Raw genomic sequence first — 115,343 nt, 5'->3', positions numbered from 1 at the left:
GCTACCCTTGGTGGCTTCCTCCAGGGAGGCGTGGAAGGGTGGGTTGCACATTGTCAGGTCGAACCGCTCGGCCTCTTCCAGCAAACCCAACAGGATCTGCTTGCGGTTGGCTTGCTGGCGCAGTTGGATGGCTTTGTTCAGCCCGTTGGACTGGACAATGGCTTTGGCCGAGGCAATGGCCGTCGGATCGATTTCCGAACCGAGGAAATGCCAGCGGTAATCGCTGTAGCCGATCAGCGGGTACACGCAGTTGGCCCCCGTGCCGATGTCCAGCACCTTCACCGCCGCCCCGCGTGGAATCGTTCCTTCGTTGTGGCTGGCCAGTAAATCAGCGAGGAAATGCACGTAGTCCGCGCGTCCTGGCACCGGAGGGCACAGGTAGTCGGCCGGAATGTCCCAATGGGCGATGTCGTAGAAGGACTTGAGCAGCGCCCGGTTGAACACCCTTACGGCTTCCGGGCTGGCGAAGTCGATGCTTTCCTTGCCATAGGGGTTGATGATCACGAACTTCGCCAATTCGGGCGTGGACTTGATCAATGCCGGGAAGTCGTAGTGACCCTGGTGGCGATTGCGTGGGTGCAGGCTAGCTTTCTCCCGCGGCACTTTGGCCTCGATGGCGGGGTTGGGCTTGGAGCGTGCTGGCTTGGGCGTGCGAGGGGCGGTCATGTGCGGGTCGATTCGGGGAGGGTTCAAAAAAGTGGCGGGTATTGTCCCACATCCTGCCCCTGCGAACCCAACTGCAACGATCGGCGCGATCTACTGTGGGAGCGAGCCTGCTCGCGATAGCGGTGGGTCAGCTTGCACCAATGTTGAATGTACCGCCGTCATCGCGAGCAGGCTCGCTCCCACAGGGGGCAAGCGTGTTCACTAGAAAGTACCAGGCATAAAAAAGGAGATCCATCAGGACCTCCTTCTTCATTGCAAATCCCCGTTACAGGCTGGAGATCCGCGCATGTTGCTCGGCCAGCTTGCCCAAGGCCTGTTCAGCCTCGGCCAGTTTGGCGCGTTCCTTCTCGATGACTTCAGCCGGCGCCTTGTCAACGAAACCGGCGTTGGACAGTTTGCCGCCGACACGCTGGACTTCGCCCTTCAAACGCAGGATTTCCTTATCCAGGCGCGCCAGTTCGGCAGCCTTGTCGATCAGGCCGGCCATCGGCACCAGCACTTCCATCTCGCCAACCAAGGCGGTGGCGGACAGCGGCGCTTCTTCGCCAGCGGCCAGGACGGTCACCGATTCGAGCTTGGCCAATTTCTTGAGCAGTGCTTCGTTCTCGTGGAGGCGGCGCAGGTCTTCGGCGCTGGCATTGTTCAGGAACAGGTTCAGCGGTTTGCCCGGGCCGATGTTCATTTCGGCGCGGATGTTACGCAGGCCCAGCATGAAGGTCTTGAGCCATTCAATGTCGTCTTCGGCGGCCGGGTCGATGCGGGTTTCGTTGGCCACCGGCCACGGTTGCAGCATGATCGTCTTGCCTTGGGCGCCCGCCAGCGGAGCGACACGCTGCCAGATTTCCTCGGTGATGAACGGCATGAACGGATGCGCCAGGCGCAGGGCGACTTCCAGCACGCGCACCAGGGTGCGGCGGGTGCCGCGCTGGCGTTCGACCGGGGCGTTTTCGTCCCACAGCACTGGTTTGGACAGCTCCAGGTACCAGTCGCAATACTGGTTCCAGATGAACTCGTACAACGCTTGTGCCGCCAGGTCGAAACGGAACTGATCGAGCTGGCGGGTCACTTCGGCTTCGGTGCGTTGCAGCTGGGAAATAATCCAGCGATCAGCCAGGGTCAGCTCAAAGGCTTCGCCGTTCTGGCCGCAGTCTTCGCCCTTGTCCAGCACGTAGCGCGCGGCGTTCCAGATCTTGTTGCAGAAGTTGCGATAACCCTCGACGCGGCCCATGTCGAACTTGATGTCACGACCGGTGGACGCCAGCGAGCAGAAGGTGAAGCGCAGGGCGTCGGTGCCGTAGCTGGCGATGCCGTCGGCGAATTCTTCGCGGGTGGCCTTCTCGATCTTCTTCGCCAGTTTTGGCTGCATCAGGCCCGAAGTGCGTTTCTGCACCAGGGTTTCCAGATCGATGCCGTCGATGATGTCCAGCGGGTCCAGGACGTTGCCCTTGGACTTGGACATCTTCTGGCCCTGGCCATCGCGCACCAGGCCGTGCACGTAGACGGTCTTGAACGGGACTTGTGGCGTGCCGTCTTCGTTTTTCACCAGGTGCATGGTCAGCATGATCATCCGGGCGACCCAGAAGAAAATGATGTCGAAGCCGGTGACCAGTACGTCGGTGGAGTGGAATTTCTTCAGGAACTCGGTCTGCTGTGGCCAGCCCAGGGTGGAGAAGGTCCACAGGCCCGAGCTGAACCAGGTATCGAGTACGTCGTTGTCCTGTTGCAGAGCTACGTCCGGACCGAGGTTGTGCTTGGCGCGGACTTCGGCTTCATCGCGGCCGACGTAGACCTTGCCTGACTCGTCGTACCAGGCCGGGATGCGGTGGCCCCACCACAGTTGACGGCTGATGCACCAGTCCTGGATGTCACGCATCCACGAGAAGTACATGTTTTCGTATTGCTTGGGCACGAACTGGATGCGGCCATCTTCTACCGCAGCGATCGCAGGCTCGGCCAGCGGTTTGGTGGACACGTACCACTGATCGGTCAGCCACGGCTCGATGATGGTCCCGGAGCGGTCGCCTTTCGGCACTTTCAGGCCGTGATCATCGACGCTGACCAGCAGGCCGGCTGCGTCGAATGCCGCGACGATCTGCTTGCGCGCTTCAAAGCGGTCCAGGCCGGCGTATTCGGCCGGGATCTGGCCGTCGACGCTTTCGTTCAGCGTGCCGTCGAGGTTGAACACCTGGGCCGCCGGCAACACGTTGGCGTTCTTGTCGAAGATGTTCAGCAGCGGCAGGTTGTGGCGCTTGCCGACTTCGTAGTCGTTGAAATCGTGGGCCGGGGTGATTTTCACGCAGCCGGTGCCGAATTCGGGGTCGCAGTAATCGTCGCCGATGATCGGAATGCGCCGGCCAACCAGGGGCAGCTCGACGAACTTGCCAATCAGGGCTTGGTAGCGCTCATCGTTCGGGTTCACCGCAACGGCGGAGTCACCCAGCATGGTTTCCGGGCGCGTGGTGGCGACGATCAGGTAATCCTTGCCTTCGGCGGTCTTGGCGCCGTCGGCCAGCGGGTACTTCAGGTTCCACAGGAAGCCTTTCTCGTCGTGGTTCTCCACTTCGAGGTCGGAAATGGCCGTGTGCAACTTGGTGTCCCAGTTGACCAGGCGCTTGCCGCGATAGATCAGCCCGTCTTCATGCAGGCGCACGAAGGCTTCCTTCACCGCTTCCGAAAGACCGTCATCCATGGTGAAGCGTTCGCGGCTCCAGTCCACGGACGAGCCCAGGCGACGGATCTGGCGGCTGATGTTGCCACCGGACTCGTCTTTCCATTCCCAGACTTTCTCGAGGAATTTCTCGCGTCCCAGGTCATGGCGGTTCTGGCCCTCGGCTTCGAGGCGACGTTCCACCAGCATCTGCGTGGCGATGCCAGCGTGGTCGGTGCCCGGCTGCCAAAGGGTGTTGCGGCCTTGCATGCGGCGGAAACGGATCAGGGCATCCATGATCGCGTTGTTGAAACCGTGGCCCATGTGCAGGCTGCCGGTGACGTTCGGCGGCGGGATCATGATGGTGTAGGAATCGCCCGCGCCTTGCGGAGCGAAATAATTCTCGGACTCCCAGGTGTTGTACCAGGAAGTTTCAATGGCGTGCGGCTGGTAGGTCTTATCCATGCGCGGCGGGACCCTATTGGCATTTATTCAGGAAAAGCCGGGAAGTATAGCGGGCGGGGGAGATGCAAGCCACACGCAGCAAGCGAGAAGCCGGACACGGTTGAACCCTGTGGGAGCGAGCCTGCTCGCGATGAGGCCAGCAGATTCAACATCAATGGGGACCGACAGTCCGTTATCGCGAGCAGGCTCGCTCCCACAGGATGTTCACAATGAGACAGAGGGTGTTATTCGTACTGACTCAGCAATCGCTCCATCCGCGCATCCAGCCGGCGCTTGATCTCGGTCTCGATGTGCGGAGCGAAGTCGTCGATGACGTCTTGCATGATCAATTGCGCGGCGGCGCGCAGTTCGCTTTCCAGGTGCAACAGCGCATCGGGGCCTTTGGCCTCGGCCTTGGGCGCCGGCTTGGGTTCGGGCTGGCCGTTGATCGGCTCGAACAGCAGTGGAATCTGCTCGTCATGCTCGGGCTCGTGCTCCACCGTATCGGTCAACAGCGGTGGTTGCAGGTTGTCGTCGCCGAGCAGTTGGCGGATCGACTCGAGGTCGTCCAGCAGGTGCGTGGGCTTTTGTGGCGGTTTTGGAGTGTCCATCGTGGGCTCAGAGTCGCTGTAAACGGTGGTCTTGCAGAGGATAGCCCTGTTCGCGGTAGAAACGGAAACTCTCCCGCGCGGCTTGCCGGATGCCCGGGTCTTCTACCACCACTTCCGCCACACGGGCGAAGCGCTGGGCAAAAGGCGGCACTTTCAGGTCAAGGTTGACCAGCAAGTCCTGGTGCTGACCGCAGTCATCTCCCAGCCCGAGCACGATCAATCCTTCGGGTTCGTTTTCGGCCGGGCCATGGGGTACGAAGCTCTCGCCCTTGAAGGCCCACAGACGTGCATCGAGGTCATCGCGCTGGGCGGCATCGCTGCAATGCAGGTAGATGCGGTGGCCCATGCGCCAGGCCTTTTCGGTGAGCTTGCAGGCGAAATCCAGCCGCGCCGACGGATCGGCGCTGGGCAGGATGTAGAAATCGACTTTGGTCATTGCAGTTCCTGAGCCGCCATTGGCGCCGCCCGAAGGCGACGCCAATGGCGGTCATCGGTGTCAGGCCTTGGCGCGGTCCAGCAGGTATTGGGTCAGCAGGGGAACCGGCCGGCCGGTGGCGCCCTTGTCCTTGCCGCCGCTGGTCCAGGCTGTGCCGGCGATATCCAGGTGCGCCCAGTTCAGGTTCTTGGTGAAGCGCGAGAGGAAGCACGCCGCGGTGATCGTCCCGGCTTTCGGGCCGCCGATGTTGGCGATGTCGGCGAACGGGCTGTCCAGCTGCTCCTGGTATTCGTCGAACAGCGGCAATTGCCAGGCGCGGTCGTCGGCTTGCTGGCCGGCGCTGAGCAGTTGGCCGATCAGCTCGTCGTTGTTGCCCAGCAGGCCCGAGGTGTGGGCGCCGAGGGCGACGACGCAGGCGCCGGTCAGGGTGGCGATGTCGATCACCGCTTGCGGCTTGAAGCGTTCGGAGTAGGTGAGGGCGTCACACAGCACCAGGCGGCCTTCGGCGTCGGTGTTGAGGATTTCCACGGTCTGGCCGCTCATGGTGGTGACGATGTCGCCTGGACGCGAGGCGTTACCGCTGGGCATGTTCTCGGCGCAGGCCAGGATGCACACCAGGTTGATCGGCAGTTGCAGTTCGAGCACGGCGCGCAGGGTGCCGAACACGCTCGCGGCGCCGCCCATGTCGTACTTCATTTCATCCATGCCGGCGCCCGGCTTGAGGCTGATGCCGCCGGTGTCGAAGGTGATGCCCTTGCCGACCAGTGCGTACGGCTTCTCGGACTTCTTGCCACCGTTGTATTGCATGACGATCAGGCGTGGCGGCTGTGCGCTGCCCTGGCCGACGGAGTAGAACGAGCCCATGCCCAGGTCTTTGATTTTCTTTTCGTCGAAGACTTCGACTTTCAGGCCCTTGAATTCCTTGCCCAACGCCTTGGCCTGTTCACCCATGAACGTCGGGTGGCAGATGTTCGGTGGCAGATTGCCCAGGTCGCGGGTGAAGGCCATGCCGTTGGCGATCGCGGTGGCGTGGGTCACGGCACGCTGAACTTCAGCCTGGGCAGCCTTGATGGTCAGCAGGGTGATTTTTTTCAGGGCGCGGGGTTCGGCTTTCTGGCTCTTGAACTGGTCGAACTGGTATTCGCCGTCCACCAGGGTTTCAGCCAGCAGGCGGTTTTTGCCGTAGCTGTCGCGACCCTTGACCACCAACTCGTCCAGCGCCAGGACGGCATCAGCGCCACCCAGACCCTTGAGGGTGCCCAACACGCCGGCGATGATTTTACGGAACGGACGGTCGCCCAGTTCGGCGTCCTTGCCCACGCCCACCAGCAGCACGCGCTCGGCCTTGAGGTTGGGCAGGTTGTGCAGCAACAGGCTCTGGCCGACTTTGCCAGCCAGGTCGCCGCGCTTGAGCACAGCGCTGATGGCACCGCCGCTCAGGCTGTCGAGTTGGGTGGCGACGACGCCGAGCTGGCGGTTTTCACCGACGGCAACCACCAGCGTGGCGGTTTTCAACGTTTCTGGGCTGACGCTTTTTACAACCAGTTCCATGTCCGGATCCCTGAATGAATGGTCAAGATGCCAGGCGCCGACACAATGGCGCGCTGAGCGAGCTTCTTCTATATAAGAGAAGCGCCGGTGCTTGCCGGCGACAAAGGCCGCAGTTTGAACCCCGGCGCCAGGGCCTGACAACCCCACCGACAGCGCTAAATTGTGGCTTTAAGCACCGGGTTAAAGCGTGCGAAGTGACAGGCGCCCCCAATCACAGGATAATGCGGCTCTTTTTTCGGCGGCGCGCTGTGGCGGGCCGGCTCGATACGTTTGCTTGTTTGGCCGCCTTAGGGTTTGTATGAAAAGTCGCCGAGCGGCGATCAGGCAAGGCGAAAACAGGCGAGGAAGCGGAGTTGACTGGTTGTCAATGAGCATTCCGAGCCTGTTTTCAACGCAGCATGATCGTCGCGCAGGCACTTTTCGTACAAATCCTAGCCTGACAGCCCTGGAGTGTCTGGTGTGATCGTCTTCCGTTATCTATCCCGCGAAGTCCTGCTGACCCTGAGCGCCGTCAGCGCCGTGCTGCTGGTCATCATCATGAGCGGGCGCTTCATCAAATACCTCGCCCAAGCGGCCTCCGGTGCCCTGGATCCAGGCTCGCTGTTCCTGATCATGGGCTTTCGCCTGCCGGGCTTTTTGCAACTGATCCTGCCGCTGGGGTTGTTCCTGGGCATTCTGCTGGCCTACGGCCGGTTGTACCTGGACAGCGAAATGACCGTGCTGTCGGCCACCGGCATGAGCCAGCAACGCCTGTTTCGCATGACCCTCTTCCCGGCCACTCTGGTGGCGCTGGTTGTGGCCTGGCTGAGTCTTAGCCTGGCGCCCCAGGGAGCCAACCAGTTCCAGATGCTGATCAACCAGCAGGACGCCCTGACCGAGTTCGACACCTTGGTGCCCGGGCGCTTCCAGGCCCTGCGCGACGGGACTCGCGTCACCTATACCGAAGAACTCTCGGAAGACCGGGTCGACCTGGGCGGCGTCTTCATTACGCAAAAGAACGTGTCTTCCGACACCAAGAAGGACCGCGGCATTTCGGTGCTGGTGGCTGAGAAGGGGCGTCAGGAAATCAACCCCGATGGCAACCGCTACCTGATCCTGGAAAACGGCTACCGCTACGACGGCAAGCCGGGGCAGGCCGATTACCGGGCCATCAAGTACGACACCTATGGCGTATTGCTGCCCAAGCCCGAGGTCAGCGACGAAGTCACCGACCGCGATGCCATGCCCACCTCCAGCTTGCTGGGCAACAACGACATTCGGGCGCGCACTGAATTGCAATGGCGCCTTTCGCTGCCGCTGCTGGTATTCATCGTGACCCTCATGGCGGTCCCGCTGGCGCGAGTCAATCCGCGCCAGGGCCGTTTCCTCAAGCTGCTACCGGCGATTCTTCTGTATATGGCTTACCTGACCATCCTGATTTCCGCCCGTAGCGCGCTGGAGAAAGGCAAGATCCCGCCCGCGCTGGGCCTTTGGTGGGTGCATTCGATCTTCCTGGCGATTGGCCTCGGGTTGCTCTACTGGGAACCACTGCGCCTGAAGCTGGCCAGTCGTCGCAGCGCGCTGGAGGTGGCCCGTGGTTAAACTCGATCGGTACATCGGCAGCAGTGTGTTCATGGCGATTCTCGCGGTGCTGGGGATCATTCTTGGCCTGGCGACCCTGTTCGCCTTCATCGATGAAATGGGTGATGTCAGCGACACCTATACCTTGATGGACGTGTTGAGCTACGTATTGCTGACCGCCCCACGGCGGCTCTACGACATGTTGCCGATGGCGGCGCTGATCGGTTGCCTGATCGGCCTGGGCAGCCTGGCGAGCAACAGCGAGCTGACCATCATGCGCGCCGCCGGTGTTTCCGTTGGTCGGATCGTCTGGGCCGTGATGAAACCGATGCTGGTGCTGATGCTGGTGGGTTTGCTGGTCGGCGAATACGTTGCCCCGGCCACCGAAAACACCGCTCAGGCCAACCGTTCCCTGGCCCAGGGTGGTGGCGACGCACAAAGCGCCAAGCACGGCCTGTGGCACCGTCAGGGTGACGAGTTCATCCACATCAACTCGGTCCAGCCCAACGGTGTCCTGTACGGCGTGACCCGCTACCGCTTCGACGACCAGCGGCACATGCTGTCGTCGAGCTTCGCCAAGCGCGCCAAGTTTGTTGAAGATCACTGGCAGCTCAATGATGTCACCACCACGTTGTTCCATGACAAGCGCACCGAAGTGGTCGCCGCGCCGCAAGAGCGTTGGGATGTGGCGCTGAGCCCGCAGTTGCTCAGCACCGTGGTGATGGCGCCGGACTCCCTGTCGATTACCGGTTTGTGGGGGTATATCCACTATCTGGCGGATCAGGGCTTGAACAACGGTCGCTACTGGCTGGCTTTTTGGGTCAAGGTGTTGCAGCCGCTGGTCACCGCAGCCTTGGTGCTGATGGCGATTTCCTTCATCTTCGGCCCGCTGCGTTCGGTGACCCTCGGTCAGCGGGTGTTTACCGGCGTACTGGTGGGTTTCACCTTCCGTATTGCCCAGGATTTGCTGGGGCCGTCCAGCCTGGTATTCGGTTTCTCACCGCTGTTTGCGGTGCTGGTACCGGCCGCTGTCTGCGCCTTGGCCGGGCTCTGGCTGTTGCGCCGGGCCGGTTGATCAGCGCACCGATGGCGAGGGGGCTGCGGGGGCAAGGCTGTGTGGGAGCAAAGCTTGCTCCCACTTGCGCGGTGTATCAGGTACAATTCCCGGCTATTTTTCGGCGGGCCATGCCTGCAGCCTTTTTGAGTGTTGATCCGTGAGTGATTTGAGTCATATCCGCAATTTCTCCATCATCGCCCACATTGACCATGGTAAGTCGACGCTGGCTGATCGCTTCATCCAGATGTGCGGCGGCCTGGCCGAGCGTGAAATGGAGGCCCAGGTCCTGGATTCCATGGATCTGGAGCGTGAGCGCGGGATCACCATCAAGGCCCACAGCGTTACGCTCTACTACAAGGCCCGCGACGGCATTACCTATCAGTTGAACTTCATCGATACCCCGGGCCACGTCGACTTCACCTATGAAGTCAGCCGGTCGCTGGCGGCCTGTGAAGGTGCATTGCTGGTGGTCGATGCCGGCCAGGGCGTCGAGGCGCAATCGGTTGCCAACTGCTACACGGCCATCGAGCAGGGCCTGGAAGTCATGCCGGTGCTGAACAAGATCGACCTGCCCCAGGCCGATCCGGACCGCGTGAAGGAAGAAATCGAGAAAATCATCGGCATCGATGCCACCGACGCGGTCACTTGCAGCGCCAAGACCGGCCTGGGCGTGGACGAAGTGCTCGAGCGCCTGGTGACCACCATTCCTGCGCCGACCGGCAATATCGAAGATCCGCTGCAAGCGTTGATCATCGATTCCTGGTTCGACAACTACCTGGGCGTCGTCTCCCTGGTTCGCGTGCGCCACGGCCGCGTCAAGAAGGGTGACAAGATCCTGGTCAAATCCACCGGCAAGATCCACCTGGTGGACAGCGTCGGTGTCTTCAACCCGAAACACACCGCCACCGTTGATCTGAAGGCTGGTGAAGTGGGTTTCATCATCGCCGGCATCAAGGACATTCACGGTGCACCGGTCGGTGACACCCTGACCTTGAGTTCCACCCCCGACGTCGATGTGCTGCCCGGCTTCAAGCGTATCCAGCCTCAGGTCTACGCCGGCCTGTTCCCAGTCAGCTCCGACGACTTCGAGGATTTCCGCGAAGCCCTGCAAAAGCTGACCCTGAACGACTCGTCCCTGCAATACACCCCGGAAAGCTCCGACGCCCTGGGCTTTGGCTTCCGTTGCGGATTCCTGGGCATGCTGCACATGGAGATCATCCAGGAGCGCCTGGAGCGCGAGTACGACCTGGACCTGATCACCACGGCGCCGACGGTAATTTTCGAGCTGCTGCTCAAGAACGGCGAAACCATCTACGTCGACAACCCGTCCAAGTTGCCGGACCTGTCGGCCATCGAGGATATGCGCGAGCCGATCGTGCGGGCCAACATCCTTGTGCCGCAGGAGCATCTGGGCAACGTCATTACCCTGTGCATCGAAAAGCGTGGCGTGCAGCACGACATGCTGTTCCTCGGTACCCAGGTCCAGGTGACCTACGACCTGCCGATGAACGAAGTGGTGCTGGACTTCTTCGATCGCCTGAAATCCACCAGTCGCGGCTATGCTTCGCTGGACTATCATTTCGATCGTTACCAATCGGCTAATCTGGTGAAGCTGGATGTGCTGATCAACGGTGAGAAAGTCGATGCCCTGGCATTGATCGTGCACCGTGACAACGCGCACTACAAAGGTCGTGCATTGACCGAGAAGATGAAGGAACTGATTCCGCGGCAGATGTTCGATGTGGCAATCCAGGCCGCCATTGGTGGGCAGATTGTGGCGCGTACAACCGTCAAGGCGCTCAGAAAGAACGTATTGGCCAAATGCTATGGCGGCGACGTCAGCCGTAAGCGCAAGCTGTTGGAAAAGCAGAAGGCCGGTAAAAAACGCATGAAGCAGGTTGGTAACGTGGAAATTCCACAGGAAGCCTTCCTTGCGGTGCTCAGGTTGGATAGTTAGGTCCTATGTCGCTAAATTTCCCGCTGTTGCTGGTTATCGCCGTGTTCGTCTGCGGCCTGTTGGCGTTGCTTGATCTGTTGTTCCTGGCGCCGCGGCGCCGGGCTGCCATCGCCTCCTATCAGGGCAGCGTCAGCCAGCCTGATGGGGTGGTGGTCGAAAAACTCAACAAGGAACCGCTGCTGGTCGAATACGGCAAGTCGTTCTTTCCGGTGTTGTTCATCGTACTGGTGCTGCGCTCGTTCCTGGTGGAACCGTTCCAGATCCCGTCCGGCTCAATGAAGCCGACCCTGGATGTGGGCGATTTCATCCTGGTGAACAAGTTCTCCTACGGGATCCGCCTGCCGGTGATCGACAAGAAGGTCATCGAAATCGGTGACCCGCAACGCGGCGATGTCATGGTGTTCCGTTTTCCTAGCGATCCGAACGTCAACTACATCAAGCGTGTGGTCGGCTTGCCGGGAGACAAGATTCGCTACAGCGCCGACAAGCGCCTGTTCGTCAACGGCGAACTGGTGGCCGAACGGTTGATCGGCTCCGAGCCGGGCACACTGGGCAGCGCCGAGCTCTACCAGGAAAAGCTCGGCGAGGCCGAACACCTTATCCGCAAGGAAATGAGCCGTTACCGCGCCGCACCGGACCATTCGTGGACCGTGCCGGCCGGGCACTATTTCATGATGGGCGACAACCGCGACAACTCCAACGACAGCCGGTACTGGGATGATCCGAACATTCCCAAGGACATGCTGGGCATGGTCCCCGACCGTAATATCGTCGGCAAGGCCTTTGCGGTCTGGATGAGCTGGCCGGAACCCAAACTCAGTCACCTGCCGAATTTCTCGCGGGTTGGCCTGATCAAGTAATCACACACGGCGCTGTTGAACACAGCGCCGAATGCATTTCTGGAGCCTGCACAAGGCTGCCCGAAGGCATGAAGCCAACGATAGTCAGGACGTCATTTTTGAACACAGCGTTAATTGTCCCAAGCCAACGGCACTTCGCGGCCGTGGTGGTGGAATCCAGCCACGAACTCAGCGTGGGTAAACCGTGAGCGTTTCTCTAAGCCGTCTCGAGCGTCAGCTCGGCTACACTTTCAAGGATCAGGAGCTGATGCTTCTGGCTCTCACTCACCGCAGTTTTGCCGGGCGCAACAACGAACGCCTGGAATTTCTGGGTGATGCCATCCTCAACTTCGTGGCTGGCGAGGCATTGTTCGAACGCTTCCCGCTGGCTCGGGAAGGCCAGTTGTCGCGTTTGCGCGCGCGCCTGGTCAAAGGTGAGACCCTGGCCGTGCTGGCCCGCGGTTTCGACCTGGGTGAGTACCTGCGCCTGGGCTCCGGTGAATTGAAGAGCGGCGGTTTCCGTCGTGAGTCGATTCTGGCCGATGCCCTGGAAGCGCTGATTGGCGCGATCTACCTGGACGCCGGCATGGAAATGGCGCGCGAGCGCGTGCTGGCCTGGCTGACCTCCGAGATCGACAGCCTGACGCTGGTGGATACCAACAAGGACCCGAAAACCCGTTTGCAGGAATTCCTGCAATCGCGCAGTTGCGAGTTGCCGCGTTACGAAGTGGTGGATATCCAGGGCGAGCCGCATTGCCGAACCTTCTTCGTCGAATGCGAAGTGGTCTTATTGAATGAAAAAAGCCGGGGTCAGGGTGTGAGTCGTCGTATTGCCGAACAGGTAGCGGCCGCCGCAGCACTGATTGCCCTGGGCGTGGAGAATGGCAATGACTGATACAACCGTCACCCGCTGCGGCTATGTCGCCATTGTCGGCCGGCCGAACGTGGGCAAGTCCACGCTGCTCAATCACATCCTGGGCCAGAAGCTGGCGATCACTTCGCGCAAGCCCCAGACGACCCGCCACAACATGCTGGGTATCAAGACCGAAGGCGCCGTACAGGCGATATACGTTGATACCCCCGGCATGCACAAAGGTGGCGAAAAAGCGCTGAACCGCTACATGAACAAGACTGCTTCGGCGGCGCTGAAGGACGTCGATGTGGTGATCTTCGTGGTTGATCGCACCAAGTGGACCGAAGAAGACCAGATGGTTCTCGAACGCGTCCAGTACGTGACAGGTCCCTTGATCGTGGCGCTGAACAAGACCGACCGCATCGAAGACAAGGCCGAATTGATGCCGCACCTGAGCTGGTTGCAGGAGCAACTGCCCAACGCCCAGATCATGCCCATCTCGGCCCAGCACGGCCACAATCTCGATGCGCTGGAGCGGGTGATCGCCGAGCACCTGCCGGAAAACGATCACTTCTTCCCCGAAGACCAGATCACCGACCGCAGCAGCCGCTTCCTGGCCGCCGAACTGGTGCGCGAGAAAATCATGCGCCAATTGGGCGCAGAGCTGCCGTACCAGATCACCGTGGAAATCGAAGAGTTCAAGCAGCAGGGCAAGACCCTGCACATCCATGCGCTGATCCTCGTCGAACGCGACGGCCAGAAAAAAATCATCATTGGCGACAAGGGCGAGCGTATCAAGCGCATCGGCACCGAAGCGCGCAAGGACATGGAGCTGTTGTTCGACTCCAAGATCATGCTCAACCTGTGGGTCAAGGTGAAGGGCGGTTGGTCCGATGATGAGCGGGCGCTGCGGTCGTTGGGTTACGGCGACCTGTAAAGCTCTTCCTGAGTGCATGAATTTCCATTGTGGGAGCGAGCCTGCTCGCGATAGCGGTCTGTCAGTCAACATTCCTGTTGAATATCAGTCCCTCATCGCGAGCAGGCTCGCTCCCACAGTGGTTTGTGGTTGTCAGTAATACTGCGTTTACTCATTGAGAGCTGTGATCCCATGCCGCCAACCCAACCCACCGCCCAACCCGCCTACGTCCTGCATTCGCGCGCCTACCGCGAAAGCAGCGCCTTGGTGGACTTTCTTACGCCCCAGGGGCGACTGCGGGCGGTGTTGCGGAGCGCGCGTGGCAAGGCCGGAACGCTGGCGCGGCCGTTCGTGCCGCTGGAAGTGGAATTCCGGGGGCGGGGCGAGTTGAAGAACGTCGGGCGCATGGAAAGCAACGGTGTTGCGGCCTGGCTTAACGGCGAGGCGTTGTTCAGCGGCCTTTATCTCAACGAGCTGCTGATCCGCCTGCTGCCCGCCGAAGACCCCCATCCCGCAGTGTTCGATCACTATGCCGCCACACTGTTGGCCCTGGCCGAAGGTCGCCCTCTGGAACCGCTGTTGCGTTCCTTCGAATGGCGGCTACTGGACGATCTGGGCTACGGTTTTGCCCTGAATACCGACCTGCATGGCGAGCCCATCGCAGCGGACGGTCTGTATCGGCTGCAGGTGGATGCCGGCCTGGAACAGGTCTACCTGCTGCAACCCGGGTTGTTCAATGGCACCGAACTTCTGGCCATGGCCGAGGCCGACTGGAGTGCGCCGGGCGCGCTCTCGGCGGCCAAGCGTCTGATGCGCCAGGCCCTGGCGGTTCATTTGGGCGGTCGGCCGCTGGTCAGTCGCGAGCTGTTTCGCAAGCCTTGATCAACCCGTATGCTGTGGGCCGAATCTCTGTCCATCTCAGGAGCGCTTTTCGTGAGCACCAGCAATCGCATTCTTCTCGGCGTGAACATCGACCATGTCGCCACCCTGCGCCAAGCCCGTGGTACCCGCTACCCGGACCCGGTCAAGGCCGCGCTGGATGCTGAAGAGGCAGGCGCCGACGGCATCACCGTGCACCTGCGTGAAGACCGCCGTCACATCCAGGAGCGCGACGTACTGCTGCTCAAGGACGTGCTGCAAACGCGCATGAATTTCGAAATGGGCGTGACCGAAGAAATGATGGTGTTTGCCGAACGCATCCGCCCCGCGCACATTTGCCTGGTGCCCGAGACACGTCAGGAGCTGACCACCGAAGGCGGCCTGGACGTAGCGGGGCAGGAAGCACGGATCAGGGCGGCGGTGGAGCGTTTGTCGAAGATCGGCGCAGAGGTGTCGCTGTTCATCGACGCCGACGAGCGGCAGATCGAAGCCTCCAGGCGCGTCGGTGCCCCGGCCATCGAACTGCACACTGGCCGTTATGCCGATGCGCAAACGCCCACCGAGGTGGCTGAAGAGCTGCAGCGGGTAGCCGACGGCGTCGCCTTCGGTCTGGCCCAGGGCCTGATTGTGAATGCTGGCCATGGCTTGCATTACCACAACGTCGAGGCCGTCGCGGCCATCAAGGGCATCAATGAACTGAACATTGGCCATGCGCTGGTGGCCCATGCATTGTTTGTCGGGTTCAAGTCGGCGGTGGCTGAAATGAAAGCGCTGATCCTGGCAGCCGCCAAAGTTTGATGCATACGCAGGGCCCATGTGGGAGCGAGCCTGCTCGCGATAGCGGTCTGACATTCACCATTGATGTCGACTGACACACCGCTATCGCGAGCAGGCTCGCTCCCACAAGGGGGCCTCAGTGTATTGGGGATTCAGAGCGGCGGGGTTTCCGGATTTGGCTTGCTCTTGTCGACGCCCGGCACGTGCAGGTTGCCCTCGGCCACCTGGTCGCCTTCGAGCTGCGGCTGTGTGACCCAGGTCAGGATGTCGTAGTAGCGGCGGATGTTTGCCACGAAATGCACCGGTTCACCGCCCCGGGCGTAGCCGTAGCGGGTTTTGCTGTACCACTTCTTCTGGGAAAGGCGCGGCAGGATCTTCTTCACATCCAGCCACTTGTTCGGATTCAACCCTTCCTTGGCCGCCAGTTTGCGAGCGTCATCCAGGTGACCGCCACCCACGTTGTAGGCGGCGAGGGCGAACCAGGTGCGGTCCGGCTCCTCGATGCTCTCGTCCAATTGTTCTTTTATGTAGGCCAGGTACTTGGCGCCACCCATGATGCTCTGCTTGGGGTCCAGGCGATTGGACACACCCATGGCCTGGGCGGTGTTCTGGGTCAGCATCATCAGGCCGCGCACGCCAGTCTTGGACGTGACTGTCGGCTGCCACAGTGATTCCTGGTAGCCGATGGCCGCCAGCAGGCGCCAGTCGACTTTTTCGGCCTTGGCGTAGTTCTTGAAATGCTTCTCATACTTGGGCAGACGCTGCTGCAAATGCTGGGCGAAGGTGTAGGCGCCGACATAACCCAGGACATCAACGTGCCCGTAGTAGCGATCCTTCAGGCGTTGCAGGGTGCCATTCTTCTGCACTTTGTCCAGGTAGGCGTTGATTTCGTTGAGCAGGCTGTTGTCTTCGCCGGGGGCCACGGCCCAGCTCTGGTTGCTGGCATCGCCCAGGTCGAAAGCGACCCGCACGTTGGGGAAGTACACCTGGTTCATTGCCACTTCGTTGGAATCCACCAGCGTCAGGTCGATCTGGCCTTCATCCACCATGCGCAGCAGGTCGACGACTTCTACCGCGTCGGACTCTTCGTATTCGATGCCGGGATATTTCTGTTTCAACTGCGCCAATTGTTCGGCGTGGGTGCTGCCCTTGAGCACCATGATCTTCTTGCCCGCCAGGGCGGCCGGGTCGGTGGGGCGTGATTGGCCGTTGCGGTAGATGATTTGTGGGGTGACTTCGAGGTAGGAGTGGGAAAATCGCACCTGACTCTTGCGTTTTTCGCTGCTGACCAGGCCGGCGGCAGCCAGTACCGGGCCGTTGGGCTTGCCCAGTTGGGTGAAAAGGTCATCGAGGTTGTCGGCGGTCTCGATTTTCAGCTCCACCCCCAAATCGTCGGCGAAACGCTTCACCAGCTCGTATTCGAAGCCGGTTTCACCATTGCGATCCTGGAAGTAGGTGGCGGGGCTGTTTCGGGTAACCACCCGCAGCACGCCATCCTCCTTCACGCGCTCCAGTGTGTTGGGTTTCTCAACACAACCACTGAGCACCAGGAAGAGTCCGGTTGCGATCAGCCACTTGGCGTACCGCGGACGCAAAGCCGTTGGGGAAAACATCTGCGCAGTATACGCAAACGGCCCCGACCGCCATATCTCGACAGCAGAAGGCCAGTCTGCTAGCGGTTGCAAAACGTGTCCGCAACACAGGCGGGCCGGGGGGCGCCGTGTTTTGCCCCGATGAAAAATATCTCGGTACGACCGTGCAAACGGGGGCCGGAAGAGCCATTCCTGCAAAGACCGACATTCGGCCAGCATCGTACGTGCCGTTTCGGGTGCCGTCGCCAGCGGTTTAGGCTAGAATGCACGGCCTCAAAGCACACCCCCTTCCCGAGGCTGTCCCGAAGATGTTGATCCTGCGCGGCGCTCCTGCCCTTTCTGCCTTTCGCCACAGCAAACTCCTTGAGCAACTGAGCCAGAAGGTTCCGGCTGTCAGTGGCTTGTATGCTGAATTCGCTCACTTCGCCGAAGTCACCGGCGGTTTGACCGGCGACGAACAGCAGGTGCTCGCGCGCCTTCTGAAGTACGGTCCCAGTGTTCCTGTCCAGGAGCCGACCGGTCGTCTGTTCCTGGTGCTGCCACGTTTCGGCACCATTTCGCCATGGTCGAGCAAGGCCAGCGACATCGCCCGTAACTGCGGCCTGGCGAAAATCCAGCGCCTGGAGCGCGGCATTGCCTTTTATGTTGCCGGTGAGTTCAGCGAGGCCGAGGCCCAACTGATCGCCGAGGGCCTGCATGACCGCATGACCCAGATCGTCCTGGGCAACCTGGAGCAGGCCGCGGGCCTGTTCAGCCATGCCGAGCCAAAACCGCTGACCGCCGTCGATGTGCTGGGCGGCGGCCGTGCCGCACTGGAAAAAGCCAACGCCGAGCTGGGCCTGGCCCTGGCCGAAGACGAGATCGATTACCTGGTCAACGCCTTCCAGGGCTTGAAGCGCAACCCCCACGACATCGAACTGATGATGTTCGCCCAGGCCAACTCCGAGCACTGCCGGCACAAGATCTTCAACGCCAGTTGGGACATTGATGGCCAGAGCCAGGAAAAAAGCCTGTTCGGCATGATCAAGAACACCTATCAGATGCACAACGAAGGTGTGCTCTCGGCCTACAAGGACAACGCCGCGGTGATCGTCGGCAACGTCGCCGGGCGTTTCTACCCGAACCCTGAGACCCGCCAGTACGGTGCGGTCCAGGAGCCGGTGCACATCCTGATGAAGGTCGAGACTCACAACCACCCGACCGCCATCGCCCCGTTCCCGGGTGCGTCCACCGGTTCCGGTGGCGAGATCCGCGACGAAGGCGCCACCGGTCGCGGTGCCAAGCCCAAGGCTGGCCTGACCGGCTTCACCGTATCGAACCTGCAGATCCCGGGCTTTGAACAGCCGTGGGAAAAGCCCTACGGCAAGCCCGAGCGCATCGTCAACGCCCTGGACATCATGATCGAAGGTCCTCTTGGGGGCGCGGCGTTCAACAACGAATTCGGCCGTCCGGCCCTGACCGGTTACTTCCGTACCTTCGAGCAATCCATCAGCACTCCGCGCGGTGAAGAAGTGCGCGGCTACCACAAGCCGATCATGCTCGCCGGCGGCATGGGCAACATCCGCGCCGAACACGTGCAGAAAGGCGAGATCCTGGTCGGTTCCAAGCTGATCGTCCTCGGTGGGCCGGCCATGCTGATCGGCCTGGGCGGCGGCGCCGCTTCCTCCATGGCCACCGGCACCAGCTCGGCGGACCTGGACTTCGCCTCGGTCCAGCGGGAAAACCCGGAAATGGAACGCCGTTGCCAGGAAGTCATCGACCGTTGCTGGCAGTTGGGTGAACACAACCCCATCAGCTTCATCCACGACGTCGGCGCGGGCGGTCTGTCCAACGCCTTCCCGGAATTGGTCAACGACGGTGGCCGTGGTGGCCGCTTCGAACTGCGCAACATTCCGAACGACGAGCCGGGCATGGCCCCGCACGAAATCTGGAGCAACGAATCCCAGGAACGTTATGTCCTGGCGGTCGGCCCGGCCGACTTCGAGCGTTTCCAGGCCATTTGCGAACGCGAGCGCTGCCCGTTCGCCGTGGTCGGCGAAGCCACTGCCGAGCCGCAACTGACCGTCACCGACAGCCACTTCGGCAACAGTCCGGTGGACATGCCGCTGGAAGTGCTGCTGGGCAAGGCCCCGCGCATGCACCGTTCGGCCGTTCGCGAAGCCGAGCTGGGCGATGATTTCGACCCGTCGACGCTCGACGTTGCCGATTCCATCGAGCGCGTTCTGCACCACCCGGCCGTGGCGAGCAAAAGTTTCCTGATCACCATCGGCGACCGCACCATCACCGGTCTTGTGGCCCGTGATCAAATGGTCGGCCCGTGGCAGGTGCCGGTGGCCGACGTTGCCGTGACCGCCACCAGCTTCGACGTCTACACCGGCGAAGCCATGGCCATGGGCGAGCGCACGCCGTTGGCGTTGCTGGACGCTCCGGCGTCGGGCCGCATGGCGATTGGCGAGACCCTGACCAACATCGCGGCCTCGCGCATCGGCAAGATCTCCGACATCAAACTGTCGGCCAACTGGATGTCCGCCGCCGGTCACCCGGGTGAAGACGCCCGCCTGTACGACACCGTCAAGGCTGTCGGCATGGAGCTGTGCCCGGAGCTGGGCATCACCATTCCGGTGGGCAAGGACTCCATGTCCATGGCCACGCGCTGGAACGATGAGGGCGTGGACAAGAGCGTCACCTCGCCGCTGTCGCTGATCGTCACCGGTTTCGCCCCGGTCACCGACATCCGCCAGACCCTGACCCCGCAACTGCGCATGGACAAGGGCACCACCGACCTGATCTTGATCGACCTGGGCCGTGGCCAGAACCGCATGGGCGCCTCGATCCTGGCCCAGGTGCACGGCAAGCTCGGCTCGCAAGCGCCGGACGTCGACGATGCCGAGGACCTGAAGGCGTTCTTCGCGGTCATCCAGGGCCTCAACGCCGACGGTCATCTGCTGGCCTACCACGACCGTTCCGACGGTGGTTTGCTGACCACCGTGGTGGAAATGGCTTTCGCCGGCCATTGCGGCCTGAGCTTGACCCTCGACAGCGTTGCCGAGTCTACGGCTGAAATCCCTGCCATCCTGTTCAACGAGGAACTGGGTGCGGTGATCCAGGTTCGCCAGGACGCCACCCCGGACATCCTTGCCCAGTTCAGCGCAGCGGGCCTGGCCGACTGCGTCTCGGTGATCGGCCAGCCGATCAACAACGCCCACATCAACATCACCTTCAACGGCGACACCGTCTTCGAAGGCCAGCGCCGTCTGTTGCAGCGCCAGTGGGCGGAAACCAGCTACCAGATCCAGCGCCTGCGCGACAACGCCGACTGCGCCGAGCAGGAATTCGACGCGCTGCTGGAAGAAGACAACCCGGGTTTGAGCGCCAAGCTCAGCTACGACGTCAATCACGACGTGGCCGCGCCTTACATCAAGAAAGGCATTCGCCCACAAGTGGCGGTGCTGCGTGAGCAGGGTGTCAACGGTCAGGTGGAAATGGCGGCGGCGTTCGACCGCGCCGGTTTCAACGCGATCGACGTGCACATGAGCGATATCCTGGCCGGCCGTGTCGACCTGAACGACTTCAAGGGCATGGTCGCGTGTGGCGGTTTCTCCTACGGCGACGTGCTGGGTGCCGGTGAAGGCTGGGCCAAGTCGGCACTGTTCAACAGCCGCGCCCGCGACGCGTTCCAGGGCTTCTTCGAACGCACCGACAGCTTCACCCTCGGCGTGTGCAACGGTTGCCAGATGATGTCCAACCTGCACGAGTTGATCCCGGGCAGCGAGTTCTGGCCGCACTTCGTGCGTAACCGTTCCGAGCAGTTCGAAGCGCGCGTGGCGATGGTCCAGGTCCAGGAATCCAACTCGATCTTCCTGCAGGGCATGGCCGGTTCGCGCATGCCGATCGCCATCGCCCACGGCGAAGGCCATGCGGAATTCGAAAGCGAAGAAGCCCTGCTCGAAGCCGATTTGTCCGGTTGCGTGTCGCTGCGGTTCGTCGACAACCACGGCAAGGTCACCGAAACCTACCCGGCCAACCCGAACGGCTCGCCGCGCGGAATCACCGGCCTGACCAGCCGCGACGGCCGCGTCACGATCATGATGCCACACCCGGAACGTGTGTTCCGCGCGGTGCAGAACTCGTGGCGTTCGGACGACTGGAACGAAGACGCACCATGGATGCGCATGTTCCGCAACGCCCGCGTCTGGGTGAACTAAGGGCGTGTACAAGCTCTGCTTCTTCGTCCCGGCCAGCCACCTGGACGTGGTCAAAAGCGCCGTATTCGCCGCCGGTGGCGGACGGATCGGCGCCTATGACCACTGCGCCTGGCAAGTGCTGGGCCTGGGCCAGTTCCGCCCCTTGGACGGCAGCCAGCCGTTCATTGGCGAAGCGGGGCAGGTCGAGCAGGTCGAGGAATGGAAAGTGGAGCTTGTCGTGGCCGATGAGTTGATTCGTGCGGCGGTGGCGGCGTTGAAGCAGAGCCATCCCTATGAGACACCGGCTTATGAAGTGTGGCGGTTGGAGGATTTTTGATCGTCCGGCCGTTGAATGAGAAACCCGCTGATTGATTCAGCGGGTTTTTTATTGGTCGCGATATAGGTTGAAACACAACTGTGGACACGGACTTGTGGCGAGGGGATTTATCCCCGCTGGGCTGCGCAGCAGCCCTCAAGCCAGGCAATTCGGTATTTCGGGCAGATTGAGTTGTTGGCTTAGGGAACTGCTGCGCAGTCCAACGGGGATAAATCCCCTCGCCACAGGGAACTCATGTGTGGTCGGGCGCTACGGCCGGATCTCGATCATGGTGCCATCCGGCACCAGGTTCCACACCTCGCGCATGTCCACATTGCGCATGGCAATGCAGCCATCGGTCCAGTCCAGGGTGTGGAACAACTGCTCAGGGTTTTCTTCGGAATCCGGGGTGCCATGGATCATGATCATGCCCCCCGGTTCCACGCCTTCGCGGCGGGCGCGGGCGGCGTCGCTGATGTTGGGGTAGGAAATGTGCATCGACAGGTAGAAGCGGTCGCTAGTCTTGCGCCAGTCGATCCAGTAGAAACCCTCGGGGGTGCGTTTGTCGCCTTCGATCAGCTTGGGGCCTTTTTTGGCGCCCTTGCCCAATGAAATGCGATAGGTCTTCAGTGGTTTGCCGTCGTTGATCAATTGCAATTGATGGGCGGACTTGAGCACCAGCACTTTTTCGATGGTCTTGCCGTTGTAGGTTCCCACCGCAGAAGCCTGGGACACCGCAGCGAACGACAAGCAGAACAGGACAAGCAACCAGCGCATTGAAACGATATCCCTAGAGGTGTCGCGGCTATTATGGATTTTTAGGTATTGGCAGGCTGGGCCAGCGGCGGGATCGATTCGGATCGCACCGGGTAGTCCTCGGTTCGCCGGTCAGCATAGAAGTATTCTAGGGTACGGCCCACCGTGCGGAAAGCCAGCTCGTCCCAGGGAATGTCCGCTTCGTCGAACAGTTTCACTTCCAGGCTCTCGGGCCCGGCGGCGAAATCTTCGTCCACCAGCTCGGCGCGGAAGAATACATGCACCTGGCTGATATGCGGAACATCGATCAGCGTATAAATGCTCAGGTTGCGCACGCGGGCGCAGGCTTCTTCGGCGGTCTCGCGCACGGCGGCCTGCTCGACGGTTTCGCCGTTCTCCATGAAACCTGCCGGCAATGTCCAGTAACCGCGCCGTGGCTCGATGGCACGCCGGCACAGCAGCACTTTGCTGCCCCAGGTCGGCACGCAACCGGCCACGATATTGGGGTTCTGGTAGTGGATGGTGTGGCAGGTATCGCAGACAAAGCGCAAGCGCGAGTCGCCTTCGGGGATACGCTGGGTTACCGGGTTACCGCACTGGCTGCAGAATTTCATGCTTGGGTTCCTGAATGCTGCGCCTATCTTGGCGTCTGCGGGCGGCTGTCGGCAAGTTGTCGTTTCGCGACACGTCGCAGTGCGGGGGTTGGGCGGCTTGCCTGATTGGTGCATGATGCAAGGTAGCGAATAAATCGAGAAGTCTCATGCTGGACGAGCTACTGCATCGAGTAAGCAACCATACCCCACGTGATCTGGAGACTGACCGACGTTTCCCTGAAGCGGCGGTGCTGGTGCCCATTACCCGCAGTGACGAGCCGGAACTGGTCCTGACCCTGCGCGCCAGCGGGCTTTCGACCCATGGCGGCGAAGTGGCATTTCCCGGTGGGCGTCGCGACCCGGAAGACCCGGACCTGATTTTCACCGCCTTGCGCGAAGCCGAAGAAGAAATCGGCCTGCCCCCCGGCCTGGTGGAAGTGATCGGCCCCCTCAGTCCCTTGATCTCGCTGCACGGCATCAAGGTCACGCCCTACGTGGGGGTGATTCCCGATTACGTCGAATACCAGGCCAACGATGCCGAGATCGCCGCGGTGTTCAGCGTACCGCTGGAGTTCTTTCGCAAGGACCCGCGCGAGCACACTCATCGCATCGACTACCAGGGCTGCAGTTGGTATGTGCCCAGCTATCGTTTTGGCGAGTACAAGATCTGGGGCCTGACGGCGATCATGGTGGTCGAGCTGGTCAACCTGATGTTCGACGCCGGCATCGACCTGCACACCCCGCCCAAGACTTTCATCAATACCTGAAGCCCCGAGGAACCTCATGAAATACCGCCTGGGTGATGCCCGTGTCGAAACCCACCCACAGAGCTGGGTCGCCCCCAACGCCACATTGGTGGGCAAGGTCCGCCTCGAAGAAGGCGCCAATGTCTGGTTCAACGCGGTGCTGCGTGGCGATAACGAACTGATCCTGATCGGCAAAAACAGCAACGTGCAGGACGGCACGGTGATGCACACCGACATGGGCTTCCCGCTGACCATCGGCACCGGCGTGACCATCGGCCATAACGCCATGCTTCACGGTTGCACGGTGGGGGACTACAGCCTTATCGGCATCAATGCGGTGATCCTCAACGGCGCGAAGATCGGCAAGAACTGCATCATCGGCGCCAACTCGCTGATCGGCGAAGGCAAGGAGGTTCCTGACGGTTCGCTGGTGATGGGCTCACCCGGCAAGGTTGTGCGGGAATTGACCGAAGCGCAGAAGAAGATGCTCGAGGCCAGCGCGGCGCACTATGTTCACAACGCGCAGCGCTACGCCCGCGACTTGGCCGAGCAAGAGCAATGAACCCGCCAGAACGCCCGGTTCCGTCGCCCTGCGTGAACATCTGCGCCCTGGACGATGACGACATCTGCACCGGCTGCCAGCGCACCGTGGCGGAAATCACCCGTTGGAGCCGGATGGACAACGATGAGCGACGCAGTGTTCTGGCGTTGTGTCATGAAAGGGCCAAGGCCAGTGGATTGGTGTGGATGTTGCCGGTGAGGCGCTGACGCCCACACAAGACTCTGTAGGAGCACGTACCTGTGGGAGCAAAGCTTGCTCGCGATGCAGGCACCCAGGTCGTCAGGTGGACCGCGTGATCGTTCATCGCGGGCAAGCCTTGCTCCCACAGGTTTGGCTTCCACAGATGCTGTTCCCCAAAATCTTTATTTCAGCGACGCCACCGATCCAATCCCACCACCCCCAGCGCAATCGCGACAAACCCCGCCAATATCCCTGCGGCATTGATGAGCACCTGTGGATAACCCAGGTTCGCCACGTCAATGAAAGGGTAGGGGTACGCCGCCAGTAATTCCCCCCGCAGCAGGAGCCACGCGAAGTACACCACCGGGTAAATCATCCACAGCCCGATGTGCTTCATGCGCAAGGTGCCCTTGGGCACGCAGAACCACCAGTAGGTCATGAACAGCAACGGCATTACGTCGTGCAGCAATTCGTCGGCCACGAACTGCCAGCCTTCGGGTTGCCACAGATGTCGCAGCAGCAGGTTGTAGGCCAGGCCGACCAAGGTAATGCTCACGGTAATGCCGCTGCTGACCCCCGGCTGCAAGAACCAGCGCCGGGCCGGCGATTCTCGCTGGATCAGTTCCCAGGTCAGCACCACGGCCACCAGAGTGTTGGTCAGCACGGTGAAGAAACTGAGAAAGTTCACCAGGCCGCCGAGCAAGCTCGCGCCCAGTTCCCAGCGACCGAGCAGGATCAGGTACAACTGGATGCTCAACCCCGCCCAGCCCAACAGGGCCGCCACTGACACGAAGCACTGTCGCAGCGCGGGGCGCCGACGGATCTGAATGTCCACGGCTCAGACCGGTCGTTTGGTGCGCATCAGCTTGATGTACAGCCGCTCGACTTTCTCCCGCGCCCACGGCGTCTTGCGCAAAAAGGTCAGGCTGGACTTGATGCTCGGATCGCTCTTGAAGCAACGAATGTCGATGCGCTCGGCCAGACCCGACCATTCGTAGTGCTGCACCAGGGCGTTGAGGATCTGCTCCAGCGTCACGCCGTGCAGCGGGTTGTTGTTGGATTCGGTCATGGGAGGCCTTCGCGCAAAGAGGTGTAAAGCCGCGCACCTTAGCCGAGGTGCCCGCGTGGTGGAAGTATCACTGAAACGCTGCCTGTTTGTTTCGCGGCTTTGCGCAACGCCTACTGTTACCGAATCCGAAATGATTCATGTCAGTAAAAGGCCTTTCTCTATTTGTAACAGGACATTATCCTTGCGCCGCCTGCTGAAACGCTTCTTCTGCCGTGCCAAAGCCCCCGGCGTTCAGCGAATCCCCTAAAAAGATCAAGAATTCCTTCTTTATGTTCGATGTTCAGACTCTGCAAGACAGCGCTGTCCGGCACTGTATTGTCGCCAGAAACACCCTTCACCTGATGGCCGGTCTCGGCGTCTTGGGCATTGCCATCGGCGCTCAGGCCGCTCCCGCGTTCGACAGCGACTCACCCTGGATGCTGGGTGACTGGAACGGCACGCGAAGCGAACTCGCGAAAAAAGGCTACGACTTCAAGTTCGATTACACCGGTGAAATGGGCAGCAACCTGCACGGCGGCTACGACCATGACCGCACCGCTCGCTACAGCGACCAGTTCGCCTTCGGCACGCACCTGGACCTGCAGAAAATCCTCGGTTGGCACGCCGCCGAGTTTCAACTGACGGTCACCGAGCGCAGCGGCAATAACATCAGCAATGACCGGATCAACGACCCGCGCGTTGGCGGTTTCACTTCCGCCCAGGAAGTCTGGGGCCGTGGCCAGACCTGGCGGTTGACGCAGATGTGGTATCAGCAGGCATTTTTCGATGACCGGCTCGATATCAAGGCCGGTCGTTTCGGTGAGGGCGAGGATTTCAACAGCTTCCCCTGCGACTTCCAGAACCTGGCGTTCTGCGGCTCGCAAGTGGGCAACTGGGTGGGCGGCATCTGGTACAACTGGCCGGTCAGCCAGTGGGCGCTGCGGGTCAAGTATCACCTCACGCCTGAGCTGTATGCGCAGATCGGGGCTTATGAACAAAACCCCTCGAACCTGGAAACCGGTAACGGCTTCAAGCTCAGCGGCAGCGGCACCCAGGGCGCCGTAGTGCCGGTGGAGCTGGTGTGGTCGCCCAAGCTCAATGGTCTGCCGGGCGAATACCGCGCCGGTTATTACTACAGCAGTGCCAACGCCACCGACGCCTACAAGGATCGCAACGGCCAGCCGGCCGCCCTGAGCGGCGAGGCGTATCGCAGCGCGTCGAGCAAGCATGGCGTGTGGTTGGGGGCGCAACAGCAACTGACCAGTGTCGCCAGTGATCATTCCCGTGGCCTGAGTGTGTTCGCCAACGCCACGATGCACGACAAGAAAACCAACGCCATCGACCACTATGTCCAGGCCGGTCTCGTCTACAAGGGGCTGTTCGACGCCCGCGCCAGGGATGACATCGGTTTTGCCCTGGCTCGGGTTCACGTCAACCCGGCTTACCGCAAGAACGCCGAGGCCACCAACCAGGCCCGCGCCGTCCAGGGTTACGACAACCCGGCCTTTTTGCCGCCTCAGGACACCGAGTACAGCGCCGAGTTGTATTACGGCGTACACGTGACGAACTGGCTGACCGTGCGCCCGAACCTGCAGTACATCCGCCATCCAGGTGGCGTGGACAAGGTCGATGACGCGCTGATTGGCGGGATCAAGATTCAGTCGTCGTTCTAGTCAGTGCACAAGACCCTTGTGGGAGCGAGCCTGCTCGCGGTAGCGATTTCACATCCAACATTGAAGTCGACTGTCACGCCGCCATCGCGAGCAAACCCGCTCCCACAGCAACCGCTTCAACCCAATTACCTCTTTCAACTGAACCATGCCCCCTCAAGATCGTCATCTACAGTGACTACTTGCGCGGGACTCCTTAAAACCTCACGGAGAATCACACTATGAGCACTGAGGGTGCTATGAGTCGAAGCCGTCTGCTACCGAGCCTGCTCGGCATTCTGCTTCTATTGATGGGCCTGGCCCTGTTGGCGGGGGGAATCAAGCTGAGCACGCTTGGCGGCTCGCTGTATTACCTGCTGGCCGGTATCGGCCTGGCGCTGACCGGCGTGCTGCTGATCATGGCCCGGCGTGCAGCCCTGGGCCTGTACGCGCTGGTGCTGTTCGCCAGCACCGTGTGGGCGCTGTGGGAAGTGGGCCTGGACTGGTGGCAACTGGTGCCGCGCCTGGCAATGCTGTTTGCCTTGGGCATCGTCATGTTGCTGCCGTGGTTCCGCCGTCCACTGTTGACCCCCGACGCTTCGCCCATGGGCACCCGTGCTTTGGGCGCCGCCGTGGTCATTGCCGGCATCACCGCGCTCGCCAGCCAGTTCACCAATCCGGGTGAAATCGAGGGCCAACTGGACCGCGACAGCGTGCCTGGCATGACCAACACCGCCCCGGCGATGCCGGACGGGGATTGGAACTCCTATGGCCGCAGTGCCCATGGTGACCGTTATTCGCCCCTGGCGCAGATCACCCCCGAGAACGTCAGCAAGCTGGAACCGGCCTGGACCTATCGCACTGGCGACCTGCCAGGGCCGAACGACCCGGGTGAGACCACGGCGGAAAACACACCGCTGAAGGTCAACGGCATGCTCTACGTGTGCACGCCCCACAGCCAGGTGATTGCTCTGGAGCCTGAAACCGGCAAGGAAATCTGGCGGTTCGATCCGAAGCTTTCCACGCAGAAAGCGGAAAACTTCAAGGGCTGGGCCCACATGACCTGCCGCGGCGTGACCTATCACGATGACGCGGTGTACGCCTCGGCCGAGCAGAGCCCGACCGGCGCGGCCAGCACCACGCCGGCGAGCACCGTGTGCCCACGCCGCATCTTCCTGCCGACCGCCGACACGCGCCTGATCGCGCTGAACGCCGACACCGGCAAGATGTGTGAAGACTTCGGTGACAAGGGCCAGGTCGACCTGACCGCCAACATTGGCGGCTTCACGGCCGGCGGTTACTACTCCACGTCGCCACCGGCCGTGACCCAGAACCTGGTGGTGATCGGTGGCCACGTCACCGATAACGTCTCCACCGACGAGCCAAGCGGGGTCATCCGCGCCTATGACGTGCACACCGGCGAGCTGGTGTGGAACTGGGACAGCGGCAACCCGGACGACACTACGCCGATTGCCGAAGGCCAGACCTACACCCGTAACTCGCCGAACATGTGGTCCATGTTCAGCGTCGATGAAAAACTCGGCATGCTCTACCTGCCGATGGGTAACCAGACGCCCGACCAGTTCGGTGGTTTCCGTACACCAGAATCGGAGAAATACGCCGCCGGCCTGACCGCGCTGGATATCGCCACCGGCAAGGTGCGCTGGTACTTCCAGTTTACCCACCATGACCTGTGGGACATGGACGTGGGCGGGCAACCGACGCTGATGGACTTGAAAACCGCCGATGGCGTGAAGCCGGCGGTACTGGCATCGACCAAGCAGGGCAGCATCTACGTGCTGGACCGCAGCAATGGTCAGCCGATCGTGCCGATCAAGGAGATCCCGGTGCCGCAAGGCGCGGTAGAGGGTGACTACACCTCGCCGACCCAGCCGATGTCCGACCTGAACTTCGTGCCGCCGGTCCTCCAGGAACGCGACATGTGGGGCGTGACCCCGTTCGACCAGATGCTGTGCCGGATCGACTTCAAGTCGCTGCGCTACGAAGGCATGTTCACGCCGCCGTCGCTGCAAGGCTCGATCGTCTACCCAGGTAACTTCGGTGTGTTTGACTGGGGCGGTATTTCGGTTGATCCGGTACGCCAGATCGCTTTCGTCAATCCGAGCTACATGGCGTTCAAGTCGAAACTGGTTCCTGCGGCCGAAGTGGCCGGCGGTCCGGGGCGCAAGAGCGAGACCGAAGGCGTGCAGCCGAACAAAGGCGCGCCGTATGGCGTGATCCTCGAAGCGCTGCTTTCGCCAATGGGCCTGCCTTGCCAGGCACCGGCCTGGGGTTATGTGGCGGCCGTCGACCTGACCAACAACAAAACCCTGTGGATGCACAAGAACGGCACCGTGCGTGACAGCTCGCCGGTACCGATCCCGCTGAGCATGGGCGTACCGAGCCTGGGCGGCGCCTTCACCACCGCCAGCGGCCTGGCGTTCCTGAGCGGTACCCTCGACCAGTACCTGCGTGCCTATGACGTGAAAAACGGCAAGCAACTGTGGGAAGGCCGCCTGCCAGCGGGTGCCCAGACCACGCCGATGACCTACACCGGCAAGGACGGCAAGCAATACGTGCTGGTCGTTGCCGGTGGCCATGGTTCCCTGGGTACCAAGCAGGGTGACTATGTGATCGCCTATAAACTGCCGGATTAAGCGGGAGTGATCGTTCCCACGCTCCTGCGTGGGAATGCATCCTCCGACGCTCTGCGTCACCGTTTCAGAAGCGGAACGCGGAGCGTCCCTGGCGGCGTTCCCACGCTGAGCGTGGGCACGATCTGGGGTAAACCGGCGCTCATGAAAAAGGCGACACCTTTGCGGGTGTCGCCTTTTTCTTTAGCCCAATGTCATCCCAAGTTAGCTGTGGGAGCAAAGCTTGCTCGCGATGCTGGCGCCCTGGTCTTCAGTTGGACCGCGTTATCGTTCATCGCGGGCAAGCCTTGCTCCCACAGATCACCATGAGGCAAGCGATACTGCTTACAACTCGATCTTGACGGCCTGGGAAGCCCGGGTCGCCTTGGCGCGGGCGGCTTCGATGGACTCGTCTCGCGCCAGGGCCACGCCCAGGCGGCGCTGGCCGTTGACTTCCGGTTTACCGAACAGGCGCAGGGCGGTGTCCGGTTCGGCCAGGGCTGCGCCGAGGTTGGCGAAAGCGGTCTGGGTCGACTGGCCTTCCACCAGGATCACCGCCGAGGCCGATGGGCCGAACTGGCGGATCAGCGGAATCGGCAGGCCGAGGATGGCGCGGGCGTGCAGGGCGAACTGCGACAGGTCCTGGGAAATCAGCGTCACCAGACCGGTGTCGTGTGGGCGCGGCGAGACTTCGCTGAACCACACCTGGTCACCCTTGATGAACAGCTCGACGCCAAACAGGCCGCGACCACCGAGGGCCTCGGTCACGGCTTTAGCCACGCGCTCGGATTCAGCCAGGGCCACCGGGCTCATGGCTTGGGGCTGCCAGGATTCCTGATAGTCGCCTTTTTCCTGGCGGTGACCGACCGGTGCGCAGAAGGTGGTGCCGCCAACATGGCGCACGGTAAGCAGGGTGATTTCATAGTCGAAATCGATGAAGCCCTCGATGATCACCCGGCCCTTGCCGGCACGGCCGCCTTCCTGGGCGTAGTCCCAGGCTTTCTGCACGTCATCGGCACTGCGCAGCAGGCTCTGGCCCTTGCCCGAGGAACTCATCACCGGCTTTACCACGCACGGGAAGCCCAGGGTTTCAACGGCCTTGCGGTAGTCTTCCACGGTGTCGGCGAAGAAATACGGCGAGGTCGGCAGACCCAACTCTTCGGCGGCCAGGCGCCGGATGCCTTCGCGGTTCATGGTCAGTTGCGCGGCGCGGGCGGTGGGGATCACGGTGAAGCCTTCAGCTTCCAGTTCCACCAGCGTGGCGGTGGCGATGGCTTCGATTTCCGGCACGATGAAGTGCGGCTTCTCGGCCTCGATCACCGCGCGCAGGGCCGCGCCATCGAGCATGTTGATCACATGGCTGCGATGGGCCACTTGCATGGCCGGCGCGTTGGCGTAGCGATCCACGGCAATCACTTCAACGCCCAGGCGCTGCAGTTCGATTACCACTTCCTTGCCCAGTTCACCGCTGCCACACAACAAAACGCGGGTCGCGGTGGGCGACAATGGAGTTCCGATACGGGTCATCTGAAGGTCCTCAAACAGGAGCGGAGCATCGAGGGTCGCGCGCCGGGCGAGCTTCCCATGGGGAGAAAGCGCGGCATTTTACATGAACCGCAGGTTTTGGCTTCAGCCGGTGACGGCCTGTTTGCGCAAACGCCAGGCCATGATCAGCCACACTGCCGTGACCCCGGCGAATTTCGAGACCAGCGCGGTGATCACCACGGCCGGTGTCAGGGCATCGATCATGCCGAAGAAAATGAAGGTGTCCAGAGGAATACTCAGGGCCGAACTGATCCACAACCGGTCATGCAGCGGACGCTTGGTGATGGAGAACACCAGCCAGTCAATGCATTCGGATACCGCGAATGCCGTGGCGCTGGCCAGGGCAATGGTCGGGGGTCGGAGGTGACGTAGGACAACACCAGCGCCACCAGCATCGCCACGATGGCGCCGTGGCCGAATCGAGTTTGCACCATGTCGCGCAGGACAAACACCAGCCCGCCCCAGGCCGACCAGATGATGTCCAGGTGCGGCGCGGCGGAAAACGCGAAGTTGATCAGCACGACGCTGCTGATATAGGCGATCAGGAAAAGCATGGATCGGGGTACCTGGTGGGGTGTAAATCAAGTATTCAAGAGCGACGATAGCCCTGTGGGAGCAAAGCTTGCTCGCGATGCAGGCGCCTCGCTTTCTGAAAGACCTCATTGCCTTCATCGCGGGCAAGCCTTGCTCCCACACAGGTTGTGTTCGGTCAGTGGGTGCAGGGTACTTTAGCAGGCCAGCACGCCGCACCTCATTCCTCCTCGCTGTCATCCGCCTTCCAATACCCCACCGCCTTCACAAAATCCTGATCCAACCCTTTCTCCTCCAACAACACCTTGCGAATCTGTCGCGATACCTTGCTCTCGGTGGCGACCCAGGCGTACAGCTTGCCGCCGGGCATTTCCAGGTGGCGCACGGTGGTCAGCAGATTGTTCTGGCGGCCTTCGCGCAGCACCCAAATCACGTGTACTTGCGCGGGGCTGTGAAGGATTTGCTGCTCGGCGCCGTTTTCCACTTCCACCACCACCAGCGCACGCCGGTTGGCCGCCAGGTTTTCCAGGCGACGGGCGATGGCGGGCAGGGCGGTTTCGTCGCCGATCAGCAGGTAGTGGTCGAAGATGTCCGGGACAATCATCGAGCCCCTTGGCCCGGCGATGTTGAGGTATTGCCCGGGCGTCGCTTGGGTCGCCCAGGTCGCGGCAGGCCCATCGCCATGCAGCACAAAGTCGATGTCCAGCTCCAGCGTCTGCAGGTCATAACGGCGCGGGGTGTAGTCGCGCATTTGCGGCATCGGGCCCTGATCCTTGCCAGCGCCGGGGGCGAAATTTTCCAGGGCGGCGTGTTCCTCGGCGTTCTGTGGGAACAGCAGTTTTACGTGATCGTCGCTGCCGAGGCTGGTGAACCCGGCCAGTTCCGGCCCGCCCAGGGTGATGCGGCGCATGCGCGGAGTCAGGTCCTGCACTCGCAACACTTGCAGGCGGCGGCGCTTGATCTCGTGGCTGACTCGGTGAATGGTATTTGGATCGACTTCAGTCATTGGCTGGGCTCCGAAACAGGTGGACGGTCGGGACCGTCGATAATGGCTTTGGCGGTGTTGTTGAGCAGGTCGCGAATCCGCAAAGTTTCTTCCGGGCTCCACCGGCCATGGTGTTTGTGCAGCGCATTGCGCAGGTTATACACCGCTTCGTGGATTTCCGGGGGGCGGTCTTGGCCGCGCAGGGAGCGCTTGCTCGCTTCAATGCGCATGCGTACCTCATTCAGCGCCGGGGTCTGGTCTTCAAGGAATAGACGTCCGGCGTCGGTCACGCTGTAGCGTTTTTTTCCACCTTCGGCGTTGCCTGCGATCAAAACGCCCATTTCCAGGAAGGTCAGCGTCGGATAGATCACGCCGGGGCTGGGGCTATAGGCGCCGTCGAACATGTTTTCGATCCGGCGGATCAAGTCGTAGCCGTGGCAGGGCTGTTCGCCAATCAGCGCCAGCAACAGCAATTTCAGGTCACCGGAGGCGAAGACCCGGGGGCCCCGGCTACCACGCTCACGGCCTGCGGGTCGACGTTCGAAACCATCGTGTTCATCGTGTTTTCGGCTGGGATGGGAAGGGGGGACTGTCATATGCCTGCTCTCCGTTCTGCATAAGATAGAACTGAGATATATCTTTATCCGTAGATATATCTTTGACCCTCGATATATCTTGGAACTAAGATATATCGAAGTTGGGTTCCAATTGTTTGAAAAAGATAAGACCTTACCCGAATCCCTTGCCTGTACGGGCGGCAAAGTAGGCAACTGTCTGCATTTGCAGTTTTAAATCCGGGGTGTGGCTTGCAGGTGTGGGTTGTTTCTTACATCCAAACTTCGGTTTTATATAAAGCAGTGTATTTTTCGTTATTGCGCATGGCGGTTTGGCTACGTGCTTTTGGGAATAGGCCTGCTTATTTTTAATTAAAGAGAGTGGATCATGCTCCGGCGTTGAGGTCAGGCCAGGCTGTAGTGGGTCTGCAACTTCAAGCCTTCTCTTTATGCTATGAACAGGTGTCAAACATGCTCAAACAAATCGTATCCGGTACTGCTCTGGTCGCCGCAGCCCTGAGTTCCTCGCTGGTCTTCGCTCTGGACGATGCCCGCTCTTCTATTCATATCACCGCGACGATTCCCACCAAGCAGTTCCATGTACTGCCACGCAACCCTGACTTCGGTAAGGATGAAGTCATGCACTACAACCCGGTGACCAACTCCTTGAGCCCTTTGCGTCAGACCTTCGACGTGAAGAACACCGACGGTTCGGTGCATGCCTATATCCTGGGCGGCCAGGCTTCGCTGACCAATGGTACGGACGCCATTCCGCTGCTGACCCGGTTCAACAATGTCACCCTGACCGAGTTTCCTCAGGAAGTGGTGACTGACGCGGCATCCACTCCAGGTACCCAGGCCGACATGCTCATCATGGCCGCGGTCGTGCCTCTGGAGAGCCAGGTCGGTCAATACACCGCCGACTTCACCGTGATCTTCGACGCGGTGCCTCGCCCGTAAACCCTTCACTGCCCGATGAGGCTTTTCTCGTCCTGCGGGCATGAACGCAGGTCGGCCGCCCGGCCGGCCTGTACCTGGAACGTCCCGATTGCTGATATGAGAATCCATTGATGTTTGCGATGACACCCATCGTGGGTGCGCTGGCGCTGTTGTTGTGCGCCAGTGCATTGGCTGCGCCGACCGCCCCGGGTACGACGCCCAGAAGTCTGTTGTCCCAGGCCAAGGGGCTGCCGGAGGAGTTTGAAGCCCACTTTTTCGATGTGCCTCTGGCGGTTCGTATGGAACTCGATCAACAGTACCTCGGCGAAGCCATGGTGGTGTTGACACGCGATGATCGTATTACCTTGCTCGAATTCACCGACACCCAGGACAGCCCGATCCCGCCCGTCGAGCGCGGGCAATGGGAGCAACTGCTCAAACAGGGGCGCGCCTTGGGTGCCTGCGAAGCCAAATGCACGGCGGGGCTGCTGGCGGTGCATTACAGCCTTGAACATTCACTGGTGTCGATCCTCACTGAAAAAGTGGAGCGCGGCAGCGTGGAGAAACGTTATTACGATCAGCCACAGGGGGGCAGCCTGGGCTTGATCGTCAATAACCAACTCAATCTCAACGGTGGTCAGGAGCAGGATACGGGCGGGCGTTATGGCCTCAATGCCAGTTCCAGCGTGGGTAACTGGACCCAGTCGTTCGATCTGCAGCTTTCGCGCCTGGGCGGGCCGGACGATAAGCTCTACCACGCCGTTCATGAGTTGCACACCCAGCGCGAGATGCAAGACAGTTTTTTGCGCCTGGGTTATTTCATGCCGGGCTCCGATGGTTTGAACCGTCAGATCCGTTCGTTCGGGGCCAACCCGGATACCGCGCTGGGGGTCATGTACGGCAGTTCCGACAGCCTGGTGATCAATAATCCCAAGCCCAGCGTGTACCCCATTTATGTCACCGCCAGTCGTCAGGCGGCGGTAGAGATCTATCGCAACGGCCTGTTGCTCAATACCCAGGCCGTCAGCGCCGGCTTGCAGAGCCTGGATACCCGGCCATTGCCTGGCGGCATCTATGAAGTGGAAGTGCGGCTGATTGAAGACGGGCAGACCACCGCCACGTCCCAGGAGCTGGTCTACAAGCCCAACAACTGGCGCAGCGCCGATGATCGTTGGCGCTACAACCTGTTTGCCGGCCGTGAAACCAAACTGCTGAGCAACTGGGACGATCAACCCTCGGGCTTCACGACTGCCGGGGTCGGTCTCAATTACTTGCTGCACCCGCGAGTGGTGTTGGGGCTTTCCACGCGCCAGGTGCAGGACAAGCTGCAGTACGGCACCTCGGTGGACTGGACGCTGCCCGCCAACACCAGCTTCTTTGCCAACGTTTACCAGACCGAGCAATACGGCACTGGCATGGACCTGCAGGCGCTGTACAGCTACGGTCTGGGCAGTGTGGTGGCCAGCCATAATCGCAGTTGGCTGGACACGCGCAACACTTACGAAACCCTGCCTGACGGCACCCGTATCCGCCAGCGCGACGTGTTCGTCGGCCAGACCAGCAATTCGTCGCTGTCGGTCTCCCATCGACTGAGCAACAAGTCGTCGATCAACGGGCGGCTGTTCTACAGCGAAGGCAATGTCGAGGGCGCCGGTGTAGACCTGGGATGGACCCAGCGTGGCAAGCTTGGCGGCAGCGATGCCAACTGGCGGTGGTCGGTGTTCGACCGTCCGGGCACCTCCAGTACCGCCGATCGACGAAATCGCGGCGTGGACCTGAGCGTCAGCGTGGCCTTGGGCGGGCCGGGCGAGTATTGGTCAGGCAGTATCGGCACCCGCACATCCCGTGACGGAACGCGGGACAACAATGGGTCGCTGAGCTATCGCCGGGACCTGCAGGATCACGTGCTGCAAAGCGTGTCCGCCACGGTACTGGCCGATACCTATGGCGTGGGTCTGTCCGGCCTCGCCAGTTTCGACACCGATACGGTGTACGGCGACGGTTTCATCCAGCGCTCTTCCTACAACGACAACCTCACCGGTGGCTTGAACCTCAGCAGCACGGTGGCCGTGGGTGGCCAGAAAGTCGCCTTCACCGGCCTGCCCCAGAGTGGCGGCGCGGGCATGATCGTGGATGTGGAAACCGACCTGGACGACATCGTCCTGCTCGCCGACGACCTGACGGGTGGCACCACCACCTTGCGTCCCGGCCGCAACTTCGTGCCCATCACCGCCTATCAGAACAGCCTGTTGACCTTCGACTTCGACGGCGTGCATCCACCGGCGGCCAACATAGAGCCTTCACGCAGCCGCTATCACTTGAACAAAGGGGGCGTGGACTACCGCAAAGTCAGCGTGATGAGAAGCGTGACCGTGCTCGGTCGTCTGCTGGACGCGCAGGGCCAGCCGCTCAAGGGCCATCACGTGATCAACCACGCCAGCCGTGGAGTCAGCGAGGTGGACGGTTTCTTCTCCATGGAGATGAACGCCAGCTCCCCGACGCTTGAAGTGCGCTATGGCAATGACTTGCTTTGCCAGTTCCGCCTCGACCCGGATAACGCCAACAGCGAGGGCGATGTGTTGATGATCGGTGATTTGCGCTGCACGCCAGACACCCTGGCCGACAGCAACAACCCGATCGAGACGGCGGGTTGAACTTGATCCTGGCGCGCCGGCCAGCGCGGTGCGCCCTTCAACATTGCAAGCAGTGTTCCGTGAAACGGTCGCCATCGGCCGCCTTCCACTCATGAGGTTTTAGTAATGAAGCGCTTATTGGTTCTGTGTGGTTTGTCGCTGTTTTCGCTGATGGCCCAGGCCGGGCCGCAGATTAATGTCGGGGTGGTCTACGACTATCTCGAAGGCGACAAGAGCACCTACATGAAACGGATCTTCAACGGCGGAACGTCCACCGCATTCGTCAAGGTCGACATCCTCGAGATTCTTTACAGCGATGACGGCAGCTACTTGGAGGTGCCGCTGCAGGATCAGGACGGCGTACTCGCCAGGAATGGTCTGATGGCCAGCCCGGCACGCCTGATCGTGCCGGCCAACGGCATGCAAGGCACGCGTCTGCTGTTCATGGGCGACCGCAGCAAGGAGCGGTACTTCCGGGTTCGCTTCGTACCGGTGGTGCCGGAGGCCGAGGACGAGTTCGCCGTCAGCACCGAGGAACGCGAGCAATACAAGAAGGAACGGATCGCCGCCGGAGTGAAGGTGCTGGCCGGCTTCGGCACGGTGTTTTTTGTCAGGCCCAAGGAGACCCGTTTCGAGACCGCCATCGATGACAGCGCCGATCGCTACCTGGTGCGCAACAACGGCAACAGCGTGGTGGTGATCGATGAGTTCAAGGATTGCGCTGCGCAAAAAGACAACGATTGCCGGCCGACCACCAAGCACCACGTCATGGCCGGTCGCACCTTTTCGTTCGACAAGGAGCCTGGGCGTGAGTACCGCTTCAGCCTGATCGAAGGTCGCGAGGAAAAAGCCATTGAGATCAAAGGCTGACGGTATGCCGTCACTGAACCGCCGTTGGCGCCACAGGTAATCATCATGTTCAAGACGCTGTTACGTACTCTCCTGTTCACCGCCTTGACGCTGCCGGGTTTGCCCGCGTGGGCAGCGCTGGAGCGGGAAACGTTCGAACTCTTCGTCACCATCCCGACGATCGACTTCCACGTGCTGCCGGTCGACCCGCAACTGGTCGAGCGTGAACAGCCGATGCTGTTCAGCACCCTGACCTCCGGGCTCCTGCCGCTGCGGGCCAATTACGAAGTGAAGAACATCAACGGGGCCATTGGCGCCCGTCTGGGGCAAGAGGCTTACCTGTCCAATGGCCGTGAGCGCATCGACCTGCAGGTGACGTTCAACAACGTCCAACTGACCCTGGATTCGGCCCAGGTGGTCTCGGCCGCCGAGGCCCGGCCCGGTCGGCGTGTGGGGCTGGAAATCATCGCCGTCAAGACCGAGGAGGAGTATGCGCCTGGGGATTATTTCGGCACCGTGCACATGGTGTTCGATGCCATTGCGCCGTAGGGCAATTGCGGTTTATTGGAGTGGATCGAAATGAGTTGTTCAAACATCTTCGGGCGCGGTGTTTCGCTGTGCCGCGTTGCCACGGCTTTTGTCTTGTTGTGTATAGGCATGCCGACGGCCAATGCATTGACCCAGGAGATCAGTGCGCGTTTCCGGCCTGATCCGGCGAAGCCCATGGAGAACAAGTTCACCAATACCACACCGGTGAGTGGGTATTGTTCCCAGCACCCCAGGGAATGTGAAATCACGGGCATGTTCAGTATCCGGATGCCCATTACCTTTGATTCGTCCGCGCCTATTCAGGCCAATCACCCCAGTAGTCGGCAAGGCGCCATGTTCAAGGTGCCCGCCAACTGGCGTCCGGCAACCGTCTTCAATTCAAGCACCGGCGAAAGTGAAGAGGTTGAAGTGCGCGTATCCGGTATCGGTTCGCAATATCGCCTCAACGTGAGTCCTGTCGAGCTGGTGGGAGGGGGTGAGGATCTCAAGACGGCCCATTACAGGCTATGGGGCGGCAGTTGGGTGTATGCGCCTTCGCCGTGCCGCTACAGTGGTGTTGCGACCTACAACACGCTCACGTACGCATTTTTTTGGAAAACGCCGCAAGAAAGCGCCTGCGCCAAACAAGCCAAATACCTGGTGCCCGATATGCGCTACACCTATCTGGATTTTGCCTACGAACTGCGCACCCCCAACCCCTTGAAGATGTCGGCCGGTCATTACACTGGGACGTTGAGCTACAGCGTCGGGCCGGGCCAGGACTTCGACATGGGTGACGTGATGATCCCGAACGATTCGGTGATTGCGCTCAATTTCAATCTCGAAGTCCAACACACGCTCAAGGTCGAAGTACCTCCTGGCGGCAACAAGGTCGTGCTCGAACCCCAAGGCGGCTGGCAGGCCTGGTTGAACCAAGGGCAAAAACCGACCCGGTTGTTCCGTGACCAGACCTTCCATATCTGGGCTTCATCGCGGTTCAAGATGCGTATGCAATGCCAATTCGCCGATACGAGCGATAACACCTGCCTGCTCTGGGCACCCAGCTCCGGCCTTCTGGTGCCGGTGAATGTCAGCGTGACCCTGCCCAACGGCTTGACTGACGCCGCCGGCCAACCGGTCAACCGCCGTCGGCTCTACCTCGACGGCAGCGGCACCGAACTGTTCCAGCCGGGGCACTACATCGACCGCAAGCCGGGCACCCTGCATTTCGAAGTCGGCCGCAATCAGGTTGAGGAAATGCTAGCTGGGGAAGCCAAGAGTTACATAGGCAATGTGACGGTGATCTGGGATTCAGAGGTTTAGGTGATCCCTTGTGGGAGCGGGCTTGCTCGTTGCAGTTTTATTGGAGTGAAAATGAGTCGTTCAAACATCTTCGGGCGCGGTGTTTCGTTGTGCCGCGCAGTCGCGGTTTTTGCCTTGTTGTTGACAGGCGTTCCGACGGCCAATGCGCTGACCCGGGAAATCAGTGCCGTATTCAGGCCAGACCCTGCTAAGCCTCAAGAGAATAAATTTCGCAATACCACTCCGACCACGGGTTACTGCGCGTCATTTCCAAATCAATGCAAGACGATGTTCAGCATTCGCTTGCCTATCACTTTCAGTTCGACCCTTCCTATCGAAGCGAATCATGGGGACGCTCGGCAAGGTGCGATGTTCAAAGTGCCTGCCGGTTGGCGCTCGCTACAAGTAACCCATGCAAGTACAGGTGAAACCGAAGTCGTTGAAATACGTTTGTCCGGCATAGGTTCGGAATACCGACTTCCTGTTAACGCAGCCGACTTGGTCGGTGGAGGTGTTGACGCTTTAAAGGCTCATAACCTGTTATGGGGTTCTAGCTGGGTCAGTGCGCCCTCGCCATGTCGATTCGGCGGTAATGCACCTTATAACGTCAATTGGTACGGTTTTTTCTGGACCACCCCGGTAGAAGGTGTGTGCGCCAAAAGGGCTCGTTACTTGATCCCCAGCATGACTTACCGTTATCTGGATTTTGCCTACGAACTGCGTACCCCCAATCCCTTGACCATGTCGACCGGTCAATACACGGGCTCGCTGACGTATAGCGTTGGTCCGGGGCAGGACTTTGATATGGGCGATGTGATGATCCCGAATGATTCAATAATCGCGTTCAATTTCAAACTGGATGTCGAACACACCCTCAAGGTCGAAGTGCCTCCTGGCGGCAACAAGGTCGTGCTCGAACCTCAGGGCGGTTGGCAGGCCTGGTTGAGCCAGGGGCAAAAACCGACGCGGTTGTTTCGTGACCAAACCTTCCACATCTCAGCCTCGTCGCGTTTCAAGATGGGCCTGCAATGCCAGTTCGCCGGTTCGAGTGATAACACCTGCCTGCTCTGGGCACCCAGCTCCGGCCAGATGGTGCCGGTGAATATCAGTGTGACCCTGCCCAATGGCCTGACCGACGCTGGTGGCCAACCGGTCAACCGCCGTCGGCTCTATCTCGATGGAAGCGGCACCGAGTTGTTCCAGCCGGGGCATTACATCGAGCGTCGGTCGGGAACGATGCACTTTGAAGTCGCCCGCAACCAGGTCGAGGAAATGCTGGCCGGCGATGCCAAGAGCTACATCGGCAATGTGACGGTGATCTGGGATTCGGAGGTCTAGCGGTCCACCATCGCTCCTAAGGGGTTGGATTGAGTCAATGGCGCGCCACCAACGGCTGGCACTGGGTATGGCTACCCGGTTGCAAGTACGGCGAGAGGAACGGCGCCATACCCTTGAGCACCTGCACCGGCAAGGCCGAGGTGAATTTGAAGTTCTGCGCCGAAACCCCCGGCACATAGGCGGTGAGGGTGCCGAAATGGCTGTCGCCGATGTAGAACACAAAGGTCGCGGTGCGGTTGATCGACTTGGAACTGATGACCCGCCCGCCGGCGCCAACGGCTTCGATGCGATTGTCGCCGGTGCCGGTCTTGCCACCCATCGATAACGGCGTGCCATCGGCCAGGGTGAAACTGCCGGCCACCCGTTTCGCGGTGCCGGCATCGACCACCTGGGACAACGCACCGCGCAAAGCCCGGGCCACTTCCACCGGCATCACCCGTTTGCCGTTATCCGGATCGCTGATCAGCCGTGTCTCATAAGGGGTATTGACGGCGAAGTCGAGGCTGTCGACGCGCAGCGCCGGGAGCCGGATGCCGTCGTTGAGGATGGTGCCCACCAGCTCCGCCAGCGCGGCGGGGCGGTCGCCGGAGCTGCCGATGGCGGTGGCCAGCGACGGCACCAGATGGTCGAACGGGTAGCCGACTTTCTGCCAGCGTTGGTGGATATCAAGGAAGGCCTCGACTTCCAGCATGGTGCGGATACGACTGTCGCGGGCGCTCTTGTGCCGGCTTTTGAATAGCCAACTGTAGACCTCTTGGCGTTCGAACCGGCTGGCTTTGACGATCTGGCTGAACTTGGCATCAGGATTGTTCAGCAGATAACCCACCAGCCACAGGTCCAGCGGATGGACTTTGGCGATAAAGCCCTGGTCGGGCAGGTCATAGTTGCCCGGGCCGTAGCTGCTGTAGAGCCGTTCCAGGCGTTCGTCGGTGAGCTTTTCGGCGCTCTTGGCCGACTTGAGGTGCGAACGCACAAAGTGGTTGAAGCTTTCCTGGCTGTCGCCGGGAAAGAAATAGCGGTGCACGGCGGCCAGGCGGATCGCGGTGGGGCGCATGCCGTCGAGGAAGGTTTCGAGACGCTGGCCCGTGTCCTTTTTCTGATACTTCTTCCAGAACTTGAGCAGGAAGGTGGTGCCTTCGCGGTCGGCGAACTGGGCCAGGTACTCCTGGCGGCGCGGATTCTTGTCGTCCTTGAGCAGCTCCGAACTGCTGTCGGGACCCGCGTACGTGGCGTAGCGCACCAGGTCACGCATCAGGCGAATGAATGGCAGGTTGATCGACTCGCGCAGGGCGTCGCGCAAGGTGGGATTACGGCCGTTATCTTCCTTACGGAAATTATTGAAGGTGTGCAGCCCGCCGCCGGTGAAAAACGCCTCGCCGGGGCTGGCTGAATAGGTACGATCCAGCGCCGCCTCAAGCATCGTCGGCAGGTTGCGATCGCTGTGCTGGATCAGGTAGTCGACGGCCCAGCGGGAGAGGCGGTCCTGGTCGGCGATCTCGGCTTTTTTCAATGTTGCCGGGGTTTCGTGGGCATAACGTTCGTGCAGTTCGGCGATGATCTGCAGGTAGGTGGTGAGCACCCGTAACTTGGCGGTGGAGCCCAGTTCCAGTTTGCTGCCTTCGTTGATATCAAAGGGTTGGTCGGTGCTGTCGGTTTGCACGCGCACGCGCGAGCCGTCCGGGGTCAGTTCCAGCAGGGTGAAGCTGTAGCGCACCTGGGCGGTGCTGGTAGGCGTCAGAAGACGTTCGCCCATCAGGCCGATTTCGGCAGCGAACGCCGGGTCCGCCAAGCGCTTGAGGTAATCGGTGGCCTGGGTCTGCAAGTCGTTTTGCAAGGTGCTGGTGGCGGAGAGGTCCAGGCGATCGAGGTCGTAAAACGAGCGGTTGAGCAGCGTGGCCAGACGACTGCGGGCGGCGCTGATGCCCTTGTTGATTTCGTTGGGCTGGATGGTGGGTTGCTGCACCCAGTCGCGATAGCTGACCTTGCTTGCCAGGGTCGCCTCGGCCAGCGAGGCGTCGATCACGCCGTTCTGGGCCAGCAGCCGGACGTGGCTGTCGGTCAGGCGCGCCAGTTCGTCCCGGCCTTTGGACAGGTAATAGGAGGGGCGGCGCTGGGCGATCATCAACGACAGCATTTCCCGCAGGGCCAGGCCTTTTTCCGCGAGGCTGGCGGGGTCTGTCGCGGTGCTGGACAAGCGTTCGTTGGCACGCTTGAAATCGGCGCCGTACCAGACCCGCAAACCTTCGGCCATGCCGTGGACTTCGCCATGCCCCGGCACGGCGGAGAGTGGCACGCTGTTGAGGTAATCACGGATGATTTTCTGCCGGGCCTCAAGGGTCTGTGGGCCTGCCTGATAGGCCCGCACACTGGCGGAAATCATCTGGCGGATTTTCTCCGCCCCCGACCCGGTGAGGCCGTCGGCGGAGTGGCGATACTTTTCCAGCTGCGTCGCCAGTGTACTGCCCCCGGCGGACTGCCCCGGCAGACTCAGGAGCTTGGCCACTTGCGACCACGCCGCCATGCCGAAGCGCGGCCAGTCCACCGCCGGGTTGGCCTGGGGGTGCTTGGGGTCGAGCAAAAAGCGGTTCTCGATAAACAACAGGCTTTGCACCACCACGGGGGGGATTGCCTCGAAGCTGGCGTACAGTTGCTGCGGGTACTTGAACTGGTACAGCGGCGCGACGCGGCAATCGGTGATCGTCAGGCCGGCCTGGATCTTTTCCGCATAGGGGACAAACAGGCCCTTATCGACGTAGTTCATCAAGGCCGGGGAGAAACGTGCCTGGGCCTGGATCACATAATCGCGCTTGAGCAACCGCGGCAGGAATTCATCCAGCGAGCTGTAACCCAACCGCCGGTCGAACGGACCTGCGCCAGGGTAGACGATGGCGTCGCTGGGCCCCGGTTGCACCGAATAGGTCAGAGACGCGGCGTACCGGCTGATCTCCCGGGCCTGAAACCTGGATGTGCGCATTTCCTTGGCCACCGCCAGGCCGACCACCACCACGATAATCAACAGCAACAACCAGAACGCTCGCCAGCCATGCCCTGCGCGGCGTTTTTTTTGGGGTAAAGGTGCTTCTTCCATACGTTCAGTCGGGCCCACAGGTTTACTCGAATCGGTTTGCCATAACGCGCCCATAGTCGACTGATCCATTCACGCATTGATCGGGACTTGTTTGAAGCTTAGACGGTGGCGGCGCGGGCGGCGGGGAAATTGTGGACAAGCCAATGTCATAGGCCGCGCCGACGATCCTCTGTGGCGAGGGGATTTATCCCCGTTGGGCTGCGCAGCAGCCCTTCTGAAGCATTCTCGATCCTCATGATATTGCGACTGCTGCGCAGTCGAGCGGGGATAAATCCCCTCGCCACAGGTGGTGGGAGCTTCAAAGCCATTCAGTGTCCCATAGGGGGTAATCGCCTATGCGTTCCACCAGTCCTGCGCGAAGTGGATTGGCAATGATGTAGCGGGCGAAGGGGAGCAGGTCTTCGTTGTCACGGATCGCACGGTCGTGGAAGCCGCTTTGCCAGAGAGGGCCACAAGCCTCGGTTTTGCTGTTCACGCTATGGGCGCATCGAGCTTTCGTAGCGCCGATGACCCGGCTTAGTTGGTTATCGATGAGTTGCAGCAGCCAATGGAAATGATCCGGCATGACCACCCAGGCCAAGGATTTCACCTGGCCGGAATCATGAGCGCGTTTTAGTTCTGCGACCAACAGTCTTCCAACTGTCCAGTCGGCAAAAACCGGCCGCCGACGATGAATAACGGCAGTCACCAGATAGGCCCGTCCATGCTCCGAATAACGTCCTCGGCGCAAGAGATGGGAATTGGGTTGTGGATGCATTCCTTGCTTCCTTTGATAGAGGGGGTGAATGCAGCTTAGCCATGGCGCTGTCGTTTCGACGCTGAAACGGCTGAACGAATATTCCGAAACTTTCGTAGTTCCTGTGGCGAGGGGATTTATCCCCGCTCGACTGCGCAGCAGGCGCAAAGGGCATGAGCATTGTCTGGGAGATTGAGGAAGCTTCTCAGAAGGGCTGCTGCGCAGCCCAGCGGGGATAAATCCCCTCGCCACAGGGGCTATTCAGCCCAATAACCCTGCGCTAGAGCCATCGGCATGTCTCCGGGCATGACGCTGCACCATCGCTGTGCAATACTCGGCGCCGTTTTACGAATTGGCTGTAATCCCAGGCAATACGTCTCCATAGATGGGTATAGGGATGAGGTTTATCCCTGATTTTCCCTGGTTTTACAGTGAAACTCTCTGCCTCTGGCTTTTTATACTGCACGACCCGCTGATCCTGCGGCGTTTGTTCTACAGGACGGTCTGTCCACAAAACAGACCCGGTTTCGGCAAGGTGGCAGGCCTATCGGCTTGCGGCTTTGGAGACTCGGTGGTCAATCCAATAACAAAACGAGGTTGTATCCCTATGCCTGTCGGCAATCATCTGCCCCATGGCGAGACCGCTCAGGGTGGTCCGCTCAAACGTGAACTCGGCGAGCGGCATATCCGCCTGATGGCGCTCGGCGCTTGCATCGGTGTCGGGCTGTTCCTCGGCTCGGCCAAGGCCATCGAAATGGCCGGTCCGGCAATCATGCTGTCCTACATCATTGGTGGCCTGGCGATCCTGGTGATCATGCGTGCGCTCGGTGAGATGGCCGTGCACAACCCGGTGGCCGGCTCGTTCAGTCGTTATGCCCAGGACTACCTCGGGCCGCTGGCGGGATTCCTGACCGGCTGGAACTACTGGTTCCTGTGGCTGGTTACCTGCGTGGCGGAAATCACCGCGGTGGCGGTGTACATGGGCATCTGGTTCCCCGACGTGCCCCGCTGGATCTGGGCCCTGGCGGCACTGATCAGCATGGGCTCGATCAATCTGATCGCGGTCAAGGCCTTCGGCGAATTCGAGTTCTGGTTCGCCTTGATCAAGATCGTCACCATCATCGCCATGGTCATCGGCGGCGTGGGCATCATCGCTTTCGGGTTCGGCAACGACGGCGTGGCCCTGGGTATTTCCAATCTCTGGACGCACGGCGGTTTCATGCCCAACGGCGTGCAGGGTGTGTTGATGTCCCTGCAAATGGTGATGTTCGCCTACCTGGGTGTGGAAATGATCGGCCTGACCGCCGGTGAGGCGAAGAACCCGCAGAAAACCATCCCCAACGCCATCGGTTCGGTGTTCTGGCGGATCCTGCTGTTCTACGTCGGTGCTCTGTTTGTGATCCTGTCGATCTACCCCTGGAACGAGATCGGCACCCAGGGCAGCCCGTTCGTGATGACCTTCGAGCGCCTGGGTATCAAGACCGCCGCCGGCATCATCAACTTCGTGGTGATCACTGCGGCGCTGTCGTCCTGCAACGGCGGTATCTTCAGCACCGGGCGCATGCTCTACAGCCTGGCGCAGAACGGCCAGGCCCCGGCTGGTTTCGCCACCACCTCGGCCAACGGCGTGCCGCGCCGCGCGTTGCTGCTGTCCATCGCCGCGCTGCTGCTGGGCGTGCTGCTCAACTATCTGGTGCCGGAAAAAGTCTTCGTCTGGGTGACCTCCATCGCCACCTTCGGCGCGATCTGGACCTGGGTGATGATCCTGCTGGCCCAGCTCAAATTCCGCAAAAGCCTGAGCGCTTCGGAACGTGCGGCCCTGAAATACCGCATGTGGCTGTACCCGGTCAGTTCGTATTTGGCGCTGGCGTTCCTGGTGCTGGTGGTGGGCCTGATGGCCTACTTCCCCGACACCCGCGTGGCCCTCTACGTGGGCCCGGCGTTCCTGGTGCTGCTGACGGTGTTGTTTTATACCTTCAAGTTGCAGCCCACGGGTGACGTGCAGGGTTCGATGGATACCGCTTCATAAATTGCCGGCAATAAAACGAAAAGCCCCGGTCGAATGATCGGGGCTTTTTCTCAAGGGGATACCCCTCGTACCGTGGAGGATCCTGTCTCATGCCTGATGGCACTGCCGTCAAGCGGCGGCGACTTCCTGCGGCTCAAAACTGTCCGCCCGCGCCATCTGCCACATCCGCGAATAAAACTCCCCATTGACCTCACCCGTCAGCAATTCCCCCGGTTTCAAGAACACATGCAACTGGGAAAACAGCTTGATTTCAGTGGCGGACATGCGGCGGACCAGATGTTTGGGTTGCAGTTGTGAAGGATGCTCGAGGCCGGCGGCGGCGAGCATTTCGGCCAGGGCCTTGAGGGTGTTGCGGTGGAAGTTGTAGACCCGCTGGGCCTTGTCCGGCACAACCAGGGCGCGCTGGCGCAGGGTGTCCTGGGTGGCGACGCCGGTGGGGCATTTGTTGGTATGACAGCTTTGGGACTGGATGCAGCCGATGGCGAACATGAAGCCCCGCGCGGCGTTGGCCCAGTCGGCACCGATGGCCAGGACGCTGGCGATGTCGAAGGCGCTGACGATCTTGCCGCTGGCGCCGAGCTTGATTTTGTCCCGCAGGTTCAGGCCCACCAAGGTGTTGTGGACAAACAGCAGGCCCTCGCGCAACGGCACGCCAATGTGGTCGGTGAATTCCACTGGCGCTGCACCCGTGCCACCTTCCTTGCCGTCCACCACGATGAAGTCGGGCAGGATGCCGGTTTCCAGCATGGCCTTGGCGATGCCCATGAACTCCCAGGGGTGGCCCAGGCAGAACTTGAAACCCACTGGTTTGCCACCGGACAGTTCGCGCAATTGCTGGACGAACTGCATCAGTTCGATCGGTGTGGAGAAAGCACTGTGGCGTGACGGTGAAACGCAGTCCTCGCCCATGAGGATGCCACGGGTTTCGGCGATTTCCCGGGTGACCTTGTGCTTGGGCAGAATTCCGCCATGGCCTGGTTTGGCGCCCTGGCTCATCTTGATTTCAATCATCCGCACCTGCGGGTTCTGCGCTTGGGCGGCGAAGCGCTCCGGGTCGAAGCGACCTTCACGGGTGCGACAGCCGAAATAGCCGCTGCCCAGTTCCCAGGTCAGGTCGCCGCCGTGTTCGCGGTGATAAGGGCTGATGCTGCCTTCGCCCGTGTCGTGGGCGAAATTGCCGAGCTTGGCGCCCTGGTTCAACGCCCGAATGGCGTTGGCGCTCAGGGAACCGAAGCTCATGGCGGAGATGTTGAACACCGACGCTGAATACGGTTGGGTGCATTGCGGTCCGCCGACCGTCACGCGAAAACCGCTGGGGTCGCTTAACGGAGCCGGGCGCATGGAATGGCCGATGAATTCGAAACCGGTCTGATAAACATCGATCAGGGTGCCGAACGGTTTGTCGGCGCTTTCGTTCTTGGCCCGGGAGTACACCAGGGAACGCTGTGCGCGCGAGAAGGGCAGGGCGTCGCTGTCGGATTCGAGCAGGTACTGACGAATTTCCGGGCGGATGCCTTCGACCAGATAGCGGATATTACCCAGGATCGGGTAGTTGCGACGCACGGCATGGCGGTTCTGCAGCAGGTCGAACAGTCCCAGCAGACTCAACAGACCTGTCACCAGCGTGATCGGCCAGAGCCAGTCGTGTTGCAGAAACGGCAGGCTGGCGAGGGTGAAAACTACGCAGCCGGCAAAGAAGGCGTAACGGCTCAGTAAAGACAGGCTCATGCGGTTTCCTTCGGGTGAGCGATGGGGTGGGGCGGTGCAGGCATTCTGCGCTGGCAGTGAAAGGGCGGGCAACTGTGGCGAGGGGATTTATGCTCGCTGGGGTGGGGGCAACCCCTGCTCGCTAAACAGGCGCCTCGGTTTCTGAAGACCGCATCGCCTCCATCGCGGGCAAGCCTTGCTCCCACACAGCGCGATCTCAGCTCGCCTGTTTCATCTGCCGCACCGGCAACTCCACGCGGAAGGTAGTTCCCACCCCGACCTCGCTGCGCACTGTGATCTCGCCGTTGTGTTTTTTCACGATGCCGTAGGACAGTGAAAGTCCCAGTCCCGTGCCCTGGCCGACAGGTTTGGTGGTGAAGAACGGGTCGAAGATTTTTTGCAGTGTCTCAGGCGGCATGCCCGAGCCATTGTCGGCGACTTCGATCCACACGGTGTCTTCTTCAATGCCGTTGCGCAAGGTGATGGTGCCACGCTCGGGGCCGATGGCCTGGGCGGCGTTGACGATCAGGTTCATGATCACCTGGTTGATCTGCGACGGCAGGCATTCGACTTCCGGCAACGGGCTGTATTGCTTGATCACGTCGGCCTTGTACTTGATTTCATTGGCGACGATGTTCAGCGTCGAATCCAGGCCTTGTTGCAAGTTGGCCATCTGCCATTCCTGGTTGGAGTCGACGCGGGAGAAGTCCTTGAGGTCCTTGACGATCTGCCCGACCCGGCTGATGCCGTCCTTGGACTCTTTGATCAGCAGTGGAATGTCCTCGACGAGGAAGTCCAGCTCCACCTGCTCGCGCAGCTTTCTCAGATTCACTACCAGTTCCGGCGAAGAAATGGCTTGCTCGGCACTGTCATAGGCCTGGAGCATCTCCTGGAGTTTGCCAAAGTAGCCATCCAGGGCCCCCAGATTGGAAGAAATGAAACCGATCGGGTTGTTGATTTCGTGAGCGACCCCGGCGGCCAACTGGCCCAGCGAGGCGAGTTTTTCCGACTGGACCAACTGGCTTTCCAGCATCTTGCGTTCGTCGATTTCCATCTGCAGCAAAGAACTGGCCTGTTTGAACGCCTGGGTCCGCTGCTCCACCAGCTCCTCGAGTTTGCTCATCTGCAATTGCGCGCGGGAAGTCATTTCCCACTTGGTGGTCAGGGTGTTGGCCATTTGCTGGACTTCGATGTTGTCGAAGGGTTTCTTCAGAATCAGCAACCGGTCATGGCCATTGAGGCGGTCCAGCAGTTCGTCCCAGGAATAGTCCGAGTAGGCGGTGCAGACCACCACTTGCAACAGTGGGTCGTGCTTCCAGAGTTCCTCGATGGTTTTGGCGCCATCCCAGCCCTCGGGCATGCGCATGTCGACAAAGGCCAATGCATAAGGGTGCTCCGTTGCCAGCGCTTGCAGCAGTTTGTTCAGACCTTCCTGGCCGCCGTAGGCCGAGTCGAGTTCGAATACGGTGCCGGCCGGTTTCGGTGCGTCGCCGAACAAGGCGTTTTCCATGTCCAGTAGATCGACATTGACCTGATCCTCCGGCGTGAGGATTTTGCGGAAATCGTCATGGATGGCCGGTGTATCGTCGATCAACAGGATGCGGCGGTTGCTCAGATTATTCATGCTCACCTTCTGCGAGTTTCAAGGGCAGTTGCAACACGAACGTTGCTCCTGTGCCTGGTCCCTCACTGTGAGCGGTGAGGTGGCCGTTCATCTCAATGGCCGCGAGCGCGCAACTGTGCAAACCGAACCCGTGGCCTTCCTTACGGGTGGTAAAACCATGGGCGAAGATACGCGTCATGTTTTCCGCCGGGATGCCTTCGCCTTCATCCTTGACACTGATCTGCAGGGTATCGTCATTGATCACCGTGGCCTTGAGGGTCATGTTCCGTGCGTGGTTGGAAACCCCCGCCATGGCGTATTTGGCGTTGCTGATCAGGTTGATCAGAATCAGCAGCAAGCGGTGTTTGTCGCCCAGGATCCGCGGCACGTCGCCGTATTCCTTGAGCACCGTCACGTGGTGTCGGGTCAGGGCGCCGGAGTTCATGCGCAGGGCGTCTTCGAGCAGTTCGCTGACCACCAAAGGCTCCACCAGGCTGTTGGCGCCGGCATAGGATTGCTGGGTGGAGACAATATCCTTGATGTGATCCACGCTCTTGCTCAACTGGGCCAACTCGTCGGTAAGGCCTTGCTGTTCGACCGCGATGGCCTCCACCAACTGGTTCAGATAGCCGGGCAACAGCTTGCCTTTTTCGTCTTCGGTAAGGAAGTGCCCCAGGTCGTGGGGGTGTTCATTGATCAGTTGCATCGCCTTGCCCAGTCCCAGGGCCTTGCTGCTGCGCAGTTTACGGCTGATCAGGTCGGCGGAGATGTTCACACTGTTGAGCACGTTGCCAACGTTGTGCAGCACGTTGGTGGCGATTTCCGCCATGCCGGCCTGACGGGCGGTGTCCATCAGTTCGCTCTGGGTGTCCTTGAGTTGGCGGGTGCGCTCTTCGACCCTTAGCTCCAGCTCGTCGTTGGCGGTTTGCAGGGCGTTGTTGGCGCGTTTGGTTTCGGCGAAGCTGCGCATCAGCCGGATGGCCAGCCAGATCAGGATCAACACCAGGAACGTGGCGAAAACCAGCAGAAGAATATGGTTGCGCTGATGCCTGGCGGCAGCTTTCTCCTGGTCTTTGTCCAGCAGGCTGGTGATGGTGTCCAGTCGGCCGGCCACGGGAACGGCTTCGATTCCCTGCAAGAGGTCATTGACCCTGGGTTGTTCGCGCAAGATCAGCGCGATGTGCCTGCTCAGGATATCGACGGATTTTTGCAGGCCTTCCGGCAGACGCTCCTTGTTGACGTCCAGCCGATTCAGGCCTAGCAGCACTTCGGCGGCTTGCTCACGGGTGGCCAGATGGGCGAACTCCATGGAACTGAGCAACAGGTCGTAGGTATCGATGGCAACGTTTTGCAGCTGCAGTTTGTCGGCGTCCGAAAGCTGGGCGAACTGGGCCTGGATGTCATCTTCGGCGGTGGGCAGGAAGGCGAGGGAATTGCGCAGTACCGCATTGTGGGATTTGAATCTTTCCACCAGGCGGGTTTTCTCCTTCACCGCCTTGAGGTATTCGTCGCGCTCCTGTTCCCAGCTTGACGGTGCGTGGCGAGCCGGTTCCGATTCGATGGCGTTGAGGCGCTGCCACAGACGTGCCATCTCATTGAGGGGCGAAACTAGGGGGTCATAGTTTTGGCTCAAAGCCATCCGGGATTTAAGGACTTCGTTGTCCCAGATGGCGTCCTGCTGTTTGAGCAGGCGGATCAGGTCCCGAGATTCAATGTACGAGGCGGCCTGCTGTGCACTCGACTGGATGTACATGAACAGCAGGATCGACACCAGCAAGAGGCCGACGAATGCCAGACCGAGGCGACGCAGGGCGGTCATAGCGGCTTGCCCTCCCGTTCGCCGGTGAGGGTCTTGAGGAATTCGACGATCAGTTCCGTGTCGTTCTTCAAGGGTTCACGGCCCAACTGGTACTTGAACATCACTTCCACCGCGTTCTCCAGGGTAGGCGCTGACCCGGCGTGAAAGTACGGGGCGGTGATGGCGACGTTACGCAGACTCGGCACCTTGAAAACCTGGCGGTCAGCCTCGTCGCCAGTGACGTTGAAGCGGCCCTCGTCGGCCCGGGTAGGGTTGCCCCGGTCCTGGATGTAGTCGCCCATCACGCCGAATTTCTGGAACATGTTGCCGCCGATGTTCACGCCCTGGTGGCAGGCGATGCAGCCGTATTCCTTGAAGCGCTGGTAACCGAACTTTTCCCGGGGTGTGAGGATGTCGGTGTTGCCCAGCAGGTACTGGTCGAAACGTGAATTTGGGGTCAGCAGGGTGCGTTCATAGTCGGCCAGGGCACCCTGGATGTTGGCCTGGGTCACGCCGTCGGGGTAGGCATCGTTAAAATCCCGGGCGTAGTCCGGGTCCTGGCCGATGCGCTTGAGCACCGTTTCCCAGGTACTGCCCATTTCCGCAGGGCTGGTCACGACGATGTGCACCTGTTCTTCCAGAGTGTCGACGCGGCCGTCCCAGAACTGATGGAAGTTCAGGCTGGCGTTGAACACCGTGGGTGTATTGAACTCCACTGGTTTACCGTCGAAGCCCAGGGAAAACTGTTTGTCGTCGGCGCCACCCTTGTCCAGGCGATGGCAACTGGCACAGGACAGGGTGTTGTTGACCGACAGCCGCGGGTCGTTGAAAAGCCGCAGGCCCAACTGGACGCGCTTGGGGTCCAGGGTCGGAATGGGGGGCAGCGGTTTGAGCGGTTCATCCAACGGCTCGGCGTGAACGGTCACGCTCAATCCCACCAGCAGGCCGAGGGCCAGAATCAGTCCATGTGACGCCATGGGATGCTTTCCTTGAAACTTTTGGTTGATGGAACTCAGGTGTGTTCACGCAAACGGGTTGTGGCGTTGTTCCCACTCGCTCATCCACAGGGCAAAGGCCTGTGGCTCCACGGCCTTGCTGAAGTAGTACCCCTGGGCTTCCTCGCACTGGTGAGCCTTGAGGAACTCCAGTTGCTCAAGGGTTTCCACGCCTTCGGCAATGATGTGCAGGTTCAGGCTCTTGCCCAGGCTGATGATGGTGCTCACCAGCTTTGCGTCATTACTGTCGATGCTCAGGTCGCCGACGAACGACTGATCGATCTTCAACACATCCACCGGAAATTTCTGCAGGTAGCTCAGGCTCGAGTAGCCGGTGCCGAAATCGTCGATGGCCAGCCGTATTCCCAGGCGTTTGACGGCCTTGAGGATGGCGACGGTGGTGTCGACGTTCTGCATCAGCACGCTTTCGGTGATCTCCAGTTCTAACTGTGTCGGGTCGAGACCGGTTTCCTTGAGGGTCCGGGCGATGCCTTCGACGAAACCGCGCTGGCGAAAATCGATGGTGGAGACGTTCACCGACAGGTAGAGCGGGCGCATGCCATCGGCTTGCCAGCGACAGGCCTGCTGGCAGGCTTCCTGGAGCACCCATTGGCTCAGCGGGACGATCAGGCCGCTGTCTTCGGCCACGGGGATGAAGTCCGATGGATAGATCAAGCCGATGTCAGGCCGGTTCCAGCGCACCAGCGCTTCGGCGCCGACCACTTTGCCACTCCTCAAATCGATCTTGGGCTGGTAGTGCAGCACGAACTCCTTGCGTTGCAAGGCCAGGCGCAGGCCCGATTCGATGGTTTGCTGCTGTCGCGCCCGACGGTTCATGTCTTCAGTGAAAAAACGGTAGTCGTTGGGGCCGGTTTCCTTGACGTTGCGCATCGCCGTTTCGGCTTTTTTGATCAACGCCACGGCATCGAAACCGTCGGCCGGATACATGCTGATGCCCAGGCTTGCGGTAACGGTCAGGTCGTGTCCGTCGATGGGGTGGGGCGTGCTGATGGCCGTCAGCAGTTTGTCGGCCACGCCTTTGGTCTGTTGCGAGTCGGTGATGTCTCCCAGTATCACCACGAACTCATCGGAGCCGTAGCGAAACACCGAGTCGGATTCACGCACCACCGTTGCCAGCGCCCGGGCCACCCGCTTGAGCATTTCGTCGCCCACCGGGTGCCCCAGTGCGTTATTGATACGCTTGAAACGGTCCATGCCGATGAACATCACCGCCAGTTGCCGGTCGTGGCGACGGCACTGGGCCATGGCCTGGGTCAGGCGATCACCGAGCAACATGCTGTTGGGTAACTCGGTGAGTACGTCGTATTGCAGCAAGTGGGAGACTTTCAGCAACTCCTGGACCCGTTCCTCGATGGTGCGCTCCAGACTGCGCATTTTTCTCGCCGCATCCTGGGCCAGTTGCCATTTCCAGGTCATGGCACTGGCCATCTGGCGGATTTCCAGGGTGTCGAAGGGTTTCTTCAGGATCAGCAACTGATCGTCGAACTCGATGCGTTCGGACATGGTTTCCCAGGAATAATCCGAAAACGCCGTGCACAGCGCGATTTGCAGCCGTGGGTCGGCCTCCCACAAACGCTCGATGGTTTGCAGGCCGTCCCAGCCCGGCGGCATGCGCATGTCGGCGAACACCAGCGCATAGGGCTGGCCTTCGGCCTGGGCGCGCTTGACCAGTTCCAACGCCTCTTCGCCCTGATAGGCCGAATCGATCTGAAATTGCAGACGGCTGACCTGGGGTGTGCCAAACAGCAGGCTTTCAGTGTCGTCCAGCGAGTCGTCGCTACCGGCGCCCGGGCTGAGGATCTTGCGGAAGTCCTGGTGGATCGCCGGCGTGTCGTCCACCACCAGGATTCGCCTGTTCGCCGGCACCGACATGGGGTTCATGGGTTGCTCTCCGATAACTGGCTGGCAGGCCGGGTCCAATGGTCCGTCACGGGAACGATGGTGCCGGCCTTGAGCAGTTCGCTGGCTTGCCCACTGTCTACGGCAGTGCTGAAGTAATGCCCCTGGGCCTGCATCGACCCGCCGCTGGACATCAGCGTGGTGCGTTGCTCCTGGGTTTCGACGCCCTCGGCAATGATCCCGATGCCCACATCCCGGGCGAAATTGATGATCGCTCGCAGCGTCATTGCGTTCTCGGGGTCGACGTTGGCGCTGTCGAGAAACCGTTGGGCGAGCTTGAGATGGTTGACCCGGTAGGTCTTGAGGTAATCGAACGAGGAGTACTCGGTGCCGAAATCATCGATGGCAATTTGTACGCCCAGTTCGCACAGACGTGGCAGCACGTCGTTGTGGGTCCACTTGGTTTGCGCCAGGGTGGCCTCGGTGACGTCAAAGCGCAGGTCCCAAGGGGCCAGTTCCCAGCGAGCGGTGGTGCGCAGCACGTCATAGATCAGCTCCGGACCGGTCTTGAGTTGCGTCAGGCAGAGGTCGATGGCGATCACCGGGGGCGCCATGCCCTGGTCACGCCACTGGCGCATCTGTTGACAGGCCTGGTCCAGCACCCAATGCCCCAGGCCAACGATGATCCCGGTCTTCTCGGCGGCCGGCATGAACGACGCCGGCTCCAGCCAGCCGCGCTCAGGGTGGTTCCAGCGCACTTGCACGCCCATGCCCAGGATTTTGCCGGTGCCCAGGTCGACCTCCGGCAGGTAGTGCAAATGCAGCTCGTTGTTTTCGATGGCCTGGCGCAGGTCATTGGCCAGGGCGACGCGGTCGGTGACTTCCTGATTAATCTCCTCGCTATGGAAATGGTACTGGTTGCGGCCCTTTTCCTTGGACCGGTACAAGGCCATGTCGGACTGTGCCATCAGGCTGTCGGCGCTTTGGCTCTGGGAGGAATACAGGCTGATGCCGATGCTCACGGAGATCCGCACTTCGTTGCCGTCCAGGGAATAGGGCGCCACCAGGGCATCCCGGATCTTGGCGGCCAGGGCGGCGCAATGGGTCGCTTCGTGGACATCCAGTTGCAGGATGGCGAACTCGTCGCCACCCAGGCGCGCTACCACGTCGTTTTCCCGGGTACAGCCCTTGATGCGTGCGGCGACCTCCTGCAGCAGCAGGTCGCCGATCGGGTGACCCAGGGTGTCGTTGATCCGCTTGAAATGGTCCAGGTCCAGGTAAAACATCGCAAACGGCGCCGCTCCCCGGCGAGCCGCGGCAAAGGCTTGATGCAGGCGCTCGATCATGGTGGCGCGGTTGGCCAGCCCGGTCAGGCCGTCGGTGCGGGCCAGCAGGGCGATTTTCTCCTCGGCCAGCTTGCGTTCGGTGATGTCAAGAATGATGCCTTCCACTTCCAGCAGCAGGCCCTGTTCGTTGCGCACCGGAATGTAGCGGTTTTCCACCCAGCGGAACGTGCCGTCGCCCGTGCGCATGCGGAACTCGATGGACGCCCCCGCCGTGTCGCGGTTCAAGACGCGGACCATGGCGTCGTCGATCTTGCTTTGGTCGTCGGGATGGATCAGGGTTTGCGCCCAGTCCGGCGAGTTGACCAGTTGCGCCGCCGCGTGGCCGAACTTGGTGATGTTGTGGGAAATGTACATCAGCGCGAACGGCGGCTCGCCACGCAGGCGATACAGGATGGTCGGGCTGTTCTGCACGATGATATTGGCGTCGGCCAGTTCCCGCGTGCGCTCCTGCACCGCGCGTTCGAGCATGTCCATTTTCAGCGCCGCGTCTTCGGTCATCTGCCATTTGACGGTCAGGGTACTGGCCATCTGGCGGATCTCGATGGCATCGAAGGGTTTTTTCAGGATGAGCAGGCGGTCGCCCAGTTCGAGGCGCTCGGCGATGTCTTCCCAGGAATAATCGGAATAGGCGGTGCACAGCGCCACTTGCAGCTTGGGGTCGACGCGCCATAGCCGTTCGATGGTTTCAAGGCCGTCCCAGCCAGGGGGCATACGCATGTCGATGAACGCCATGGCGTAGGGTTTGCCCTCGGCCAAGGCAGATTCGACCTTGTTCAGGGCTTCCATGCCCTGGAAGGCCGAATCGAGCACGAAACTCTGGCTGGCAACCGCCACAGGCGCGCCGAACAGGGCTGCTTCAGCGCTGCTCAGGCTGTCCTCGGGGATAGCATGGGGGCTGAGGATCTTACGAAAATCCTCGTGAATCGTCGGAGTGTCATCGACGATCAGGATCCGCCGGTTGGCCCTTTCCGTCGGCAGGCTCATGGCCGTGCACCGTCGCGATGCTGACTGTTGAACCGTGGATACATCTGATATCCCTTCCGTTGGCATGAGTATTCTGGCCTGTACTTGGCCCTTCATGGTCTACAGCATAGCTGTCTCATTGAGATGCGCTCGGCCGGTCAAGGCAAAATCGTGTCTAAATTCACGCAATCTACTAGCCTCTAATTCGGGGGTAGCGTAGAACAGGTGTCGTTAACAGGAGGGGGGTCCAATGGACGATCAATCGCAGGATGTACCGGTCAGGAAGCCGACGGTACTGTTGGTCGATGATGAAGAGTCGATTCTCAATAGCCTGCGTCGGTTATTGCGCAGCCAGCCGTACGAAATCCTGCTGGCTGACAGTGGCGCCAAAGCCCTGGAAATCCTCAAGGAGCGGCCGGTCGACCTGGTCATGACCGATGCCCGCATGCCCAACATGGACGGCGCCACTTTGTTGGCGCAGATTCGCAAGCTTTATCCATCGACCTTGCGCATCCTGCTCACCGGTTATGCCGATGTGGACATGATGACCAAGGCCATCAACGAGGGGCAGTTGTATCGCTACCTCAGCAAACCCTGGAACGACGAGGAACTGGTGCAGGCCCTGCGTCAGGCCCTGGCGCACCAGCACTCCGAAAGCGAGCGCCAGCGCCTCGAAGCGCTGAACCGCGAACAGAACGAACAGCTGCGGATACTCAACACCACCCTGGAAAAACGCGTGGCGTCGCGCACCGCCGAGCTGCAGCAGACCGCCGACATGCTCGACCTGGCCTATGACGAGCTCAAGCGCAGCTATGTGACCGGCACCGAAGTGTTTTCGCTGATCGCCAACCTGCGCCTGCCCAAGGCCAAGCAGACCAACCGGCAGATCATCGAGCTGATCCGGGTCTACAGCAGGCTGCACTTTCTGGACGAGTCCACCGACCGCGACCTGACCATGGCCGCGGCGCTCTACAACATCGGCAAACTGAGCTGGACCGACAACATGATGGTCACGCCCGCCGACATGCTGCACCACACCGAGCTTGATCTCTACCGGGCCTATCCGAAGCAGAGCGAGTCGCTGCTGATGACCCTGGACCCGATGAAAGACGCCGCGCGCATCATCCTCCATCACCAGGAACGTTGGGACGGCAGCGGTTTTCCCGACCATCTGCGAGGCGAGGCCATTCCGTTCGGTTCGCGGCTGTTGAAACTGGCGGTGGACTTCATCGAACTGCAGCGCGGGTTGATCCTGGAGCGGCAGATGAACAGCGACGAGGCGCTGGTCTACATCCGCAAATACGCCGGCAAACTGTACGACCCGGGCATGGTGGAGGACTTCATCAAGGCGTGTGGTGAATACCTGGACGACGTGACCTTGTCGGATCCGACGGTGCAGGTCATGACAACCCGCGACCTGACGGCCGGCATGATCCTGGCGCGCAACCTCAACGCCGACAACGGCATGCTGTTGCTCAACGCCGGCAAGGTGCTGAGCGCGCCTCTGGTGGAAAAGCTCATTGCTTTCGAAGCGATGGAAGGGGCGCGCTACAGCGTGTTCGTCAAAATCCCCGAAGAGGCAGACCCTTCGGTGCCGAAGCCGATGTTGGGGTGATGCAGATCTGACTGAGAGTACAGTCATCCTGTGGGAGCGAGCTTTGTGGGAGCCAAGCTTGCTCGCGATGAACGATGACGCGGTCCTGCAGTTAAACCGCGTCGCCTCCATCGCGAGCAAGCTTCGCTCCGACAAAAACTGCTCCCACAGTGGTTTTGTGTGGCGTCTGAAGGCGGCGCCGGGCTTTGCTCCCGTCGCTGCGCTCTGTACCCTTGCGAGCATTTTTCTGCCCAGGGCATTTCATCATGACCACTCCCATCATCCGCATCGCCGCCGCTCTGTTGATCGGACCGGACGGCCGGACCTTACTGGTGCGCAAGCGCGGCACCCAGGCCTTCATGCAGCCGGGCGGCAAGATCGAGGCCCATGAGCAACCGGTCCAGGCCCTGGCCCGTGAGCTGGACGAAGAGCTTGGGCTGACGATTGATCCGGCACAGGCCCGTTACCTGGGGGCGTTCAGTGCCCCGGCCGCCAACGAGCCGGGTTTTGTCGTGCAGGCTGACGTTTTTTTACTGAGCATCGATGCACCGGTTTCTCCCGCCGCCGAGATTGAAGAAGTGCGCTGGATCGACCCGGCCAGTGACAGCGATCTGCTGCTGGCGCCGTTGACAGGCGAGGTGATCCTGCCGTTTTATCGAGCCAGCCTTCTCGAGACGTGCTGACCCCAGACTCAAGGACTGACGCCCATGATTCCATTGCCGGACCTGCTGATTTTCGCCGCCGCCGCGTTGCTGATGGTGCTCACGCCCGGCCCGAACATGATCTACCTGATTTCCCGTTCGATCTGCCAGGGCCGCAAAGCCGGCGTCACCTCCCTGCTGGGGGTGGTGGCGGGCTTCTTCGTGCACATGTTTGCCGCGGCGGCGGGGCTGACGGCGGTGTTCCTGGCGGTGCCCATGGCCTATGAGGTGTTGAAATGGGCCGGCGCGCTGTACCTGTTGTGGCTGGCCTGGCAGGCAGTCAAGCCCGGCGCACGTTCGCCGTTCCAGGCCCAGCAACTGCCGGCGGACTCGACGCGCAAGCTGATCACCATGGGGTTCCTCACCAGTGCCCTGAATCCAAAGATTGCAGTGTTTTACCTGTCGGTGTTCCCGCAGTTCATCAGTCCGGAACACGGTTCGTTGTTCACCCAGAGCATCATCCTCGGGCTGACCCAGATCAGCGTCAGTTTCAGCGTCAACCTGCTGATTGCCTTGTTCGCCGCCGGCATTGCCTCCTGGTTCGTCCATAACCCCACCTGGTTGGCGGCGCAGCGCTACTTCATGGGGTTTGTGCTCGGCGCGCTGGCGTTGCGCCTGATGCTTGAACAGCGCAGGACGGCGTGAGCATGTGGATTGAGCGTTTGGATGCCAATCACGCCTTGGCCTACCGCGAGCTGATGCTTGAAGCCTACGATCGCCATCCGCAGGCGTTCACTTCCAGTGTGCGGGAGCGGGCGCTGATGCCGTTGAGTTGGTGGGAAGGGCGGTTGACCGGCAAGCTTGATGTGGTGCTGGGTGCGTTCGAAGCAGGAACATTGGCCGGCATCGTTGGCCTGGCTTTCGAACCGAGGGAAAAGGCCCGCCACAAGGCAACACTGTTTGGCATGTATGTGTCGGCCGAATTTCGTCAGCGCGGCTTGGGTTATGAGCTGGTACAAGCTGTACTGGCCGAAGCGCAAAGCCACCCTGCACTGAAACTCATCCAGCTCACCGTTACCGCCGGCAATGAGGCCGCCTTCAAGTTGTACCAGCGCTGCGGTTTCATCCAGTTCGGGCTTGAACCTTTAGCGGTGCGGGTGGGCGAGGATTATTTCGACAAAATCCACATGTGGCGCCAGATATCGATGCCTGAGATCAAGGGCGAAGAGGTCGATTCGCCCTTGTCCTGATAATTGGTCAAGGGTATTTGATCTCTGGCCGTGGACCGGTATAAACGGGCAAATCGGATTCCTCCGCAGGCGCGCTCATGCTTCCTGCTCCACTGTTCAAGCGCACGATTCTTATGTTTCGTATGCCGAAATCGTTGCCGTTACCGCTATCCTGGTCATTGTTTATATACATTCGTACCATCCCTCGTTCGGTGATGGTGAACTCGATTGAAAACAGGTACCAGACTCCATCCTTGGGGACATGACGGGGCACGCCACGCCATTGCGGCATGCCGGTGTCAGGGTAAAGGATCGGGTTGACCAGCCCTGGAATGTGGCTGCTGTCGGCAACATGGGTTCCTTCGAACGTGAATTGGTATTGTCCGGGAATGAAAAGGAAATCCTGATAGAGGATGACCCCGGCGAAGCCGTATGGGGCGCCTTGATCGGTGAAGTTGAAAAACGCGTTTACTGATTGATGGTTCATGACGTGCGGGCGGATAGATCCGGAACGAGCCGCCAGATAGGGAATCCAGCCGTTATAGGAGTCCGCCAGTGAAGTGTAGTGATCCTCCCATTCCACCGGTGCCGTGCCGATGATGATGGAGCTCGTCGTCGATATATTGCTGTTGCGCAACTGATCGACAATCCGGGCACTCACCGGATGGGTGCCGTCGCCGATCTGCTGAAGGTCGGCGGCCGACAACGTGTAAGTGATCGGGTTGGCAGGATGGACATAGGGGATTGTTTTACTCCAAGTCCCCACGGTCAGTGTCACCTCATCAAATTCGCGTGGGTAGCTGCGGGTTAAAGTAAATGTGCCTGGCTGTGCCGGGCTGACGCTGGCCGGATGGCTGACCGTGATCCCGGATGGCGGGTAATGGAACAGCAGGTCCAGGATCGGGGTCGAGTCTTCGTGATTCTGGCTGACCCGGGTCACTCGGTAAAACAGTGTATTGCCGCCGTTCACCAGCCACCCCCATGGCAACTCCATGTCTATGCGGTCGTTCTCCTCGCCTGCCTTGATGACCTTGATCACGGATGTCGGTTTGCCATTGACCCACAGCTCGACAGAATCACCGATATCCATTGGTTCAGAGAGTATCGTCACCGGATCAATCACCATGTACAGGCTGATGGATGGCGAATGAATGGTCAGGGGAATGCCGCCGTGGTAGGCGCCGGTCGGCAGCACGGGTGTCTTCCATCCGGGAATGTACATGGGCAGCAGCTCAAGAGCTGCGTCGGCCTGCGATGAGTTGCGCACGCTGTCCATCTTTCTCCTCGCTACGGTGCCTGAACTGACTCGGGGCTGGCACCATCAGAGCGCGAAAGGAGAAGGGTGTCACCTGTCAGACCTGACAGGTGAGTGTGATATTCAGACAGTTGGTCATTTTGCACACCGAATGAAAAAACACGCTGTGCTTCAGCGCACGGCACTGACGCCGTCGAGGGTCGAAAACGAAGTATCCTTGGCCGTCAGCAGAAAGTCGCGCATGTAGGGCGCATCGAGCATGTCGGTGCGCACCGCCGCATACAGCGTGGCGAACAAACCTTTCTCTCCCAGTCGCTTGGCCTTCACGTAGCCCCGCGAGCTGTATTCATGCAGTGCCCAATGGGGCATGCCGCAGACGCCACGACCGCTGGCCACCAGTTGCATCATCATCACCGTCAGTTCAGACGTGCGCACCTGGGCCGGTTCGATGTCGGCCGGTTCCAGGAAACGGGTGAAGATGTCCAGGCGATCGCGCTCCACCGGGTAGGTGATCAGGGTTTCGCTGACCAGGTCTTCGGGCACGATGTAGGGTTTGTTCGCCAGTCGGTGCTGGTTGGCTACGGCGAGCATCGCTTCGTAGGTGAACAGCGGCACGTAGGTGATGCCCGCCAGTTCCAGCGGGTCGGAGGTCACCACCAGGTCCAGGTCGCCCCGGGCCAGGGCCGGCAGTGGGGCGAAGGCGAAGCCCGAGGCCAGGTCCAGCTCGACTTCCGGCCAGGCGTCGCGGAACTGGTCGATGGTGGGCATCAGCCACTGAAAGCAACTGTGGCACTCGATGGCCATGTGCAAGCGCCCGGCGGTGCCTCCGGCCAACCGACCGATGTCCCGCTCGGCGCTGCGCAGCAACGGCAGGGTGGCGTCGGCCAGTTGCAGCAGGCGCAGGCCGGCACTGGTGAAACGCACCGGTTTGGTCTTGCGCACGAATAACTGCATGCCCAAGCGTTCTTCCAGTTCCTTGAACTGGTGGGAAAGGGCGGACTGGGTCAGGTGCAGGCGTTCGGCGGCTTCGACCAGGCTATCGGCTTCGCGCAGGGCATGCAGAGTCTTGAGGTGGCGGATTTCAAGCACCGTGGGCTCCATGAGTAAAACTCGTGATCAACACGAAAAGGTTGAGTTTGTCTCATGTGGGGCTGGCTGTCGACAATGGCGCCATCTTTTACAGGAGGACACACACCATGGCCCTGGCCCACACCTTAGGTTTTCCCCGCATCGGCGCCGACCGCGAACTGAAAAAAGCCCTCGAAGCCTACTGGAAGGGCGACCTGGCACCGGCCGCGCTGCAAGCGGTGGGCCGTGAATTGCGGGCCCGGCACTGGCAACTGCAGAAAGAGGCCGGCATCGACCTGCTGCCGGTCGGTGATTTCGCCTGGTACGACCAGGTGCTCAGCCACACTTTGACCCTGGGTGCCGTCCCGTCGCGATTCCACAACACCCTCGATGCTCAGGCCAAGCCGACCCTCGACACCCTGTTCGCCATGGCCCGAGGCGCCACCGCTGCCTGCTGCGGAGCTGATCACGGGCAAGCCCAATACGCTCAGGAACTGACCAAGTGGTTCGACACCAACTACCACTATCTGGTCCCGGAGTTTTCCGCCGACCAGCGCTTCGCCCTGAGTTGGGAGCAACTGTTCGAGGAAGTGGACGAGGCCCATGCCCTGGGACATCAGGTCAAACCGGTGATCATCGGCCCTTTGACGTATCTGTGGCTGGGCAAGGCCAAGGGCGAGGACTTCGACAAGCTCGACCTGCTCGAGCGTCTGTTGCCGGTCTACGGTGAAATCCTCAATCGCCTCAAGGCCCAGGGCGTGGAATGGGTGCAGATCGACGAGCCGATCCTCACCCTCGACCTGCCCCTGGCCTGGAAAAGCGCGTTCGAGCGGGCCTATCACATCCTTCAGTATTCGCCGTTGAAAAAGCTGGTGGCGACTTATTTCAGTGGTCTGGAAGACAACCTCGGCCTGGCGGTGAGCCTGCCGGTGGACGGTTTGCACATCGACGCGGTACGGGCGCCGGAACAACTGGGTCAGGTGCTCGATCGCCTGCCGACCTACAAAATCCTGTCGGTGGGGTTGGTCAATGGCCGCAACGTCTGGCGCTGTGAACTGGAACAGGCGCTGGCGCAATTGCAGCCGGCCCAGGAGCGTTTTGGCGACAACCTCTGGGTCAGCACCTCTTGCTCACTGTTGCACAGCCCCGTGGACCTGGAGCGTGAAGACCGACTGGACCCTGAACTCAAGAGCTGGCTGGCCTTTGCCGTGCAGAAATGCGGTGAAGTGGCGGTACTGCGCGATGCGCTCAACGATCCCCAGGCACCCGGTGTGCAACACGCCTTGGCCGACAGCCGTGACGTGCATGCTCGTTGTGCCGGCTCGACACGCATTCACAAAGCCGAGGTTCAGGCCCGCCTCGCCGCGATACGACCACAGGACAGCCAGCGGCGCTCGCCGTTTGCCCAGCGCATGGAGCAGCAGCGCGCCCGTCTGAAACTGCCGGCCTTTCCCACCACCACCATCGGTTCATTCCCGCAGACTTCGGCGATTCGCCTGGCGCGCCAGGCCTACAAGCAAGGCAAGCTGTCGGCCAACGATTATCAGGACGCCATGCACACTGAGATCCGCCATGCCGTGCAGATCCAGGAACGCTTGGGCCTGGATGTGCTGGTACATGGCGAGGCCGAGCGCAACGACATGGTGGAATATTTCGCCGAGCAACTGGACGGCTACGCCTTCACCCGTTTCGGCTGGGTCCAGAGCTACGGTTCGCGTTGTGTGAAGCCGGCAATCATCTACGGCGACATCAGCCGGCCGAAAGCGATGACCGTCGACTGGATCCGCTACGCCCAAAGCCTGACCGACAAGGTGATGAAGGGCATGCTCACCGGCCCCGTGACCATGCTGATGTGGTCGTTCCCTCGCGAGGACGTCTCGCGTCAGGTCCAGGCGCAACAACTGGCCCTGGCCCTGCGTGACGAAGTGCAGGACCTGGAAAAGGCCGGGATCAAAATCGTGCAGATCGACGAAGCTGCATTCCGCGAAGGCCTGCCCCTGCGACGCGGGCAATGGCAGGCGTACCTGGACTGGGCCGTGGAGGCCTTCCGCTTGAGCGCATCGGGTGTAAGCGACGAAACCCAGATCCACACCCACATGTGCTACAGCGAATTCAATGATGTGATCAAGGCCATCGCCGACATGGACGCCGATGTCATCACTATTGAAACCTCGCGTTCGGACATGGAGTTGCTGGAGGCTTTCGAAGTGTTTGAGTATCCCAACGATATCGGCCCGGGCGTCTACGACATCCACTCGCCACGGGTGCCGGACACGGCCGAGATGGTGGCGTTGATGAGCAAGGCGGTGAAGCGGATTGCGGCGGACCGGCTGTGGGTCAACCCCGATTGCGGCCTGAAGACCCGGGCGTGGCCGGAGACAGAGGCGGCGCTGGTGAACATGGTGGCGGCGGCGCGGCAGTTGCGCAGTCAGTTGGCCTGAAGCCCGAATACTCTTACAGGCATGCACCTGACCTGTGGCGAGGGGATAAATCCCCTCGCCACAGGTCAGGGGGAGTGCTCTGCTTTGCTTCATTTGACCGGGTGGAGCGACCATTCGGCAATCTTCATCAAACTGTCACGCAACTGTGGCAGCGCGCTTGAACAAACTTCATCAGACTCGCGCTCTACTGGGGTTCTGCGTTTTGGTGTTTCTTCATGCGTGTATTTATCTTTCTGGCCGCGTTGTTGTTCGGCCTGCCGTCGATTGCGGCTTCTCGATGTGATGTCAACGTTGCGACCCAACGGGTCGATCTGGATCAGGTCAGTCTGGCGTACCAGAGCATCGGCCGTGCCTCCGACCCGGCGTTGTTGCTGGTGATGGGCTTGGGCGGGCAGTTGATACATTGGCCGGACGAGGTGGTGGCGGCCCTGTGCGAGCAGGGCTTTCGGGTGATTCGCTACGACAACCGCGACGTGGGCTTGTCCGCCTGGCGTCAGGCGCCCGGCAGCGCCAACCTGGCCTTTGAAGCCTTGCGCTACAAGCTGGGCCTGCCCGTGGCCGCTCCCTACACCTTGACCGACATGGCCGACGACGGCTTGGGGTTGATGGACGCGTTGCAGGTGCAAAGCTTTCACGTACTGGGGGTGAGCATGGGCGGGATGATCGCCCAGCACATGGCGGCCATGGCGCCGCAGCGGGTGGAGAGCCTGACCCTGATCATGACCAGCTCGGGTGCCGAAGGCCTGCCGGCACCCAGCGAAACCCTGGTGCAGCTGTTGTCCCGGCGCAGTGCGCCGAATCGTGAAGTGGCCCTGGAACAACAGGCCGATCTGCTGGCCGCCCTGGGCAGTCCGATGGTGGTGGATGATCGTCAAGCACTGTTGCATCAGGCCGCCCAGGCCTATGACCGGGCCTTCAACCCCGAAGGCGTGCAACGCCAGATCATGGCGATCATGGCCGAGCCGAGCCGGGTGGCGCTGCTCAATCAACTGCGCGTGCCGACCCTGGTGGTTCACGGCACCGCCGACCCGTTGTTGCCGGTGATGCACGGCGTGCACCTGGCGGCGCACATCCGCGGCAGCCGTCTGAAGCTGATACCGGGCCTTGCCCACCGGTTTCAAGACGCGTTCAAGGAACCGTTGCTGGGGGCGGTGTTGCCCTACTTGCAGCAGCATCGCGAAGACACCTCGCATTGGGCGCAGATCGAGCCGGTGCAGGTGCCGAATCTGCTGTAGCTTTTCCCGTGATAAGGGGACTGATCTGTGGCGAGGGGATTTATCCCCGCTGGGTTGCGAAGCGACCCCAAAACTGGCGCCTCGGTATGTCAGGCTGATCATGTTCGATTGCTTGGGGCCTGCTGCGCAGTCCAGCGGGGATAAATCCCCTCGCCACAGGGGGCTTGCGGTGAAACATCTACCGCGTCTGCGCCTGCTCCACCAACCACTCCATCAGCGCCTGCAACTGCTCCGACGCTCCGGGCTTGCGCGGATACACCAGATGATAGGCCAACCCGGTCCTGACCTTCAGTTCGAAGGGCATCACCAGTCGCCCGGCGTTCAGGTCGTCGCCGATCAGCGACCAGTCGCCAATCGCCACGCCCGTGCTTTGGGAGGCCATGGACATCGCCAGGTCCAGGGTTTCGAAATGCTGGCCTTTGCTGACGTTGCTCAGTTGCACCTGCGCAGCCTCCAGCCAAGCGTTCCAGTCGCGCTCGTCACTGGTGGGATGAAGCAGCAGATGGTGTTGCAGGTCGGCGGGTGAGCGCAGCGGCACCGGACCTTCAAGCAGTGGACGCGAACACACCGGTGTCAGTTGTTCGTCGAACAAGTGCAGGCTCGTCAATGAAGGCGCGGGCGGCGGCCCATAGACCACCGCGGCGTCGAAGGTTTCGCGCTGGAAATCCACGCCGTGGCGGACGGTGGTGGTCAACTCCACCGGTATGTCCGGTCGTACCTTTTGCCATTGCAGCAAACGCGGCATCAGCCAGCGCAGCACGCAGGTCGGCGCCTTGAGTCGCACGCTCTGGCGTTTCTCGCCGATCTGCTCCACCGCTTCCGCGATCAGGCCGAACACCTGTTGCACCCGTGGCAACCACGCCTGTCCCTGCGGCGTCAGGCTCAGGCCCCGTGCCTGACGCAGGAACAGCGGGTAACCCAAATGCTCCTCCAGCCCGGCGATCTGCCGGCTCACCGCGCCCTGGGTGATGTGCAACTGTTCCGCCGCCCGGGTGAAGTTGCAGCACTGGGCGGTGATCAGAAACGTGTGCAGCGCCGGGAGCGGAGGAAGTCGTTTCATTTGGAATCGAGCCATGATGTAGGGACATGGCTAGTATGACTTTTTATCCATTGTTGCGGCTATGGCCTGGCCGTTCCAATAACGCCATTCCCCGAAAACAAGAAGGTCAGTGGCAATGGCGACGTGCGGCGAAGTATTGGTCAAGTTACTCGAAGGTTATGGCGTGGAGCAGGTGTTCGGGATTCCCGGCGTGCACACCGTCGAGTTGTATCGTGGGCTGGCCCGTTCCAGCATCCGCCATGTGACGCCGCGTCACGAACAGGGCGCCGGCTTCATGGCCGATGGCTACGCCCGCGTCAGCGGCAAGCCCGGTGTGTGCTTCATCATCACCGGCCCCGGCATGACCAACATCACCACCGCCATGGGCCAGGCCTACGCCGATTCGATCCCGATGCTGGTGATCTCCAGCGTGCAGTCGCGCAGCCAGTTGGGCGGCGGGCGCGGCAAACTCCATGAACTGCCGAACCAGAGCGCGTTGGTGAGTGGCGTGGCGGCGTTTTCCCACACGCTGATGTCCGCCGCCGAGTTGCCGGGAGTGCTGGCCCGGGCTTTCGCCTTGTTCCAGGCCGGTCGCCCGCGGCCGGTGCACATTGAAATTCCGTTGGACGTTCTGGTCGAAGACGCCGATGCCTTGCTCGCCACCACGCCAGTGAACATCAGCCGTGCCGGGGCCGCGCCGAGTGCCGTGACGCAGATGTCGGCGATGCTGGCGAAGGCCCGACGGCCGCTGATCCTGGCCGGTGGCGGTGCCATTGATGCCGCCCGCGAACTGACCGAACTGGCTGAATGCCTCGGCGCCCCCGTGGCATTGACCATCAACGCCAAAGGCTTGTTGCCGTCCCGTCATCCTCTGCTGATCGGCTCCACGCAAAGCCTGGTGGCCACCCGCGCACTGGTGGCTGAGGCCGATGTGGTACTGGCCATCGGCACGGAGCTGGCCGAGACCGACTACGACATCACCTTCGCCGGTGGCTTCGAAATCCCCGGTGCATTGCTACGCATCGACATCGACCCGGACCAGACCGTGCGCAACTACCCGCCGCACCTGGCGCTGGTGGCCGATGCCCGCAGCGCCAGCCAGGCCTTGCTCGATGGGTTGAAGCAACAATCCCTGACCCAGCGCAACAGCGATTGGGGCCAGGTGCGTGCCGCGCGGTTACGGGCGGATCTGGACCGGGACTGGGACGTCGCGACCCGCGCGCAGACCTTGTTCATCGACACGGTTTTGCAGGCCTTGCCCGACGCGGTATTCGTCGGTGACTCCACACAACCGGTGTACACCGGCAACCTGACCTTCAACCCGGAACATCCACGTCGCTGGTTCAATGCTTCCACCGGCTACGGCACCCTCGGCTATGCCTTGCCGGCGGCCATCGGCGCCTGGCTCGGCGGCATCGATTCGGGTAAGGGGCGCCCGCCCGTGGTGTGCCTGATCGGTGATGGCGGCTTGCAGTTCACCCTGCCGGAGCTGGCCAGCGCCGTGGAAGCAGGCGTGCCAGTGATCGTGCTGCTGTGGAATAACCAGGGTTACGAAGAGATCAAGAAATACATGGTCAACCGCGCCATTGAACCGGTGGGCGTGGACATCTACACCCCGGATTTCATTGGCGTGGCCAAGGCCCTGGGCTGCTTTGCACAGGCGGTCGACGGCGTGGCGCCATTGCGCGCCGCATTGCTGGAGGCCCACGACCGCCAGGGCCCGACCCTGATCGAAATCGATCAGGCGCGCTGGATGCTGGGGGTGGCCCAATGAGTTTCCCCACCACCCAGGACGGCCTGTACATCAACGGCCAATGGTCATCGGGCGATCAGCATTTGCGGGTGATCAACCCGGTCACCGAGGCGCTGCTGACCACGGTCAATGGCGGCGATGAGCGCGCCGTCGATCAGGCCTTGAACGCGGCGACCCAGGCTTTGGCGCAATGGTCGAACACCACCGGCGCCGAGCGCGGGGCGCTTCTGCGCCGTATCGCCGCCGGCGTGCGGGCCGCTCGTGAGCGCTTGATGCATCTGCAATCGAGCAATAACGGCAAACCCCTGTTCGAAGCGGCCATCGATGTCGACGACGTGGTCGCCACCTTCGAGTATTACGCCGAACTGGCCGAAGGGCTGGACGCCCGGCAGGACAGCCCACTGGCATTGCCCAGCGATGACTTCAGGGCACGCCTGCGCCGCGAACCCTGCGGTGTGGTGGGCTTGATCGTGCCGTGGAATTTCCCGATGGTCACCACCGCCTGGAAGCTCGCCCCGGCCTTGGCTGCCGGCTGTTGTGTGGTGCTCAAACCTTCGGAGGTGACACCGCTGCCGGAGTTGGAACTGGCGTCGATCATCGCCGAGTGCGGCTTACCCCACGGCGTGTTCAACCTGATCTGCGGCACGGGGCTGGCCGTGGGCGCGCCGCTGGCGACAGATCCGCGCGTGGCGAAGATTTCCTTTACCGGCAGCAATGCGGTGGGGGTGCAGGTGATGCAACGGGCGGCGGAAACGGTGAAGGGCGTGAGCCTGGAATTGGGTGGCAAGTCGTCGCTGCTGGTGCTGGCCGACGCTGATCTGGAGCTGGCGGTGGAGCTGGCCTGTGGTGGCGGTTTCTTCAACGCCGGACAAATGTGCTCGGCCACCAGTCGCGTGCTGGTCGCCGATGAGCTGGCCGACGAGTTCCTGCAACGGCTCAAGACTCGCGCCGAAGCGATTCGCGTGGCTGACCCGTTTGACCCTGACGTGGAGATGGGCGCGCTGGTCAACCAGGCGCAATACCAACGCGTGCTTGGGCATATCGACCGGGGCTTGAGCGCCGGGGCGACGCTGGTGTGCGGCGGACAACGCCCCGCGCATTTGCCGCGCGGCTATTTTCTACAGCCGACAGTCTTCACCGACGTGCCGGTGGACAGCGAGCTGTGGTGCGAAGAAATCTTCGGGCCGGTGCTGTGTGTGCGCCGTTTCACCTCCCTGGAGCAAGCGATTGCCCTGGCCAATGACAGCCGTTTCGGCCTGGTGGCCAGTGTCGTCAGTCGCGATACCGAAGTTGCCGAACAGGTGGCCAATGCACTGCAGGCGGGACTGGTGTGGATCAACGCCCCCCAAGTGATCTTTCCCCAGGCGGCGTGGGGTGGTTACAAGCAGAGCAGCATGGGCCGCGAGTTGGGGCCTTGGGGGCTGGCGGCGTTTCAGGAGATCAAGCATGTGGTGCGGGAGGTTTGAATGCTAGAAGTGGGCTGTCTTTACTGGCCCCATCGCGAGCAGGCTCGCTCCCACAGTTGATCTGGGTGAACGGAGAATTTGTGTTCAACACAGAGCCCTTGTGGGAGCGAGCTTGCTCGCGATGAGGCCGGCACAGCCAACCCAAAAATCAGCTCAGACGGTCATCCGCAACCGCGCCAGATCCCGCAGCGGCGGCGCGCCGAACAGGCGGCTGTACTCGCGGCTGAACTGCGAAGGGCTTTCATACCCCACCCGATACCCCGCCGCCGAAGCTTCCAGCCCTTCGGCCAGCATCAGTCGCCGGGCTTCCTGAAGGCGCAGTTGTTTCTGGTATTGCAGCGGGCTCATGGCCGTCATGGCCTTGAAGCGGTGATGCAGGGTCGAGACGCTGAGGTTCACTTCCCGGGCCAGGTCATCGATGCGCAACGGTTGCTCGAAATGGCCATTGAGCCATTTGATCGCCTGGCTGATGCGATGGCTCTGACTGTTGGTAATGGCGATTTCGTACAGCCGATAGCCCTGAGGGCTGCGCAGCAGGCGGTACAGAATCTCCCGGCGCACCAAGGGCGCGAGCATGGCGATGTCTTTCGGGCTGTCGAGCAAGCGCGTCAGGCGCAACACGGCGTCGAGCATCGGCGTGTCCAAGCGTTCTACATACAGGCCGCGACCGGTGGGGCGCGTCGGTACGCCGAGGGGGCCCGCGTCGGCAATCAGCGCGGTGATTTCCGCCGGATCGATGTCCAGGCGCAGGGCCAGGATCGGCTGATCGGGCGAGACGCTGGCGATGCAACCACTCAGGGGCATCGAGACCGAGACCACCAGGTAATGGAGCGGGTCGTAGTTGAACAACTCATCCGCCAGGCGCACCTGCTTGCTGCCCTGGGCCATGATGCACAGCGCCGGTCGCGCCAGCACCGGTGCGAATTGATGGGCTTGACTGTGGCGCGACAGATTCAGCGAGTCGATGGCTGTGGCGTAGTTGCCGTCTTCACTGGTATTGCGGGCGATGATCGACGCCAGTTCGGCGCGCTGTTGTTCCAGATACGTGTCCAGCGGGACGTGGGCGTGGTCAAGCGGCGACATGCCGGAATCCTCGGGAAAGGGGGAGCGATGAGCAGAGCTTATGTTTGTGCAAGTTGCAGTGGTAGCCACATCCTGTCGAAAGCTTGCCTGATCCTGCACGGTGCATCGATTCACCATGGCTTAATGTGACAAAAACTTGCTTGAAACCTTTTGTTTCAACTTTCCCGGATCCTCGCGGATGAAGGACCGATTGGGTCCCGCTTTCGCGCAGGATCGTGCAATGGGTCGGCAGGAATCGACTAACGAGCCTGGTGTCGTGACGCTTAACCTTTGATCCTGTCGCAGCCTGTCCCGGGCTGCACAACGGATTACCTGGGAGGGTTGAACATGTCTACACAGATCCCCGTCAGTCATATGGCCTTTGTGCGGGCCCGTTCCGGTTGCTCCAAGCCATTGGGTGCACGCCTGAGTACGCTGATCGCGCCTTCGCGCCAGGCTCCCGGATGCCTGCATTTTGCCTTGCAGCAATCGCAATGCGACGCCGATCTGTGGCTGGTGTCCGGGCTCTGGGTCAATCAACAGGCGATGGATGCTTATTTCAACTCACCGGCCATGGTGATCTTCGCCGAGCTGGTACAGGACCTGGTGGTGAGCAGCCTGGATTTCCACACCTTCCGGGAAGTGTCCGCCGCCCAGGCGACCGAAGGGTGCCTGGCGAAGGTACACAAACTGGCGGGTTGAAGGTTTAATGAGCGTCATTTTCCATCGCCAGGATGCGCAATATGGCACGTAAAGCCTTTGAAACCTTCGAAGCTGTTTCCGCGGTCGTCCCCAAAGAGGGCGGCGGCTACTACGCGGCGATTGCCACCAAAGCCATTGGTGGTTCCGGTGCGCCGCGTTTTAACAAGGTGCTTGAAGATCAGACGTTCAAGACGGCCACTGATGCCGACTCGGCGGCGGCCATTGAGTTGACTCATCTCAAGGGTGTGGGCGATGAGGGCGAGCTGATCTGGAACCCGCGAGATTAACGTTGTGGGAGCAGGGCTTGCCCGCGATGCAGTCACCTCGGTTCAAAAGACAGGCTGCGTTGTCTTCATCGCGGGCAAGCCTTGCTCTCACAGATAAACGCTGTGTCTGTGCACTGCTATTGAGGACGGTGCATCTTGAACAGCGCCTCGGGACCCAGCTGGAAATAATCCGCCGGCCCGCCGCCGCGCAAAATCGGCTCGGCGGCGGCGGTGTCGTATACCCCATCCTTCAACAACCATTTGGCGATATGCACGGCGACCACCTCGCCGAGAATCAGCCAACTGGGCACCAATGCCTTGTCCGCGCGCTGCAACTGGATGATCTGGGTGACCTTGCATTCGAAGGACACCGGGCTTTGCGCCACGCGTGGCACCTGGATCACCCGTGATGGCGCTGGCGTCAAACCGGCCAGTTCGAATTCATTGACCTTTGGCGCGACCATGGCGCAGCTCTGGTTCATCTGCTCGGCCAACGGGCGTGTCGCCAGGTTCCAGGCGAATTCGCCGGTCTGTTCGATGTTGTTCAGGCTGTCTTTGCGCCCGACGCTGCAGAAGCCGATGATCGGCGGAATGTAGTTGAAGGCGTTGAAAAAACTGTAGGGCGCCAGGTTCAGGTGCCCTTCGGCGTCCTGGGAGGAAATCCAGCCGATGGGGCGTGGGCCGACGATGGCATTGAACGGGTCGTGGGGCAGGCCGTGGCCGTGGGCGGGTTCGTAGTAGTGGATGTCGTCGGGCATGAGGCGAGGGTCCTAGGGATGGATTTTGAGGATGTCGTGGATAGTGCAGGGGGCGACTGTTTTTGTCAGCACCTGGCAAGCCTGCTCACTCATTTGCTCTTCAGGGTTCACGGAACTTTCGTCTGCCACACAATCCTGTGGGAGCGAGCCTGCTCGCGATGACGGTGTAGCAGGCGACGTAGGGGTTGAATGTGCTGACCTTTTCGCGAGCAGGCTCGCTCCCACAATTTGTTCTTCAGTGAGACCACGTTTGTGTTGGGCTTGAGGCTGACCGTTTTCCTGTACCCCAAAAACAACTAAGCCCGGCCGAAGCCGGGCTGTGAGAGAGCCTCGTTGGGATTAGCTGAGAGAGGCGGTGTTGGTGCGGTCATAGCCGTCTTCAGCGATAGCGTTCGAGCCAGTGCGGTCGAAGCCGTCTTCAGCGATAGCGTTCGAGCCAGTGCGGTCGAAGCCGTCTTCAGCGATAGCGTTCGAGCCAGTGCGGTCGAAGCCGTCTTCAGCGATAGCGTTCGAGCCAGTGCGGTCGAAGCCGTCTTCAGCGATAGCGTTCGAGCCAGTGCGGTCAAAGCCGTCTTCAGCGATAGCGTTGGAGCCGGTGCGGTCGAAGCCGTCGGCGGCAACGGTGGCAGCGCCGGTGCGGTCGTAACCGTCAGCGGCAATGGCCGACTGAGTGCGGTCGAAGCCATCGGCGGCGAAGGTGTTGGCGGCCAGTACGGACAGGGTCAGGGCGAGGATCAGTTTGGTTTTCATGGTCGTTCTCCGAAGTGGTTGGCGTTGATCGCCTTGGGTGTGGAATTCATATTACGCTTGTTAAATCGATTAAAAAGCGCAAAAAAACGCTCAAACAAATCGTATTTATCGATTGGTTGCTCGTTGTTACTGATCGGCGATAAATGTCATCACCGGCGTACCCGAACAGCGTTTTGGTGAGGATGAGGATGTAGGGCGGGCATTAACCAGAGATTAATGTCGGATAAATCTTCAGACACGAAGCACAAAAAAAGGGGCGAACCCGTACAGGTTCGCCCCTTTCGTGTGTGCGTGTGCGCGGGTCAGTCGGTCAAGATCCGCGAATGCTTGCGGGTGTCTTTCATGGTGATGTAGACCAGCAGCGACACGGCGATGCACGCCGTCACGTACCAGTAGTAGCCGGTTTCCATGCCGATGCTCTTGAACCACAGGGCGATGTATTCAGCGGTGCCGCCGAAGATCGATACGGTCAAGGCGTACGGCAAACCGACGCCCAGGGCGCGGATCTCGGTGGGGAACAGCTCGGCTTTGACCACGGCGTTGATCGAGGTGTAGCCGCTGACGATGATCAGCGCCGCCATGATCAGGAAGAACGCGCCCCACCAGGTCTGGATGGTGTGCAGGGTGGTCAGGATCGGTACGGTGAACAGCGTCCCCAGGATGCCGAAGGCGATCAGGATCGGCCGCCGACCGACCTTGTCCGACAAACCGCCGATCAAAGGTTGCAGGCACATGAACAGGAACAGGGTGGCGGCGGAAATGGTGGTGGAGTCGGAAATGCTCATGCCGACCGTGTTCACCAGGTATTTCTGCATGTAGGTGGTGTAGGTGTAGAACGCCAGGGTGCCGCCCATGGTCAGGCCGACCACAGTCATCAACTCTTTTGGATGGCGCATCAAGGTGCGCATGGCGCTTTCCTTGGCTTTTTCCTTTTTGGTGAACGACTCGGTTTCTTCCATGCCGCGACGCAGGTACAACGCCACTATCGCGCACAACGCGCCGATGGCGAATGGAATGCGCCAGCCCCAGGCATACAGCTCTTCGGTGGTGAGAAACCGTTGCAACACGATCAGCACGCCGAGGGCGATGAGTTGGCCGGAGATCAGGGTCACGTACTGGAAGCTGGAGAAGAAGCCGCGACGTTCCTTGGTGGCCATCTCGCTCAGATAGGTTGCCGAGGTGCCGTATTCACCGCCCACCGATAGGCCCTGAAGCAAGCGGGCCACTACCAGCAGGATGGGGGCACCGACGCCGATGGTTTCATAGCCGGGGCTCAGGGCGATGATCAGCGAGCCGAAGCACATCAGGTATACCGAGGCCATCAGCGCCGCCTTGCGCCCGGCGCGATCTGCGTACAGGCCCATCAGCCAGCCACCGATCGGGCGCATCAGGAAGCCCACGGCGAAGATCGCGGCGGTTTTCATCAGTTGCGCGGTGGAGGACCCGGCCGGGAAAAATACTTTGGCGAAGTACAGCGAGAAAGCGGCGTAGACGTACCAGTCATACCACTCGACCATGTTGCCGACCGAACCGCTGAAAATCGATTTGATCCGGCTGGCAGTGGTTCTTTCACGGGCGGGCGCGGCGGCCGACCCGAGGGGAAGGGCGTTGGAGTTATCCATTGAAGGATCCTTCGTTTAATTGTTTTTGTGGAGCGCGTGGGAACGCAGCCTGCCAGGGCTATAGCAGGAGCTGTGCCAGGTGGGAGAAGGCCGGTCTAGAGGGGTTTTGAGTGCTGGGTGAGCGGATTTGCGCTCATTTTGGTTGTGGAATGAGCGGGAATCCGCTCATTCTGAAGGTCATCATGCTTGGCTGCTGGCCTCATCGCGAGCAGGCTCGTTCCCACAGGGTTCTGTGTATGCAGGTCCACTGTGGGGAGCGACACTGCTCGCGATGGCGCCAGTACCGACACCCAAAGGCTCAGGGCGACGAGGTTGAAGGCGTGAACTCCAGGTTCAGCTCTCCCCGATATTGCCCGGTGTTCTTGTCGATCTGCCGAAACTGTGGTGTCTCCAGGGTGATCGGCCAGGGCGTGCACACGACCGGGAAGGGGACGTTGGGCAAGCGCACGGCGCGGATATCGGCATTGTTGATACCGGTAAAGGTCACCGGTTGACCTGAGACATGCTGCGTCTCGCCCAGGTTGGCGGTGCGGGTGCGTACCCGGTATTCGATACGGTTGCGCTCGTCCGTCCCCCCGGAGGTGTGCTGCACGAAGAAGCGTCCGGCCATGCCGGGTACGGGGTTTTTGTCGGTGACGCGCATCTCGAAACGCTGGCTGTTGGAGTTGTAGCCGTCGTAGAGGCAGGCATCGACGACAGCCTGGCCGGAGACGATACCGCCGGGGCCATTGCTCAACGGGCGGGTGCGCAGGTTCAGGTCCACCTGCGGGGTGCTGATGCCGTGGGCGGGCAGGTAGATCTGCACGTTATTGTGATCGGTCACGTCCAGCTTGAAATCGACGGTGTAGATATGGGCGTCTCCGATTGGCTGCGAGTAGAACCTCCTGAGCTTCATGACCAATTGCGCCGTCCAGATGCCACCGGCAGGCAATTTGGCGAGTTCTGACCGAGGAATCCAGAGGGTGGAGGCCGTGCCCGTCACCGGTATGCCTTCGCAGTTATCAGATGAGGTTGACGTCAGCATCCAGGTGGCGGTCCCCCATGTCCCACAGGGGCTGTTGAGCGGGTGTCTGCGCGTGATGTTGCCTTTGACGGTCAGGACCACGGAGAGTCCGCTGCGTCTTTCCGTGAATCGCAGCAGTATATCGGTGGTGCCGTGCCTTCCTCCGGTGGTGGTCCGACACTGCCCTGTTGCGGGATCGGTGTTGGACAGACAGACAAAATGCATGGTCGTGTAGCTTGAGTGGGGCACAGGCTGTTCGTGCCAGCCGTGGATCATCCGCCGCCAAACGTAATGATCGGCGGGTGGCGCCGAGCGGTCGAAACTGAGCATCTCGGATTGGTAGTAGTTGCCGGGATGGATGTCCCCGAGCGCCGGTAGCGCAGCGAACGCGCCAATCAGTGCGCCAAGGCGACGGGCCCAACGGTGAAAGATCAGATTCATGGCTGGTTTCTCTTGTCTGACGATAACGCGGCGCTGCGGCGCGCGGTCCAGCGTTCCAGTCGGTCGGGGTCGCGCAGGTCTCTGGGCAGAGCGTCCAGGGTGGTGCTCTGGCAGGTCAGCGTGCCGACCTGGCGCAAGCTGCTGCGAGCGGTGGCCGACTGCACGGCGCAGGCATGCACACCGTTCAGGTCCAGGGCGAACAACGGTTGCGGGGGCTTGTTGAGATCGACGACGAAGCTGCCGTCCTCGGCGGTTTCCATCATCGCTGCGTTGAGGATGGCCGCCTGTGCCAGCGGTTGTCCCCGGGCGTCCACCAGGCGTCCGATGTAGGTGTAGCTGAGGCTGGACTCGATGCGCTGCACCGCCAGCTTGCCGGGTGGCAGGAACCAGTCGCGGCTGCCGTTGCCGACATTCACCGAGCTCAGGTTCTGGCGCGAGGCATCGGCATCGCTGATGCGAGTCTGGGAGACCTCGAAGCCATTGATCGGAATCAGCCGTTTCTCGCCGAAGCCGATGCTGGTCTGGGCGCCGTAGCCGCCACTGACCTTGGCCGCGGCGCCGGTGGCGTTTTCCATTGGCGCAGCGACGATGCCGACGGCGGCGCCAGGGCCTGTGCCGCCCTGGCCGGGGCCCCAGAAGAAACCTTCGCGCCCCAGTGCCAGGGAGGAAGAGTGGTTGCCGCTGAGCCCAGGGCGTGAATCATGCCGGTCACCGCCGCGCTGTGACATCGCCAGGCTCGTTTCGCCCCAGCTACGTTCGAGTCGCCCGGCCAGTTCGGCGTCCCAGCGGCCCAGGTCGTCGTAACCCAGCCCGGTATTCATCTCGTTGCGACCTTGCTCGCTGTCCCAGACACGGGTATGGGCCAGGCTGGTCCGGACGCTGTCGCTGGCGGCCTGCTCGCGGCGCGCGTCCAGGCCGACACTGGTCTGCCGGAAGCCACCGGATGTCGAGCGCTCGTTATGGGACAGACTGAGGCTCAGGTACAGGCCGTGGTCGGTCGGCCGATTGCCGCTCTGATTGCGAAACGCGCCCACGCGGTGGGTGAGGTGGAACTGGCCCAGGCGATGCCCGCGGGAGAACCCCACCTGCAGGGTGCGGGCCCAGGTGGCGGTGGTCAGTTCGTCGGTCAGGTCCGGCTCGCCGGGCAACGTGTTCCAGTAGTAGGACGGATTCACCTGGGCATAACGGTTGTAGCTATAGCCGGCGGTGAGGGCGCCGCCGGCCAACGGCAGCGATGCGCTGGCCGTCAGCGATTCGTTGCAGCCACTCTGCTGGTAGGTGCGGCGGTTGTGCTCGCAGGACGGGCTGCGCAGCGAGTAGCGATAGAGGTTCCAGGACAGGCCATGGTTGAACGTGAACTGCTGGCTGTTGCCGCTCGCCCCGTCGTTGCCCTCCAGGAGAGCGGCCGACAGCGACCAACTGCTGGCGCCCAGCGTGCCGGCCCAGTCCAGGCGGCTTTCGTTGTAGAACGCGGTGTCCAGCCAGGTGATCGCGCTGGTGAGCGCCAGGTTATCGAGCAGCGGTACCCGCAGGCCGGTCTGGGCCACGGCGGCGGGATCTTGTTCGTACAGGGAATGCTCGGCCGTGCGCCCACCCTGTAAAAACCATTGCACGGTGTCATCCCCCAGGCCGTTGCCGTCGGTGCGGCTGAAGGGCACGGTTTCGGTACGGGTTACCTGGCCGTTTTCGATCACCCGCAGGGTCACCGGATAACTGCCGTTGGGGAAGGTTCGGGTGTCGACGTTCTGCACACCGGCATCCAGATAAGAAGTGGAGAGCAGTTCTTCGCCGCGAAAGGCATCGACGCGGGCGCGTTGGGTCAGGATCAGGGGGATGGGCGTGCCCTGTCCGACGACGTCGCGATTGAGGTAGGCCAGGGTGGTGCCGACACGGGCGCCGTCGATCCGGCCCAAGGGCAGCAGGCTGAAGTTGAAGTTGCCGCCTTCGGCGCTGGACAGGTTGCTCATGTCCATGCGTCCCGCCTGTGCGTAGTGTTCACGGTCGAAGTCTCGCCGGTAGTAGGCGTTGTTGAATTCCAGGTTGCTGTCACTGCCGCGCTTGTTCTGGTTGGCCTGATAGGTCCAGGTGAACCCCAGGTGACTGTTTTCTCCCAGGCCGAGTGCGCCGAGGCCGCTGGCACCCAGGGCGCGGTAACTGTCGGACTGGGCGATATTGATGTTTTGCCGGTGGACGAGGGCATTCTCTGCCTCGCTCGGTGTATGCAGCCGCAGCGCCGAGGCCTCGTTGGTCGGCAGCCAGTCCTTGCGCAGCAGGACCTGGAGACGGGCGCCGGCCTCGTCGAGAATCACGGCCACTGCCTCGGTTTCGAGATAGCCGCAACTCGCCTCGCTGGCCAGGCCGTAGGAGCAGGCCAACTGGCTATTGCTGGGCAAGGGCTGTGACAGTAATGGCAGCAGTTCCTGAGGCGAGGCCAGTACGCCGGCTTCCACCAGCAGGGCCGCGATGCGCTCAGGTTGCTTGAATTCGATCCGGCCGGGCTGGACCAGCACCGGGTGCACGCCGAGATTGCGGTTGAACAGTTGTAGTTCGAGCTGTTCCACCTGTCCTTCGACCAAGGCTTCGAAGCCGGCCGGCACCTGAGTCAAGGCGTCGGTCGCGGCCCAGGCGCCTTCGGCCAGCGCCCATGAAAGGGAGATGGAGATAGCTGTGAAGTGGCGTTTCATACGTGGCCTTGATGCAGGAAAGGGGGTACGACGACGCCGTACCCCCTTGGGAGGAACGGTTGTGTTTACGGTTGCTGAGTCAGCACCAGGCTGACGATGCCTTCATAGCGGCCAGCGTTTGCGATAGCGCCAACGGTGGTTTGCTTGATCTCCAGCATCTGCTCGATCGAGCCGCTGGTCGGGTCGCCACCGGGGAACAGGTCGGCCGCCGACAAGGCGACGCCGGTGGTGCTCAGCGTTCTGCCACCAAAGGTGACGGACAGGGGAACCGCGGTGGAAGCCGGGTTGGTCATGTTGGCCAGGACGGGGCTGGTGATCAGCCTGATGGTCATGTCCTTATCGGTGTCATTGCTGAAGACCCGCGTGCCCAGACGGGTGGGTTGCAGACCCGCACCCGGCAGGTAGCTCATCTCCATGGAGGGCGGCAGGGCACTGCCATCGGATTGGAGCAACTCCAGCGTCGGATCGACATCGGCATAGACCAGGATGCTTTTCTCAACCGCCAGGGCGGGCATCGAGACCAGTGCGGCCAGTGCCAACGGGGCGAATTTGAGCAGTTTCATGGGGTGTTTCCTCTTTTCTATGGGTGAACAGGAGCCCAGCCATGTGCAGGCACATGGCTCAGATTGAAAAATGTGAGGGGGGAGTGGGTTACGGCAGCACGGCCAAAGTGCGTGGCCGTTTGTCGTCGCTGGTCACAAAGCGCATGAGCAGGTTGCCGCTTGTGCCGGATGCCTGGACAGGGAGCGTGCTGCCCGGATACAAGCTGCGATTGACATCGTTCCAGAGGCAGTCTTTTTCGCCCTTGACGTCGGTGCAGCGTCCGACCTGCAATACACCGATGCGCACGTTGCCGTCATTGCGTAGCGCGTCACCGCTTTGTTGCAAGCCGACGCTCATTTGACGGTCATCGGGCAGCAGCCGCACCAGCGCGCCCCAGATCAGGTTTACGCCGATTCTGGGTTGCGTGCCTTGCGGGTCGTCGTCTTCTGCCGCCAGATCCTGTGGAGCGGCCACTGGCTCGAAATAAACCCGGTAGACGGTTTCCTCGCTGGGCATCGCCTGCGCGATAATCCGTACCGTGCGGCTGGCGCCGGGAGCGAGTACCGTGCGTTGTGGCGACACGACGATACCCTTCGTATCGGCCGCAGACACTGGGCTTTCGTGTTCATCCGGCGTGCCCGGGCGCTGGATCTGGACCACACTGACCTTGATGTACTGCACCTTGTCCGACTTGGAGTGCAGCTGGATCTGTCCAATGCCATCCTGCTCGGCGCCGATCGTGCTGGTCATCGGATAAACCACCAGATTGGCGGTCGCCGGCGACGATAAGCCGAACGCCAGCATCAAAAGCGCCAGCTTGCCCAAGGCAGCCCAACGGTGGGTAAACGTTTGATTCAAATCCATGTCAGACCTCAAGTAAAAAAGCTAAAAACTCAACGTTATTCAATGCGTCTGCTGAAGCGCTCTTGCCTTCGATGAAGGTCGGTGACGAGAGGGAAGAGTCTCACGACTAGAGGCGAGCTATATTTACGACACTTCCTTTTGTGCTACAGATGCTTCTCTGTTCCATGTAGGAAATTTCCAGAGTAGATTCCAGCCCTGACGCTCCGACACGCTTGCTCCCGTGATTTGAGGTGACTTCCCGGGTGTACAGCGTCGGTACGGGCCATGGTGGTGACTCCTGTGAGGCGAAGATGATTGCTGTTTGTCCGAATTATTTTGGTGGGATAGTTACACCATGTCAATAGATTTGGTGGGATATATCCACGTTCGTCTGCGCGAGGAGATTGACCGTTGTGGGTTGTCATTGGCCGCGGCATCCCGTGCCGCTGGTGAATCCAGCCCGCAGCGTTTGAAAGAAGTGGTATCGGGGCGGCAGAAATGCCCGGCCGATCTGGTGGCCAAACTGGTGGTTATCGGCGTGGACGCGCAGTACGTCCTGGTCGGTGAGCGCGCCCAAATCGCCAAACCGCCATTGACGCCTGATGAGGAAATGCTACTGGAGGCCTACCGGGCACTGGACGTGGCCGACCGGAAACGAATGCTCGCCGGCTTGATTTCGGGCTAGCGGGCAGCCTTATCGCGAGCAGGCTCGCTCCCACATTTCAACCTGTGTACACATCACTTCTGTGGGAGCGAGCCTGCTCGCGATGAGGCCAGTTCAGCCGCCACAAAAAACGCCAACCCTACAAAAACATCTCCCGACTCAACCCATGCCGCTGCATCTTTTCATTGAAGGTGCGACGCGGCAGCTGCAATTCCTCGAGCACTGCTTTCACATCGCCCTTGTGCCGCGTCAAGGCGGCGCGCAGGCATTGAGCTTCGAAGGCTTCCTGCTGGGCGGCTAGGGATTGGCCTGGCTCCGTGTCGAGGACGCGGGGTTGATCCAGTCCCAGCAGGTGACGCTCGGCGACGTTGGCCAGTTCACGCACATTGCCGGGCCAGTCGTGGCCGAGCAAATGGCTCAACTGCGCACCGCTCAAGGGCACGGCGGGGCGACCCAGGCGTTCGGCGGCGTTGTGGGTGAAATGATCGAACAACAAAGGAATGTCCTCGCGCCGTTCACGCAATGGCGGCAGGCGTAGCTCGGCGACGTTCAGGCGATAGGCCAGGTCTTCGCGAAAACGTCCGGCGCGGGCTTCGTCGAGCAGGTCGGGCTTGGTGGCGGCGATGATGCGCAGGTCCACATGGATGCTCTGGTTCGAGCCCAGGCGTTCGAGCTTCTGTTCCTGTAGCACCCGCAGCAACTTGACCTGTTGAGCCAGGGGCATGCTCTCGATTTCATCGAGAAACAGCGTGCCGCCGTCGGCGTATTCGAGCTTGCCGATGCGCTTGCCCTGGGCGCCAGTGAAGGCGCCGCTTTCATGGCCGAACAGTTCAGCCTCGAACAGCGGTTCGGGAATGGCCGCACAGTTCAATGCCACGAAGGGTTTGTCTGCCCTGGGACCGAAGTCGTGCAGGCAACGGGCGACCAGTTCCTTGCCGCTGCCGGTTTCGCCGCGGATCAACACATTGACCGGCAGTGTCGCCAGGTCCAGCACCTGGCGACGCAGGTTTTGCAGCGCCCGTGAAACCCCAAGCAGTGTCCCATCGAGCTTGTCCTTGACGTCGGCCTGCTCGTGCAGACGACGGTTCTCCAATACCAGCGTGCGCTTGTCCAACGCCCGGCGCAGGCTGCCGAGCAGGGTTTCGGGCGTGAAGGGTTTCTCCAGGAAATCGTAGGCGCCGTCGCGCATGGCTTCCACGGCCATCGGCACGTCGCCGTGGCCGGTCAACAGGATCACCGGCAGGTCCGGGTCGCGTCGGCGCACTTCGGCCAGCAGCTCCAGGCCGCTGAGCCCGGGCATGCGCACATCGCTGACAATCACCCCCGGGAAATGTCCTGGCAATTGCGCCAGGCATTCTTCGGCGCGACTGAACAACTGCACTTCAAAACCCGACAGGCTCAACCATTGCTCCACGGCGCTGCGAATGCTGGCCTCGTCGTCGACGACGATGACCTTTTTCAATGTGCAAGGGTTAAGCATGCAACTGCGCCTCCTGATCGATCGGCAAGGTCACGCAGAACTGTGCGCCGTTTTCATGGTTGTCCGCCGTCAGTCGTCCACCCGATTCATGAATGATTGCAAAGGAAACCGCCAGGCCCAAACCCAGGCCGTCGCCCACTGCCTTGGTGGTGAAGAACGGATCGAACACCTGGCTCAGGTGTTCCTCGGCGATCCCGGTGCCGCTGTCACTGACCGTCAGGCGCCACAATTGCTCATCGGCTTCCAGGCGCACTTCCAGGCGTTTGAGCGGCTGGCCGGCCATGGCATCGAGCGCGTTGCGCAGCAGGTTGATCAGCACCTGTTCCAGACGGATTGCATCGCCACTCACCCACGCCGGGCGGGTCAGGTGCAGCACCGTACTGACCTGTTCGTCCCGCAGGCGTGTGTCCAGCAGTTGCAGTGCCTGATCCACCACCACCGCCAGGTCGAGGCGTTCGCGCAGGCCGCTGGGGCTTTTGCGGGCGAAGGTTTTCAGGTGGCCGGTGAGTGCAGCCATGCGGGTCAGCATGTCGTCCAGGGGTTTGATGGCTTTGTAGGCATCATCGACCCGGCCATGGTCCAGCAACAGGCGCAGGGTTGCCAGTTGCATGCGCTGGGCCGTCAGCGGCTGGTTGATTTCATGGGCCAGGGCCGCCGACATCTGTCCCAGGGCTGCGAGTTTGGCCGATTGCACCAGTCCGTCCTGGGCGGTGCGCAAATCCCGGGTACGTTCTTCTACCAGCCGTTCGAGTTCTTCACGACTGCGCTGGCGCAGCTTTGCCAGGCGCCAGCGCTGGTTGAGAAACAGCAACAGAAACACCAGGGCCAGCCATAGCCCGGCGGCGGCGAGCCCGGCGTTGCGACGGTCTTCGAAGGCGATCTGCGGGCGGCGCAGCAAGTGCAGCGTCCAGCCTTCGGTGGTCAATGGCAGGGACTCCCACAGGTAATCCACGGCACCGTCGGGGGCCTCGACCCGGGCCAGATGACTGTTGTCGTCAAAGCGTCGCAGCGGCTCGACGGCCAAGGGTTGCAGCGGTTGCTTGTCGTATTGGCGAGTGGCCTTGAGCTCGGCGTGGTCGCTGTCGGTCAACGGCTGCAAGTGGCGATAACGCCAGCCCTCTCGGTTGGCGATGAAAATGATGCCCCGGGCATCGCTGACCAGCAGGGTGTCGCTGCCCTGCCGCCATTCGCGTTCCAGCTCGGGAAACTCCAGCTTCACGACCATCGCCCCCAGGAACTCACCGTTGTCGTCGGTCACTGCGCTGGACAGGAAGTAGCCCGGAATGCCACTGGTCACACCCACCGCATAAAACCGTCCGGTGCCCTGGGTGCGGGTCTGGAGGAAATACGGCCGAAAGCCATAATTGTGTCCGACATAACTGCTGGGCAGGCGCCAGTTGCTGGCCGCGACGGCCAGGCCGGTGTGGTCGAGCAATTCCAGTGTGGAAGACTTTGCGGCGCCGTTGATCTGTTCCAGTTTGCGATTCAGCGCGTCCTGTTGCGCGGTGCTGACCGGCCCCTTGAGGGCCGAGCGCAACTCGGGGTCCAGCGCCAGCACGGCGGGCAGGGCGCGGTAGCGCTCGATCAGGGTATGCAGGGAGTTGGCGTACAACGCCAGTTGCTGGTTCGCACGGCTGGCATCCTCTTCCAGTGCCTGGCGTTCGGCGTGCCGCACGGCCAGGGTTGCGGCAATGATGGCGCCGCTGAGGATCAGCAGGGTGTACAACGACAGACGCAAGGGACGAGGCATTGCCGGCATGTGACTGTTTCAAGGACTGGGCAGGGACAGGCACGATAGCATGCCGTCTGCCCGCGGTGATGCGCCTCGCTCCGGCGTTATCGGAGCATGCTTTGTGTCTTCCTCAAGCGGCCGATGGTTGCTTCCATCTCCCTTCTCAGGCTTTGAGGCGTGTCGCCACTGGACTGGCCGATTACTTTGCTGAGCGGTCGGTAGGTATTGACTGCGTCAAGTTCCGCCTCGGCAAACAGCGTCTCGATGTGGGCCATTTGTGCGTTCAATATTTCCACCATGCCGTTGATGTGCGCATCTGCCCGAGCGATTTTCTCCTCGGTCAGTTCATGGCTTGCGGCGCCAATTTCATGAATGATCTCAATGGTTCCCAAAACAATGCTGGTCACGGCTCCTATTTCGCTGGAGGCCACGGTTCCTGTCGCTTTCAGCGCGATCTTGGTGCCAGTGCTGGTCACTTCCTTTCCCGCTTTCAGGACGTTTTTCTGGGTGGGCGCGCTGACGGCGTGGGCCAGATCCCGGGCTTTTGCCTTGGCATAGTGAAAGAGGTCAAGATTCTTGTATTCGCCTTTCTTGACGATTTTTTCCGGGTCCAGTTTCCGGCTCTTGAAGTTGACCGCTGCGCTCAGGCTCAATCGTTCCAGCGCATAATCCAGGCCAACGCTCACCGCTTTGCTGGTGACGAACCCCAGCGCGGCGCCCATGACGATGCCGGGTGGTCCCGCCACGCTGCCCAGCGCCGCGGCGCCGAAGCCTACCGCGAGTCCCGTTCCGTAGCTGACAACCTGTGCACCGACGTGACTACCCACACGTACCGCAGAGGCCTGGGCGTGCGCTGTTGCCGAGCGATGGCTGGCCAGTTGAGTTTGCGCTTCGCTGGCTCTGCGTGAAGTCAGCTTCATGATGTCCGTGAACTTTTTGATCTCCCTGTCCAGCCGGTTATAGTTTTTCCAGCGTTGCCAATAGGCTGCGCTCTGCGCTTTTCTAGCGTCTCTCTGCGCCGGGGTCTCTAGTATCAACCCTTGGTAGTCGGTCAACGTCATCGGGTTATTGCCGACAAATCCATACAGATTCAACCCATCCACATCCCCCGCCGGGTCCGCACTGACCCAGCGCTGCAACCACGGGGCGTAGTAACGCGCGCCGTAGTAATACAGCCCGCTGCTGTCCATTTCCTTGCCTGAATAACGAAGGGTCTTGTAGTCGACTTCAATTCTGGAACGAGCGGCGTGCCAGGCGGTGCCGCCAAAGGGGTAGTAGTGCTCGAGGCTGATCAAGGCGCCGTGACGGTCCAGCTCCAAGGTGCTGGAACCCAAATGATCGTCGAGGGTGTAGCGCAATTGGTCGGCTTCGATGTCGCTTGGCTGGCCGGCTTCCCAATGCAGGCAACGAACACTGCCATGGGCCAATGCACAGGTGACCACGTGCAGTTGTTCGCCGTGGCTGCTGGTGCGGATTTCAAGGCCTGGCAAATATCGCGTTTCGTGGCGAGTGCTGGCGGTGGTGTGGGTCTTGCTGACCCGTTCGCCCTGGCTGTAGAGGCAGGTTTCGTCATCGTTCAGCAACCCGTTGTCGCGTTTGAGCAACGTGACTTTAGTGAGCTGGTCGCGGGCGTCCCACACCAGCGACTGCGCGCCGCGTTGCAGGTAAAGCTGGTTGCCATGGGCATCGAACAGCGCGTCGAAATCCGGCTCCGGATCGCCTTCGGTCCACTGCACGCCTCGGTTGCTGTGAGGGTCGATGCGCAGTGTCCGGGTGTGATTGTTGCCGTCGCGAACATGGCGCAGTCGGGTCAGGTTGTGGCTGGTGTCGTAGTCATACAGCTGGGTGTAGTTGAAACGGTGGCCGGGGTCGATGGGGACGATCGGCTCGGGTAAGCCGGGATGCAGCTGAGGTGTCTCGCCCTCGAAACCGCTGGCGCTGATCAAACGGTAGAGCGAGTCGTAGGTGAAGTCGCGATGACCGTCTACGCGCTGGTTGGCAAAGTACAGGGGGGCGACGGTATGGTCTTCGATACGCAGCACATTACCCATGGGGTCATGGAAGTACGTCAGGTTCTGGAGCAGGGCTTGTCCGGGTTTTCCGGTCTTGAGGGTGCTCAGTTGATCGTTGGCCGGGTCATAGGTCCAGCGGCTGGTCAAGCCGTTGGCCGTATCCTGGCGCTCGATCTGGCCCGCGGCGTTGTAGCGGGCGTCCAGCAGAATGGGTTGTGGCGTGTCCTGGTCCCTGAGTTGCAGGTCCACCTGTTTGAGTTGCCCGCCGATATCCAGCCGCAAGTAATGTCGGTGGCCAGCGGCGTCGGTCCGGCTCACGGGCGTGCCAAGGGCGTCGAGGGTCTGCTCGCAGATGTGGGGGATGGCATCGGCAAAACGGCGGACCTGGCGTAACGGCTCGCCCGTCAACCCGTAACTGTCCAGCTGCACGGTGCCGGAGGGATCGCTCTGCTCAATCAACTGCCCGCGCAGGTTGTAATCGGCATCGGCCGTGGCATCGGCGTAGGTGAAGGCGTCGACCTCGGCCCGGCCGTTTTCCTCCAGGGCTATCGGGCGCAACTGATGGTCATAAGTCACGCGCCAATGATGGGCGCGTTGATCCCAGCGCTCGCGGGACTCACCCGCCAGGCCCGGTAATATCAGGCGCCATCCGGCATCGACGCTGTCGGTATGCAGCGGCTGACCGGTGAGGCTATGCAGCGTTGTCAGGTTGGGTTTGGGCGCGTGACCGAAGAGGCGAGGGTCCCACTGCTCGACGAGATGGCCGATGCTCTTGTGGTGCTGGCGCGATATCAGCGCGACGGCGGGGGGCGATGCCTGGTTGCGCAAGTAAGTGGTTTGCCGCACAGGCAAGCCACGGCCATCCACGGCAACGACGTCTGGAGTGCGCAAATGCACGGTACTCATGGGGCTCTGGCCTCCAGAGGGGTGTCAGTCTGAACCTTGATGCAACGAGGAACGGAGCTGCCTGGATCACGTGGTCATCCATTTCGGGCGGCCCTTGCCATGGCCGACAGGATGCGCATGCCAACTCGCCCACAAATTGTCCGTCGTGCCCATTTCCTTGTAAGCGGTGATTCCCTGCTGCGCGGCCTTGATGTTGGCCAGGGTGGCTTGGGTTCTTTTGCGCAAGGCGGCGCGACTGATCGGTGCCAGGGCTTCCTTGGACGTCATGAAGTTAACGTTGGGCAGCAGGTCTGCGGGGGAGATGACATCGGAGCCTAACGCATCGAAAGCATTTTCGGCCCAGGCAGCGCGTTGCTCCACAGCCGTTTTCCAGTCGGCGAGCAGCGTTTCGATTTTGCCGATCTTGACGGGGTCGAGGCGGTTTTTGATGTCTTCGCCCTCGATGGCCCGGGCGAACATATTGAGTGTGCCGCCGATGATCGGGATCCACGACCCCATCACCCGGTTCATCACGAAGCTGGGGTTGAGGACTGAGTTGAGCGCCGGGTGGATCACCTCATCTTTCATCTGCCGCCAATTCTTGATGTCTTTAACCGCACCCTCGATACCGAGTCTGCGATCGATCGCCTCAACGGATATTTTTGAGGTCTGCGGTATGAGCGCGCCCACCAACCCTGCGCTATTCACGAACGGATCGGCGATCTCGCCGGCCACATCGCCGCCGACGTTGCCACCGATCAGTCCACCCGTGGTGGTGTAGGGCGTTGTGAAAGGGGCATCAGGCAGCACCAGATCGACCACCTCGCCCCCCAGCACACCTGTCTCATAGCCGAAGACGCCTTTGACCAGCTCTCCCCCCAGATTCCCCATCAGGCTTCTAAACACGCCTTTTTGCTGGATGATGTTGTGAAGCTGCCCGAGCAGTTGGCTGGACTCTCCACTGAGTTCGGAGAGAAAGCCTGAATAAAGCACGATCACGCTCTCGGCTTTTGCCTGCCCGTCCGTATCCACATAACGCAGTGGATTGTTGGCCACGAACGCATACCTGTTCAGCCCGTCCACATCCCCTGCCGGGTCGGCACTGACCCAACGCTGCAGCCACGGCGCGTAGTAACGTGCGCCGTAGTAATACAGCCCGCTGATGTCCATTTCCTTGCCCGAATAGCGCACGGTCTTGTAACTGACCTCTACGCCGGGACGGGCTATCAGCCACGCCGTGGCGCCGAACGGGTAATAGCCTTCGTGACTGATCAGTTGCGCATGCTGATCGAGCTCCATCATGTTTGAGCCTGAGTGGTCCTCCAGGCTGTAGCGCAACTGATCGGTGTCGATATCTGCCGGCTTGCCCATTACCCAATGCAAGCAGCGGACGTTGATCAAGCCCGTGTCGAGGATGATGATGTGCAGTTCTTCGCCATTGTCCCGGGTGCGGATCTCCAGGCCCGGGAGATAGCGCACGTCCTGAAAATGGTCGCGCTTGGCGGTATGGGTTTCGTGACGTTTGTAGACCCGGGTCCCTTGGCTATAGCGGTAATGTTCCTGGTCATTGGCGGCGTTTTCGCGGTCGATCAGGGTGACCATTTCCAGTTGGTCCCGAGCGTTCCATTGCAGGTTCTGCCCAGGCTGCAATGCCAGGAGATTGCCATGGCGATCGAACAGTGTGTCGAATGACGGGGCAGGATCTCCAGGCTGGTATCGCACCCCTCGATTGCTGCCCGGGTCGATGAACATCTGCCGGGTGTAGCCGGCACCCTCACGCACATGTGTGAGCTTGGTCAGATTGCCGCCCTCGTCATATTCATAGGTTTGCAGGTAGTTGAGCCGGTTGTTGGGGTCGGTTGGCTGGGGCAGGCCAGGTATATCCGAGGGCGGGCCATCGTCGTAACCGCTGGCACTGGTCAACCGATAGAGCGAGTCGTAGCTGAAGGCACGATGGCCGTCGACTCGTTGGTTGGCGAAATGGGTAGGCGTATAGGTATGGTCCAGAATGCGGGTGATGTTGCCCATCGGGTCGTGGACATACTCGAAGTCCACCAGTGCGGTGGCCGGGGCTTTTTGTGAACGTTGTCTGAGCAGGCGAGCGCTGGCCGGGTCATAGCTCCAGTGGCTGATGACGCTGTTGCCTGCGTGTTGTTCGATGATTTGCCCGGCGGCATTGTATTGGGCATCGTGCAACACCGTCTGCCAGTCGGTTTGCCCCTTGAGTCGCAACTGCACCTGCTTGAGCTGCCCGGCCAGATCGTAGCGCGACTGTTGCTGGTGTTCACCGGCATCGGTCTGCTCAAGGACAGCCCCCGAAGGCCCGAAGAGACGACGGCTGGTAAACACCTTGCTGTCGTGAAAAATACGCGTCTCACATAACGGCAGGCCGACCAGGCCATAGCTGTCCAGAAGCACAGTACCCGAGGGGTCGACCTGCTCGAGCAACCGACCGCGAAGGTTGTGATCGGCATCGGCCGTGGCATCGGCGTAGATGAAGGTATCGACTGCGACCTGACTGTTTTCCTCCAGAGCCACCGGACGCAGTTGGGGGTCATAGGCAATACGCCAATGACTGCCGCGTTCATCCCAGCGTTGCAAGGTTTCACCCGCCAGGCCCGGTAATGCCAGGCGCCATCCGCCATCGACGCTGCGGGTACGCAGCGGCTGACCGGTGAGGTTGTAGTCGTTGCGCAGGTTGGCCGTGTCCGTACCGTAGAAACGTGGGTCCCATCGGGCGATAAGGCGCCCGGCGACGTCATACGCCTGGGCCGTGACCAGCGTTTGGGTGTCGTCGTTCGGCGATCGGCGCCAGTAGTCCACTCGCCTGACCGAGCCTGCTCGTGCGTCAAGTACCGACAGGACCGGTGTACCGCCATGAGTTAGCCTGCTCACTCGTCAGCTTCCCGGGTCCGTGTCGTTGTAGTCGTGGTCGCACAAGTACCAGGGATGATGCACATGCCAGGCTTCATAGCCCTTGGCATTGATGACCTTGACCAGGCGTCCTGGTGGATCGTAGAACTGCTGGTCGTGGTAGCCGTGCAGACGCAGCGAGGCGTCGTTGATGTAGCGCCAGGCGTCGGCGAAATACGGCCGATAGACCCGCGTGACCAGTCCCTTGTTGTTGTACTCGACCCGTTCGCTGACGCGCCAGCGCGGGTCGGCCAAGTGCTGCAACGGTTGCCCGTTCTGTAGCTCCAGCGAGCCGTCCTCGGCCACGGCATAGGCCTCCCCGGGTTCGACCCGCTGCTTGGTTTGCAAGGTGCGGCCGAATCCGTCGATGGCGCTGAGGGTGATGCGGACCTGTTGCAATGGATCGTCCGGGTAGCGATCGGCGCTCAGCACGACGCTGTGAACCGGCTCTCGGGCCGTGGCCTGGATCAGCGTCCACAACTGTTCTTCGGCGGCGCTGCGTTCGGCCAGCCGCGCCAGGTGAATGCGTGCCCTGGCGCGGACATGGCCGCTGGGCATCAAGTAGCGGGCGCTGATCCACTCGTTGCGCTGCGCAAGGGAGACTTGGGCGAGGTCAAGCGCGCCCATCCAGCTGAACTCGTCGGTGCGCACGGCACTGGCGATTCTGCCCAGGGTGGCTTCGGGGTGTTCGATGGCATAAGCCGGTGTCAGGTCGTCGGGCAGCTCGTAGGTGTCGATGGCATCGAAGCCTGCCGGCAGGCCATTTTCGCTGCCGAAAAACGTAATGCCCAAAGGCACGCCGTCGGGGCCATACAGCGCTTGCTGCACGTTGTCGTTGGCGTCGATGATGCTCTGCGGCAACAGCGAGTGATAGTCGTATTCGATCTGGGTCGTACAGCCGTCCGGCAGGGTAATGGCGGTGGTCATCAGGTGATAGGCATCGTACGTCAGGGTCGTAACACCATGACTCTGGGTTTCTTGCAGGGCGTTGATCTGGAAGAAGCCATCAAGCGAGTGGTAGGTGGCAAAACCGCTCTTTTTCGACCAGAGGTTTTCGGCGGTGTCTTCGTCCGGATCTTCAGGCAGAAACAGCGGCATGGGCTCAAAGCCGATTTCTTCCAGTTGCCCGCGGATGTCGAACGGCGGTGGCACGGCGTCGTAGGCGTCCAGTGCCTGCTTGTCAAACTCGGCCGTCTCCAGCGGGCCGAGCAACGCCTGGAAGGCAATATCGCCTTGGTCGTCACGCAGGTAGTTCTGTTCCTCAAGCGCAACCAATTGCCGTGCGGCTTGCCATTGCGGGGAGTCGTGATGTGCGAGGAAGGTTTCATAGCTGATCTGGCGAGGGTTGAGGCCTTGCGGCAGTTCGCCCTTGGGGCGTTGCAAAGCGTTGGCTCGACTGCGCCAGGGCAGGCCCAGGCGCTGACGCCACCCGGTTTCGTCGAACAGGTGCAGGTGCTCGGCCCGGCTCTCGACAAGGTGGAACACCTGCTGCTGCTCATCATGGGCGTCGAGCCACCAGGTGTTCTCGTCTTCATCGTCGAAGGGGGGCGGATCGAGCGGCGTAAGGCGTCGGGCGTAATGGACGATGAAGCCGTGAACAAGCTGGCCGTAGAGATTCCATTTCAGATTGATGCCGTGCTGGCTCTGCGGGTCATTGGTAAAGCCGTCATATTGATGACTGAGCGCCTCCAGTTCCAATACCAGCAGGCTTTTGTGATGGGGATGGTGCTGGCGCAGCAGATAGCGTTGTTGCGTCACGGTGTAGGGCCGGGCCGTATCGTCCGATTCGGCGGGATGGATTTCTGTGCGTAACACCTGGCCGCCCAAGGCATAAGCCATTTCCCGGGCGGTCTCGGGGTCGGGCACGATTATCTCGTCGGCCTCGTCGCCTTCATGAAAGCAGCTCAACAGCACAGGACCAAGCGGCACGGCGTCATCGTCGCCGTCGAAACAGTCCTTCAGAGGCTGGTTGACGGTTCGGCCGGTGTGGAACCAGGTCTTGACCAGTACCGGCGCGGTAAAGCCGCTTTGCACTTCACCGTCGGGCAACTCGCTGTCCACCTGGTACAACCGAGCGAAGCCCCGGAACTCACGGTGATAGCCGTCGTAGTCGCCCTCGAAATAGGTGAAGCGCTGGGTCAGGCAATTGCCGGTGATTTCATCCAGCTGTTGCTGACGTGCCAACAACGGCAGGGCCATGGGCAGATAACAGGCCAATTGCTCGCCCTGCGCCCGGCGCTGTTGTTTTTCATCCAGCCAGTATTGCGCACTGCTGCGATAGGTCAGGGTGGTGCTGCAGCCCATGTTGTTATGGGTGGCGTTGAGCAGATAGGGCCGCGCCGCGACGAAGTCATAACGCCAATGCCTGGGCTTCATATCGGGGGAGATGTGGGGCACGCTCAGAATCAGACTGGCGCAACCCAGCCCCTGCAGATCGGCCAGGCTGACCTGGCACAGATTGTCGTACCGCACGCCCGCCGGCCATGGCACCTTGACGGGAGTTTGCTCAAGGCCATTGCCGCCGTGGTTGAGGTAAATATCGAAACAGTCGCTGTTAAGGTAGATCAGCGCGGGCGCTCCGGCGCCGTCCAGGTCGGCGATCCGCACCCGGTCAGCGTCGAATTGGCCGTAGCTGAAGGGCAGGGCGCTCATTACAAAACCTTCGCCGAAACGCCCGTGACCCAGGTTCGGCCAGCACTTGATTTCATCGAAGCGAATCCGGCACAGCTCGGTGCTGTCGCTGCCCAGCAAATTGCCGAACAACACCAGCTCGCTGCGCGAGTCGCTGAACAATGGCAGGGGGCTGTCCGGTTCATGGGGCACATTCACCCCCGGTGCGAACCCCTGCTCGCGGAGATTGGGGTACAACCGAACGCTTTTGGGCCCGACCATGGCCAGTGAGCGTAAACCGTCGCCGGTCAAATCGCCCAGTTGCGCGGCGGGGTGCAGGAACTCCGTCGGAAAACGATCAAACGGGGTGAAGGTCGACCAGCTACGGTCCGGGTTGAGGGTATGGAAGCCGCTCATGCCGGGTTGGGCAATGACCCAATTGAGGCGGCCGCTGCCGGTCAGGTCAGTCAGCACCTGCATCACGGCCGGGTTTTGGCTGGCGACCGGGATACTGTCCAGGCGAGACCACGGGCCATAACCGATGGCATCGTCATCGGGCCCGGCGCGCTCAGGCTCGCGGTAGTACCAGGCATCGGTGTAACGGCACAGAAACCCCGGCAGACCTTCGCCATACAGGTCCACGCATTGGTAATGCCGGTTGCCTTCGAGGGCGGGCATTGTCTCCAGATCGAAGAATTTTTCGGGTGTCAGGTTGAGGTCGAAATCGGTGTACTGCAATTCCACCGGAGGGCTGTAATCGACACCGCCTTCAGCGTCCCAGTCCTGATAGTGGGCGGCTGTCAGCAGGCTGTAACCTAGCGCAGTGGCGGTGTATTCCAGCACCAGCCGCCGGACCAGGGCAGGTTCAGTATCGGCCGCGGCAGGGAAGTGGTGGAACATCAACACCTGATGACACAAACGCCGCGTGCCGACCTCAAAACCGTATCGATAGGTGTGAAACGGGTCGCTGCGTAGCAGCCAGGGCGCCTCTTCGGGGGCTTGCCAGGAAGGTTGTTGCGCAAGATCGAGGGTGCGTTGCCCGTAGTCGAACAGCAGGTGCAAGTGCCAGTTGCGCTGCGCCGGGTCGGGCTCTTCAAAGCAGTACAGGGTGTCGCTGGCGCTGGCGTTGCCATAGCACACCCGCCGCAGGTAGCGCTGGGCGCGGTAGTCGTGGGGGCCATCCAGCGCGCCGGGGTCGGCCTGGTACTCATAATAGATGTGCTCGCCTGCCGGGCTGACTTCTTCGAGCAACAACCATTCGGCGATGCGTGGTGGTTTTGGGGGATCGGGCTCGGGTTCGGCTTCAGGTTCGGCAATGCGCGACGCTTCGGTTTTACCGTAGCAATACACATGGCCGTTGCTGCCCTGGACACGCCAGAAGGGTGCCTGGCCGTCGGTGGGTGTCCACAGCTCATAAATATCGAAGCTGCTTTCAGTCCTGGGGTAATAACGCACCACCGAGCACGTTGCACTGCCGGGGCCCGTCAGGGGGCGAATGAGCGGTTCGGCGTTGAATTCGGGCCAGCGGTCAACCCCATCGGCGTCGACCATGACATCCTCATCAGCGTAGTGCGGCACACCTCTGCTGGTTTTGCGCGTGATGCTGGCGATGGAAAGCTGCATGCCGATGCCGAAGATGCCGTTGCCGCCCTGGCTGCTGTAATTCAAGGTCAGCGCCGGCGTCAGGTGGCGGGCGGCGGACAGGGGTAACGGCAGTTCAAAAGAACTTGCCCCTCGCGTACCGACAGGGCCGAGGCTGTTACCGAGGGTGGCGATAGAAGCACTGCCGGCGATGGTCGGGGTCACGATCTGGAGGGGCGCTTGTTCTGCCATCGGGATCATCTCTGTTAGCCGACGCCAGGGCGAATACCCGGCATGACTTCAGGATGCCAAGAGATGGTCCTTGGGTAACCTGTCAGATCTGACAGGTAGGCGGGCATGCCGATGAACGGCTCTACTCACGCCCGGCGGGGAGCATTGTGTGGGAGGCTTGGCTGAACATAGGTCGGGGTCCACTGAAGATCCAGTGTGGGAGCAAAGCTTGCTCGCGATGACTGAGGCACATCCAACATGGATGCAAGCTGACCCACCGCTATCGCGAGCAGGCTCGCTCCCACAGGTTTTCTGCTGATAAAAAAAGGCCGGTGAGTTTGTCGCCCACCGGCCTTTTTTACGGCGTCAACGTGCGTGTTACTGCACTTCTACCGCCAGGCTGTCGCTGATTTTCTTCTGCCAGATCGCCGGGCCGGTGATGTGTACCGACTCGCCTTTGCTATCGACCGCAACGGTCACGGGCATGTCCTTGACCTCGAACTCGTAGATCGCTTCCATCCCCAGTTCGGCGAACGCCAGAACCTTGGACTTTTTGATCGCCTGAGCCACCAGGTAAGCGGCGCCGCCGACGGCCATCAGGTAGACCGCCTTGTTGTCCCTGATCGCTTCGATAGCGGTCGGGCCGCGTTCGGACTTGCCGATCATGCCCAACAGGCCGGTCTGTTCGAGGATCTGGCGGGTGAACTTGTCCATCCGCGTGGCGGTGGTCGGGCCGGCTGGGCCTACCACTTCGTCGCCTACCGGATCGACCGGGCCGACGTAGTAGATGAAGCGGCCCTTGAGGTCCACCGGCAAGGTTTCACCCTTGTTCAGCATCTCGACCATGCGCTTGTGCGCCGCGTCGCGACCGGTGAGCATCTTGCCGTTGAGCAGGACGGTTTCGCCCGGTTTCCAGCTCTGCACGTCTTCAGGTGTCAGGGTGTCGAGGTTCACGCGGCGCGCCGATGGACCGGCTTCCCAGACGATTTCCGGGTAAGCGTCCAACGGTGGTGCCTCCAGCGACGCCGGGCCGGTGCCGTCCAGCACGAAGTGGGCGTGGCGGGTGGCGGCGCAGTTGGGGATCATGCACACCGGCAAGGACGCGGCGTGGGTCGGGTAGTCCATGATCTTCACGTCGAGCACGGTGGTCAGGCCACCCAGGCCCTGGGCGCCGATGCCCAGTTGGTTGACCTTCTCGAACAGCTCCAGGCGCATCTCTTCGATGCGGTTCTGCGGGCCGCGGGCCTTGAGTTCGTGAATGTCGATGGACTCCATCAACACTTCCTTGGCCATGACGGCGGCTTTTTCCGCAGTGCCGCCGATGCCGATACCCAGCATGCCCGGTGGGCACCAGCCGGCGCCCATGGTCGGTACGGTTTTCAGTACCCAGTCCACGATGGAGTCGGATGGGTTGAGCATGGCCATCTTGGACTTGTTCTCGGAACCGCCGCCCTTGGCCGCCACGTCCACTTCCACGGTGTTACCCGGAACGATGGAGTAGTGGATCACCGCAGGGGTGTTGTCCTTGGTGTTTTTACGCGCACCAGCCGGGTCGGCGAGGATCGACGCGCGCAGGACGTTTTCCGGCAGGTTGTAGGCGCGACGCACGCCCTCGTTGATCATGTCGTCCAGGCTCATGGTCGCGCCATCCCAACGCACGTCCATGCCCACGCGCACGAACACGGTCACGATGCCGGTGTCCTGGCAGATCGGCCGATGGCCGGTGGCGCACATGCGCGAGTTGATCAGGATCTGCGCCATGGAGTCACGGGCCGCTGGCGATTCTTCGCGCAGGTAGGCTTCGTGCATCGCCTGGATGAAATCCACGGGGTGGTAGTAGGAAATGAACTGCAGGGCGTCGGCAACGCTCTGAATCAGGTCATCTTGCTTGATCACGGTCATGAGTCGCGCTCCTCTCTAAAGACGGGAACATTCAATAAGGTGCCGTCCGTTTGGGTGCATCGGTCGACGGACGGCACCTCTTAAGGCACGCCGGGCATGCTGGCGCGACACTAAAAAGGCGCGGCAGTATATCGCAGGCGAGCACCCTGTGGGAGCGAGCTGCCTTTGTGGCGAGGGGATTTATCCCCGCTGGGCTGCGCAGCAGCCCTGAAAGTCAGTCACCTCGGTGTGTCAGGTTGTTTGCCTTCAGTCATTTTGGGGCTGCTTCGCAGCCCAACGGGGATAAATCCCCTCACCACAAGAGGACCAGCCAGTCTCGAACAACTGCGTCAATTTAGGCCATTGCTTTGACGCCATTTTTCTGCTCCAGAATTGAATGGTCATTTGCCCTGCACGCCACTAAAGTGGCGTCTGGCCTGTAGCGTAGGACGCCTCCTGTCAGTTCCTTTCCCATGGTGAGTCAACGATTGACCCATAACGCCATTCAACGTCTTTTGCTGAAACGCTTCGCCTTGGCGGCCGCGACTTACGCGCTGGCACTGGTGTTGTTGTGGTTGGCATATTTCAGTGGTCATTACCTCGATTCGTTGCGCGATGTCATCATCGGCAGCGTGTTGGTGGTGTTGTGCCAGGCAGGGCTGTTCGCGCTGTTTATCACCGACCGCAATCTGCGGTTCGCCGACCCCAGTCTTACTGAAATACAGGTACTGATCGGCCTGGGCTGGCAGACCTGGATGATGGCGCATCTGGACCAGGCTCGGGGCGTGTTCCTGGTGTTCTATGTGCTGATCCTGCTGTTCGGGCTGTTCCACTTGTCCCGTCGGGCTTTCGTGCGCTGCGCGATGCTGGTGTTTTTCAGTTTCACCGCCATTACCCTCTGGGACGGTTACTTCTTCAGGCTTCCTGACCCCACGCTGGCCGCGTTACAGGTGTGCGTGCTGTTTATCGTGCTGGTGTGGCTGGTGCTCTATGCCAGTTACGTACAGAACTCGCGCCAACGCATGCGTCAGCGGCGGTTTGCCTTGCAGGCGCATCAGGACACCCTGCGCGGCATGATGCGTCAGCTCGAAGATCTGGTGGCCACGGATGAACTGACCGGCTTATTCAACCGCCGGCACTTCCTGCGCCTGGCGTCCCGTGAGCTCAACACACTCCGGCCCAATGTTGCCCATGGCCTGGCCCTGATCGACCTCGACCATTTCAAACGCATCAATGACCTGCACGGCCACGCCGCCGGTGATCAGGTGCTTCAGGCGTTCGCCAGCATCGCCACGGCCTGCCTGCGCGAAGGTGATGTGCTGGCCCGTTACGGTGGCGAAGAGTTCGTCATGCTGCTGCCGGCCTGCGACCCCTCGCGGCTGACGGCCTGTTGCGAGCGGCTGCGCCTGGCATTTACTGAAGTCGAGTTGATCGGCTTGCAGATCGGCTCCCTCAGCCTGTCGGTGGGCATGACGATGCTGGAGACCGGCGACGATCTGGACAACGCATTGCAGCGTGCCGACCAGGCCTTGTACCGTGCCAAGCGAGACGGCCGCAATCAGTGCGCCGCCGCCTGGGAGAACGTCGATGCCTGAAGTAAAAGTCGCCGACCGGCAGTGGACGGTGGCGGCGGGCAGCAATCTGCTGGACACGTTGAATCAGGGCGGCGTGGCCGTGCCCTACAGTTGTCGCGCCGGCAGCTGCCATGCGTGCCTGGTGCAGTGCGTGAGCGGTGACGTGCGCGACAGTCGGCCCGACGCCTTGAGCCCCGCGCAGCGCGAGCAAGGCTGGCGGCTGGCGTGTCAGTGCCAGGTGATCGAGGATGTGCAGATCCACACCTTTGACCCGCAACGCGACGGCCGTGCCGCCCAGGTGACCGCCGCGGATTGGCTGAGCCCCGACGTGCTGCGCTTGCGCATTATTCCTGAGCGGGCGCTGCGTTATCGGGCGGGCCAGCACCTGGTGTTGTGGGCCGGCGATGTCGCCCGTCCGTATTCCCTGGCGAGCCTGCCCGAAGAAGACCGCTTCCTGGAGTTTCACCTCGATTGCCGCGAGCCCGGCCAGTTCATCAATGCGGCGCGACAGATGAAAGCGGGCGACCCGATTTTTCTCGGTGAATTGCGCGGCGGCGCCCTGCATTACGATCCCGAGTGGCACGATAAGCCGCTGTGGCTACTGGCGGCCGGCACCGGCCTGGCACCGTTGTTCGGTCTTTTGCGCTCAGCCCTGCATCAGCATCACCAAGGCACGATTCGTCTTATTCACGTAGCCCATGATGCCGCCGGGCACTATCTGGCCAAACCCCTGGCAGCGCTGGCGGCCAAGCATCAACACCTCACCGTGGAGCTGCTGACCACGGCCGAGGCGCCGTCTGCGTTGGCGCAACTGCGGCTTGTTTCCCGGCAAACCCAGGCCTTACTCTGCGGCCATCCCGACCGGGTCGAGGCCTTTGCCAAGCGCCTCTACCTGGCTGGCCTGCCGCGTAATCAACTGCTGGCCGATGTCTTCCTGACCCGTGGTTGAGCGCTGATCTTCAGACGCGAGACCGACCATGACCGACACCCTGCTACTTGAGCGCGAACGCGGCCTGTTGACCCTGCGCCTCAATCGCCCGGAAAAGAAAAACGCCCTGACCCGGGCCATGTACAGCCAATTGGCCCAAGCCCTGGCGATGGCTGACGCCGACCCGCAGATCAGTGCGGTGCTGATCTGCGGGTCCCATGACTGCTTCACCGCCGGCAACGATATTGTCGACTTTCTCGAACAGCCGCCGGCCGATCTCGACAACCCGGTATTCGAATTCATGCTCAGCCTGCTCGATTGCCGCAAACCGGTGATCGCCGCCGTGGCCGGGCCGGCGGTAGGCATCGGCACCACGTTGCTGTTGCATTGCGACCTGGTCTACGTCAGCCGGGACGCGCGGCTGCGAACGCCGTTCGTCAACCTGGGGTTGTGCCCGGAATTCGGCTCCAGCCTGATCCTGCCGAGGTTGCTCGGCCAGGCCAGGGCTGCGCAGTTGCTGCTGTTGGGCGAGGGCTTGAGCGGCGAACAGGCGGCAGCCTGGGGCATCGCCACCGAGGCGCTGGACAGTGGCGAGGCGGCGTTGGCCAAGGCGCGGGACGTGGCACTGCGCTTCGAATCGCTGCCGGCTGAGGCGGTGCGCATCAGCAAACAACTGATGAAGGCGCCGGATCGGGAACAACTGCGCGCCGTGATCGAAGAGGAGGGCAGGCTATTCACCCAGCGACTGCGCTCGCCGGAGGCGGTGGCGGCGCTGTCGGGGTTTATCAACAGGCATTAATTTTGTAGCGCATGGGCTGGCGCTATCGCGAGCAGGCTCGCTCCCACATGGAGTTTTGTGTTGGACGCATGATTCATTCACACCACCGATCCCCTGTGGGAGCGAGCCTGCTCGCGATAGCGTCAGCCCAGGCAACACCTTTTTCAGACGGCAAAAACCAAAAAGCCCCGCCATTCACATGGCGGGGCTTTTGTTTTCAGCAACCGGTCACTCAGACCATCGGGTCGCCAACGTGCAGGATTTTCATCCCGTTGGTGCCGCCGATGGTGTGGTAGCTGTCGCCCTTGGTCAGGATGACCCAGTCGCCGGTTTGCACCACGCCGCGCTTGACCAGTTCATCCACCGCCGCCTGGCTGACTTCGCCCGGTTGCAGGGCGGCCGGGTCGAATGGCACGGTGTAGACACCACGGAACATGGCCGCGCGAGCCTGGGTTTCGCGGTGCGGGGAGAACGCGTAGATCGGCACCGAGGAGCGGATGCGCGACATGATCAGCGGCGTGTAGCCACTTTCGGTCAGGGCGATGATCGCCTTCACGCCCGGGAAGTGGTTGGCGGTGTACATCGTCGCCAGGGCGATACTCTCGTCGCAGCGCTCGAAGGTCTTGCCGATCCGGTGGCTGGAGGTCTTGCTGGTGGGGTGCTTTTCAGCGCCGATGCAGATGCGTGCCATGGCCTGCACCGCTTCAAGCGGGTAGAGGCCGGCGGCGCTTTCGGCCGAGAGCATCACGGCGTCGGTGTAGTCGAGCACGGCGTTGGCTACGTCGGACACTTCGGCGCGGGTCGGCATCGGGTTCTGGATCATCGACTCCATCATCTGGGTCGCGACGATCACCGCTTTGTTGTGACGGCGTGCATGCAGAATGATCTTCTTCTGGATGCCCACCAGCTCCGCGTCACCGATTTCCACGCCTAGGTCGCCACGGGCCACCATCACGGCATCGGAAGCCTTGATCAGGCCGTCGAGGGTTTCGTCGTCGGCCACGGCTTCGGCGCGTTCGATCTTGGCCACCAGCCAGGCGGTGCCGCCGGCTTCGTCGCGCAGTTGACGGGCGTATTCCATGTCAGCAGCGTCGCGGGGGAAGGACACGGCCAGGTAGTCGACTTCCATTTCCGCGGCCAGCTTGATGTCGGCCTTGTCTTTTTCGGTCAGGGCCGGCGCCGTCAGGCCACCGCCACGACGGTTGATGCCTTTGTGGTCCGACAGCGGGCCGCCGATGGTCACGGTGCAGTTCAGTTCGGTGGCCGTGGCGGTGTCGACGCGCATCACCACGCGACCGTCGTCGAGCAGCAGCTCGTCGCCCACGCCGCAATCCTTGACCAGGTCCGGGTAGTCGATACCGACCACCTGCTGGTTGCCTTCGGTCAGCGGATGGCTGGTGGAGAAGGTGAAAGTGTCACCAATCTTCAACTCGATGCGCTTGTTGGCGAATTTGGCGATACGGATCTTCGGGCCTTGCAGGTCACCCAGCAGGGCGACAAAACGGCCATGCTTGGCAGCAAGGTCACGCACCAGCTTGGCACGAGCCTTGTGCTCGTCGGGGGTGCCGTGGGAGAAATTCAGACGGGCAACGTCCAGGCCAGCCAGAATCAGCTGTTCGAGAACTTCCGGCGAGTTACTGGCCGGGCCAAGGGTAGCGACGATTTTGGTGCGACGGACGGACATGCAAGACTCCTCAGGTTCAAGCGCCAGCGAAGGCTACTATGCTCTTTGGGTGTAGTCATTGTTCATATGCACTACTTTTTCGTTTCTTTTCGAAATGAACATTCCTGAAAATTTTTGCGCCTCTACGGCTTCACATTCCTTCTGTGGCGAGGGGATTTATCCCCGCTGGGCTGCGAAGCAGCCCCAAGATGGCAGATGCACATTAACCTGAAACACCCAGGTGGCTGGCTTGGGGGCTGCTGCGCAGCCCAGCGGGGATAAATCCCCTCGCCACAAGAGCACTGCCAAGCTGCGTTTTCGGGTTGAAGATTTCCCCACCCAGGTCGATACAGAGCTCAAGACAGGAGAACCTCCCATGCGATTCGTGCTTTTTGTTGCCCTGGCCCTGAGCATCACGGGCTGCACCCGTTGGTCGATGAACCACCACATGAACCTGGCCTACAAGGCTTACGAGCGGGGCAATTGCGAGCAGGTGATGCTCGAGTTGTCCAAGGTCGACCGCGCCAGCCGTGCCCGGCGCTACATGCAGCCGGAAGTCTCGATGATGCGCGGCCAATGCCTGGAACGACAGAAGCTGTTTGTCGATGCGGCGCAAACCTACCAGTTCATCATGACCCAATACCCTAACAGCGAATACGCCTTCCGCGCTCGGGCCCGGCTGGAAACCTTGCAGAGCCTGGGCCATTACCCGCTCCGCAGCGCCCCGGTGATCCGCCCCACCGCGCTCTGATACCGTCCGTCAATATCATGGCCAGGGGCAATGCCTGGCCACCCCCACCTTGTACGATTGCACAGGATGAAACTATCGTCCTGGGGCTGGCTGTCGCCAAACCTTGAGCTATATTTTGTACAAGAAGTGATTAGAGCCAGGTCTCTAATTCAAGAGGCACCTGTGACCGGCAGAAGTAGAGCCAAGGCGCTTGCAAGCGTCTGGCACCGGGATCGGGGAGAGCGGGCCTGTTCGTGCCCGTTCCGAAGTATCGATAGCCCCTGGTAGAGGGGCGTTCAAAAAGCGATACAGGACATGTACAAAAAGAGGCGAATCGAGCGGCATCAGCTGCCGTATTTCCTGCGCGTGTTCAACGGTATAAACGACAAGCCCATCGGCTTTCTGGGCAACGTCTCTGAGGATGGCCTGATGCTGATCAGCCATTTGCCGCTGATGGTCGGCGCGGACTTTAATCTGCACCTCAAGATCCCTAGCGATGACGGACCGCAGATGGACATCGAATTGAAGGCCAGTTGCCTGTGGTGCCACGAAGATGTGACGCCGCAGCATTTCGACGCCGGTTTCAGCCTCAAGTGGGCGCCGCCGGAGTACGGGCAATTGGTGAGTGCGTTGCAGCAGTATTTCAGTTTTCATCCGTTGCCGGAGTCGGCTTGAAACCGCCTCTGCAGGAATCGGCCTGACTTTTGCGGGGTTGCCTCAATCCAACTTGTGGGAGCGGGCTTGTTCACGAAAACGGTGGATCAGCTTGCATCAATGCTGAATGTGCCGACTGACCCAGTGTGGGAGCGAGCCTGCTCGCGATAGCGATCTCAAGTACGCCATCGCGAGCAGGCTCGCTCCCACAGGTTCTTCATCGCATCTACGACATTATTCAGTCGGCTTAACCTTCAGCGTTGAACCTTCGCCTCGTTATCCAGCAACTTCTCCAGCAACAACACGCCCATCTCGCCCATCTGGTGAATCGCCAGGGCCAGGTTGCGTGGGGCGCCTTCCAGGTCTTCCGATAAATCCAGAATCAGCGTGCTTACCGAGCAGAAGGTTTCGTAGGTGTGGGCGAGCATGCCTTCGGGGTCGGCGTCGGGGGCGACGATGAAGTAGTCGAGTTGTCGTTCGGGTTTGTCCGGTTTGTCCGCGTTGGGCTTGAGGTAGTGGTCCAGGGCTTTTTGCGCGGCTTCGTCGAGCTTTTTGGTGTCGAGGGTTTTGTGAGCGGGTTGTGAATCGGTTTTCGGGGGATTGGGAGTTGGCTTGATCATATTCACTTCTCTTTGATAGCGCTGCCACCCGGTTCGCGACTAAACGATGGGTGGCGGCTGGACGCAGGTTAGTCGACCGGTGAGAAGTGAAACCGGCGCGCCCGAGAGCGCCCTGCGAACAGCCACCATCAAGTGCGGGGATAGGGGAGCCCGACTGGATGACGCTTGTGCACATCACTTCATTACCGGGCGACTAAACCCGATCGCTGGTTGTCAGCGACGCGAATCAAATTACGGGGCAAGGCCAAGGCGCACAAGCCGGCGGATTCTGGCGGATCTGTAGTCCGTTGCGCAAGGCGCTGTAGTCACCCGAATTTTCTTGCACCGGGGCCCCCGCCACTCGTCGGTACTGTCAGAACTAACAGGTGTTTAGGTAACCTGATTTGGCATTTACTGCGCTTAAGAAGGCTCTTGGCGTTTCTAACCAGTGCCTTTTTTTGCTTCAGTTAATAGTTGAGGAGTTAGTCATGGGCGCTGGCGACGACTTAGAAGAAAGCGAGCCAAAAGATGCTTCGCAGGGAGATGATAACGAGGGGGCGGTCAGTCACATTGACGATGCTCCTGATTCCGAGGATGTGTCATTTCCTGGTTCCTTAACGGGAGAAGTGTTTCTAGAGGCGATTGGTGGTTCTCTTTGGGCGAATTTTACTGCCTTGTATGCATGGTCGGCAGACGGCAGGTCTTTTCAATTGACGAGGCCGAAATACAGCGCGAAAGATAACGGTCGTAACAAGGGTAATGTTTACATCAAACTTAAGTCGGCAGCCGATACGGGTTGGCGCGAGCTAACTAGCGATAACGGGATTCAAGACGGGAAATGGCATGAAATAAACGCGACTTTAGAGGTGCAGGGAAATGCCAGTTTTGTAGAGGTATGGTTTGAGTACGTGTATGACATATACCTCGGGGACGATCCTCATATCTATGCTGATAAAACCTATAGGTTTGTGCCCAGCGCTCCTACCATCACAGGCCCGTCGGGTGAGATCGCCACGGCATCAATCACTGTTACAGGGTACGGTGGCATACATGGTGTCGGCTGGATCACTGTTCATAATGCTGACGGCGATGGTCTTTTGCGTGCTGCCGAAATCAAGATCGATGGTAGCTGGACCGCCATATTCGACATGCCGAGCGGGTTGGATACTCTGACCTATTACGCGATACAAAAAGTAGATACCGCGACATCCGCTAAATCGAATCAGAAGACCATTTACCGGGCCTCGACGACACTGACAGAGCCCGCAGCGAACGCCATCGTGCGCGCCGACGAGCTTGTCTTCAAGGGGCGAGGAGCTCCAGGCAATCAAATTTGGGCGGTTTTCCCTAACGCCGGCACTGAGCTGTCTGAAAGAGTCTCCGTCAACACCGAGAAAACGTGGGAGGCCCGGGGCAAGCTCCTGGCCAATGGACCCTGGTTAGCACAGGCTGCCTATCAGTCGGGGAGCGGACCCATTAGATATACCGAGGAACACCGTTCCTTCACTGTTTTGGGTAAACCGAGCATCACCCGGTCCACAGCCAATAAGGAGATGAGTTTCACGGTATATGGAAGAGATGGAATAGAGGGCGCCAGCGTCGAAGTGAGGCTCGATGTTATCGGTAGACCGGTCGGCCAAGGCACAGTAGCGTCGAATGGCTCCTGGAATGCCAGGGTTGAAGTACCGCCAGGGACGATTTCGTTGGTGGCGGAGCAAACCTATCAAACCGTCCCGTCGGGACTGAGTACTGCCCAGGCGTTTAAAGTGCGCCCCCCCAAGTTGACCGACGTCACCGTCACCACGCCGACGGACACCTCGGTGAAGTTCGAAGGCAGCGGCTACACCGGTTCAACCGTCCAGATCACGGTTGTCAGCGGGCCCGATGCCCCTGCGCCGGGCCCTGTACCGGTGAATGGAGGCAGCTGGAACACAACCGCAACAAATTGGCCATTTGGTTCTTACAGCGTGAAGGCTGTCCAGCGGTTTCCCGACGGTGACAATGGCTGGATTGACTCGCAGCCGTACACGTTCCCGGTCAACCTGAGACTTCCAGACCCGACCGATATCACCTACACACCGGTCTACCGGCCCGTGTTCTCGGGTAAAGGTTTCAACGGTGCGACGGTGAAGATTCTGAATCCCGACGACTCACCAGCGGCCCCCGAAAGGACGGTGTCCGGCGGTGTGTGGTCGAGCCCCGCCTCAGCGGAGTGGGGGCCGACGTTCGAGCGCCAGGTTAAAATCAGACAATTCAAGGATGGTCAGGAATCGCCAACCTGGCAGGAAATCGAGGTCACCATCCCACCGCTGGCACCGGTCATGAACGTGCCGGTGGAAAATGGTCTCTCGCCCAACCTCAGTGGCACTTGCTGGCCGGAGGCGGTGCTGACACTCACATTCAGTGACAGCGCCACCGAACACCCCATCGAGAACAACAACGGCACCTGGAGTTTCCGGCGCACCGAGCCGTTTGCCCCCGAGGTCACCCACACCGCGACCCTGATCCAGACCGCCGCCCAGCAACCCTCACCGCCAGCGCAAAGGACCTTCACGGTTGCCACACCCATGCGCAAACCGGTGATCACGTATCCCGCTCCCAGTGCCGAGGTCGGTCGCGTGCTGACCGTCCGTGGGCGTGATGGTATGGCCGAGGCGTCGATGCAAGTGCGTGACGCGCAATTTCAAACGGAGCTGGGCGATCCCAAAGTGCTGACCGCCGACGGCGAATGGTCCGTCGAGTTGCCCGTGCTGGAGTTTCGTCCCTACACCATCGACGCGCAACAGACCCTGCGTGGGGAGCCGTCCGAGCGCAGTGAAACCCTGAGGTTCGAGGTGGTGGTGTTGCCACCGGAGTTTGACGTGCCGCAGCCGGGCGGCAACCTGCCCGCGCAGCATGACGTTGTCTGGCACAGGCATGCAGGGCGGGTGGGTTGATATCTGGCTCCAGGGTGCAAGCGAGCCGTTGATCGAAGATGTTTTTGTGGGCGCCGATGGCTGGAGTGCTGACGTGACCCTACCGGTAGGCGAAACCACGATTGTGGCCCGGCAACGCTTCGAAGGTCGGCCCTCCAAGGACACTGCGCCGCTGACCTTCAACGTCGTGCCTGCTGCCCCGTTCATTGAAACCCCGGCCACCGACGAGCCCATCGGCCGGCGTGTGGTGGTGTCGGGTTTCGGTGTGCCGGGCGATACCGTGACGGTAAAACTGGGAGACGCCACGCATGCGGTGCTGGGCAGTAGCCCGGTGGCTGGAGGATCGCACCTGGTCGGTGACGGTGGAGTTCGATCAACCCGGCGGCCTCTACGGCCTGATGGCCGTGGCGTCGAGCGAGGGTTTTGATTCCGCCGATTCGCCGGCGCGGTCGGTGGTACTGGGCACCTATCAGCCTTCCATCGACGTGCCCGTGGTCGGAGGTTGGGTCGACAACCCGGTTCGCTTCGAAGGCGAGGGAAGACCAGGTGTTGGGCAAGTGGTGAGCTGGTTCAATCCGGATCAAGTCTGGGCTTCGGATCTCAACGTCGAAGCGGGTGGTTGGCAGGGCGGGGCGTCGCAATCGCTGGCCGCTGGCGGCCACTGGTGCCGGTTCAGGCAGATCATCACCGACACGGCAGACGGCGCGACGGCCTCCGATTGGGTCGAGAGCGGGCGCTTTGAGGTTCGGCCTCATTAGTTGCCAGGCGGTCTCGTTATCCAGCAGCAACACATTGAGTCACCGCCACAACTCAACCCATTTGGAAATGCAGGTTCGCAAAGATCAATCCGGCGAAGCGTGCAGGCAGACCCACTTCTACCGTGCGGGATTTGGGGGTACTGCTGACCACTATCCCCGCTTCGATCAAGCGGCCCAGCTCTTCCGTTGCAAGCCGATCCTTCAAACCCGTGAACACCTTGAACTCTGCACGCGGCATCGCACCTTGGGTGAGAAGAGCCAACACCGCAGCTGCACTGGTGGGTCTGATACCGGCACGGCGAAGGTCGGGATCGGTTGAAAACACATGAACAACCTGCTCGCGCAGCCTGGCTGGGTTTAGCGACGTCGTCATGTATTCAATCTGGTCGTGGCAGACATCGAGCATGAACTCGATGAAGTTGAAGTAGTGACGCTGTGAGAGTTGTCCGCGCCCGTCATAGTCACCCTCGCGAGGGCGATCAGCCAAGGCCAGGAAGCGATAGTACTCATCTTGCCGGCGAGCCAGGCCACGAGACAGTGACCAGAGGAAAGGTTTTAGCCCAAGGTGAACAAGTTGCAGATGGGTGAGCATCCGAATCACTCGACCATTACCATCAAGGAAGGGGTGGACAAGCGCCACTCGGTGATGGGCTGCCAGGGCAGCGATCAATTGGCGCCGCGGATCCTTTATTCGTCCGTAATGCTGTTGCAGATGCTCAAGCATGGGCAATACAGCTGCGGCAGCTGGAGCGACATGTGCGCCAACCTGGACTTGCTCATTCTCTTCTGCCCGCAATCTGCCTGCTTCCATCATACGACCATCGCCTAAGGTCAGTTCCTCGATTGAAGCGTCCTTGAACAGCCGACGATGGATGGTCGCGATCAACTTGGGATCGAACATAGCGCAGAAGCTATCTGTTGGGCGCATTCGAAGCACCCGCTCCATCACCTCCTGCTGCGTCATGTGTTGCACGGCAAGCTCTTTGAGCTCCTTTCTTTCTCGTTTCGGTATTGTGCGCGCAGCCTGCAGGTCAGCGATCTCAGTTCGATGCCCTTCGATCAGATTCGAGTAGTAGGTATTGGTGATGCGCAACAGGCCCGCCAATTGCTTCGATGTCTCATCGGCGAGCCGTCCGGCAAGAAATTCTGCCTTACGCGGCAACTGATCGGCGGCCTGAATGATCGAGTCGGGCAGGTTTTCTGGCAGTACTGGGTCAAGGTACGTTTTCGAGATAATCATTTTTTTTGCTTCCAGAGAACACAAACGGCTATTTGTTTGGTGATTTCTGCGGAAATTTCTGCGGAAAATAAAACGGCTGATAGCGCCCGTATTTGCTTGGTTTAGTGATGTCGTACGATAGATGATTTCCGGTGCTTTTGCGGATTTTTGTGCGGAAACCCAAGATTGTTTAATCAGCACGTTCCCCAATTGGGACACTTGGAGCTGCCGAGTGCAACGAGGCTGCGATCTTTTTCCAGACGATTGAGTCCTGAACGAAAGATCGTCCGAACGCGGCCCGAGCCTTCGGCAGCTTCAGAGCTGCCTTAGCGCTGAACCTTCGTCTCGTTATCCAGCAACTTCTCCAGCAACAACACGCCCATCTCGCCCATCTGGTGAATCGCCAGGGCCAGGTTGCGTGGGGCGCCTTCCAGATCTTCCGATAAATCCAGAATCAGCGTGCTTACCGAGCAGAAGGTTTCGTAGGTGTGGGCGAGCATGCCTTCGGGGTCGGCGTCGGGGGCGACGATGAAGTAGTCGAGTTGTCGTTCGGGTTTGTCCGGTTTGTCCGCGTTGGGCTTGAGGTAGTGGTCCAGGGCTTTTTGCGCGGCTTCGTCGAGCTTTTTGGTGTCGAGGGTTTTGTGGGCCGGTTGTGAGTCGGTTTTCGGGGGATTGGGTGTTGGCTTGATCATATTCACTTCTCTTTGATAGCGCTGCCACCCGATTCGCGACTAAACGATGGGTGGCGGCTGGACGCAGGTTAGTCGACCGGTGAGAAGTGAAACCGGCGCGCCCGAGAGCGCCCTGCGAACAGCCACCATCAAGTGCGGGGATAGGGGAGCCCGACTGGATGACGCTTGTGCACATCACTTCATTACCGGGCGACTAAACCCGATCGCTGGTTGTCAGCGACGCGAATCAAATTACGGGGCAAGACCAAGGCACACAAGCCGGCGGATTCTGGCGGATCTGTAGTCCGTTGCGCAAGGCGCTGTAGTCACCCGTATTTTCTGGCGCCGGCTCCCCCGCCACTCGTCGGTACTGTCAGAACTAACAGGTGTTTAGATTCGCGAGATGGATATTCAATGAGCCCATGACCGAACTAGTCATATCGCCAGCCTGTTAACCAGAAACTACGGAGTGCGTCATGGACACTGACGACGATACTGAAAACGACGAGTCTGGCGAAAACACACAGGACATGGAGACTCATGATCCTGCGTTTCAAATCTTGTCTCCGTCGGGTTATATCCCAGAATCAACATTTCTTGTTTCAGGTGTCGGCGCCAGACCCGGCATTGGCGTAATGATTCTGGATGCCAGCACGGCCGAGAGCCTGGGCGCGGGTTACGATGTCAATAGTGACGGTAGCTGGACGGTGCACGCCGCCATGCGAAACGAGTCGGACTTAAGGTACGTCGCCGCCCAAACTGCACATGGAATAACGCGGCCAAAGACCGTTGTCAGGCGTCCAACCACCCTCACCAAGCCCCAATCGGCCGGTTTTTTGAATCCCGCTCAGGTTGTTTTCGGAGGGGTTTGCTTTCCGGGTGAAACTCCGATTGATCCCGGCATGGGCATCAGAGTACTCGACGGCACAACTGAATTGGCTTCGATGACTGCCGTAGGGCCAGAGACAACATGGGAAGTCAGGCCATCGGTGCCATTGTCCAGTAAAACTTATACGGTGCGGGCCGAATACAAAGTGCAGAGCAGCCCGGTTCTCAGTTACACCAATTACTTATCTTTCGAAGTGATGGGGCCACCGGTCATCACCGCGTCCACCGCCATTCAAGAGATGGGTTTCACTGTATACGGAACACACGGGAGGCCGGGCGCCAGCGTCGAAGTACGGCTCGATGTCATCGGTGATCCGGTCGGTCCTCCAGGCAGGGTAGAGGCGAACGGTTCCTGGAATGTCGACGTGCAAGTGCGGCCAGGGACGATTTCGTTGGTGGCGGAGCAAACCTATCAGACCATCCCGTCGGGACTGAGTACTGCCCAGGCGTTTAAGGTGCGCCCCCCCAAGTTGACCGCCGTCACCGTCACCACGCCGACAGACACCTCGGTGAAGTTCGAAGGCAGCGGCTACACCGGTTCAACTGTCCAGATCACGGTCGTCAGCGGGCCTGATGCCCCAGCGCCAGGCCCTGTACCGGTGAACGGAGGCAGCTGGAACACAACCGCAACAAATTGGCCATTTGGTTCTTACAGCGTGAAGGCTGTCCAGCGGTTTCCCGACGGTGACAATGGCTGGATTGACTCGCAGCCGTACACGTTCCCGGTCAACCTGAGACTTCCAGACCCGACCGATATCACCTACACACCGGTCTACCGGCCCGTGTTCTCGGGTAAAGGTTTCAACGGTGCGACGGTGAAGATTCTGAATCCCGACGACTCACCAGCGGCCCCCGAAAGGACGGTGTCCGGCGGTGTGTGGTCGAGCCCCGCCTCAGCGGAGTGGGGGCCGACGTTCGAGCGCCAGGTTAAAATCAGACAATTCAAGGATGGTCAGGAATCGCCAACCTGGCAGGAAATCGAGGTCACCATCCCACCGCTGGCACCGGTCATGAACGTGCCGGTGGAAAATGGTCTCTCGCCCAACCTCAGTGGCACTTGCTGGCCGGAGGCGGTGCTGACACTCACATTCAGTGACAGCGCCACCGAACACCCCATCGAGAACAACAACGGCACCTGGAGTTTCCGGCGCACCGAGCCGTTTGCCCCCGAGGTCACCCACACCGCGACCCTGATCCAGACCGCCGCCCAGCAACCCTCACCGCCAGCGCAAAGGACCTTCACGGTTGCCACACCCATGCGCAAACCGGTGATCACGTATCCCGCTCCCAGTGCCGAGGTCGGTCGCGTGCTGACCGTCCGTGGGCGTGATGGTATGGCCGAGGCGTCGATGCAAGTGCGTGACGCGCAATTTCAAACGGAGCTGGGCGATCCCAAAGTGCTGACCGCCGACGGCGAATGGTCCGTCGAGTTGCCCGTGCTGGAGTTTCGTCCCTACACCATCGACGCGCAACAGACCCTGCGTGGGGAGCCGTCCGAGCGCAGTGAAACCCTGAGGTTCGAGGTGGTGGTGTTGCCACCGGAGTTTGACGTGCCGCAGCCGGGCGGCAACCTGTCGCGCAGCATGACGTTGTCTGGCACAGGCATGCAGGGCGGGCGGGTTGATATCTGGCTCCAGGGCGCAAGTGAGCCGTTGATCGAAGATGTTTTTGTGGGCGCCGACGGCTGGAGTGCTGACGTGACCCTGCCGGTAGGCGAAACCACGATTGTAGCCCGGCAACGCTTCGAAGGTCGGCCCTCCAGGGACACTGCGCCGCTGACCTTTAACGTCGTGCCTGCTGCCCCGTTCATTGAAACCCCGGCCACCGACGAGCCCATCGGCCGGCGCGTGGTGGTGTCGGGTTTCGGTGTACCGGGCGATACCGTGACGGTAAAACTGGGAGAAGCCACGCATGCGGTGCTGGGCAGTAGCCCGGTACTGGAGGATCGCACCTGGTCGGTGACGGTGGAGTTCGATCAACCCGGCGGCCTCTACGGCCTGATGGCCGTGGCGTCGAGCGAGGGTTTTGATTCCGCCGATTCGCCGGCGCGGTCGGTGGTGCTGGGCACCTATCAGCCTTCCATCGACGTGCCCGTGGCCGGAGGTTGGGTCGACAACCCGGTCCGGTTCGAAGGCGAGGGAAGACCGGGTGTTGGGCAAGTGGTGAGCTGGTTCAATCCGGATCAGGTGTGGGCTTCGGATCTCAACGTCGAAGCGGGTGGTTGGCAGGGCGGGGCGTCGCAATCGTTGGCCGCTGGCGGCCACTGGTGCCGGTTCAGGCAAACCATCACCGACACGGCGGACGGCGCGACGGCCTCCGATTGGGTTGAGAGCGGGCGCTTTGAAGTCCAGCCGCCCAGCAGCCCGACCCAGGCGCCCAACTCCCGATAGACGGTCATGGAACCTGTCGGTTCTGACAGTAGACGGCTTGGGCTCTCAAGCGCCAAATCACGTTAAGCAAACGCTCGGCCTGACGGCTTCGTCGGGCCGCTTCGGGCCGTTATCGAATTCGAGGACTCGTCCATGGCTGACTCCCGCCCCGCTTTACAGCTGCTAAATCAGGTGTTCAGTGACCAACAACTCACCCACTACGCAACGCTGCACACGTACCTCGAAGAGGGCGGTTCGATCTTTACGTTGGTGGAAAAGGGCGTGCAGGGATTGGTGAGGGACTTTGGCGTGAGCGCCGATGACGCTCGTCAGCTGTTACGGCGCCTCAACAGCATGGCCATTTACCTGCGGCGTCAGTTCATCGAGCACACCCTGTACGGTTCGGCAAAAGAGCAGCGGCGGGCAAGCAGTGGTTTACTGTCGATGGTTCAAGGCCCCAGTTTCGAGCTCTTGTTCAATCCTCAGTTCGACAGCTTGTGCCCACCCCAGGCCCTGGAGTCTTTCGCATCACCCGTGGCGTATTTGATTGAGTTGATGCGGTGGATCGAGCAACGCATCGAAGCGGTTTCAAGCGACGCAAGCAAGTTGCCGTTGCATGACCGGCGCAAAGACCTGAAGCCGCTGAGCATCGATTTCAACGCAGTGCATCAATCGGTGTCGTCGGTGGACATCATCGTCCCGGTGCTGGAAAAGTTTATCGGTCTGCTTCCGGAGGAACTGGAACAGGCCATGATCGAGGCGCGTTATCCCAACGGGCTGCCGTACTTCCAGCATTGGGTCACGGTGGACACCGTTGCCCGCCACCATGGCCTGTCGGTGGGCAGTTTTGCCCAAAGCGTGAGCCCGTCCTTTCCGTATTTTTTCCAGACCCAGGCCTGGTACAGCGATGTGGGCCCGGCCCTGGCCCATGCGTCGCGGCTGGGACCTTATCAGCGGCGGTTGCTCACCGAACCGCCCGTTGCCAGCGCGAACCGCACAGCTTTTTATTTGGAGAACTTCGGGGCTGGGGAGGGGGCGTGGGACGACCTTGATCAGGTGCCTTTCTTCGGTGAGCGAACCAAGCTCGACACCCTGGGGCTTGAGGCGTTGTTGTCAGTACGGGGCTTTGCGCCTGCGCGTTCGGCCAATGTGACCTACCCGTCGCAAACGGTGCCTGAAGAACCGGAAAGCGGGCGCTCCGGTTCGGTTTATCTCAATGCCAATACCCACCCCGCTGTCCATATTACCGGTAGCGAAGAGGGCGATTCGTTTAGTCATGAACTCTCCGTGAGCCCAGGCGACGCCGTGGGGCTTGCGCGTTTCGACCGGATGAATCGCAAGTTGCGCCTGGATCAATGGCTGGCACTGCCCAGCGAACAGGTGGATGCGCTGCTGGTGGCGGCCATCAAGGCTGAAGTGCGCGGTGGTGCGCCGGCAGATAACTGGTGGATCACCGAACAGGTCGTGCATGCCCTCGGGCTGTTTCAGTCCTTGCGCGAGCGCTGTGAATGCCCGGTGAACGACTTTGCCGTGTTTATCGACGAGTTGTCGATTTACGGTCGCGGTGAAGCACTGTCCCAATTCGATCAGCTCTTCAATGGCCAGGGCGATTACCGTGACCCCTTGAAGCTCGACGGCGGAACGTTTCCGATCGTGCCGGCACCTGAGGTGCCCGACCTGACCGTCAGCCAATTGTGCAGCGCGTTGGGCATCGACCTGCAGACCTACAACTACCTGGCCCTGGCGATTGCCAATGCCCATGGCATCGACGGCGACAGTCTGCCGCGTAACCTGGCGATCGTGTCCAGTTTCTACCGCATGGTGAAGCTGCCCCGGCTGTTGGGCATTACCCCGGTCGAAGGCGTGTTGTTGCTGACGGTGTTGGGTGGGGAGCTTTGGCTCGACGGTTTGGCGGGTGTGCCCCGGATCAACTCCACCACAAGCGATAGCCCGGATGTGCTGAACCTCATCCAGGCCATGCAATTGTGTGTGGACTGGTGTGCCGATCACGACCTGCCGGTGCTTTGGATGGTGCAGCAGGTCTCGCCGCCTTCTGCGCTGGACGCTTCCCGGGACGCTGAGGGTCGGCTTTTTGAGCAGTTGCTCAACCTGTTGCCCGGCGCAATGCTCACCCACTCGGCGATCCTGATGGGCGGTGTGCCGGCGATGGCGGGCGCCAGTTGGCTGGAGCTGCTGGGGATGCAAACGACATTGGTCGAGTCCGATGGGCTGGTGATGTCGCGCACGGGAACCGAGGCTCAATACCTGGACTTTGCGCGAAGAGAGCTTGATTACGCCGTGACCATCGGCCTCGGTGAACAATATGAACTGGAGCGCCCCGCTATCGTCGAGAGGCTGCTCGCGGTGGTGTTGGAGGCCAGGGACGCCCAGGTCTCGGTGGTCAAGGAATGCCTGGCTGTTTACACGGGTAT

Annotated in this window: 85 protein-coding genes and 1 pseudogene (2 of these 86 only partly in view); 43 read left to right on the top strand and 43 right to left on the bottom strand. The window is 60.9% G+C overall.

Going from position 1 to position 115,343, the window contains the following annotated elements:
- From rlmF to PSH91_RS21565, 5 genes are all read right to left on the bottom strand, one after another.
- Positions 1-666 carry the 5' portion of a 23S rRNA (adenine(1618)-N(6))-methyltransferase RlmF gene (gene rlmF / locus PSH91_RS21585; RefSeq protein ID WP_305466738.1) on the bottom strand. Its footprint begins 354 nt before the window's first position, so only the first 666 of its 1,020 coding nucleotides appear in the window; the start codon lies at positions 664-666; its stop codon lies beyond the left edge, outside the window.
- A gap of 265 nt (positions 667-931) precedes the next feature.
- Positions 932-3,778 carry a valine--tRNA ligase gene (locus PSH91_RS21580; RefSeq protein WP_305466736.1) on the bottom strand — a complete coding sequence of 949 codons (2,847 nt, stop codon included), beginning with the start codon at positions 3,776-3,778 and terminating at the stop codon, positions 932-934.
- A 224-nt stretch (positions 3,779-4,002) separates the two neighbouring features.
- Positions 4,003-4,368 (bottom strand): hypothetical protein, encoded by a 366-nt coding sequence (locus PSH91_RS21575; RefSeq protein WP_047228875.1) that lies wholly within the window; start codon positions 4,366-4,368, stop codon positions 4,003-4,005.
- Positions 4,369-4,375: 7 nt separating this feature from the next.
- On the bottom strand, positions 4,376-4,804 hold the full coding sequence (locus PSH91_RS21570) for a DNA polymerase III subunit chi (RefSeq protein ID WP_047228876.1): 429 nt from the start codon (positions 4,802-4,804) through the stop codon (positions 4,376-4,378).
- Positions 4,805-4,864: 60 nt separating this feature from the next.
- Positions 4,865-6,355, bottom strand: coding sequence for a leucyl aminopeptidase (locus tag PSH91_RS21565; protein ID WP_047228877.1), 1,491 nt, complete (start codon positions 6,353-6,355; stop codon positions 4,865-4,867).
- A 459-nt stretch (positions 6,356-6,814) separates the two neighbouring features.
- On the opposite strand from PSH91_RS21565, the gene lptF reads away from it, so the two are divergent.
- The 8 genes from lptF to pdxJ all read left to right on the top strand — a co-directional run bounded on the left by lptF (position 6,815) and on the right by pdxJ (position 15,214).
- Entirely contained in the window at positions 6,815-7,936 is a 1,122-nt protein-coding gene (gene lptF / locus PSH91_RS21560) for an LPS export ABC transporter permease LptF (RefSeq protein WP_047228878.1), read from the top strand.
- The gene (lptG, locus tag PSH91_RS21555) at positions 7,929-8,990 is read left to right on the top strand and encodes an LPS export ABC transporter permease LptG (RefSeq protein ID WP_047228879.1); all 1,062 of its coding nucleotides are present in this window, start codon (positions 7,929-7,931) and stop codon (positions 8,988-8,990) included. The genes lptF and lptG overlap by 8 nt, the downstream gene beginning before the upstream one ends.
- 139 nt (positions 8,991-9,129) lie before the next feature.
- Entirely contained in the window at positions 9,130-10,929 is a 1,800-nt protein-coding gene (gene lepA / locus PSH91_RS21550) for a translation elongation factor 4 (protein WP_047228880.1), read from the top strand.
- Positions 10,930-10,934: 5 nt separating this feature from the next.
- The gene (gene lepB / locus PSH91_RS21545) at positions 10,935-11,789 is read left to right on the top strand and encodes a signal peptidase I (RefSeq protein WP_047228881.1); all 855 of its coding nucleotides are present in this window, start codon (positions 10,935-10,937) and stop codon (positions 11,787-11,789) included.
- 184 nt (positions 11,790-11,973) lie between these two features.
- Entirely contained in the window at positions 11,974-12,663 is a 690-nt protein-coding gene (rnc, locus tag PSH91_RS21540) for a ribonuclease III (RefSeq protein ID WP_047228882.1), read from the top strand.
- Positions 12,656-13,558: a GTPase Era gene (gene era, locus PSH91_RS21535; RefSeq protein WP_047228883.1), complete on the top strand. Its 903-nt coding sequence runs from the start codon at positions 12,656-12,658 to the stop codon at positions 13,556-13,558. Before rnc ends, era begins: the two co-directional genes overlap by 8 nt.
- Before the next feature lie 171 nt (positions 13,559-13,729).
- Positions 13,730-14,419, top strand: a complete 690-nt coding sequence (recO, locus tag PSH91_RS21530) for a DNA repair protein RecO (protein ID WP_047228884.1) — start codon at positions 13,730-13,732, stop codon at positions 14,417-14,419.
- Between the two features lie 51 nt (positions 14,420-14,470).
- A complete protein-coding gene (pdxJ, locus tag PSH91_RS21525) occupies positions 14,471-15,214 on the top strand; it encodes a pyridoxine 5'-phosphate synthase (protein ID WP_047228885.1) in 744 nt (247 codons plus the stop codon).
- Positions 15,215-15,345: 131 nt separating this feature from the next.
- On the opposite strand, the gene mltF is transcribed toward pdxJ, so the two are convergent.
- Positions 15,346-16,806 (bottom strand): membrane-bound lytic murein transglycosylase MltF, encoded by a 1,461-nt coding sequence (mltF, locus tag PSH91_RS21520; protein WP_047228886.1) that lies wholly within the window; start codon positions 16,804-16,806, stop codon positions 15,346-15,348.
- A gap of 287 nt (positions 16,807-17,093) precedes the next feature.
- On the opposite strand from mltF, the gene purL reads away from it, so the two are divergent.
- Positions 17,094-20,990, top strand: a complete 3,897-nt coding sequence (gene purL / locus PSH91_RS21515) for a phosphoribosylformylglycinamidine synthase (protein WP_305466733.1) — start codon at positions 17,094-17,096, stop codon at positions 20,988-20,990.
- Positions 20,991-20,994: 4 nt separating this feature from the next.
- Entirely contained in the window at positions 20,995-21,306 is a 312-nt protein-coding gene (locus PSH91_RS21510; RefSeq protein WP_047228888.1) for a YqfO family protein, read from the top strand.
- A 249-nt stretch (positions 21,307-21,555) separates the two neighbouring features.
- Here PSH91_RS21510 and PSH91_RS21505 read toward each other — a convergent pair whose 3' ends face one another.
- A complete protein-coding gene (locus tag PSH91_RS21505) occupies positions 21,556-22,062 on the bottom strand; it encodes a murein L,D-transpeptidase family protein (RefSeq protein WP_047228889.1) in 507 nt (168 codons plus the stop codon).
- 41 nt (positions 22,063-22,103) lie between these two features.
- Positions 22,104-22,655 carry an NUDIX hydrolase gene (locus tag PSH91_RS21500; RefSeq protein ID WP_047228890.1) on the bottom strand — a complete coding sequence of 184 codons (552 nt, stop codon included), beginning with the start codon at positions 22,653-22,655 and terminating at the stop codon, positions 22,104-22,106.
- 146 nt (positions 22,656-22,801) lie between these two features.
- On the opposite strand from PSH91_RS21500, the gene PSH91_RS21495 reads away from it, so the two are divergent.
- The 3 genes from PSH91_RS21495 to PSH91_RS21485 are packed head-to-tail and all read left to right on the top strand — an operon-like array spanning position 22,802 to position 24,148.
- Positions 22,802-23,401, top strand: coding sequence for a CoA pyrophosphatase (locus PSH91_RS21495; protein ID WP_047228891.1), 600 nt, complete (start codon positions 22,802-22,804; stop codon positions 23,399-23,401).
- Between the two features lie 16 nt (positions 23,402-23,417).
- The gene (locus tag PSH91_RS21490; protein WP_047228892.1) at positions 23,418-23,942 is read left to right on the top strand and encodes a gamma carbonic anhydrase family protein; all 525 of its coding nucleotides are present in this window, start codon (positions 23,418-23,420) and stop codon (positions 23,940-23,942) included.
- Positions 23,939-24,148 carry a DUF1289 domain-containing protein gene (locus PSH91_RS21485; RefSeq protein ID WP_047228893.1) on the top strand — a complete coding sequence of 70 codons (210 nt, stop codon included), beginning with the start codon at positions 23,939-23,941 and terminating at the stop codon, positions 24,146-24,148. The genes PSH91_RS21490 and PSH91_RS21485 overlap by 4 nt, the downstream gene beginning before the upstream one ends.
- A 161-nt stretch (positions 24,149-24,309) precedes the next feature.
- Here the strand turns inward: PSH91_RS21485 and PSH91_RS21480 are convergent, their stop codons facing one another.
- Positions 24,310-24,957, bottom strand: coding sequence for a Pr6Pr family membrane protein (locus PSH91_RS21480; RefSeq protein WP_047228894.1), 648 nt, complete (start codon positions 24,955-24,957; stop codon positions 24,310-24,312).
- A gap of 3 nt (positions 24,958-24,960) precedes the next feature.
- On the bottom strand, positions 24,961-25,191 hold the full coding sequence (locus PSH91_RS21475) for a VF530 family DNA-binding protein (protein WP_047228895.1): 231 nt from the start codon (positions 25,189-25,191) through the stop codon (positions 24,961-24,963).
- Positions 25,192-25,460: 269 nt separating this feature from the next.
- Here PSH91_RS21475 and PSH91_RS21470 point away from each other — a divergent pair, with 269 nt between their 5' ends.
- Together PSH91_RS21470 and PSH91_RS21465 are read left to right on the top strand one after the other, a co-directional pair.
- On the top strand, positions 25,461-26,843 hold the full coding sequence (locus PSH91_RS21470; RefSeq protein WP_305466728.1) for a carbohydrate porin: 1,383 nt from the start codon (positions 25,461-25,463) through the stop codon (positions 26,841-26,843).
- A gap of 218 nt (positions 26,844-27,061) precedes the next feature.
- Positions 27,062-29,476: a glucose/quinate/shikimate family membrane-bound PQQ-dependent dehydrogenase gene (locus PSH91_RS21465; protein ID WP_047228897.1), complete on the top strand. Its 2,415-nt coding sequence runs from the start codon at positions 27,062-27,064 to the stop codon at positions 29,474-29,476.
- A gap of 321 nt (positions 29,477-29,797) precedes the next feature.
- Here PSH91_RS21465 and purT read toward each other — a convergent pair whose 3' ends face one another.
- The 4 genes and pseudogenes from purT to PSH91_RS21445 all read right to left on the bottom strand — a co-directional run bounded on the left by purT (position 29,798) and on the right by PSH91_RS21445 (position 33,109).
- The gene (gene purT / locus PSH91_RS21460) at positions 29,798-30,979 is read right to left on the bottom strand and encodes a formate-dependent phosphoribosylglycinamide formyltransferase (RefSeq protein WP_274089973.1); all 1,182 of its coding nucleotides are present in this window, start codon (positions 30,977-30,979) and stop codon (positions 29,798-29,800) included.
- Positions 30,980-31,081: 102 nt separating this feature from the next.
- Positions 31,082-31,551, bottom strand: a pseudogene (locus PSH91_RS21455) (preQ0 transporter).
- 197 nt (positions 31,552-31,748) lie between these two features.
- Complete coding sequence (locus PSH91_RS21450) at positions 31,749-32,534, bottom strand: siderophore-interacting protein (protein ID WP_173406593.1); 786 nt, start codon at positions 32,532-32,534, stop codon at positions 31,749-31,751.
- Complete coding sequence (locus tag PSH91_RS21445) at positions 32,531-33,109, bottom strand: PadR family transcriptional regulator (protein ID WP_305466724.1); 579 nt, start codon at positions 33,107-33,109, stop codon at positions 32,531-32,533. Before PSH91_RS21445 ends, PSH91_RS21450 begins: the two co-directional genes overlap by 4 nt.
- 429 nt (positions 33,110-33,538) lie before the next feature.
- Between PSH91_RS21445 and PSH91_RS21440 the strand changes: the two genes are divergently transcribed.
- From PSH91_RS21440 to PSH91_RS21415, 6 genes are all read left to right on the top strand, one after another.
- Entirely contained in the window at positions 33,539-34,027 is a 489-nt protein-coding gene (locus PSH91_RS21440; RefSeq protein WP_305466722.1) for a CS1 type fimbrial major subunit, read from the top strand.
- Between the two features lie 110 nt (positions 34,028-34,137).
- Positions 34,138-36,660, top strand: a complete 2,523-nt coding sequence (locus tag PSH91_RS21435) for a TcfC E-set like domain-containing protein (protein ID WP_305466720.1) — start codon at positions 34,138-34,140, stop codon at positions 36,658-36,660.
- Between the two features lie 105 nt (positions 36,661-36,765).
- On the top strand, positions 36,766-37,509 hold the full coding sequence (locus PSH91_RS21430; protein ID WP_047228904.1) for a pilus assembly protein: 744 nt from the start codon (positions 36,766-36,768) through the stop codon (positions 37,507-37,509).
- Positions 37,510-37,554: 45 nt separating this feature from the next.
- Positions 37,555-38,037, top strand: a complete 483-nt coding sequence (locus PSH91_RS21425) for a CS1 type fimbrial major subunit (protein ID WP_047228905.1) — start codon at positions 37,555-37,557, stop codon at positions 38,035-38,037.
- 108 nt (positions 38,038-38,145) lie between these two features.
- Positions 38,146-39,339 carry a hypothetical protein gene (locus PSH91_RS21420; RefSeq protein WP_305468579.1) on the top strand — a complete coding sequence of 398 codons (1,194 nt, stop codon included), beginning with the start codon at positions 38,146-38,148 and terminating at the stop codon, positions 39,337-39,339.
- Positions 39,340-39,390: 51 nt separating this feature from the next.
- Positions 39,391-40,656, top strand: coding sequence for a hypothetical protein (locus tag PSH91_RS21415; RefSeq protein ID WP_305466716.1), 1,266 nt, complete (start codon positions 39,391-39,393; stop codon positions 40,654-40,656).
- 34 nt (positions 40,657-40,690) lie between these two features.
- Here PSH91_RS21415 and PSH91_RS21410 read toward each other — a convergent pair whose 3' ends face one another.
- Both PSH91_RS21410 and PSH91_RS21405 read right to left on the bottom strand, forming a co-directional pair.
- Positions 40,691-43,798: a transglycosylase domain-containing protein gene (locus tag PSH91_RS21410; RefSeq protein ID WP_305466714.1), complete on the bottom strand. Its 3,108-nt coding sequence runs from the start codon at positions 43,796-43,798 to the stop codon at positions 40,691-40,693.
- A gap of 244 nt (positions 43,799-44,042) precedes the next feature.
- Entirely contained in the window at positions 44,043-44,501 is a 459-nt protein-coding gene (locus PSH91_RS21405) for a transposase (protein ID WP_305466712.1), read from the bottom strand.
- 586 nt (positions 44,502-45,087) lie between these two features.
- Between PSH91_RS21405 and PSH91_RS21400 the strand changes: the two genes are divergently transcribed.
- Positions 45,088-46,509: an amino acid permease gene (locus PSH91_RS21400; RefSeq protein WP_047230406.1), complete on the top strand. Its 1,422-nt coding sequence runs from the start codon at positions 45,088-45,090 to the stop codon at positions 46,507-46,509.
- A gap of 108 nt (positions 46,510-46,617) precedes the next feature.
- Here the strand turns inward: PSH91_RS21400 and PSH91_RS21395 are convergent, their stop codons facing one another.
- From PSH91_RS21395 to PSH91_RS21370, 6 genes are all read right to left on the bottom strand, one after another.
- Complete coding sequence (locus PSH91_RS21395; RefSeq protein ID WP_047230405.1) at positions 46,618-48,237, bottom strand: FMN-binding glutamate synthase family protein; 1,620 nt, start codon at positions 48,235-48,237, stop codon at positions 46,618-46,620.
- Positions 48,238-48,433: 196 nt separating this feature from the next.
- Positions 48,434-49,840, bottom strand: coding sequence for an ATP-binding protein (locus PSH91_RS21390; protein WP_107321936.1), 1,407 nt, complete (start codon positions 49,838-49,840; stop codon positions 48,434-48,436).
- The gene (locus PSH91_RS21385; protein WP_076383647.1) at positions 49,833-51,638 is read right to left on the bottom strand and encodes a DAHL domain-containing protein; all 1,806 of its coding nucleotides are present in this window, start codon (positions 51,636-51,638) and stop codon (positions 49,833-49,835) included. Before PSH91_RS21385 ends, PSH91_RS21390 begins: the two co-directional genes overlap by 8 nt.
- Positions 51,635-52,594 carry a cytochrome-c peroxidase gene (locus tag PSH91_RS21380; RefSeq protein ID WP_076383648.1) on the bottom strand — a complete coding sequence of 320 codons (960 nt, stop codon included), beginning with the start codon at positions 52,592-52,594 and terminating at the stop codon, positions 51,635-51,637. The genes PSH91_RS21385 and PSH91_RS21380 overlap by 4 nt, the downstream gene beginning before the upstream one ends.
- A gap of 45 nt (positions 52,595-52,639) precedes the next feature.
- Positions 52,640-54,514, bottom strand: coding sequence for a bifunctional diguanylate cyclase/phosphodiesterase (locus tag PSH91_RS21375; protein WP_076383649.1), 1,875 nt, complete (start codon positions 54,512-54,514; stop codon positions 52,640-52,642).
- Complete coding sequence (locus PSH91_RS21370; RefSeq protein WP_047230400.1) at positions 54,511-56,802, bottom strand: EAL domain-containing protein; 2,292 nt, start codon at positions 56,800-56,802, stop codon at positions 54,511-54,513. Before PSH91_RS21370 ends, PSH91_RS21375 begins: the two co-directional genes overlap by 4 nt.
- 229 nt (positions 56,803-57,031) lie before the next feature.
- Here PSH91_RS21370 and PSH91_RS21365 point away from each other — a divergent pair, with 229 nt between their 5' ends.
- From PSH91_RS21365 to PSH91_RS21350, 4 genes are all read left to right on the top strand, one after another.
- Positions 57,032-58,396 (top strand): HD domain-containing phosphohydrolase, encoded by a 1,365-nt coding sequence (locus PSH91_RS21365; protein ID WP_305466706.1) that lies wholly within the window; start codon positions 57,032-57,034, stop codon positions 58,394-58,396.
- A gap of 245 nt (positions 58,397-58,641) precedes the next feature.
- A complete protein-coding gene (locus PSH91_RS21360) occupies positions 58,642-59,058 on the top strand; it encodes an NUDIX domain-containing protein (protein ID WP_047230398.1) in 417 nt (138 codons plus the stop codon).
- Positions 59,059-59,082: 24 nt separating this feature from the next.
- Entirely contained in the window at positions 59,083-59,721 is a 639-nt protein-coding gene (locus PSH91_RS21355; RefSeq protein WP_274089964.1) for a LysE family translocator, read from the top strand.
- 2 nt (positions 59,722-59,723) lie between these two features.
- The gene (locus tag PSH91_RS21350; protein ID WP_076383651.1) at positions 59,724-60,266 is read left to right on the top strand and encodes a GNAT family N-acetyltransferase; all 543 of its coding nucleotides are present in this window, start codon (positions 59,724-59,726) and stop codon (positions 60,264-60,266) included.
- 7 nt (positions 60,267-60,273) lie between these two features.
- Here PSH91_RS21350 and PSH91_RS21345 read toward each other — a convergent pair whose 3' ends face one another.
- Together PSH91_RS21345 and metR are read right to left on the bottom strand one after the other, a co-directional pair.
- Positions 60,274-61,521: a hypothetical protein gene (locus PSH91_RS21345; protein WP_076383652.1), complete on the bottom strand. Its 1,248-nt coding sequence runs from the start codon at positions 61,519-61,521 to the stop codon at positions 60,274-60,276.
- Positions 61,522-61,671: 150 nt separating this feature from the next.
- Positions 61,672-62,589 carry a transcriptional regulator MetR gene (metR, locus tag PSH91_RS21340; RefSeq protein ID WP_047230407.1) on the bottom strand — a complete coding sequence of 306 codons (918 nt, stop codon included), beginning with the start codon at positions 62,587-62,589 and terminating at the stop codon, positions 61,672-61,674.
- Between the two features lie 107 nt (positions 62,590-62,696).
- Between metR and metE the strand changes: the two genes are divergently transcribed.
- Both metE and PSH91_RS21330 read left to right on the top strand, forming a co-directional pair.
- On the top strand, positions 62,697-65,009 hold the full coding sequence (gene metE / locus PSH91_RS21335) for a 5-methyltetrahydropteroyltriglutamate--homocysteine S-methyltransferase (protein ID WP_305466704.1): 2,313 nt from the start codon (positions 62,697-62,699) through the stop codon (positions 65,007-65,009).
- 215 nt (positions 65,010-65,224) lie between these two features.
- The gene (locus tag PSH91_RS21330) at positions 65,225-66,244 is read left to right on the top strand and encodes an alpha/beta fold hydrolase (RefSeq protein WP_047230394.1); all 1,020 of its coding nucleotides are present in this window, start codon (positions 65,225-65,227) and stop codon (positions 66,242-66,244) included.
- Positions 66,245-66,422: 178 nt separating this feature from the next.
- Here the strand turns inward: PSH91_RS21330 and PSH91_RS21325 are convergent, their stop codons facing one another.
- The gene (locus tag PSH91_RS21325) at positions 66,423-67,304 is read right to left on the bottom strand and encodes a LysR substrate-binding domain-containing protein (protein WP_305466703.1); all 882 of its coding nucleotides are present in this window, start codon (positions 67,302-67,304) and stop codon (positions 66,423-66,425) included.
- A 115-nt stretch (positions 67,305-67,419) separates the two neighbouring features.
- Here PSH91_RS21325 and PSH91_RS21320 point away from each other — a divergent pair, with 115 nt between their 5' ends.
- Together PSH91_RS21320 and PSH91_RS21315 are read left to right on the top strand one after the other, a co-directional pair.
- On the top strand, positions 67,420-69,057 hold the full coding sequence (locus PSH91_RS21320; RefSeq protein ID WP_305466702.1) for a 5-guanidino-2-oxopentanoate decarboxylase: 1,638 nt from the start codon (positions 67,420-67,422) through the stop codon (positions 69,055-69,057).
- Entirely contained in the window at positions 69,054-70,502 is a 1,449-nt protein-coding gene (locus PSH91_RS21315) for an aldehyde dehydrogenase family protein (protein ID WP_305466701.1), read from the top strand. Before PSH91_RS21320 ends, PSH91_RS21315 begins: the two co-directional genes overlap by 4 nt.
- A 153-nt stretch (positions 70,503-70,655) precedes the next feature.
- Here PSH91_RS21315 and PSH91_RS21310 read toward each other — a convergent pair whose 3' ends face one another.
- A complete protein-coding gene (locus PSH91_RS21310; RefSeq protein ID WP_047230390.1) occupies positions 70,656-71,585 on the bottom strand; it encodes an AraC family transcriptional regulator in 930 nt (309 codons plus the stop codon).
- 327 nt (positions 71,586-71,912) lie between these two features.
- Here PSH91_RS21310 and PSH91_RS21305 point away from each other — a divergent pair, with 327 nt between their 5' ends.
- On the top strand, positions 71,913-72,266 hold the full coding sequence (locus PSH91_RS21305; protein ID WP_305466700.1) for a putative quinol monooxygenase: 354 nt from the start codon (positions 71,913-71,915) through the stop codon (positions 72,264-72,266).
- A gap of 41 nt (positions 72,267-72,307) precedes the next feature.
- Positions 72,308-72,553 (top strand): hypothetical protein, encoded by a 246-nt coding sequence (locus PSH91_RS21300; protein ID WP_047230388.1) that lies wholly within the window; start codon positions 72,308-72,310, stop codon positions 72,551-72,553.
- Between the two features lie 116 nt (positions 72,554-72,669).
- Here the strand turns inward: PSH91_RS21300 and PSH91_RS21295 are convergent, their stop codons facing one another.
- The 7 genes from PSH91_RS21295 to PSH91_RS21265 all read right to left on the bottom strand — a co-directional run bounded on the left by PSH91_RS21295 (position 72,670) and on the right by PSH91_RS21265 (position 81,197).
- On the bottom strand, positions 72,670-73,290 hold the full coding sequence (locus PSH91_RS21295; RefSeq protein WP_047230387.1) for a flavin reductase family protein: 621 nt from the start codon (positions 73,288-73,290) through the stop codon (positions 72,670-72,672).
- Positions 73,291-73,629: 339 nt separating this feature from the next.
- Entirely contained in the window at positions 73,630-74,040 is a 411-nt protein-coding gene (locus PSH91_RS21290; RefSeq protein ID WP_305466696.1) for a heme utilization protein, read from the bottom strand.
- A gap of 302 nt (positions 74,041-74,342) precedes the next feature.
- Positions 74,343-75,662 carry an MFS transporter gene (locus PSH91_RS21285; protein WP_047227120.1) on the bottom strand — a complete coding sequence of 440 codons (1,320 nt, stop codon included), beginning with the start codon at positions 75,660-75,662 and terminating at the stop codon, positions 74,343-74,345.
- Between the two features lie 298 nt (positions 75,663-75,960).
- Complete coding sequence (locus tag PSH91_RS21280; RefSeq protein WP_305466693.1) at positions 75,961-77,106, bottom strand: CfaE/CblD family pilus tip adhesin; 1,146 nt, start codon at positions 77,104-77,106, stop codon at positions 75,961-75,963.
- Positions 77,103-79,790: a TcfC E-set like domain-containing protein gene (locus PSH91_RS21275; RefSeq protein ID WP_305466691.1), complete on the bottom strand. Its 2,688-nt coding sequence runs from the start codon at positions 79,788-79,790 to the stop codon at positions 77,103-77,105. Before PSH91_RS21275 ends, PSH91_RS21280 begins: the two co-directional genes overlap by 4 nt.
- Positions 79,791-79,855: 65 nt before the next feature.
- Entirely contained in the window at positions 79,856-80,353 is a 498-nt protein-coding gene (locus PSH91_RS21270) for a CS1 type fimbrial major subunit (protein WP_047227118.1), read from the bottom strand.
- Between the two features lie 88 nt (positions 80,354-80,441).
- Positions 80,442-81,197 carry a fimbrial protein TcfA gene (locus PSH91_RS21265; protein WP_076383662.1) on the bottom strand — a complete coding sequence of 252 codons (756 nt, stop codon included), beginning with the start codon at positions 81,195-81,197 and terminating at the stop codon, positions 80,442-80,444.
- A gap of 334 nt (positions 81,198-81,531) precedes the next feature.
- Here PSH91_RS21265 and PSH91_RS21260 point away from each other — a divergent pair, with 334 nt between their 5' ends.
- Entirely contained in the window at positions 81,532-81,861 is a 330-nt protein-coding gene (locus PSH91_RS21260) for a hypothetical protein (RefSeq protein ID WP_155417167.1), read from the top strand.
- A 118-nt stretch (positions 81,862-81,979) separates the two neighbouring features.
- Here the strand turns inward: PSH91_RS21260 and PSH91_RS21255 are convergent, their stop codons facing one another.
- The 6 genes from PSH91_RS21255 to PSH91_RS21230 all read right to left on the bottom strand — a co-directional run bounded on the left by PSH91_RS21255 (position 81,980) and on the right by PSH91_RS21230 (position 97,186).
- Positions 81,980-83,320: a sigma-54 dependent transcriptional regulator gene (locus PSH91_RS21255; protein ID WP_076383663.1), complete on the bottom strand. Its 1,341-nt coding sequence runs from the start codon at positions 83,318-83,320 to the stop codon at positions 81,980-81,982.
- A complete protein-coding gene (locus PSH91_RS21250) occupies positions 83,313-85,079 on the bottom strand; it encodes an ATP-binding protein (RefSeq protein ID WP_305466688.1) in 1,767 nt (588 codons plus the stop codon). The genes PSH91_RS21255 and PSH91_RS21250 overlap by 8 nt, the downstream gene beginning before the upstream one ends.
- A gap of 77 nt (positions 85,080-85,156) precedes the next feature.
- Entirely contained in the window at positions 85,157-87,970 is a 2,814-nt protein-coding gene (locus PSH91_RS21245; protein WP_305466687.1) for an RHS repeat-associated core domain-containing protein, read from the bottom strand.
- Positions 87,971-88,036: 66 nt separating this feature from the next.
- Complete coding sequence (locus tag PSH91_RS21240) at positions 88,037-90,844, bottom strand: RHS repeat domain-containing protein (RefSeq protein ID WP_305466686.1); 2,808 nt, start codon at positions 90,842-90,844, stop codon at positions 88,037-88,039.
- Positions 90,845-90,847: 3 nt separating this feature from the next.
- Positions 90,848-95,305, bottom strand: coding sequence for a SpvB/TcaC N-terminal domain-containing protein (locus PSH91_RS21235; RefSeq protein WP_305466685.1), 4,458 nt, complete (start codon positions 95,303-95,305; stop codon positions 90,848-90,850).
- 357 nt (positions 95,306-95,662) lie between these two features.
- Positions 95,663-97,186 carry a fumarate hydratase gene (locus tag PSH91_RS21230; protein ID WP_047227110.1) on the bottom strand — a complete coding sequence of 508 codons (1,524 nt, stop codon included), beginning with the start codon at positions 97,184-97,186 and terminating at the stop codon, positions 95,663-95,665.
- 467 nt (positions 97,187-97,653) lie between these two features.
- On the opposite strand from PSH91_RS21230, the gene PSH91_RS21225 reads away from it, so the two are divergent.
- The 3 genes from PSH91_RS21225 to PSH91_RS21215 are packed head-to-tail and all read left to right on the top strand — an operon-like array spanning position 97,654 to position 100,466.
- Positions 97,654-98,760, top strand: a complete 1,107-nt coding sequence (locus PSH91_RS21225) for a diguanylate cyclase (RefSeq protein ID WP_047227128.1) — start codon at positions 97,654-97,656, stop codon at positions 98,758-98,760.
- Positions 98,753-99,688, top strand: a complete 936-nt coding sequence (locus PSH91_RS21220; RefSeq protein ID WP_173406604.1) for an iron-sulfur-binding ferredoxin reductase — start codon at positions 98,753-98,755, stop codon at positions 99,686-99,688. The genes PSH91_RS21225 and PSH91_RS21220 overlap by 8 nt, the downstream gene beginning before the upstream one ends.
- A gap of 28 nt (positions 99,689-99,716) precedes the next feature.
- Positions 99,717-100,466, top strand: a complete 750-nt coding sequence (locus PSH91_RS21215) for an enoyl-CoA hydratase-related protein (RefSeq protein WP_047227108.1) — start codon at positions 99,717-99,719, stop codon at positions 100,464-100,466.
- Positions 100,467-100,677: 211 nt separating this feature from the next.
- Here PSH91_RS21215 and pyk read toward each other — a convergent pair whose 3' ends face one another.
- Positions 100,678-102,129 (bottom strand): pyruvate kinase, encoded by a 1,452-nt coding sequence (pyk, locus tag PSH91_RS21210; protein ID WP_047227107.1) that lies wholly within the window; start codon positions 102,127-102,129, stop codon positions 100,678-100,680.
- Between the two features lie 355 nt (positions 102,130-102,484).
- On the opposite strand from pyk, the gene PSH91_RS21205 reads away from it, so the two are divergent.
- Together PSH91_RS21205 and PSH91_RS21200 are read left to right on the top strand one after the other, a co-directional pair.
- Positions 102,485-102,859 (top strand): tol-pal system YbgF family protein, encoded by a 375-nt coding sequence (locus PSH91_RS21205; RefSeq protein WP_047227106.1) that lies wholly within the window; start codon positions 102,485-102,487, stop codon positions 102,857-102,859.
- A 294-nt stretch (positions 102,860-103,153) separates the two neighbouring features.
- Entirely contained in the window at positions 103,154-103,513 is a 360-nt protein-coding gene (locus tag PSH91_RS21200; RefSeq protein ID WP_160893282.1) for a PilZ domain-containing protein, read from the top strand.
- Positions 103,514-103,746: 233 nt separating this feature from the next.
- Here PSH91_RS21200 and PSH91_RS21195 read toward each other — a convergent pair whose 3' ends face one another.
- Entirely contained in the window at positions 103,747-104,112 is a 366-nt protein-coding gene (locus PSH91_RS21195; protein WP_173406608.1) for a DUF6124 family protein, read from the bottom strand.
- A gap of 467 nt (positions 104,113-104,579) precedes the next feature.
- Between PSH91_RS21195 and PSH91_RS21190 the strand changes: the two genes are divergently transcribed.
- The 3 genes from PSH91_RS21190 (at position 104,580) to PSH91_RS21180 (ending at position 107,764) form a co-directional block, all read left to right on the top strand.
- Positions 104,580-107,027: a hypothetical protein gene (locus tag PSH91_RS21190; protein ID WP_305466680.1), complete on the top strand. Its 2,448-nt coding sequence runs from the start codon at positions 104,580-104,582 to the stop codon at positions 107,025-107,027.
- Between the two features lie 73 nt (positions 107,028-107,100).
- On the top strand, positions 107,101-107,433 hold the full coding sequence (locus PSH91_RS21185; RefSeq protein ID WP_305466678.1) for a hypothetical protein: 333 nt from the start codon (positions 107,101-107,103) through the stop codon (positions 107,431-107,433).
- Entirely contained in the window at positions 107,369-107,764 is a 396-nt protein-coding gene (locus PSH91_RS21180; RefSeq protein WP_305466677.1) for a hypothetical protein, read from the top strand. Before PSH91_RS21185 ends, PSH91_RS21180 begins: the two co-directional genes overlap by 65 nt.
- Before the next feature lie 52 nt (positions 107,765-107,816).
- Here the strand turns inward: PSH91_RS21180 and PSH91_RS21175 are convergent, their stop codons facing one another.
- Both PSH91_RS21175 and PSH91_RS21170 read right to left on the bottom strand, forming a co-directional pair.
- Complete coding sequence (locus PSH91_RS21175; RefSeq protein ID WP_231990620.1) at positions 107,817-109,184, bottom strand: Fic family protein; 1,368 nt, start codon at positions 109,182-109,184, stop codon at positions 107,817-107,819.
- A 125-nt stretch (positions 109,185-109,309) separates the two neighbouring features.
- Entirely contained in the window at positions 109,310-109,675 is a 366-nt protein-coding gene (locus PSH91_RS21170) for a DUF6124 family protein (RefSeq protein ID WP_076383670.1), read from the bottom strand.
- Between the two features lie 881 nt (positions 109,676-110,556).
- Here PSH91_RS21170 and PSH91_RS21165 point away from each other — a divergent pair.
- Together PSH91_RS21165 and PSH91_RS21160 are read left to right on the top strand one after the other, a co-directional pair.
- Positions 110,557-112,932, top strand: a complete 2,376-nt coding sequence (locus tag PSH91_RS21165) for a hypothetical protein (protein WP_305466675.1) — start codon at positions 110,557-110,559, stop codon at positions 112,930-112,932.
- A 132-nt stretch (positions 112,933-113,064) separates the two neighbouring features.
- A protein-coding gene (locus PSH91_RS21160) for a Tc toxin subunit A (protein WP_305466674.1) crosses the window boundary here: on the top strand, positions 113,065-115,343 show its 5' portion. It continues 1,333 nt past the right edge of the window; 2,279 of the gene's 3,612 nt are visible here — the first part of the coding sequence; it begins with the start codon at positions 113,065-113,067; its stop codon lies beyond the right edge, outside the window.

Origin of the sequence: Pseudomonas sp. FP1154, from assembly GCF_030687245.1 — a bacterium.
GTDB lineage: Bacteria > Pseudomonadota > Gammaproteobacteria > Pseudomonadales > Pseudomonadaceae > Aquipseudomonas > Aquipseudomonas rhizophila.
The sequence above is the reverse complement of the archived record's forward strand: the minus strand, read 5'-3'. Positions and strand labels throughout refer to the sequence as shown.

Excerpts from the sequence above, each read along its gene's own strand:
- PSH91_RS21580 (WP_305466736.1), bottom strand. The coding sequence starts at position 3,778 with ATGGATAAGACCTACCAGCCGCACGCCATTGAAACTTCCTGGTACAAC.
- PSH91_RS21575 (WP_047228875.1), bottom strand. The coding sequence starts at position 4,368 with ATGGACACTCCAAAACCGCCACAAAAGCCCACGCACCTGCTGGACGAC.
- PSH91_RS21570 (WP_047228876.1), bottom strand. The coding sequence starts at position 4,804 with ATGACCAAAGTCGATTTCTACATCCTGCCCAGCGCCGATCCGTCGGCG.
- PSH91_RS21565 (WP_047228877.1), bottom strand. The coding sequence starts at position 6,355 with ATGGAACTGGTTGTAAAAAGCGTCAGCCCAGAAACGTTGAAAACCGCC.
- lepB (WP_047228881.1), top strand. The coding sequence starts at position 10,935 with ATGTCGCTAAATTTCCCGCTGTTGCTGGTTATCGCCGTGTTCGTCTGC.
- era (WP_047228883.1), top strand. The coding sequence starts at position 12,656 with ATGACTGATACAACCGTCACCCGCTGCGGCTATGTCGCCATTGTCGGC.
- recO (WP_047228884.1), top strand. The coding sequence starts at position 13,730 with ATGCCGCCAACCCAACCCACCGCCCAACCCGCCTACGTCCTGCATTCG.
- mltF (WP_047228886.1), bottom strand. The coding sequence starts at position 16,806 with ATGTTTTCCCCAACGGCTTTGCGTCCGCGGTACGCCAAGTGGCTGATC.
- purL (WP_305466733.1), top strand. The coding sequence starts at position 17,094 with ATGTTGATCCTGCGCGGCGCTCCTGCCCTTTCTGCCTTTCGCCACAGC.
- PSH91_RS21505 (WP_047228889.1), bottom strand. The coding sequence starts at position 22,062 with ATGCGCTGGTTGCTTGTCCTGTTCTGCTTGTCGTTCGCTGCGGTGTCC.
- PSH91_RS21500 (WP_047228890.1), bottom strand. The coding sequence starts at position 22,655 with ATGAAATTCTGCAGCCAGTGCGGTAACCCGGTAACCCAGCGTATCCCC.
- PSH91_RS21495 (WP_047228891.1), top strand. The coding sequence starts at position 22,802 with ATGCTGGACGAGCTACTGCATCGAGTAAGCAACCATACCCCACGTGAT.
- PSH91_RS21490 (WP_047228892.1), top strand. The coding sequence starts at position 23,418 with ATGAAATACCGCCTGGGTGATGCCCGTGTCGAAACCCACCCACAGAGC.
- PSH91_RS21485 (WP_047228893.1), top strand. The coding sequence starts at position 23,939 with ATGAACCCGCCAGAACGCCCGGTTCCGTCGCCCTGCGTGAACATCTGC.
- PSH91_RS21475 (WP_047228895.1), bottom strand. The coding sequence starts at position 25,191 with ATGACCGAATCCAACAACAACCCGCTGCACGGCGTGACGCTGGAGCAG.
- PSH91_RS21470 (WP_305466728.1), top strand. The coding sequence starts at position 25,461 with ATGTTCGATGTTCAGACTCTGCAAGACAGCGCTGTCCGGCACTGTATT.
- PSH91_RS21465 (WP_047228897.1), top strand. The coding sequence starts at position 27,062 with ATGAGCACTGAGGGTGCTATGAGTCGAAGCCGTCTGCTACCGAGCCTG.
- purT (WP_274089973.1), bottom strand. The coding sequence starts at position 30,979 with ATGACCCGTATCGGAACTCCATTGTCGCCCACCGCGACCCGCGTTTTG.
- PSH91_RS21450 (WP_173406593.1), bottom strand. The coding sequence starts at position 32,534 with ATGACTGAAGTCGATCCAAATACCATTCACCGAGTCAGCCACGAGATC.
- PSH91_RS21445 (WP_305466724.1), bottom strand. The coding sequence starts at position 33,109 with ATGACAGTCCCCCCTTCCCATCCCAGCCGAAAACACGATGAACACGAT.
- PSH91_RS21440 (WP_305466722.1), top strand. The coding sequence starts at position 33,539 with ATGCTCAAACAAATCGTATCCGGTACTGCTCTGGTCGCCGCAGCCCTG.
- PSH91_RS21435 (WP_305466720.1), top strand. The coding sequence starts at position 34,138 with ATGTTTGCGATGACACCCATCGTGGGTGCGCTGGCGCTGTTGTTGTGC.
- PSH91_RS21430 (WP_047228904.1), top strand. The coding sequence starts at position 36,766 with ATGAAGCGCTTATTGGTTCTGTGTGGTTTGTCGCTGTTTTCGCTGATG.
- PSH91_RS21425 (WP_047228905.1), top strand. The coding sequence starts at position 37,555 with ATGTTCAAGACGCTGTTACGTACTCTCCTGTTCACCGCCTTGACGCTG.
- PSH91_RS21420 (WP_305468579.1), top strand. The coding sequence starts at position 38,146 with ATGCCGACGGCCAATGCATTGACCCAGGAGATCAGTGCGCGTTTCCGG.
- PSH91_RS21415 (WP_305466716.1), top strand. The coding sequence starts at position 39,391 with ATGAGTCGTTCAAACATCTTCGGGCGCGGTGTTTCGTTGTGCCGCGCA.
- PSH91_RS21410 (WP_305466714.1), bottom strand. The coding sequence starts at position 43,798 with ATGGGCGCGTTATGGCAAACCGATTCGAGTAAACCTGTGGGCCCGACT.
- PSH91_RS21405 (WP_305466712.1), bottom strand. The coding sequence starts at position 44,501 with ATGCATCCACAACCCAATTCCCATCTCTTGCGCCGAGGACGTTATTCG.
- PSH91_RS21400 (WP_047230406.1), top strand. The coding sequence starts at position 45,088 with ATGCCTGTCGGCAATCATCTGCCCCATGGCGAGACCGCTCAGGGTGGT.
- PSH91_RS21395 (WP_047230405.1), bottom strand. The coding sequence starts at position 48,237 with ATGAGCCTGTCTTTACTGAGCCGTTACGCCTTCTTTGCCGGCTGCGTA.
- PSH91_RS21390 (WP_107321936.1), bottom strand. The coding sequence starts at position 49,840 with ATGAATAATCTGAGCAACCGCCGCATCCTGTTGATCGACGATACACCG.
- PSH91_RS21385 (WP_076383647.1), bottom strand. The coding sequence starts at position 51,638 with ATGACCGCCCTGCGTCGCCTCGGTCTGGCATTCGTCGGCCTCTTGCTG.
- PSH91_RS21380 (WP_076383648.1), bottom strand. The coding sequence starts at position 52,594 with ATGGCGTCACATGGACTGATTCTGGCCCTCGGCCTGCTGGTGGGATTG.
- PSH91_RS21375 (WP_076383649.1), bottom strand. The coding sequence starts at position 54,514 with ATGAACCCCATGTCGGTGCCGGCGAACAGGCGAATCCTGGTGGTGGAC.
- PSH91_RS21370 (WP_047230400.1), bottom strand. The coding sequence starts at position 56,802 with ATGAGCCTGCCGACGGAAAGGGCCAACCGGCGGATCCTGATCGTCGAT.
- PSH91_RS21365 (WP_305466706.1), top strand. The coding sequence starts at position 57,032 with ATGGACGATCAATCGCAGGATGTACCGGTCAGGAAGCCGACGGTACTG.
- PSH91_RS21360 (WP_047230398.1), top strand. The coding sequence starts at position 58,642 with ATGACCACTCCCATCATCCGCATCGCCGCCGCTCTGTTGATCGGACCG.
- PSH91_RS21355 (WP_274089964.1), top strand. The coding sequence starts at position 59,083 with ATGATTCCATTGCCGGACCTGCTGATTTTCGCCGCCGCCGCGTTGCTG.
- PSH91_RS21350 (WP_076383651.1), top strand. The coding sequence starts at position 59,724 with ATGTGGATTGAGCGTTTGGATGCCAATCACGCCTTGGCCTACCGCGAG.
- PSH91_RS21345 (WP_076383652.1), bottom strand. The coding sequence starts at position 61,521 with ATGGACAGCGTGCGCAACTCATCGCAGGCCGACGCAGCTCTTGAGCTG.
- metE (WP_305466704.1), top strand. The coding sequence starts at position 62,697 with ATGGCCCTGGCCCACACCTTAGGTTTTCCCCGCATCGGCGCCGACCGC.
- PSH91_RS21330 (WP_047230394.1), top strand. The coding sequence starts at position 65,225 with ATGCGTGTATTTATCTTTCTGGCCGCGTTGTTGTTCGGCCTGCCGTCG.
- PSH91_RS21325 (WP_305466703.1), bottom strand. The coding sequence starts at position 67,304 with ATGAAACGACTTCCTCCGCTCCCGGCGCTGCACACGTTTCTGATCACC.
- PSH91_RS21320 (WP_305466702.1), top strand. The coding sequence starts at position 67,420 with ATGGCGACGTGCGGCGAAGTATTGGTCAAGTTACTCGAAGGTTATGGC.
- PSH91_RS21315 (WP_305466701.1), top strand. The coding sequence starts at position 69,054 with ATGAGTTTCCCCACCACCCAGGACGGCCTGTACATCAACGGCCAATGG.
- PSH91_RS21310 (WP_047230390.1), bottom strand. The coding sequence starts at position 71,585 with ATGTCGCCGCTTGACCACGCCCACGTCCCGCTGGACACGTATCTGGAA.
- PSH91_RS21305 (WP_305466700.1), top strand. The coding sequence starts at position 71,913 with ATGTCTACACAGATCCCCGTCAGTCATATGGCCTTTGTGCGGGCCCGT.
- PSH91_RS21300 (WP_047230388.1), top strand. The coding sequence starts at position 72,308 with ATGGCACGTAAAGCCTTTGAAACCTTCGAAGCTGTTTCCGCGGTCGTC.
- PSH91_RS21295 (WP_047230387.1), bottom strand. The coding sequence starts at position 73,290 with ATGCCCGACGACATCCACTACTACGAACCCGCCCACGGCCACGGCCTG.
- PSH91_RS21290 (WP_305466696.1), bottom strand. The coding sequence starts at position 74,040 with ATGAAAACCAAACTGATCCTCGCCCTGACCCTGTCCGTACTGGCCGCC.
- PSH91_RS21285 (WP_047227120.1), bottom strand. The coding sequence starts at position 75,662 with ATGGATAACTCCAACGCCCTTCCCCTCGGGTCGGCCGCCGCGCCCGCC.
- PSH91_RS21280 (WP_305466693.1), bottom strand. The coding sequence starts at position 77,106 with ATGAATCTGATCTTTCACCGTTGGGCCCGTCGCCTTGGCGCACTGATT.
- PSH91_RS21275 (WP_305466691.1), bottom strand. The coding sequence starts at position 79,790 with ATGAAACGCCACTTCACAGCTATCTCCATCTCCCTTTCATGGGCGCTG.
- PSH91_RS21270 (WP_047227118.1), bottom strand. The coding sequence starts at position 80,353 with ATGAAACTGCTCAAATTCGCCCCGTTGGCACTGGCCGCACTGGTCTCG.
- PSH91_RS21265 (WP_076383662.1), bottom strand. The coding sequence starts at position 81,197 with ATGGATTTGAATCAAACGTTTACCCACCGTTGGGCTGCCTTGGGCAAG.
- PSH91_RS21260 (WP_155417167.1), top strand. The coding sequence starts at position 81,532 with ATGTCAATAGATTTGGTGGGATATATCCACGTTCGTCTGCGCGAGGAG.
- PSH91_RS21255 (WP_076383663.1), bottom strand. The coding sequence starts at position 83,320 with ATGCTTAACCCTTGCACATTGAAAAAGGTCATCGTCGTCGACGACGAG.
- PSH91_RS21250 (WP_305466688.1), bottom strand. The coding sequence starts at position 85,079 with ATGCCGGCAATGCCTCGTCCCTTGCGTCTGTCGTTGTACACCCTGCTG.
- PSH91_RS21245 (WP_305466687.1), bottom strand. The coding sequence starts at position 87,970 with ATGAGTACCGTGCATTTGCGCACTCCAGACGTCGTTGCCGTGGATGGC.
- PSH91_RS21235 (WP_305466685.1), bottom strand. The coding sequence starts at position 95,305 with ATGGCAGAACAAGCGCCCCTCCAGATCGTGACCCCGACCATCGCCGGC.
- PSH91_RS21230 (WP_047227110.1), bottom strand. The coding sequence starts at position 97,186 with ATGACCGTGATCAAGCAAGATGACCTGATTCAGAGCGTTGCCGACGCC.
- PSH91_RS21220 (WP_173406604.1), top strand. The coding sequence starts at position 98,753 with ATGCCTGAAGTAAAAGTCGCCGACCGGCAGTGGACGGTGGCGGCGGGC.
- PSH91_RS21215 (WP_047227108.1), top strand. The coding sequence starts at position 99,717 with ATGACCGACACCCTGCTACTTGAGCGCGAACGCGGCCTGTTGACCCTG.
- pyk (WP_047227107.1), bottom strand. The coding sequence starts at position 102,129 with ATGTCCGTCCGTCGCACCAAAATCGTCGCTACCCTTGGCCCGGCCAGT.
- PSH91_RS21205 (WP_047227106.1), top strand. The coding sequence starts at position 102,485 with ATGCGATTCGTGCTTTTTGTTGCCCTGGCCCTGAGCATCACGGGCTGC.
- PSH91_RS21200 (WP_160893282.1), top strand. The coding sequence starts at position 103,154 with ATGTACAAAAAGAGGCGAATCGAGCGGCATCAGCTGCCGTATTTCCTG.
- PSH91_RS21195 (WP_173406608.1), bottom strand. The coding sequence starts at position 104,112 with ATGATCAAGCCAACTCCCAATCCCCCGAAAACCGATTCACAACCCGCT.
- PSH91_RS21190 (WP_305466680.1), top strand. The coding sequence starts at position 104,580 with ATGGGCGCTGGCGACGACTTAGAAGAAAGCGAGCCAAAAGATGCTTCG.
- PSH91_RS21170 (WP_076383670.1), bottom strand. The coding sequence starts at position 109,675 with ATGATCAAGCCAACACCCAATCCCCCGAAAACCGACTCACAACCGGCC.
- PSH91_RS21165 (WP_305466675.1), top strand. The coding sequence starts at position 110,557 with ATGGGCATCAGAGTACTCGACGGCACAACTGAATTGGCTTCGATGACT.